Consider the following 114,924-nt stretch of genomic DNA (forward strand, 5'->3'; position numbering starts at 1 on the left):
AGGCCCTTCCTTCGTGGGTCCGCTTGCTGGGGACCAGGGGGTGGGTGTCGGGCCAAAAAGAAAAAGGAAGGGCCCCGCCCCCGCTGAGGTGGCCCCCGGCCCTCGCCGTCGGAGCGGAGCGTCAGCTGGCGGCGCTCATCGTCAGGGAGTTGACCTTGACCTCGGTCTTCGGGGCGCCGTCGCCCGAGGCGCCGGCGGCCGGGTCGGCCGAGGGGTCGGCGACGGTGCCGGCCTCGGCGACCTTCTTGACCAGGTCGAGGCCTTCGGTGACGCGGCCGAGGACCGTGTAGTCGGCCGACAGGGACTCGATGTCCTTGTAGACGATGAAGAACTGGCTGCCGCTGGACGCCGGGTTCTGCGTCTTGGCGATCGCGACCATGCCCTCGGTGTACGCGGGGCGGCGGCCGGTCGGCAGGTTCTCCTCGGCGTAGCGGTACGTCGGGCCGCCGAGGCTGGTGCCGGACGGGTCGCCGCACTGCAGGACGTAGATGCTCTGGGTCACCAGGCGGTGGCACTTCGAGCCGTCGAAGAACTTCTTGCTGGCCAGGTACGTGAAGCTGGCGGCCGCGCACGGAGCGTTGGCGGTGTCCACCTTGATCTTGATGGTGCCGACGCTGGTGTCCATCGTCATGGTCTGGGACCCGGTGCGGGGCTCGCCGGACGTGGGCGGGGTGCCCACGTCCTTCACCTCCTTGGGGATCTCCGGGGCCGGCGACGCGGAGGGGTCGACCAGCGGCAGCCAGGTGCAGCTGGTCGAGGCCGCGGACGCCGACGAGGAGGGGTCGGCCGAGGCGGTGTTCTTCTTGTCGTCGCCCTTGGTCAGGACGATCACCAGCCACGCCACGCCGAGCAGGACCACCAACCCGCCCGCCGTCGCGGCGATCGTCGTGTTCCTGCGCCGGCGGCCGGCGGAACGCTCGGCGCGGTCGGCCATCTCCCGCTCCAGCCGCGCACGCGCTGCGGCGCGCTGGCGGTCCCGGTTGGAGGTCACGGTTGGTACTCCTTGCTCAGCAGGGATTGGGTGGAGTTACGACTTGCTGGAGGCGCTGGCCGACGGGGCCGCCGAGGCGGGGGCGGACGACGCGGGTGCGGAGGCGGGGGCCGACGTGGCGGGCGTCGGGTCCTCCTGCGGTGCGACGTCGGTGACCGTCAGCGAGCTGATCTTGGCCTCGGTCTTGGGCTTGCCGTCGCCGGCCGGCTCGGAGCCGCCGGAGCCGATCTGGGTGAGGACGTCCATGCCGCCGACGATCGTGCCGAAGATGGTGTAGTTCGGCGGCAGCTTGATGTCCTTGAAGACCAGGAAGAACTGGCTGCCGTTGGTGTCGGCGCCGGAGTTGGCCATCGCGACGGTGCCGGCCGGGTAGAGCACGCTGGTGTCCGGCTGCGCCGACGGGTCGGCCGAGGCCGAGGGGTCCGTCGAGGGGGCGGCCGCCGGCGGCGGGTTGTTCTCGTCCGGGAAGCGGTACGCCGGGCCGCCGGTGCCGGTCGCCGACGGGTCGCCGCACTGCAGCAGCGAGTCGTTGAGCATCCGGTGGCAGGTGGTGTTGTCGAAGAACTTCTTGCCCGCCAGGTACGTGAAACTCTCCACGGTGCAGGGCGCCTTGCTCGGGTCGAGCTTGGCGGTCACCGTGCCCTGGCCGAGCGCGACCGTCATCGTCTTCACACCGTTCTTGACGATGTCGTTGGTGCGCGGCTTGCCCACGTCGGTCACGCCGTTGCCGGCGTCGATCGGGGTCCAGGCGCACTCGGAAGCGCGGATCGGCTCTGGGTCGAACCCGCCGGTCTTCCAGATCACGGCCAGGACCAGCAGGGTGAGTGCCACCGCCCCGCCGATGCCGGCCTGCCATTGCCGACGACGCCTCGCTGCTGCCGCCCGACGGGCGATCTGCCGCTCGGTCTTCGCCCGCGCCAAGGCGCGTTGCCGGCTCTTACTGGAAGCCACCTGTGCTCCCCTCCAGGAAAATACGTTTGGGTGCCACGTCACACGCCCGCCAGAGTGTACGGGTAGAAACCGGAATGATGGTCGCCGCCCGGTCACGGTTCGCTGTACCTGACCTCCGGATAGGGTCTGAGGTGTCGATGCGGGGACATCGACGGACCCTGAAACCGTCAAAACCAGAGGGAGGACAGCCGTCTTGCTGGTCGCCGGCTTTCCCGCCGAAGCGTTCGGGACCAACTGCTACGTGGTCGCTCCCGCGCCCGGTGAGCAGTGCGTCGTCATCGATCCCGGGATCGGGGTCGTCGACCGCCTCGAGGCCGTGCTCGCCGAGCACCGCCTCCAGCCCGCCGCTGTCCTGCTCACCCATGGTCATCTGGACCACACGTTCTCCGTCACGCCGGTCTGTGGCGCGCGCGGCATCACGGCATACATCCATCCGGCCGACAACGAGATGCTCGCCGACCCGACGAAGGGGCTCAGCACCGACCTTACCGCGCTGTTCGGCGGCAGGCTGAGCTGGAGCGAGCCGGAGGACGTGGCCCCGCTCGAGGACGGCCTGGTGCTCAAGATCGCCGGCATCGAGCTGGTCGTCGACCACGCGCCGGGGCACACCCGCGGCTCCGTGATGTTCCGCGGCCAGGACGAGGTCTTCACCGGCGACGTGCTGTTCAAGGACTCGATCGGCCGCACCGACCTGCCCGGCGGCAGCATGACGCAGATGGTCGCGAGCCTGCGCGACAAGGTGCTCACGCTCCCCGACGAGCTGGTCGTGCTGCCCGGCCACGGCCCCGGCACCACGATCGGCCGGGAGCGCACCCGCAACCCGTACCTCCGCGAAGCTTCCACACCGAACCCGAACCGAGGCTGGTAGAGACCGATGACCCGACCCACGCCGCTGTCCGGGTTCCCGGAATGGCTCCCCGAGCAGCGCATCGTCGAGCAGCAGGTGCTGGACCGGCTGCGGCGCACCTTCGAGCTGTACGGCTTCTCGTCCCTGGAGACGCGCGCGGTCGAGCCCCTCGACCAGCTGCTGCGCAAGGGGGAGACCTCCAAGGAGGTCTACACGCTGCACCGCCTGCAGGCGGTGGAGGGCGACGACGAGCCGAACCTCGGGCTGCACTTCGACCTGACTGTCCCGTTTGCCCGGTATGTCCTTGAAAATGCCGGCAAGCTGCAGTTCCCGTTCCGCCGGTACCAGATCCAGAAGGTGTGGCGGGGGGAGCGGCCGGCGGCGGGCCGCTATCGCGAGTTCCTGCAGGCGGACATCGACATCGTCGACCGTGACACCCTGCCCTCCCACTACGAGGCCGAGATCCCGCTGGTGATCGGCGACGCGCTGCGGTCGCTGCCGATCCCGCCGGTCAAGATCCTGGTGAACAACCGGAAGCTGTGTGAGGGGTTCTACCGGGGCCTCGGCATCGAGGATCCAGAAGAGATCCTGAGAATAGTTGACAAACTAGACAAAATCGGCCCAAATGCGGTCAAAGCCGAAATCGCCGAAAAGTACGATGAACCGCGGGCCGACGCGTGCCTGGCGCTGGCGCAGATCACCGCGCAGGACGGCTCGTTCGCGGACGAGGTCCGCAAGCTCGGCGTCGAGCACCCGCTGCTCGACGAGGGCATCGCGGAGCTCGCCGCCGTCGTGGAGACCGCCCGCGAGCACAGCCCGGGCCTGGTCCAGGCGACCCTGAAGATCGCCCGTGGCCTCGACTACTACACCGGCACCGTCTACGAGACCGAGCTGGCCGGTTTCGAGCAGTTCGGCTCGATCTGCTCCGGCGGCCGGTACGACAACCTCGCCAGCGCCGGCAAGGACGTCTTCCCCGGCGTCGGCATCTCCATCGGCGTCTCGCGGCTGCTCGGCCTGCTCTTCAAGGAGGACGCGCTCGGCGTCACGCGACCCGTGCCCACCGCCGTCCTCGTCGCGTTGTGGAGCGAGGAGGAGCGTGCCGTCAGCAACCGGATCGCCGCGTCGCTGCGGGCCAGGGGCATCGCGACGGAGGTGGCACCGGCACCGGCGAAACTCGGCAAACAGATCCGCTACGCCGAGCGACGAGGCATTCCATTCGTCTTTTTCCCCGCCAACGGGGACAACGCTGACCAGGTGAAGGACATCCGCTCCGGCGAGCAGGTCGCCGCGGACGGGTGGGCCCCCCCGGCCGAGGACATGGCCCCCGCGCTGCGGTGACAGAATGAACACGATCTGCCTTGTGTGAAAACAGCCCGAAGGAGAGAGACATCCCGTGATCCGATCCCATCAGTCCGGCGCCCTGCGGGCCGGCGACGCCGGCACGACCGTGACGCTCGCCGGCTGGGTGGCCCGCCGGCGCGACCACGGCGGCGTGATCTTCGTGGATCTCCGGGACGCCTCCGGCGTCGTCCAGGTCGTCTTCCGCGAGGACATGGAGGTCGCGCACGCGCTGCGCAACGAGTACTGCGTGCTCGTCACCGGCGAGGTGCGTGCCCGGCCCGAGGGCAACGAGAACCCCGACCTGCCGACCGGCGCGGTCGAGGTCGTCGCCACCGCCCTCGAGGTGCTGTCCGAGGCCGCGCCGCTGCCGCTGCCGGTCGACGACGGCGACGCCGCCAGCGACGACGTCCGCTATCGCTACCGCTACCTCGACCTGCGCCGCTCCGGCCCGCACAAGGCGATGAAGCTGCGCTCCCGGGCCAACCAGATCGCCCGCAACCTCCTCGCGGACCGCGACTTCGTCGAGGTGGAGACCCCGACGCTGACCCGCTCCACGCCCGAGGGCGCCCGCGACTTCCTGGTCCCCGTCCGGCTGCAGCCCGGCACCTGGTATGCGCTGCCGCAGTCGCCGCAGCTGTTCAAGCAGCTGCTCATGGTCGGCGGCCTGGAGCGGTATTACCAGATCGCCCGCTGCTACCGCGACGAGGGCTTCCGCGCCGACCGGCAGCCGGAGTTCACCCAGCTGGACATCGAGATGTCGTTCGTGACCCAGGACGACATCATCGAGCTCGGCGAGTCGATCGTCCGCGCCCTGTGGTCCGACCTCGCCGGGCACGAGATCACCGCCGACATCCCCAAGCTGACCTGGCACGACGCCCTCGCCCGGTACGGCTCCGACAAGCCCGACCTGCGGTACTCCGTCGAGCTGACCGAGCTGACGGACTACCTGCGCGGCACCGAGTTCCGCGTCTTCGCCGGCGCGATCGACGGCGGCGGCTACGTCGGCGCGGTCGTCATGCCCGGCGGCGCCGCGCAGACCCGCAAGGAGCTCGACGGCTGGCAGGACTGGGCCAAGGCGCGCGGCGCCCGCGGCCTCGCCTACGTGACCCTGGACGCCGAGACCGGCGAGCCGAAGGGCCCGGTGGCCAAGAACCTGTCCGCCGAGCACCTGGCTGGCCTCGCCGACGCCGTCGGCGCCAAGCCCGGCGACGCGGTGTTCTTCGCCGCCTCCGCCGAGCGCCGCGAGGCGCAGGAGCTGCTCGGCGCGGCCCGCATCGAGATCGCCAAGCGGGCGAAGCTCGTCGACGAGTCCGCGTGGTCGTTCTGCTGGGTCGTCGACGCGCCCATGTTCGAGCCGACCGACCCCGAGGCCGGCGGCACCGGCGGTGGCGCGAAGGGCTGGACGGCCGTGCACCACCCGTTCACCTCGCCCAACCGGGAGTGGATCGACCGGTTCGAGGAGTCGCCGGGCGAGGCGCTCGCCTACGCGTACGACATCGTCTGCAACGGCAACGAGATCGGCGGCGGCTCGGTCCGTATCCACCGCGGCGACGTGCAGCGGCGGGTCTTCGACATCCTCGGCATCGGCGCCGAGGACGCGGCGGACAAGTTCGGCTTCCTGCTCGAGGCGTTCAAGTACGGCCCGCCGCCGCACGCCGGCATCGCCTTCGGCTGGGACCGCATCTGCATGCTCCTCGCGGGCGCGGACTCGATCCGTGAGGTGATCGCGTTCCCGAAGACCGGCGGCGGCTTCGACCCGCTGACCGGCGCGCCGACCCCGATCACCGCGCAGCAGCGCACCGAGGCGGGCGTGGACGCCAAGCCCAAGACGTCGGCGGACGCGAAGCCCGCGGAGGCGAAGGCTTGACGGTGCTCGTGACCGGCGCCTCCGGGTATCTCGGAGGCGCCGTCGCCGCCCTGTGCGGGGCCGTGCCGGCGCCGAGGACCGACGTCAGGGACCTGGCCGCCCTTTCGGCGCTGTTTGCGTCGGCACGACCTGCGACCGTCGTCCACACGGCGACCGTCCTCGGCAACAACGGCGGGTCCGCCGAGGACCTCTGGGCGGTCGTCGCGGCCGGCACCGCCAACGTCGCGGTCGCCGCGCGGTCGGTCGGCGCCCGGCTCGTGCACGTCTCCTCCGACGCGGTGTTCGCCGGCCGTGACGCGCCGTACACGGAGGCGGACGAGCCGTCGCCGGTCTTCGAGTACGGCGCCGCGAAGGCCGCCGCGGAGGAGGCCGTCGCCGCCGTCGACCCGTCCGCGGCGATCGTGCGGACCTCGCTGATCGTCTCCGGCGGCCGCGGCCCTCTGTCCCGGCACGAGCAGACCTGCCTCGCCCTGTCCTCCGGCGCGGCGCGAGGGGCGCTGTTCACCGACGAGATCCGCTGCCCGATCGCCGTCGACGACCTCGCCGCGGCCATCGCCGCCCTGATCGCGACCGACCACGCCGGAGTGCTCAACGTCGCAGGTCCCGAAGCGCTGTCCCGGCACGACATCGGTCTGCGGGTGGCGGCCCGGCACGGGATCGACCCGGGGAAAGTGCCCGCCTCCACCATTGCGGCGAGCGGGCTGACCCGACCGGCCCGGGTGGTGCTCGACTCGTCGGCGGCGGCGAAGCTGCTCGGTCTCACCCCCCGGGCTGTCTGACCAAGTTCTCTCACGGCGTACACAGGGCCTGAGTGCGGACGCGGAGCGTTCGCATGGGGGGGTGTGGGGAGGCGCAGCCCCCCACAAAACCGCGGCCCGCAAGGGACGTGGAGCTGGAAGCTGTAGGGTCTGGGGCCGTGGACGGCTTGTTCGAAGTGCACTCCCCGGGCGGCGGCGGCGATCCCGCGCTCCCCGGCGGGTTCGACGACGTCGCCGCCGACGCGCCCCTCGCGGTGCGGATGCGGCCGCGGACCCTCGACGAGCTCGTCGGGCAGGAGCGGCTGCTCGTGCCCGGCTCGCCGCTGCGGCAGCTCGTGTCGGGGGACTCGCCGATGTCGGTGATCCTGTCCGGGCCGCCCGGCTGCGGCAAGACCACCGTCGCGCACCTGGCCGCGGCCGCCACCGACCGCAGGTTCGTGGCCCTGTCCGCGCTCAACGCCGGGGTCAAGGACGTGCGGGCGGTCATCGATGTCGCACGCCGCGAGCGGCGCCGGGGCGGGCCGTCGACCGTGCTGTTCATCGACGAGGTGCACCGCTTCAGCAAGACGCAGCAGGACTCGCTGCTCGCCGCCGTCGAGGACCGCACCGTCTCGCTGCTCGCCGCCACCACCGAGAACCCGTTCTTCTCCGTCATCAAGCCGCTCATGTCACGCTGCGTGCACCTGACGTTGCAGCCGTTGACGGACGACGACGTCCGGACCCTCGTGCGCCGCGCCGTCACCGACGCCCGGGGGCTCGACGGCGCGGTCAGCCTGGCACCTGAGGCCGAGGCGCATCTGGTACACCTGGCGGGCGGCGACGTGCGGAAGGCCCTCACGGCCCTGGAGGCGGCCGCGGGAGCCGCACTGGCGCAGGGGTCCTCCGTCGTGGACCTGGAGACCGCCGAGCAGGCGTTCGACGTGGCCGCGCTGCGGTACGACCGGGACGGCGACGAACACTACGACGTGGTGAGCGCGTTCATCAAGAGCATCCGCGGCTCCGACGTCGACGCCGCCCTGCACTACCTCGCCCGCATGATCGTCGCGGGGGAGGACGCCAGGTTCATCGCCCGCCGCCTGATCGTGCACGCCAGCGAGGACATCGGCATGGCCGACCCGACCGCGCTGCAGACCGCGACCGCCGCCGCGCACGCCGTGGAGTTCGTCGGGCTGCCCGAGGTGCAGATCATCCTGGCCCAGGCGGTGATCCATCTCGCACTCGCCCCGAAGTCCAACGCGGTGGTCGCCGCGATCGGCGCCGCGATGTCCGACGTCCGCGCCGGACACGGTGGTGCGGTCCCCGCGCATTTACGCGATTCGCACTACAGCGGCGCATCCAAGCTCGGGCACGGCAAAGGGTACAAATACCCCCACGACGACCCGCGAGGCGTTGTCCAGCAACGGTACGCGCCGAAAGGACTCGACGACCGGGAGTACTACCGCCCTACGGGCCATGGCGCAGAGCGAGCAGTGGCGGAACGATTGCCGAAACTGCGGCGTATCGTGCGGGGGACCATTGAGCCTGCGCCGGGACCCGCGTCCGACGGCGCGACCAGCATGGTGGAGGAGCGGCACCGGTGACATCGGGTCGAGATGAGGCCAAGAAGCGGCGCGGCCGCGGCAAGGCCGAAGAAGGCCCGAGCGACGAGGACCTCGGCTGGCTCGCCGAACTCCGCAGCGCCCGAGGCGACGAAGACGGCCTCCAGCAGCCCCCCGCCCCACCCCACCAGCCCGCCCGCGACGTCCTGGACCAGCCCGCCGACCCCTGGCACGCCCCCCGCGAGTCCCCGTCTGGTGGCGTGCCCGCCGCCGGCCGCCGCCCCGCCGCGGATCCCACGACGGCGTGGCCGGCTGGGCGCGCTGCCGGTCGTGAGGCTGAGCGTGAGTCGCCGTCGGGTGGTGTACCCGCCGCGGGTCGTCGCGCTGCCGGTCGTGAGGCTGAGCGCGAGTCGCCGTCGGGTGGCGTACCTGCGGCGGGTCGTCGTGCCGCTGAGCGTGAGTCGCCGTCGGGTGGTGTGCCCGCGGCGGGTCGTCGCGCCGCTGGTCGTGAGGTCGAGCGTGAGTCGCCGTCCGGTGGGGTTCCCGCCCGGGGGCGCGTCCCGGAGCCCGCGCCGTCGTGGCAGCCGGAGACCTCCCAGCCGGGTCGCCGCGCCGCCCCCGAGACCTCCGAGCCCACCGGCCGCCGCGCCGCTCCCGACGCACCGCCGGCCGGATATCCCGCTCACCCTGGGCATCGAGGAGCTGCGGAGACCCCGCCGGCCGGGCGTCGCGCAGCCCCCGAGGCAGGTCGCCGTGCTGCCCCGGAGACCGCTCCCTGGCAGCCCCAGGCCGAGCCGGTGGGTCGTCGCGAGCCGTCGACCGGTGCCACGCCTTCCGGGCGGGTGCCCGCCGCCGGTGCCGCACCCGTCGCCGGCTGGCGCGCGGCGCCCGAGACGGGGCCGGTCGCCGGCCGCACGTCCGTGCCCGGCGCCGGTCGCTCATCCGTGCCCGAGCCCGGCCCCGCGACGGGCCGCACGCCGGTGCCCGACCCCGCCACCGGCCGCACCCCGATCCCCGGCAGCGGCATCCCGGCCGGCCGGACCCCGGTGCCCGGCGGCGATCCCGCGCCCGGTCGCACCCCGATCCCCGGCGGTGACTCCGCGCCCGGCCGGATCTCGGCCCCTGGCGGCGACTCCGCGCCCGGCCGGACCTCGACCCCTGGCGGCGGTCCCGCGGCTGGTCGGACCTCGACCCCTGGCGGCGGTCCCGCGGCCGGTCGGACCTCGATCCCCGGCGGCGGTCCCGCGGCCGGTCGCACGGCGGTCCCCGGCGCCGGCCCTGCGACCGGCCGGGCGGTCCCCGGTGCGGGACCTGCCACCGGTCGCACCTCCGTCCCTGGTGCTGGACCTGGTGCTGGACCCGGTGTAGGACCAGGTGCTGGACCTGGCGTCGGGTCCGGCGTCGGACCCGATGCCGGTCGCACGGCGGTCCCTGGCACCGGTCCGGTTGCCGGTCGCGCGGCCGGACCTGGCGGCGGCCGGGCGTCGGTGCCCGAGTCCGGCCCGGGTGCGGTGCCGGGCGGTGCGCCGTCCCCGTGGGACTCGCCAGCCCGCGAAGCGGCCCCGGGCGGACACCGCGCCCCCACCGACGACCGCCGCGCCGACGACGAGTCACCGTCCCGCGGCCGCAGAGCCGCGCCCGACCTGGAGCAGAGCGGCGGCCGCCGGTCGTTCGACCGTGTCGTGCCCGAGCCTCGTCGTGGCGAGCCCGACCTGGAGCAGAGCGGTGGTCGCCGGTCGTTCGAGCGTGCCGTTCCCGATCTGGAGCAGAGCGGGGGTCGCAGATCGTTCGAGCGTGCGGTGCCCGAGCCTCGTCGTGGCGAGCCTGACCTCGAGCAGAGCGGTGGCCGCCGGTCGTTCGACCGTGTCGTGCCTGAGCCTCGTAGTGGCGAGCCCGACCTGGAGCAGAGCGGTGGCCGCCGGTCGTTCGAGCGTGCTGTGCCCGAGCTTCGTCGTGGCGAGCCTGACCTGGAGCAGAGCGGCGGCCGCCGGTCGTTCGAGCGTGCCGTGCCCGAGCCGCGCCGTGGCGAGCCCGACCTCGAGCAGAGCGGGAGCCGCCGGTCGTTCGAGGTGGCCGCGGGGGAGCCCTCCGGCAGGTTCGCCGCCGGCGCCACCCCACCGTCCCAGCGCCGCGCCGGCGCCGAGCCCACCGGCCGCTTCGCCGCCGACCCGGGTCCCGCCGCCGCGCAGGGCGGCCGGGGCGGCCACGGCTCCGCAGGCTCCCGGGGCGTCGGATCACAGCCCACCGCGGCACACAACACGAGCTCCAACCCCACCGGCGGCCCCCAGGGCACCGGACCGCAGGCCGGCCGAGGCGGCCCCGTCCCCCAGAGCGGCGACCCGCACGGCCGCGGCCCAGGACCCCAGGGCGGCGACCCGCACGGTCGTGGCTCTGGACCGCAGGGCGGCGACCCGCACGGTCGTGGCTCTGGACCGCAGGGCGGCGACTCTCACGGTCGTGGCTCTGGACCGCAGGGCGGCGACCCGCACGGTCGTGGCCCTGGACCGCAGGGCTTCCAGCGCGGCGGGCCGCAGCAGCGCGGGCCGCAAGGACCCGGCGGGCGGCCGTCGCCCTACGGCGTGGCCCGCCAGCCCGGCGAAGCGCCACCCAAGCCGTTCGTCGACCTCGCGCGGTTCGACCCCAACCCCGCGACCACGTACCGCGGCACCGCCACCACGCCGGGGGCGTTCGACTGGGAGTCCACGACGCAGATCGCGCCGTTCGGGCTGCTCCAGCTCGCGCAGGCCAAGCGGGTCCGGCAGCTGCGGCTCGCGACGATCATCTTCGTGGTCCTCGCGGTGGTCAGCGCGCCGGCCGCGTTCTTCGTGATCCGCGAGTTCACCAGGGACCCGGTGTTCGTGGAGCTCGACAGCCTCAACCTGCCCGAGTGGGCGGCCCGCAACCCGACCGACGGGGCCCTGGGCAGCCGCTGGTGCATCCGCGAGTGCCGGTCCCGGCAGCGCACGTGGGAGTCCGCGCGCGGGCCGGAGGAGACCAACCGCGCGTTCGTCGGCAAGCTCAAGGACGCCGGCTGGGTCGAGTGGGACATCCCCGACTGCCAGGCCGAAGGCGTCGACGGCATCGAGACGTGCTGGCAGCGCGACGAGTATGTGCTGGATCTGTGGGTACGGGCAGCCGTCTGCGACGTCAAGAACGCCAGGCCGACGGTGAACCCGTCCCAGCCCGGCAAACCGACGGCGAAGGCCCCGGCCAGCCAGTCCCCGTCCGCGGACCCGGGTCCGCAGCCGTCGGAGATCGAGAGCCCCGGCCCGGCGCCGACCGCGATCTGCCCGCTCGCGGTGGCCACGATCAAGGTGTTCAACAGGATCAGCTACGGACCGGGCGGTGCGCAGGACGGCGGTTGACGTCGATACCCGGATCGGCCGGTGACCGCCCAGGCGGGGAACGGGGCGGCGGATGACGGCCGGTCGAGAAGCGCACCTACATCACGGAGGGTAGGGTTCCTCCGTTGGATGAGCGCATCCACGCGGGTGAAGGAGGAAGCGGGCGTGTCCGTGTCCCTGGGCGGTATCGCGGCGCTGGTGGCGTCGGGTGGTTTTTTCGTGCTCGTTCTCGTGCTCGCGGTGCCGATCCTGAGGGTCCGGCACACGATCGACGCGGCGACCGGCGCGCTGCGCGACGTCGCTGACCAGACGACCCCGATGCTGGAGCGGGTCAACTCCACGATCGACAACGTCAACGTGGCCCTCAACCAGGTGCACACCACGCTCGACGGGGTCAACATGCAGCTCGCCCGCATCGACACGATCACCGAGAACGTGTCGCACGTGAGCGCCAACGTGGCGAACCTGTCCACTGTGGTCAGCGCAGCCGCCGCGAATCCGCTCGTGAAGGTCGCCGCGTTCGGTTACGGGGTCCGCAAGGCCGCCGCGAACCGCCGTGCCGCCGCCGACGAGGCCGAGGTCCGCGAACAGATCAAGCAGTCGCGGCGCAAGCGGGCCTGACCGGCCGTGCGCTGCCCGTACACCACCTGACAAACGCAAACAGAGAGAGGTTGAGCCATGCGGCGGTTGCTGTGGCTCGGGATCGGACTCGCCATCGGCGCGCTCGTGGTCCGCGCGGTGGCGAAGAAAGCGCAGGCCTTCACCCCGCAGGGCATCGCCGCGCAGGCGCGGGACTCGGCCGCCGGTTTCGCCGGGTCGGTCCGGGGGTTCGTCGACGACGTGCGTGACGGCATGGCGGAGCGTGAGGCCGAGATCCACGCCGCGTTCACCGATGGTTCGACCCTGGACGAAGACCTTTACCCGGAAGGCCGGCAGCACCGATGAAGACCGCGGAGATCAAGCGTCGTTTCCTCGCCCATTTCGAGGGGGCGGGGCACACGGTGGTGCCCAGCGCGCCGCTGCCGGCGATCGCCGACCCGAACCTGCTGTTCATCAACGCGGGCATGGTCCAGTTCGTGCCGTTCTTCCTGGGGCAGCGGACCCCGCCGTACCCGCGGGCCGCGTCGGTGCAGAAGTGCATCCGGACGCCGGACATCGACGAGGTCGGCAAGACCAGCCGGCACGGCACGTTCTTCCAGATGAACGGCAACTTCAGCTTCGGCGACTACTTCAAGGAAGGCGCGATCAAGCTCGCCTGGGACCTGTCGACCAACCCGGTCGACAAGGGCGGCTTCGGCCTCGACCCGGAGCGGATCTGGGCGACGGTCTACCTCGACGACGACGAGGCGATCGAGCTGTGGAAGCAGACCGGGCTGCCCGCCGAGCGGATCGTGCGCCGCGGCAAGAAGGACAACTTCTGGTCCATGGGCATCCCCGGGCCGGCCGGTCCGTGCTCGGAGCTGTACTTCGACCGCGGCCCCTCCTACGGCAAGGAGGGCGGGCCGGAGGTCGACGAGGACCGCTACATGGAGTACTGGAACCTCGTCTTCATGCAGTACGAGATCACCAACGTGCGGTCGAAGGAGGACTTCGACATCGTCGGTGAGCTGCCGGCCAAGAACATCGACACCGGCATGGGCCTGGAGCGCATCGCCTCGATCCTGCAGGGCGTCGACAACCTGTACGAGATCGACGAGGTCAACCCGATCCTGACCAAGGCCGCCGAGATGACCGGCAAGCGCTACGGCCAGGTCACCTCGCACGTCGCGTCCGAGTCGCACCCCGACGACGTGCGGCTGCGTGTCATCGCCGACCACGTCCGCACCGCGCTCATGGTGATCTCCGACGGTGTGACGCCGTCGAACGAGGGCCGCGGCTACGTGCTGCGCCGCATCCTGCGCCGCGCGATCCGCTCGATCCGGCTCCTCGGCTGGCACGAGGGGCCGGCGCTGCCGATCCTGCTGCCGATCGCCCGAGACTGCATGTCGCCGTCGTACCCGGAGGTCGCCGCCGACTTCGACCGGATCTCCAGCTACGCCTACGGCGAGGAGGAGGCCTTCCTGCAGACGCTGCGGGCCGGCACCACGATCCTCGACGTCGCGATGAGCGACACGAAAGCGGCGTCGAAGTCCGTGCTCCCCGGCGACAAGGCGTTCCAGCTGCACGACACGTACGGCTTCCCGATCGACCTGACCCTGGAGATCGCGGCCGAGCAGGGCCTGACGGTCGACGAGGACGGATTCCGCCGTCTCATGGCGGAGCAGCGCACCCGCGCCAAGGCCGACGCCAAGGCGCGCAAGACCGGCCACGCCGACCTGTCGCAGTTCCGCGCGGCCCTGGAGCAGGGCGGGCCGGTCGAGTTCACCGGCTACCGCGAGGTCGCCCGGGAGTCGTCGGTCCGGTCGCTGCTCGGCGCGGCCGCCGCGGCCCAGGGCGAGGAGATCTCCCTGGTCCTGGACGCGACCCCGTTCTACGCCGAGGGCGGCGGCCAGATGCCCGACCTGGGCGTCATCACCACCGGCAGCGGCAAGGCCGAGGTCCTCGACGTGCAGACGCCGCTGCCGGGCCTCATCGTGCACCGGGTCAAGGTCCTGGAAGGCGAGATCCGGGCCGGTGAGTCCGCGTTCGCCGAGATCGACACCGGGCGCCGGCGGGCCGTGTCGCGGGCGCACACCGCGACCCACCTGATCCACCAGACGATGCGCAACTTCCTCGGCGAGTCGGCGACCCAGGCGGGCTCGCTCAACGCGCCCGGCCGGCTCCGCTTCGACTTCAACACCCCCGGCGCCGTGCCACAGAGCGTCCTGCACGACGTCGAGCAGCAGGTCAACGAGGTACTGCTGCGGGACCTGCTGGTGCACGCGTTCATCACGTCGCAGGAGGAGGCGCGCAAGCTCGGCGCCATGGCGCTGTTCGGCGAGAAGTACGGCGACGAGGTCCGCGTCGTCGAGGTCGGCGACTACGCGCGCGAGCTGTGCGGCGGCACCCACGTCGAGCGCTCCAGCCAGCTCGGCCTGGTCAAGATCCTCTCCGAGTCGTCGATCGGTTCGGGTGTACGACGCGTCGAGGCGCTCGTCGGTCTCGACGCGTTCGGTCACCTGGCGCGCGAGCACGTCCTCGTGTCCCGCCTCGCCGAGCTGTTCCGGGTCCCCGGCGACCAGGTCGCCGACCGGGTCGAGCAGACGGTCGCGCAGCTGCGCGACGCCGAGCGGGAGCTGGAGAAGCTGCGCACCCAGCTGGTCCTCGCCAATGCCGGCGGGCTCGCCGACGCGGCCAAGGACATCAACGGCGTCGCGTACGTCGGCACCGAGGCACCCGAGGGCACCTCGGCCAACGAGGTCCGCACCCTGGTGCAGGAGATCCGCGGCCGGATCCCGGCGGACCGGCCGGCGGTCGTCGCCGTCACCGCCCGCGCCGGCGGCAAGGCGTCGCTCGTCGTCGGGCTCAACGCGGCCGCCAAGGGCCGCGGCCTGTCCGCCGGTGACCTGGTCAAGGGCGCCCTGTCCGGCCGTGGCGGCGGCAACGCCGACCTCGCGCAGGGCGGCGGCGTGCCGGCCGATCAGGCGCCTGTGTTGCTCGCAGCGGTCGAGCGCGCCCTGTAGCTGTCCGTTCGCATGCGGGTAGGTGAATTCGTCGATTCACCTACCCGCGAGCGTTCGCGGGGTGCGCCGTGCGCATAGGGTGCTACCCGTGACGACTCAGCCGTGGACACGGGGCCGGCGGATCGGGGTCGACGTCGGCAGCGTCCGCGTCGGCGTCTCGATGTGTGATCCCGACGGGATCCTCGCCACCCCCGTTGCGACGCTGCCGCGCGATCAGGTCACCGAGAGTGACAAGGTCTCTTCGGACATGTCCGAAATCTTGCGACTGGTCGCGGAGCACGAAGCGGTGGAGATCATTGTCGGCCTGCCAATCAACCTGGCCGGCAAGGAAGGGCCAGCAGCGGCCCTCATCAGGCAATATGCCGACCGTTTGGCCGTGCTGGCGGACCCCGTGCCGGTCCTGCTGACGGACGAGAGGATGTCCACGGCGGCGGCAACACGTAGGCTGTCGGAGCGCGGCGTCCGGGGCAGGCGGCAACGCGCGGTCATCGATCAGGTGGCCGCGGTGGAGATCCTGCAACGATGGCTCGACGCGCGCCGGGCCGTTCGCGGCTGAGTGCCAGGAGGCGAAGGACAGATGGGCGAGCTTGATCTGGGCTGGGACGACGAGGAGCGGCCCAGCAGACATCGGCGCCGCGCCGCGTCCAGTCCCCGCGGCAGGCGGAAGGGGCGTGGCGGGAAGACCTTCCTCGCGCTCTTCATCAGCCTGCTGGTCTTCGGGGGCCTCGCATTCGGGGCCTATATCGGCGTGGACCGGGTCAAGGACATGTTCACCGCTGCCGACTACAACGGCGGTGGCACCGGTGAGGTGACGGTCGAGGTCCTCAAGGACCAGTATGCCGCCGACATCGCCAACACGCTGGTGGAAAATGATGTCGTGAAGAGCGCGAAGGCGTTCGTCGAGGCCGCGAAGAAGGACGAGCGCAGCAAGAAGCTGCAGCCGGGCTTCTACAAGCTGCGCAAGCAGATGCGCGCCTCCGACGCCCTGTCGCTGATGCTCGACCCGAAGAGCCGCCTGGTCAACAAGGTCACGCTGCCCGAGGGCATGACGTATCAGGACACCTTCAAGAAGCTCTCCGAGGTCACCAAGATCCCGTATGAGGAGTTCGAGAAGGCGTCGCAGGACACCAAGGCGCTCGGCCTGTCCGACGTGTGGTTCACCCGGCAGGACAAGAAGGAGGTCGCCAAGAGCATCGAGGGCTTCCTCTTCCCGGCGACCTATGAGTTCCCGCCCAACGTCACCGACGCGGCCACCGTCCTGAAGATCATCATCAACCGGTTCAACCAGGAGATCGACTCCCTCGGCTTCATCGACGGCGTGCAGACCTCGCTGCACATCTCGCCCTACGAGGCGCTGATCGCCGCGTCGATCGCCCAGGTCGAGGGCCTCGACAAGGACCAGGAAGGCATCGTCCGGGTCCTCTACAACCGGGTCTACTCCGGCAAGTTCCCGTGCAACTGCCTGCAGGTCGACAGCACCGTCAACTACTACCTGCGGATCACCGGCAAGGGCGCCAAGCCCTCGACCGAGCTGCTCAACTCCGAGCTGCACAACAAGAAGAACCCGTACAACGCCCACGACGTCCCGGGCATGCCGATCGGGCCGATCAGCATGCCCGGCACCAGCGCGCTGAAGGCGGCGATCAACCCGCCGAAGCACGACTACTACTTCTTCCTCGCCATCGACACGGCCGGCAACACCGCCTACGCGAAGACGTATCCGGAGTTCCAGAAGCTGTGGGACCAGGCCCAGAAGAACGGCGTCAAGTAGGTGCGGGCGGCGGTCCTCGGCCAGCCGGTGAGCCACTCGCGCTCACCGGCGATCCACAACGCCGGCTATGCCGCCGCCGGGCTGCGCGACTGGACGTATGAGGCGATCGAGTGCGGCACGGACGACCTCGCCGCGTTCGTCGCCGGGCTCGGGACCGACTGGGCCGGGCTGTCGCTGACCATGCCGCTCAAAGAGGTCGCGCTGGACGTCGCCGCGATGGTCGACCCGTTCGCGGCGGCGATCGGCGCGGCCAACACGCTCGTGCGCCGGTCGTATGGGTGGCACGCCTACAACACCGACGCGCCGGGGATGGTGCGGGCACTGCTGGAGGCCGGGATCGCCCGGACACCGAGACTGGCCGTGCTCGGCGGCGGGGGGACCGCCCGGGCGGCGCTGGCCGCGGCGGCGTCGTTGTCGGCCGACGTGACGCTGTACACCCGCCGACCCTCCGCCTTCGAAGAGCTGCTGCCGGTCGCGTCGGCGCTGGACGTCGAACTGGAGCACGCGCCGTGGGACTCGCTGGCATCGTGCACGGCGTTCCCGGTGGTGATCTCCACGGTCCCAAAGGGGGCGGCGGACCCGCTCGCGCTCGCGGACTGGTCCGGGCGGCCCGTCGTGTTCGACGCCATCTACGAGCCGTGGCCGACGCCCCTCGCCGCCGCGGCCTCGTCCGCGGGCTGCGCGATCGTGTCCGGCCTCGACCTGCTGCTGTGGCAGGCGGTCGACCAGTTCGAGCTCTTCACCGGCGCAGCGGCGCCGGTGGCCGCGATGCGGGCGGCGCTGCGTCCCGTCTGACGGGCGGTCCGTACCTCACTGTGGGACTTGTCGTACCTCCGTGACAGACTTGCCGACGTGTTGCGCTGGTTGACCGCAGGTGAGTCGCATGGCCCGGCACTCGTCGCGATTCTGGAGGGCGTTCCCGCCGGCATCGAAGTGACGAGCGCGTCCGTGGCGGCAGAGTTGTCCCGTCGACGTCTCGGCTATGGCCGCGGCGCGAGGATGGCGTTCGAGCAGGACGTGGTCGAGTTCGTCGGCGGCCTCCGGCACGGGCTCACGCTCGGCAGCCCCGTCGCGATCCGCGTCGGCAACAGCGAGTGGCCGAAGTGGGAGACCGTCATGGCGGCCGACCCGGTCGATCCTGACCTGCTCGCCGCGCAGGCCCGCAACGCGCCGCTGACCCGGCCCCGGCCCGGCCACGCCGACCTCGCCGGCATGCAGAAATACGGGCACACCGACGCCAGGCCGATCCTCGAGCGGGCCAGCGCGCGGGAGACCGCCGCCCGGGTCGCCGTCGGCACCGTCGCCAAGCACCTGCTGCGCCAGGCCCTCGGCATCGAGATCGTCTCCCACGTCATCGAGCTCGGCTCCGTCGCCGCGAAGCCCGGCCTGCTGCCGCGCCCAGAGGACTTCGACCGCATCGACGCCGACCCGCTGCGCTGCCTCGACCCCGACGCGAGCGCCCGCATGGTCGAGGAGGTCGACGCCGCGAAGAAGGACGCCGACACCCTCGGCGGCATCGTCGAGGTCCTCGCCTATGGCGTCCCGCCGGGCCTCGGCAGCCACGTCCAGTGGGACCGCAAGCTCGACGCCCGCCTCGCCACCGCCCTCATGTCCATCCAGGCGATCAAGGGCGTGGAGATCGGCGACGCGTTCACGCAGGCCCGCTCCCGCGGCTCGCAGGCGCACGACGAGATCATCCCCACCGCCGAAGGCGTCCGCCGGGTCACCGACCGGGCCGGCGGCCTCGAAGGCGGCATCACCACCGGCGAGCCCCTGCGCGTCCGCGCCGCGATGAAGCCGATCTCCTCGCTCAACCGGGCGCTGCAGACCATCGACATCACCACCGGCGAGCCCGCGACCGCGATCAACCAGCGCTCCGACGTGTGCGCGGTCCCCGCCGCCGCCGTCGTCGCCGAGGCGATGGTCGCGCTGGTCCTGGCCGAGGCGGCGCTGGAGAAGTTCGGCGGCGACTCGGTGGCGGAGATCCAGCGCAACGTCGCCTCCTACCTCGACCATCTGGTGGTCCGGTGAGCCCTCGCGCTGTCCTGGTGGGTCCCCCGGGAGCGGGGAAGACGACCGTCGGCACGCTGCTCGCCTCGGCCCTGGGCGTGCCGTTCCGCGACGTCGACGCCGACATCGAGGCCACGGCCGGCAAGCCGATCCCGGAGATCTTCATCGACGAGGGTGAGGACCACTTCCGGGCGCTGGAGCGGGCCGCGGTCGCCTCGGCGCTGTCCTCGTTCGACGGCGTCCTCGCCCTCGGCGGCGGCGCGATCCTCGCCGATTCGACGAGGGACCTGCTCGCGGGGCACACCGTGGTCTACCTGACCGTCGAGCTGTCCGACGCCGTGTCCCGGGTCGGGCTCGGCAGCGGCCGGCCGCTGCTCGCGCTCAACCCGCGGGCCACCCTGAAGTATCTGCTCGACCAGCGCCGCCCGCTGTATGAGCAGGTCGCCACGGTCACCGTCACCACCGACGGCCGCACCCCCGAGGACATCACCGGGGAACTGGCGGGCAAGCTGTGACCGCCGTCGTCGACGTCTCCGGCTACCAGGTGCTGATCGGCCGGGGCCTGTCCGACCAGGTGCCCGCCCTCGTCAGCGGCGCCGCCCAGGTCGCGGTCATCTTCGCCGGCCCCGTCCGGGCACACGCCGAGCAGGTCATGGCCGCGCTCCGCGCCGCCGGCCACGGGATCCTGCCCCTGGAGGTCCCCGACGCCGAGGCCGGCAAGGACATCGCCGTCGCCGCCGGCTGCTGGGACGCCCTCGGCGAGGCCGCCTTCACCCGCAGCGACGCCGTCGTCGGCGTGGGCGGCGGCGCCGTCACCGACCTCGCCGGGTTCGTCGCCGCGAGCTGGCTGCGCGGCGTCCGGCTCGTCCAGGTCCCGACCAGCCTCCTCGGCATGGTCGACGCCGCCGTCGGCGGCAAGACCGGCATCAACACCGCCGCCGGCAAGAACCTCGTCGGCGCCTTCTACCCACCGGCCGGCGTCGTCTGCGACCTGTCGACCCTCGACACCCTGCCCGCCGACGACCTGCGCGCCGGCATGGCCGAGGTGGTCAAGTGCGGCTTCATCGCCGACCCCACCATCCTCGACCTCATCGAGGCCGACCCGGCGCTCGCCCTCGACCCGCACGGCCCGGTGCTCTCCTCCCTGGTCGAGCGCGCCGTCGCCGTCAAGGCCCGCGTCGTCTCCGCCGACCTGCGCGAGTCCGGCCTCCGCGAGATCCTCAACTACGGCCACACCCTCGGCCACGCCATCGAGCGCCGCGAGCAGTATCGCTGGAAGCACGGCCACGCCGTCTCCGTCGGCCTCGTCTACGCCGCCGAGCTGGGCAGGCTCACCGGCCGCCTCCCCGCCGACGTCGCCGCCCGGCACCTCAGCGTCCTGACCCTGCTGGGCCTCCCCGTCACCTATGACGCAGCCGCCTGGCCCGACCTGCACGCCGCCATGCGCGTCGACAAGAAGGCCCGCGGCGCGACGCTGCGCTTCGTCGTCCTGGACGGCCTGGCCACCCCGGGCACCTTGGCCGGCCCACCCGACGACCTGCTGTTCACCGCCTATGAGGCGGTCGCCTCCTGACCCCGTCCGCTCACCCTGCCGCTCGGGTCACGCCCGCTGGAGCTTCGCCGCCGGCGGTCGTCGCCTGACGACGTCCGCTCACCCTGCCGCTCGGGTCACGCCCGCTGGCGCTTCGCCGCCGGCGGTCGTCGCCTGACCCGGACCTGCGTGACCTGCCAGCCGTCCGCGCGTCACTGGCTGTCCGCCGTCTGACCCTCGCGCGCATTTGTCCACCGCCCGCGCCACGGCCGCCGGCTTTGCGTCGCTGATGCCGTGGTCGCCGGACTACGTCGCCCACGCTGCGGTGGCCGGTGCCGTGCCCGCCAGCTCTGCGTCTCCGGTATTCGGCGGCGTCTGGCACCTGCCGCCCGCGGGCCCCCGCCGCACCTGCCGTGCCGCCTGCTTCGCGCCGCTGGTGACGCGGACGCCGGTGTTGCGTCGCGCGTGCTGCGGGGTGCGGTTTGCGTCGCCTGCGGTGTGGGTCGCTGGGTTGGGTCATCTGCGGCATGGTCGTTGGTGGTGTTCGCCCAGGCTGCGGGTGTTGGTGTTGTGTCGTCGTGCTGCGGGGTGCGGTTTGCGTCGCCTGCGGTGTGGGTCGCTGGGTTGGGTCATCTGCGGCATAGTCGGCGGTGATGCTCGCCCAGGCCGGGAGGTGCTGGCGTCGCGTCGCCCGAGTCGTGGTGGCTCGTGCCGCTCATCGGGCTGTAGGTGCTGGTGTTGCCCGTGGGTCACAGGCGTTGGTTGCGTCGCGTGTGCCCTGGCGGCTGGGTTTGCGACGGCCGCGATGTGGTGGCTGGTGTTGCTCGTCCCACCCCGCAGGTGCTGAGGTTGCGTCGCCTGTGGTGCGGCGGAATCTCGGATGCAGGTGACTGGTCGTCATCGGTTGAGAGGTCGCCGCCCGGCTGCTGATCTGCGCTCGACTCCGCCGGCCGCTGCGGGCTTCCGGTGCTCGTCGTCGGTGGCGCGGTTGCCACCCGGCTCCCACCTGATCCGCCGTCCGCTCTCGTCCCGTCCGTCGACGCCTGCGATGCGGTCGCCGCCTGGGACCGGCCGCCTGATCCGTCGCACGCTGCCACCCGCACCTTTCACGCCACGAATCGTCCGACTCGTTCGATTCGTCCCAGGACCGGCCTCCCGCGTCAGGCCGGCCGCTCGTTGCGACGGAGCGGGTCGGCGGTGCGGGCGTCAGACCTGGTCAAGGGCCGGACCACCCGGTCCCGGGGGTGCTCAGGCGGTGGCGGCCGGGACCGCGGCGGGCAGGAACGCGGTGGCCGGGGGACGCAGGCGCAGGTAGAGGACGCCCGCCACGGTGCCGAAGGCGGCGGCCACGACGGCTTCGGGGTAGCCGGGGGCGCCGAACGGCAGCAGGAACATCGCGATGCCCACCGACAGGCGTACCGCGGCCTTCGGGGGGTGGCGCAGGCCGGCGGCGAGCGGGACGATCGGCCACAGCAGGTACCACGGATGCACCACCGGCCCGCAGAGGACGATCGCGGCGAGGGCGAGGCCCAGGCCGGCGACGGGGTTCGGGGCGCGCAGCAGTGCCCAGCCGGCCAGGGCGAAGCCGGCGAGGGCCGCGACGACCCGGATGATCGCCATCGCGCCGGGGTGGCCGGCTTCCGCGAGGAGCATGCCGACGTCGGTGCTCAGCGACAGGCCGTTGCGGACGGTGGTGGGGGTGCGCAGGGCGGCGATCCAGCCGAGGCCGAGCCCGGAGGCGGCCTGCAGCACGATGAAGGCGAGGACCGCGCCGGCCGTGGCCCGGATCAGGGCGGCGGGGCGGCCGCGGGACAGCATGACGACGGTGACGAGGGCGAGGATCGCGGGGGCCTTCACGAGCGCGGCGGCGACGACGAGGGCGGCGCCCAGGAGCGGGCGGTCGCGGACGGCGGCGAGCAGGCCCGCGGCGACCAGGCCGACCATGAGGGCGTCGTTGTGGGCGCCGGCGACCAGGTGCAGCAGGAGCAGCGGGTTGAGCGCGCCGAACCACAGGGCGTGCTGCGGCGGGACACCGAAGCGGGCGGCGAGGCCCGGCAGGCACGCGACGACCAGGGCGACGCCGATCAGCGCGACGAGCCGCATCGCCCACACGCCGACGACGGTGTGCTCGCCGGTCACGGCCATGATCGCCGAGGCGCAGCGCAGGAACACCGGGCCGTACGGGGCGGGCGTGTCCTGCCAGATGGGTGGCACGTCCAGGGCGAGCGGGCCGCCGAGGGAGGACGGGCCCCAACGGTACGCGTCGAGGCCGCGCTGCACCATGGCGCCCTGGGCGAGGTAGCTGTACACGTCGCGGCTGAACATCGGGGCGGTCGCGGCCAGTGGCGCGGCCCACCACAACATGGTCCTGATGAGGTCGGCGGGGCGCTGCCCGTCCAGCGTGGAGCGCATGCGCAGCCACGCGCCGCACAGCAGGGCCAGGCCGAAATAGGTGCAGGCGACACCCACCAAGGGGAACGCGCGCAGCTCCCGGACCACGGGCCAGTGCTCGAACGGGTCGTCGCGCGGCAGGGCGCCCGCCGCGACGCCACCCAGCGCGATGGCGACGGAACCCGCGAAACCCAGGGTACGGTTGACTCTCACTCCGGCACACTGGCTGAGTTTCATGTCTCCGTGGCTAAGGCGACATGAACGGGGATCGGCCCGACCGGTACACTGCTTCGGGCCTTTCCGCCGGCATGATGCCGCACGGACCAACTGACGAAAGTGACGTCTATCCACATGGCAACCACGAACGACCTGAAGAACGGCCTGGTGCTCAACCTCGACGGCGATCTGTGGGCCGTTGTTGAGTTCCAGCATGTGAAGCCGGGCAAGGGCGGCGCGTTCGTGCGGACCACCCTCAAGAACGTGCTTTCCGGCAAGGTGGTCGACCGCACGTTCAACGCCGGCACCAAGGTCGAGACCGCCACCGTCGACAAGCGCACGATGCAGTATCTGTACATCGACGGTGAAGACTACGTGTTCATGGATCTCCAGTCGTATGAGCAGATCTCCGTCCCGGCCGGCACGGTCGGCGAGGGCACGAAGTTCCTGCTGCCCGAGGCTGAGGTGACGGTCGCGACGCACGAGGGTGTGCCGCTGTACGTCGAGCTGCCGACGTCGGTGATCCTGGAGGTCACCTACACCGAGCCCGGCCTGCAGGGCGACCGCTCCACCGGCGGCACCAAGCCGGCCACGGTCGAGACGGGCGCCACGGTCAACGTGCCGCTGTTCATCACGACCGGTGAGAAGATCAAGGTCGACACCCGCGACAGCCGTTACCTCGGCCGGTCCTGACCGTGTCCTTCACTGGGGGCTCCTTCCTCGGGGGCGACGTCACCGCGCAGATGACCGCGCGGCGCAAGGCCCGCAAGCGCGCCCTCGACGTGCTCTACCAGGCCGACCTGCGCGGTGAGCCGCGCGGGTCGGTCCTGACGTCCTACGTGGCCAATCTCGAGGAGCCGAAGCCCGGCTACCTGCCCTACACCGTCCAGCTGGTCGAGGGCGTGGAGAGCCACGCCGTCCGCATCGACGAGCTGCTGTCCAGCTACGCCGAGGGCTGGACCCTGGAGCGGATGCCGGTCGTCGACCGGAATCTCGCCCGCATCGCGGTGTATGAGCTGCTGTACAACGACGAGATCGACAACCCCGTGGCGATCACGGAGGCGGTCGAGCTGGCGGAGACGCTGTCGACCGACGACTCGCCCCGCTTCCTCAACGGCATCCTGGGCCGGATCGCCGACTACGCCACGTAAGACGCCGCTGGAAGCCAGTCGAGCCGGGTGTGATCCGCCACCGAGCGGATCAGCCCGGCTTCGCGCTGTCCGCACACAAAAGCCGCGACGAGCTGTCCGCACCCGAACGCCGCGACGAGATCATGATCACGCCCTCCGCGGAGGGTGATGTGCGCCCCACCGTGAGCGCGTAGAACGCAAGGAGGGGGCCGCCGAAGCGACCCCCTCCTTGCTACGGGAAGGTCAGGACTGGAACAGGCTGCGCGGGTCGGTGACGAGCACGCCGTGCTCGTTGAGCCGCTCGACCAGGCCCGACGGCGACGCGTCGTAGACGATCGCCAGGGCACGCAGGTCGTCCGCGCGGATCGACAGCACGCGGCCGTTGTAGTCGCCGCGCTGCTGCTGGATGGCCCGGGCGTAGCGGGCGACGTAGGCGAGGTCCTCCGCGCCGGCGTCGTAGAGCCGCTCCAGGTCCAGGACGATCTTGTTGGTGGGCTCGTGGCGCACGCCGCTGCCCTCGGGCAGCAGCTCGGCGACGGGCACGCGGTAGAACTCGGCCAGCTCGGCCAGGCGGGACACGGTGACGGCCCGGTCGCCCCGCTCGTACGAACCGACGACGACGGCTTTCCAGCGCCCTGCCGACTTCTCCTCGACACCCTGCAGAGACAGCCCCTGCTGCTGTCGAATGGAGCGCAGGCGAGCACCAAGAGACTTGGCGTACTCAGACGGCATACGGACACTCCCAGTCACTGGCCTGAGGGGTTTCCCCAGCGATCGCTACGGAGCGTGACCGTAACTGGCGGAAGACGCGGGGTCAAGTGGTCGAGACCCATCCGTTGCCCAGGTCAGGGCGGTTGTTAGGGTGGTTGCCGTTCGACGTCCTTTAACGACCCGTCCGGTGAGGCGGGGAAGGAGGTCTGGTTTGTCGACCCCGACAACAGGCGCTGAGCTGGGCAAAACCATCCTAACGGCGGCAGATGTCGCCCGTGTGGTGGACCGGATTGCCCATCAGATTCTGGAAAAGACGTCCGGAGCCACCGAAACGGTGCTGCTGGGCATACCTACCCGGGGCGTTCCGCTAGCTCGCCGGTTGGCCGACAGGATCGCCACGTTCGAGGGTGCGGAGATCCCCGTGGGTGTGTTGGACATCACCCTCTATCGGGACGACCTCCGCCTGCAGGCGGTCCGTGCGCTGGGTCACACGGAGGTGCCGCCGGGCGGTGTGGACGGGCGGCGGGTGATCCTCGTCGACGACGTCCTCTTCTCCGGCCGGACGGTCCGCGCGGCGCTGGACGCCCTCAAGGACCTGGGCCGGCCGCGGACGGTCCAGCTGGCGGTCCTCGTCGACCGGGGCCACCGCGAGCTGCCGATCCGCGCCGACTACGTCGGCAAGAACATCCCGACCTCGATCGACGAGAGCGTCCGGGTGTCGATCGCCGAGCACGACGGCACCGACGCCGTGGTGATCAGGAGCAAGGGGGTCCACGCGTGATCAAGCACCTGCTCAGCGCCGCCGACCTGGACGCCGCCACCGCCACGCTGGTGCTGGACACGGCCGCGGAGATGGCGAGCATCGCGGGACGCGAGGTGAAGAAGCTCCCCGCGTTGCGCGGGCGCACGGTGGTGAACCTGTTCTACGAGGACTCGACCAGGACCCGGATCTCGTTCGAGGCGGCCGCGAAGCGGCTGTCGGCCGACGTCATCAACTTCTCCGCCAAGGGCTCGAGCGTCTCGAAGGGCGAAAGTCTCAAGGACACCGCCCTCACGCTGCAGGCGATGGGCGCCGACGCGGTCGTGATCCGGCACCCCGCCAGCGGCGCGCCGCACCGCCTCGCCAACTGGGTCGAGGGCAGCGTCGTGAACGCCGGCGACGGCACCCACGAGCACCCGACGCAGGCCCTGCTCGACGCGTACACGATGCGCAGCCGCCTCAAGAGGCTGGCCGGGCTCAACGTGGCCATCGTCGGCGACGTCCTGCACTCGCGGGTGGCCAGGTCGAACGTCCAGCTGCTGCACACCCTCGGCGCGAAGGTGACGCTCGTCGCGCCGCCTACGCTGCTGCCCGTCGGGGTGGGCGCGTGGCCCGCCGAGACCTCCTACGACCTCGACGCCGTCGTGCCGGATTCCGACGTCGTCATGATGCTGCGCGTCCAGCGGGAAAGAATGAACCAGGCGTACTTCCCCTCGGAGCGGGAGTACGCGCGGCGCTACGGCTTCGACGTGCCGCGCATGCGTCGGCTGCCCGAGCACGCGATCGTCATGCACCCCGGACCGATGAACCGGGGCATGGAGATCGCGCCGGAGGTCGCCGACTCGCCGCGCTCCACGATCGTCGAACAGGTCGCCAACGGGGTCTCCGTGCGGATGGCCGTCTTGTACCTGCTGCTCGGAGGCAAAGCATGAGCGTGGTCATCAGCGGCACCCAACTGGGCGAGATCACCGTCGAGGACGGGGTGATCGTCAGCATCGATCCGGCGAGGACGGGCGACAGGATCGCGCTGCCGGGCCTCGTCGACCTGCACACCCACCTGCGCGAGCCCGGGCGGGAGGACGCCGAGACGGTCGAGTCCGGGTCCAGGGCCGCCGCCCTCGGCGGGTACACGGCGGTCTGCGCCATGGCCAACACCAGCCCGGTCGCCGACACCGCCGGCGTCGTCGAGCAGGTCTGGCGCCTCGGCCGCGAGGCCGGCCTGGTCGACGTGCAGCCGATCGGCGCCGTCACCGTCGGCCTCGGCGGCGAGCAGCTCGCCGAGCTCGGTGCGATGGCCGACTCCGCCGCCCGTGTCCGGGTGTTCTCCGACGACGGCCACTGCGTGCACGACCCGCGCCTGATGCGCCGCGCCCTGGAGTACGTCAAGGCGTTCGACGGGGTGATCGCCCAGCACGCCGAGGAGCCCCGGCTGACCACCGGCGCGCAGATGAACGAGGGCGAGGTCGCCGCCCGGCTCGGCATGACCGGCTGGCCCGCCGTCGCCGAGGAGGCGATCATCGCCCGGGACGTGCTCCTCGCCGGGCACGTCGGCGCGCGGCTGCACATCTGCCACGTGTCGACCGCCGGCAGCGTCGAGCTGATCCGCTGGGCGAAGTCGAAGGGCTGGCGGGTGACCGCCGAGGTGACGCCGCACCACCTGCTGCTCACTGAGGACCTCGCCGTCGACTATGACCCGGTGTACAAGGTGAACCCCCCGCTGCGGACCGAGGCCGACGTGCTCGCGCTGCGCAAGGGCCTGCAGGACGGCACGATCGACTGTGTCGCCACCGACCACGCCCCGCACAGCGTCGAGGACAAGGAGTGCGAGTGGGCGTACGCCAGGCCGGGGATGCTCGGCCTGGAGACCGCCTTGGCGATCGTCGTACAGACGATGGGGCCGCAGTGGGACAGGATCACGGACTGGATGTCCGTCGCGCCCGCGAGAATCGCCGGGCTGTCCGGGCACGGTCACGCGCTCAAGGCCGGCGCCGTCGCCAACATCACGATCTTCGACCCGTCGGTCCGGTGGACGGTCGACCCGACCGCCCTGGCCAGCAGGTCGCGCAACACTCCTTACGCCGGGATGGAGCTGCGCGGTCGCGTCGAGGCGACCTACCTGCGCGGCGAGCCGACGGTGTTGAACGGAAAGGCGACTCGGTGAAGCGCAGAGCAGCATTGTTGGTACTGGAGGACGGCCGCACCTTCCGCGGCGAGGCCTTCGGCAGCATCGGGGAGACCTTCGGCGAGGCGGTGTTCAACACCGGCATGACCGGTTACCAGGAGACCCTGACCGACCCGTCGTACCACCGCCAGGTCGTCGTGCAGACCGCCCCGCAGATCGGCAACACCGGCGTCAACGGCGAGGACGACGAGTCCGACCGCGTCTGGGTCGCCGGCTACGTCGTGCGCGACCCGGCCCGCTCCTACTCCAACTGGCGCGCCTCCGGCAGCCTCCAGGACCGTCTCGCCGTCGAGGGCATCGTCGGCATCAGCGGCGTCGACACCCGGGCGCTGACCCGGCACCTGCGCGAGCGCGGCGCGATGCGGGTCGGCGTGTCCAGCGTCGACGACGACCGCGACGGCCTGCTGCAGCGGGTCCGCCAGCAGCCGGAGATGCTCGGCGCCGACCTGTCCGCCGAGGTGAGCACCCCGCAGCGGTACACGGTCGAGGCCGAAGGGGAGCACCGCTTCACGGTCGCCGCGATCGACCTGGGCATCAAGCGCAACGTCCCGCGCCGCCTGGCCGCCCGCGGGGTCACCACCCACGTGCTGCCGTCGTCCACCACGCTCGACGAGATCCGCGCGCTGAACGCCGACGCGGTGTTCTTCTCGCCCGGCCCCGGCGACCCGGCCACCGCCGACGGCCCGGTGCAGCTGGCCAGGTCGGTCATGGCGGCGAAGATCCCGCTGTTCGGCATCTGCTTCGGCAGCCAGATCCTGGGCCGCGCGCTCGGGTTCGGCACGTACAAGCTGGGCTACGGCCACCGGGGCATCAACCAGCCCGTCATGGACCGGACCACCGGCAAGGTCGAGGTGACCAGCCACAACCACGGCTTCGCCGTCGACGCGCCCCTCGACGGGCGCACCAGCACCGAGTTCGGCGAGGTCGAGGTCAGCCACGTCTGCCTCAACGACAACGTCGTGGAGGGCCTGCGCTGCCTGGACACGCCGGCCTTCACCGTCCAGTACCACCCGGAGGCGGCAGCGGGGCCGCACGACGCGGACTACCTGTTCGACAGATTCGCGGAGTTGATGAACACCAATGCCTAAGCGGACCGATCTCCGGCACGTCCTCGTCATCGGCTCCGGCCCGATCGTCATCGGCCAGGCGTGCGAGTTCGACTACTCCGGCACCCAGGCGTGCCGCGTCCTGCGCGCCGAGGGGTTGCGGGTCAGCCTCGTCAACTCCAACCCGGCCACGATCATGACCGACCCGGAGTTCGCCGACGCCACGTACGTCGAGCCGATCACCCCCGAGTTCGTCGAGCAGGTCATCGCCAAGGAGCGCCCCGACGCGCTGCTCGCCACGCTCGGCGGCCAGACCGCGCTGAACACCGCGGTCGCGCTGCACGAGGCGGGCGTGCTCGACAAGTACGGCGTCGAGCTCATCGGCGCCAACATCGACGCCATCCGGCGCGGCGAGGACCGGCAGCTGTTCAAGGACATCGTCGCCAAGGCCGGCGGCGAGACCCCGCGCAGCCGGGTCTGCCACTCGATGGACGAGGTCCGCGCGACCGTCGCCGACCTCGGTCTGCCGGTCGTCATCCGGCCGTCGTTCACCATGGGCGGGCTCGGCTCCGGCATGGCGCACAACGACGCCGACCTGGAGCGGCTCGCCGGCGGCGGGCTCGTCGCCTCCCCGGTGCACGAGGTCCTCATCGAGGAGAGCGTGCTCGGCTGGAAGGAGTACGAGCTGGAGCTGATGCGCGACAAGCACGACAACGTCGTCGTCGTGTGCTCCATCGAGAACGTCGACGCGATGGGCGTGCACACCGGCGACTCGGTCACCGTCGCGCCCGCCATGACGCTCACCGACGTGGAGTACCAGCGGCTGCGCGACCTCGGCATCGCCGTGCTGCGCGAGGTCGGCGTCGACACCGGCGGCTGCAACATCCAGTTCGCGGTGCACCCGCAGACCGGCCGCCTGGTCGTCATCGAGATGAACCCGCGCGTCTCCCGCTCCAGCGCCCTCGCGAGCAAGGCGACCGGCTTCCCGATCGCGAAGATCGCCGCGAAGCTCGCCATCGGCTACACCCTCGACGAGATCCCCAACGACATCACCCTCAAGACGCCGGCGGCGTTCGAGCCGTCCCTGGACTACGTGGTCGTCAAGATCCCGCGGTTCGCGTTCGAGAAGTTCCCCGGGGCCGACGCCGAGCTCACGACCACCATGAAGTCGGTCGGCGAGGCCATGTCGATGGGCCGCACCTTCTCCGAGGCCCTGGGCAAGGCGATGCGGTCGATGGAGACCAAGGCCGCCGGCTTCTGGACCACGCCGGACCAGCCGGGGACCGACGCGCTGCAGGCCCTGCGCACGCCGCACGACGGCCGCCTGTACACCGCCGAACGCGCCCTCCGCGAGGGCCACAGCGTCCAGGCGGTCTGCGAGGCCAGCGGCTTCGACCCGTGGTTCGTCGACCAGATCGCCGCGCTCGTCGACCTGCGCGCGGAGATCCTCGGCGCCGCCGTCCTCGACGAGCCGCTGCTGCGCACCGCGAAACGGGCCGGCCTGTCCGACCGGCAGATCGCCGCGCTGCGCCCCGAGTTCGCCGGCGAGGACGGGGTACGGAGCCTGCGCCAGCGCCTCGGTCTGCGGCCGGTGTACAAGACCGTCGACACGTGCGCCGCCGAGTTCGCCGCGGGCACCCCGTACCACTACAGCACCTACGAGGAGGAGACCGAGGTCGTCCCGTCGGACCGGCCGAAGGTCCTCATCCTCGGCTCCGGGCCGAACCGCATCGGGCAGGGCATCGAGTTCGACTACTCGTGCGTGCACGCGGTCATGGCGCTGCGGGCCAAGGGCTACGAGACCGTCATGGTCAACTGCAACCCGGAGACGGTCTCCACCGACTACGACACCGCCGACCGCCTGTACTTCGAGCCGCTCACGTTCGAGGACGTCCTGGAGGTCGTGCACGCCGAGGACGAGTCCGGCAAGGCCGCCGGCGGCCCGGGCGTCATCGGCGTCGTCGTCCAACTCGGCGGGCAGACCCCGCTCGGCCTCGCCCAGCAGCTCGCCGACGCGGGCGTGCCGATCGTCGGCACCTCGCCCGAGGCGATCGACCTGGCCGAGGACCGCGGCGCGTTCGGCAAGCTGCTCACCGGGGCCGGGCTGACCGCACCCGCGCACGGCACGGCGACCAGCTTCGCCGAGGCCAAGCTCATCGCCGACGAGATCGGCTACCCGGTGCTCGTGCGCCCGTCGTACGTGCTGGGCGGCCGCGGCATGGAGATCGTCTACGACGAGGAGACCCTGCGCGGCTACATCGGGCGGGCCACCGAGATCTCCCCGGCGCACCCCGTGCTCGTCGACCGCTTCCTCGACGACGCCATCGAGATCGACGTCGACGCGCTGTGCGACAAGGACGGCGAGGTCTACGTCGGCGGCGTGATGGAGCACATCGAGGAGGCCGGCATCCACTCCGGCGACTCGTCCTGCGTCCTGCCGCCGATCACCCTCGCCGGGGTCCACCTCGACGAGGTGCGGCGCTACACCGTGGCGCTCGCCCGCGGCATCGGCGTCCAGGGCCTGCTCAACGTGCAGTACGCGCTGAAGGACGACGTCCTGTACGTCCTGGAGGCCAACCCGCGCGCGTCGCGCACCGTGCCGTTCGTGTCGAAGGCGACCGCGGTGCCCCTGGCGAAGGCCGCGGCCCGCATCGCGCTCGGCGCCACGATCGCCGAGCTGCGCGCCGAAGGGCTGCTGCCGGCGGACGGCGACGGCGGTACCCCCGCCGAGCACGCGCCGATCGCGGTCAAGGAGGCGGTGCTGCCCTTCAAGCGCTTCCGCACGATCGAGGGCAAGGGCGTGGACAACCTGCTCGGCCCCGAGATGAAGTCGACCGGCGAGGTCATGGGCATCGACACGTCCTTCGGCCACGCCTTCGCGAAGTCGCAGGCCGCCGCGTACGGGTCGCTGCCGACCACCGGCACCGTCCTGGTGACGGTCGCCAACCGGGACAAGCGCGGCATCGTGTTCCCGGTCAAGCGCCTCGCCGACCTGGGCTTCTCGATCGTCGCGACCGCCGGCACCGGTGAGGTCCTGCGCCGGTACGGCGTCGCCTGCGAGATCGTGCCGAAGCACTTCGAGGAGGGCGGCGGCCGCAACGCCGTGTCGCTGATCGCGAACGGCGAGGTCGACCTGGTGATGAACACGCCGCAGGGCTCCAGCGGCCGGCAGGACGGCTACGAGATCCGCAGCGCCGCCGTCGTCGCCGACATCCCGTGCATCACCACGCTGCCGGGCGCGGCGGCCGCCGTGATGGGCATCGAGGCGCTGCTGCGCGGCGAGATGACCGTCCGGCCGCTGCAGGAGCTGCACGCGGCCCTGCGCGGTTCGCGGTGAGCGGCCGGCGCGGCGGCCCGGGCCGCTCACCGGAAGGTCGGCTCGCGGCGACGCCGGAGGCGGCGGCGTGACCTACGAGCGTCTGGTCCGCCCGGTCCTGTTCCGTCTCGGCGGCGGTGACGCCGAGGCGGTGCACGAGCGGACCCTGCGCTGGCTCTCCCGGGTGCCCGGCCGCAGGTCCGCCTACAGCCCGCCCGGCGCGCGCCGGACCGTGTTCGGGATCGACTTCCCGAACGCGGTCGGGCTGGCCGCCGGCATGGACAAGGACGGCCGGGCGCTGCCCGCCTGGGCCCGGCTCGGCTTCGGCTTCGTCGAGGTCGGCACCGTCACCTGGCACCCGCAGCCCGGCAACGACCGCCCCCGGCTGTTCCGCTTCCCGGAGCAGGAGGCGATCGTCAACCGGATGGGCTTCAACAACGCCGGCGCCCAGGCGCTCGCGGCGCGGTTGCGGGCCCTCGGGCCGCTGCCGGTGCCGCTCGGGATCAGCCTCGGCAAGTCCAAGGTGACGCCGCTGACCGGTGCCGTCGAGGACTACGTCAGCAGTTTCCGGGTGTTGTACGAGCACGGCGCGTACTTCGCCGTGAACGTCAGCTCGCCGAACACGCCGGGGTTGCGCGAGCTGCAGGACCGGGCCCACCTGTCGGCGCTGCTGGGCGCGCTGCAGGCGGAGAACCGCGACCGGCGGCCGATCCTGGTCAAGGTCGCTCCGGACCTCACCGACACCGCGCTGGGCGAGCTGCTGGACGTGTGCCTCGGCCACGGGGTCGCCGGGCTGATCGCCACCAACACGACCATCGCCAGGCCCGGTGTGCCGACCGCCGAGACCGGCGGCCTGTCCGGCCGCCCCCTGGCCGCGCGCGCCCTGGAGGTCGTGCGCTTCGTCGCCAAGCAGAGCGGTCTGCCGGTCGTCGGTGTGGGCGGGATCACCATGCGCGACGACGTGACCCGGATGCTGGCCGCCGGGGCGTCGCTCGTTCAGCTCTACACCGGACTCATCTACCACGGTCCCCGCCTCGTACGGCAGGCCGTGCAAGCCACGAGGGAGCAGACGTGACCGACCGCTTCGGAGCCCGGCTGAGGGCCGCCACGGACGCGCTGGGGCCGCTGTGCGTGGGGATCGACCCCCACCCCTCCCTGCTGACCGCCTGGGGGCTCTCCGACGATGTCAAGGGCCTGGAAGCGTTCAGTCGGACGGTGGGGGAGGCCCTGGCCGACCGGGTCGCGGTGATCAAGCCGCAGTCTGCCTTTTTTGAGCGTTTCGGCTCCAGGGGCATAGCGGTACTGGAGTCAACTATCCGACAGTTCGACGGCACCCGGACGCTTGTGATTCTCGACGTCAAGCGGGGTGACATCGGTTCCACGGCCGCCGCGTACGCCGACGCCTACCTCGATTCAGCATCCCCGCTGCGGGCCGACGCGATCACCGTCAGCCCCTTCCTCGGGGTCGGATCGCTGCGCCCGATCTTCGACAAGGCGGCCGCGAGCGGGCTCGGCGCGTTTGTCCTCGCCCTCACCTCCAATCCCGAGGGCGCGACGGTCCAGCGGGCCGTCGCCGCCTCCGGCAGGACCGTCGCGCAGACCGTGATCGACGAGATTGCGCAGCTCAACGAGGGTGTGGCCCCACTCGGCGACGTCGGCGTCGTGATCGGCGCGACGCTCGGCGAGCACGGCCACGACCTGACGAACCTCAATGGCCCGATCCTGGCGCCGGGCCTCGGCGCCCAGGGCGGCAGAGCCGACGGACTGCGCGCCGCGTTCGGTGATCAAGCCCCTGACGTGCTGCCGTCGTACTCCCGGGAGATCCTCGGCGCGGGCCCGGACGTCGCCACGCTGCGTGCCGCCGCGGAGCGGGCGCGTGACGAGTGCGCGGCCGCTCTGGCGGTCACCGCCTGATCATCAGTCCGCCACCGGCCGTCGATCTCCGGATTCCCACGTTGCCGAAATGGCTCGTGACCGCTAGTTTTCCCGGCGCTAGACCATCAACATTCTTTTCAAGGGACCTGAGGAGACCTGGTGCCGCTCCCGTCACTGAGCCCGGAACAGCGCGCAGCCGCTTTGGAAAAGGCGGCTGAGATTCGTAAGGCTCGCGCTGAGCTGAAGGAGCAACTGAAGCAGGGGAAGACCACCCTCGCTGCCGTGCTCGATCGTGCGGAGTCCGACGACGTCGTCGGCAAGCTTCGGGTTTCGGCCGTGCTGCAGGCAATGCCCGGCATCGGCAAGATCCGCGCGACGCAGATCATGGAGAAGCTGAAGATCGCCGACAGCCGCCGCCTTCGCGGCCTCGGCGACCAGCAGCGCAAGGCACTGCTCGGGGAGTTCGCCGGCGGCAAGTGACTGCCGCCTGCCTGATCCCCCCGGATCGGTGTGCAGACCTCGACGCGCCCGGACCGTTCCCAACGGTCCGGGCGCGTTGTGTTACCGCAGGCCTGGTAGGGTTTACGGGTTCGCGAGCTGTCAATTGGAAAGTCGTGAGGTTGTTTCGTGGCCGGAACCGTGGCAGACCCCCAGGGCATCACCAACCCGCCGATCGACGAGCTGCTGGAGAAGACCACCTCGAAGTACGCGCTGGTGATCTTCGCGGCGAAGCGGGCCCGTCAGGTCAACGCCTACTACAGCCAGCTGGGTGAGGGTCTTCTCGAATACGTGGGTCCCCTGGTGGAGACCACGCCGCAGGAGAAGCCGCTGTCCATCGCGCTGCGCGAGATCAACAGCGGCCTGCTGACCGCCGAGCGCATCGAAGAGGTCTAGTCCGACATGCACGCCGAGGACGACGGCGCCGGTGACCGGCCGCGGGTCGTTCTCGGCGTCGGCGGCGGGATCGCCGCCTACAAGGCCTGTGAGCTGCTGCGGCTGCTGACCGAGTCCGGTCACCGGGTGCGGGTCGTGCCGACCGCGGCGGCGCTCACGTTCGTCGGCGAGGCCACCTGGGCCGCCCTGTCCGGGCAGCCGGTCAGCACCGACGTCTGGACCGGCGCGCACGAGGTGCCGCACGTCCGGCTCGGCCGCGAGGCCGACCTCGTCGTCGTCGCCCCCGCCACCGCCGACCTCCTGGCGAAGGCCGCGCACGGGCTCGCCGACGATTTGCTCACCAACACCCTGCTCACCGCCCGGTGCCCGGTGCTCTTCGCGCCCGCGATGCACACGGAGATGTGGGAGCACCCCGCCACCCAGGCCAACGTCGCGACGCTCAGATCGCGCGGCGTGCTGGTCCTCGAGCCCGACGTGGGGCGGCTCACCGGCGCCGACACCGGCAAGGGCAGGCTGCCCGCCCCGGCCGCGATCTTCGCCACCGCCCAGCGGCTGCTGCGCCGGGGCTCGCTCGAGGCGGACCTGGTGGGGCGGCACGTGGTGGTCACCGCCGGTGGCACCCGCGAGCCCATCGACCCGGTCAGGTTCATCGGCAACCGGTCCTCCGGCAAGCAGGGCTACGCGATCGCGCGGGCCGCCGTCGCCCGCGGCGCGCGGGTGACGCTCATCTCGGCCAACGTGTCGCTGCCCGACCCGGCCGGCGCCGACCTGGTCAGGGTCTCCACGACCGAGGAGCTGCGGGTCGCGACCCTGGACGCCGCCGCGAAGGCCGACGCCGTGGTGATGGCGGCCGCGCCGGCCGACTTCCGGCCGGCGACCTTCGCCACCGGCAAGATCAAGAAGGTGGACGGCGCGGCGCCGACCCTCGAGCTGGTGACCAACCCCGACATCGCCGCGGAGCTCGGCGCCGCGAAGCCCGCCGGGCAGGTGCTCGTCGCGTTCGCCGCGGAGACCGCCGGGCTGGAGCAGGCCGTCGCCAACGGTCACGAAAAGCTGCTCCGCAAGCGGGCCGATCTCATCGTCGTCAACGAGGTCGGCATCGACAGGACGTTCGGTGCCGAGCGCAACCAAGCGGTGATCCTCGACGCCGACGGGACCCGTGACGCATTGCCCGAACTGTCCAAAGACGACCTAGCCGATAGGATTTTAGACCGGGTCGTCGCTCGTTTGCCCTGATCGTGGCGGTTCCACAGCGTCGTGGCCGTCCAGGTTCGACCAGGCCTTTAGAAGTTCGCGAGCGCCAGGTCGTACACTGCTGCGAAACCACAACCGACGCCGTACCCCTGAGGAGCACCATTGGCCCGCCGCCTGTTCACGTCAGAGTCGGTCACCGAAGGTCACCCGGACAAGATCGCCGATCAGATCAGCGACGGCATCCTCGACGCGCTCCTCACCCAGGACGCCCGCAGTCGGGTCGCCGTCGAGACGCTGATCACCACCGGCCAGGTCCACGTCGCCGGTGAGGTGACCACGAGCGCCTACGCCGACATCGCCAAGATCGTCCGCGAGACGATCCTCGGCATCGGCTACGACTCGTCGAAGAAGGGCTTCGACGGCGCCTCCTGCGGCGTGAGCGTGTCGATCGGCGCCCAGTCGCCCGACATCGCCCAGGGCGTCGACTCGGCCATCGAGGTCCGCGAGGGCTCCTCCGGCGGCGACAACCTCGACCTGCAGGGCGCCGGCGACCAGGGCATGATGTTCGGCTTCGCGTGCAGCGAGACGCCCGAGCTGATGCCGCTGCCGATCGCGCTCGCGCACCGGCTCGCCCGCCGCCTCTCCGCGGTCCGCAAGGACGGCACCATCCCCTACCTGCGGCCCGACGGCAAGACGCAGGTCACCATCGAATACGACGGCCTGCGCCCGGTCCGCCTGCACACGGTCGTCGTGTCCAGCCAGCACGCGCCCGACATCTCGCTCGAGTCGCTGCTGACCCCCGACGTGCGCGAGCACGTCATCGCCCCCGAGCTCGAGGGCCTGGGCCTGGAGACCGAGGGTTACCGCCTGCTGGTCAACCCCACCGGCCGCTTCGAGATCGGCGGCCCGATGGGCGACGCCGGCCTCACCGGCCGCAAGATCATCGTCGACACCTACGGCGGCTACGCCCGCCACGGCGGCGGCGCGTTCTCCGGCAAGGACCCGTCGAAGGTGGACCGCTCCGCGGCCTACGCCACCCGCTGGGTCGCCAAGAACGTCGTGGCCGCGGGCCTGGCCGAGCGCTGCGAGGTCCAGGTCGCCTACGCGATCGGCAAGGCGCACCCGGTCTCGCTGTTCGTGGAGACCTTCGGCACCGAGGTCGTGCCGGTCGACCGCATCGAGAAGGCCATCAACGAGGTCTTCGACCTGCGCCCGGCCGCGATCATCCGCGACCTCGACCTGCTCAAGCCGGTCTACCAGCAGACCGCGGCCTACGGTCACTTCGGCCGCGAGCTCCCCGGCTTCACGTGGGAGCAGGCGAGCCGGACCGCAGAGCTGAAGTCCGCCGCCGGCGCCTGATCAACACTTCGACGTTGGCCGATCGATCTGATACCGAGATTGATCGGCCAACGTCTATTTCCGGACCGGTTGAGGACCTATCACAGGACGGTCTCTTCCCATCTCTGGAGCCGGTGGGGAAGACCGCCGGAAAGCCGGCCGGGAAGGCCGCCGCGGAGCGCGTCGCCGGGACGGCCCGCACCGCCGGGAAGGCCCGCACGGCGAAGTCCGCGCCGCCCCGCGAGGCCGCCGCGGAGCTGCCGGTCGCCCGCATCTGCGTCGATGTCCCGCTGCCGCACCTCGACCGCCCGTTCGACTACCTGGTGCCGGCCGCCCTCGACGCCGCCGCCCGCCCCGGCGTACGGGTGAAGGTCCGCTTCGCCGGCCAGCTCGCCGACGGGTTCCTCCTCGAGCGGGTCGCGGAGTCGGGCCACGACGGCAAGCTCACCTTCCTGGACAAGGTCGTGTCGCCGGAGCCTGTGCTGCGGCCGGAGATCGCCGCCCTGGCCAGGGAGATCGCCGACCGCTACGCGGGCACCATGTCCGACGTCCTCCGCCTGGCGATCCCACCCCGCCACGCGGCCGCCGAGAAGTCCGCCGCCGGGAAGTCCTCCGCCGGGAAGCCCACCGCCGAGCGGGACGCGCCCGCCGGGGAGCCCGCCGCGGGCGAAGAGGACGAGCCGGCCGTCGAGGGAACCGCGTCCGGGGAGTCCACCGCTTCGGGAGACGTGCCTCCCGGGAGGTCCGCTGCCGGGGGTGTGGGGGCCGAGCGGAACACCGCTTCGGGACAGCCGCCTGCCCGCAGGCCCACGGCCGAGGGTCCCACCGCTGCGGGAGACGTGTCCGTCGACAGGTCCGCGGCCGGGGAGTCCGCCGCTGTGCGAGGCGCGCAGGCTGAGAGTTCCGCCGCCGCGGGAGTCGTTGCCGCCGGAGAGCCGGGCGCCGCGGCAGGTCCGGCCTCCGGGACGTCCCCGGCGGTCAAGGACGGGCGCGACGTCCCAGCGGTCACGGCTGGGAGTGACGTCCCGGCGGTCACGGGCGGGCGCGACGTCCCGGCGGTCACGGGCGGGCGTGACGTCCCGGCGGTGAGCGAGGCGGGATGGCGGCGGTACACGGCGGGCGTCGCGCTGCTGCGGGCACTCGGTGACGGGCGCAAGCCGCACGCCGTGTGGACCGCGCTGCCCGGGGAGGACTGGCCCGCCAGGCTCGCCGAAGCCGCGGCGAGCGCCCTCACCGGCGGCAGGGGCTCCCTGATCGTCGTCGCCGACGCCCGCGACCTGGACCGGCTCGACAAGGCCATGACCACCGCCCTCGGCGCCGGGACGCACGTCGCGCTGTCGGCCGCGCTCGGGCCCGCTGAGCGGTACCGGCGCTTCCTCGCCGCCTCCAGCGGCCGGGCGAAGGTGGTCATCGGCACCCGCGCCGCGTGCTTCGCGCCCGTCGACGACCTCGGTCTCGTCGCGATCTGGGACGACGGCGACGACCTGCACGCCGAGCCCAGGGCGCCGTACCCGCACGCCAGGCAGGTCCTGCTCGCGCGCGCCGAGCAGGCGGGGTGCGGCGTCATCGTCGGCGGGTTCGCGCGTACGGCGGAAGCCCAGCAGCTCATCGAGGCCCGCTGGGCGATCGAGGTGGCCGCCGACCGGGGCGTGCTGCGCCGGCACATGCCGCAGGTGGTGACCGTCGGCGAGGACGAGCAGCTGGCCCGTGACCCGGGCGCGGTCTCGGCGCGGCTGCCGACCGCCGCCTGGCGGGCCGCCCGGGAAGCGTTGCTGCGCGACGCGCCGGTGCTCATCCAGGTGCCGCGGCGCGGGTACATCCCGTCGGTCGCCTGCGCCGAGTGCTACACCGCGTCGCGCTGCCCCAACTGCTCCGGTCCGCTCGCGCTGCCGTCGGCGACCGCGCCGCCGTCGTGCCGGTGGTGCGGGAGGGTCGCCGCCGCGTACGCCTGCCCCGAGTGCGGCAGCCGGCGCCTGCGGGCGTCGGTCGTCGGCGCGCGGCGCACCGCGGAGGAGCTGGCCCGGGCGTTCCCCGACACGCCGGTGCGGACCTCGGGACGCGACGGCGTCCTGGACCGGGTCCCCGGCCAGGCGGCGATCGTCGTGTCGACCCCGGGCGCCGAGCCGGTCGCCGACGGTGGGTACGGCGCCGTGCTCCTGCTCGACAGCTGGGCCCTGCTCACCCGCGCCGACCTGCGCGGCACGGAGGAGGCGCTGCGCCGGTGGCTGACCGCGGCGGCGCTGACCCGGCGCACCGGGACGGTCGTCGTCGTGGCGGACGCGTCGCTCGCGGTGGTGCAGGCGCTCGTCCGCTTCGACCCGGGCTGGCTGGCCGCCCGTGAGCTCGCCGACCGGCGCGAGCTCGGCTTCCCGCCGGTGGTGCGGATGGCGTCGCTGACCGGTGCCCCGGCGGCGGTCGCGGACCTCCTCGCCGCCGCGAAGCTCCCGCCCGGCGCCGAGGTGCTCGGCCCGGTCCCCGCCGCCGACGGCCAGGAACGCATGCTGGTGCGCACCGGCCGGTCCGCCGGCCGGGCCCTCGCCCTCGCGCTGCGCTCCGCCGCCGGACTGCGCTCCGCCCGTAAGGCGACCGACCCGGTCCGCGTCCAGGTCGACCCCCTCGACCTGCTGTAACCCGCCGCCGGATGGCGGGAACGAGCGTCGTTACCGCAGGAGCGCGGCGAGGGCGGGTTCCAAAGGCGGGGCGCCGTCGCGGTTGTCGACCTCACGGTGGGGGACGACCGGCGGGCGGTCCGGCGGGATCGCGGCGAGGAAGTCGTCCCAGCGGTCCAGCTTCTGGCCGTCGCGGTGCGAGCCGCGGGCCACGAGCCGGGCCCGCAGCGTCGCCGGGTCGGACCGCACCCACATCAGGTGCACCGGGTCGCCGCCGAGGGCGGACACGAACCCGGCCCAGCGGCCCGCGTCGGAGATCTGCCCGGTGAACGGCGCCGACAGCACGACCGAGCAGCCCCGGGCGCGGATCTCGCGGGCGGTGGCGGCCAGGCCGGCGTACTCGTGCAGCTTGACGTTCGCGTCGTACCAGACGCCTTCGCGTTCGCCGGGGGACCGGCCGGCGGCCGCGAGGGTCGCCGAGACGAACCCGCCGTAGAGCGTGTCCTTGTCCAGCAGCGCCGGCGCCGGGTCGAGCAGCCCGATCAGCAGGTCCGCGACCGTCGACTTGCCCGCCCCGGGCGGCCCCGCGACGACCCAGACCGTCCCCGGTCCCCTCACGCGACCAGCAACTGGTTGGTGGCGAGCTCGCGGTACAGGTCGCTGGAATCGAGCAGGTCGGCGTGCCGGCCGACGGCGACCACCCGGCCCGCCTCCATGACCACGATCTGGTCCGCGTCGACCACGGTCGACAGGCGGTGCGCGACGACGATCATCGTCCGATTGTGCGCCACGGTGTCGATCGCCTGGCGCAATGCCACCTCGTTGCGCGCGTCGAGGTTGGACGTGGGCTCGTCCAGCAGCAGGATCGACGGCGCCGCGAGCAGGGTACGGGCGATCGCCAGGCGCTGCCGCTCGCCGCCGGACAGCAGCACACCGCCCTCGCCGACCTGCGCGTCCAGGCCCAGCGGGGTCCGGTCGACGACCTCGGCGAGGTTGACCGCGCCGAGGACCTCCAGCATCTGCGCGTCGGTGGCGCCGGGCGTGGTCAGCCGCAGGTTCTCCCGCAGCGTCCCGGCGAGCACCGGAGCCTCCTGCTCGACGTAGCCGAGCTGGGCGCGCAGCGCCTGGCGGGGCAGGTCCCGCACGTCGGCGCCGGCGACCCGGACGGTGCCGGACGTGGCGTCGTAGAAGCGCTCGACCAGCTGCAGGATCGTCGACTTGCCGGCCCCGGAGGGGCCCACGAGGGCGGTGCGGGTGCCGTACGCCACCTGGAACGACACCCCGTGGACGACCGGTTCGAGCGAGGCGGCATAGCCGAACGTGACGTCCTCGAACGCGACGGCGACCGGCGAGCTGCCGACCTCGGCCGTGCCCGCGTCCTCCTCGAGAGGCACGTCCAGGATGTCCTGCATGCGTTGCAGGGCACCGAGTCCGGTCTGCAGCTGGGTGTACGCGTGCAGCGCCTGACCCAGCGGCATGACCAGGAAGAACAGGTAGAGCACGAACGCCACCAGGTCGCCGACGGAGATGGTGCCGTTGGCGACGCGGGCGCCGCCGACGCCGAGCAGCAGCAGGAACGCGCCCTGGATCGCGGCGACGCTGGCCGGGCCGACGAGCGCCTGCAGCTTCGCGATCCGCACCCCGGCCTTGTACGCCTCCTCGGCGCCGGTCTCGACGGTGGCGACCTCGCGGTCCTCGGCGTTGCTGGCCCGGATCGTGCGCGCGGCGGACAGCGCCCGCTCCACGGCGCTGGTCATGTCGCCGATGCGGGCCTGCGCCTCCTGCGACGCGGGCCGGACCCGGCGGGAGAAGACCACCGCGATCGACAGCCCGAGCGCGAGCCCGCCGCCGGCGGTGAGGAACAGGACCGGGTCGAGCAGCAGCATCGCGCCGGCGGCGCCGACGACCATGACGGCGCCGGTGACGGTCTCGAACAGCCCGGACGTGACGACGGCCCGCAGCAGCGTCGTGTCGGCGCCGACCCGGGACAGCAGGTCGCCGGTGCGGCGCTGGTCGTACTCGGCGATCGGCAGCCGCAGCAGGTGCCGGGTCAGCCGCCGCCGCGCGGTGAGGACGAGCCCTTCGGCGGTGCGCTGCAGCAGGTAGTCGCGCAGGGCGTTGAGCAGCGCGACCGCGGCGAGCACGACGACGAGCAGCAGGACGGTCCGCCCGACCGCCTCGGACGCCTGCAGCTTGTCCAGCACGTCGCGGGTCAGCAGCGGCTGGGCGAGGGTGGTGACGGAGCCGAGCAGCGACAGCCCGCCGACGACGACCAGCGTCCGGCGGTGGTCACGCAGGTACGGCAGGAGCGAACGCAGCGAGACGGTGGTGGCCACCTGGCCGAGGCTAGCGCCGTTTTGCTGTGCGTCCCCTGAGGAGCACCAGTGACGGGTGTCGCAGCACCTCCGGCGTCACCCGCGGGTCCTCGGCGACGGCGACGAGGTCGGCGGGCGCGCCCTCCTCGATCCCCGGGAACCCCAGATACCGCCGGGCGTCCCAGCACCCGGCGCCGACCGCCGCGGCCGCCGGCAGTCCCGCGGCGACCAGGTGCCCGATCTCGGCGACGACGTCGCCGTGGCCGAGGGAGTCGGTGCCGGCCAGGACGGTCACGCCGGCCTCCCACGCGTCGACGGTCGCGACGCGCAGGCTCTCGACGCCACCGAGGAACCAGTCCTTGCGCGGCCCCTCCGGCTTCGTCCGGACGAGGTCGACGTGCCCGGCGAACCCGGTCCACGTCGGCGTCACCGCGCCGCCCCGCGCGGCGAGGACGCCGAGCAGGTCCGGGGTCAGGAACCAGGCGTGCTCGATCGAGTCGACCCCGGCCAGGACGGCGTTGCGGGTGCCCTCAGCGGTCTGGCAGTGCGCGGCCACCCGCCCGTTCACCGCGTGCACGGCGTCGCACAGCTCCCGCAGCACCGGCTGCGGCGTCTTCGTCCTGTCGAACTCCCAGTCGCCGTAGGTCTTGCACCAGCCGTCGTTGGCGAGCGCCTGCGCCACCCCGGCGGCCGTCAGGTCCGCGGGCACGGTCTGCAGGTCGCCGAGCGCCTCCAGGCCCTGCCACGCCAGCCAGGGCCCGGCGGTGACGAGCCTCGGCAGGTCCTCCCGCTGCCGCAGCGGCGCCGGTACGGGCTCCCGATGGCCGGGCACGCGCAGCAGCAGGGTGCCGTCGCCGGCGTACGCGAGGGCGGCCGCCTCGAACAGCGCCGGATCGAACGCCATCGTCTCGGCGTCGTGCCCGAGGTGCGCGTGCGCGTCGACCAGTCCCGGCAGGATGAACCCGCCCTCGTGCACGGTCGTGGCCCCGCCCGGCGGCCGGCTGAGCGTGAGGCGGTCGCCGACGACCCAGATGTCGCGGAGGTCACCCTCCGGGAGCACGGTGCCACGCAGGTGCAGGCTCGTCATCGCGCCACACTAGACTTGCTTGACTCGAATCAGATTTGGGGTGCCTCGTTTGACCGTCCAGTCCGTCCGCATCTTCGGCGACCCGGTGCTGCGCACACCCGCCGACAGCGTCGTGGACTTCGACCGTGAGCTGCGCAAGCTGGTCAAGGACCTGCTCGACACCATGGGCCAGCAGAACGGGACCGGCCTCGCCGCCCCGCAGATCGGTGTGGGGCTGCGCGTGTTCACCTTCGACGTCGACGACGTCATCGGGCACATGGTCAACCCGGTCCTGGAGTTCCCCGACGAGGAGGAGCAGGACGGCCCCGAGGGCTGCCTGTCCATCCCGGGCGTCTATGTGGACACCAAGCGCCGGCAGAATGTGATCGCCAAGGGCTTCAACGAGCACGGCGACCCGATCCAGATCGTCGGCACCGGGCTGATGGCGCGCTGCGCCCAGCACGAGACCGACCACCTCGACGGGGTCCTGTTCGTCGACCGGCTCGACGCCGACCGGCGCAAGCAGGCGATGAAGGAGATCCGGGCCGCCGAGTGGTACAACCCCGAGGCCCCGCCGGTCGTGAAGACCAGCCCGCACGGTCTGTTCGGCCGGTGAGGCTCGTCTTCGCGGGCACGCCCGCGGTGGCGCTGCCCGCCCTCGACGCGATCGCCGCCTCCTCCCACGAGCTGGTCGCGGTCGTCAGCCGCCCCGACGCGCCGTCCGGCCGTGGCCGGCAGCTGGTGCCGTCCCCGGTCAGCGCCTGGGCGCAGGAGCGTGGCATCCCGGTGCTCACCCCGGCCCGCCCCCGTGAGCCGGAGTTCCTGGAGCAGCTGCGCGCGCTGGAGCCCGACTGCGCGCCGGTCGTCGCCTATGGCGCGCTGGTGCCCCGGGTCGCGCTCGACATCCCCCGCTTCGGGTGGCTCAACCTGCACTTCTCGCTGCTGCCCGCGTGGCGCGGCGCGGCGCCGGTCCAGCACGCGGTGCTGCACGGCGACGACATGACCGGGGCCAGCGTGTTCCTCCTGGAGGAGGGCCTGGACACGGGTCCCGTCTTCGGCACGCTCACCGAGCCGGTCGGCGCCCGCGACACGTCCGGTGACCTGCTGGAGCGGCTCGCCGTCTCCGGTGCGCAGCTGCTGGTGCAGGTCCTGGACGGCATCGAGTCCGGTTCGCTCGGCGCGGTGCCGCAGGCGCACGAGGGCATCTCCACCGCCCCGAAGCTCAGCGTCGACGACGCGCTCGTCCGGTGGGGGGACCCGGCGTTCGCCGTCGACCGGCGGGTCAGGGCGTGCACGCCCGCGCCCGGCGCGTGGACGACGCTGCGCGGCGACCGGCTGAAGCTCGGCCCCGTCACCCCGGTGACCGCGGCCTCGGTGATCGGCGGGGGAGCGACCCTCGGCCCGGGTGTCGTCGCCGTCGAGCGCAACAGGGTCCTCGTCGGCACCGGCACGGTTCCCGTCGCCCTCGGCACCGTCACCGCACCGGGCAAGAAGGCCATGCCGGCCGACGCCTGGGCCCGCGGTGCCCGCATCGAGTCCGGCGTCGTGCTCGGCGCCCCGGCTCCGGGCGAGCCGCCGTCCGGGGCGGCGCCGTCCTCCGGAGCCACGTCTTGAGGTCGCCCCGGCGGGGGCCGGGGCCGCGCCCGGCGGGCGCTCGCGACGACCGGCTCGTCCGGCCGCCGCGCGGTGGCCGGCCCGCGATCGACCCCGCCCGCGAGGCCGCCTATGAGGCCGTCGCCGCCGTGCACCGCGACGACGCGTATGCCAACCTCGTGCTGCCGAGGCTGCTGCGCGAGACCGGGGTCACCGGCCGCGACGCCGCGTTCGCGACCGAGCTGACCTACGGGACGCTGCGCCAGACCGGCACCCTCGACGCGATCGTCGCCGCCGCCGCGGACCGGGCCGTCGAGCGCATCGACCCGCCGGTCCGCGACGCGCTGCGCATCGGCGCGTATCAGCTGCTCAACATGCGCGTCGGCGCGCACGCCGCGGTCGCCACGACCGTCGACCTGGTCCGTTCCCTGGTCCCGGGCGCGGCCGGCTTCGCCAACGCGGTCCTGCGCCGGGTCGCCGAGTCCGACCGCGACGCGTGGCTGACCCGGCTGGCGCCCACCGACCCGTTCGAGGTGGCCGCGCTCAACCACGCGCACCCGCAGTGGATCGTCCGCGCGTTCGCCGACGCGCTCGGCTCGCTCGACGAGGCGGAGCTCGCGCTGGACGCCGACAACCTCGCCCCGCCCGTGCACCTGTGCGCCCGCCCCGGCCTCATCGACCCCGCGCAGCTCGCGGCGTCGCTGCGGGGCGCGGCCGTCGGGCGGTATTCGCCGTATGCCGTGGTCCTGTCCGGCGGCGGCGACCCCGCAGGCATCCCGGCGATCCGCGACGGCCGCGCCCACGTGCAGGACGAGGGCAGCCAGCTCGTCGCCGCCGCGCTCGCCGCCGCGCCGCTGGACGGCCGGGACGAGCGGTGGCTCGACCTGTGCGCCGGCCCCGGCGGCAAGGCCGGGCTGCTCGGCGCGCTCGCCCGCGACCGCGACGCGCACGTCACCGCCGTCGAGGTCGCCCACCACCGCGCCGAGCTGGTCGCCAGGGCCACCGAGGGGCTGCCGGTGTACACGATCCACGCCGACGGCCGCGACGTGGGCAAGGACGCCGACCTGCCGGAGGGCGGCTTCGACCGGGTCCTGGTCGACGCACCCTGCACCGGTCTGGGCGCGCTGCGCCGCCGCCCCGAGGCGCGCTGGCGCCGCCAGCCGTCGGACCTGCCGCCGCTGACCCGCCTGCAGCGGGAGCTGTTGCAGGCGGCGTTCCGGGCGGTCCGGCCGGGCGGGGTCGTCGCCTACGTCACCTGCTCCCCGCACCAGGCGGAGACGGAGGTGTCGGTCACCGAGGCGGCCCGCAGGTCCCCGATCGACCTGGACCTGCTCGACGCCCGCCCGTTGCTGCCCGCGTCGCTGCCCGACCTCGGGACGGGCCCGACGGTGCAGCTCTGGCCGCACCGCCACGGCACCGACGCGATGTTCCTCGCCCTGCTCCGCCGCTCCGCGTGATCCCGGACGGTCGCGGCGGCCGGAGCTGACCCGGCCGCCGGCACCGTCCGGGACCGTGCGGCCCGGATCAGGAGGGCGGGATCAGGCGGGCGGCAGGAGCGCGGCGACCGCCTCGCGGGAGCCGCAGGACAGGCCGATGAGGCGGTCGCGCTCGGCGATCCACGCGTCGCCGAGCGCCTGCCGGGTCGCCGTGTCGAGGCGGCGGGCGTCGTTGATCAACGTCCGCTCCTCCTCGTCGAGGTGGTGGTACAGCGAGTTCGCGAGTTTGCTGACCGCCTTGTCGAAGGCCGTCGACGTCACGTCCGGCACGTCGAGGAGGGTGAGCAGCCGCCGGTGACCGTCGAGGTGCTCGTCCTCCCCGTGCTCGACGTGCCCGTCGCCGCCGGTCAGCTCGCGCAGCTTCGGATAGACCTCGGACTCCTCGGCGGTGGCGTGCGCGACCAGCAGGTCGGCGAGCTCGGTCAGGGTGCGCCGGCGGTGCTCCGCGAGGTCCGGGTGGGCGCGGTCACGCAGGACGCGGAGCAGCGTCTCGAACCGGACGTGATCGGCGACGATCACATCGACGACATCAACCATCCGTCGATTGTCCCCCATACCCGGCCGAACCCATACCGCTGCCGGAATCGGCCCGTCGCCTAGAGTGCTCGTGTGAGCAACACCGTGATCGCACCGTCCATCCTCGCCGCGGACTTCGCCCGGCTCGCCGACTCCGCCGCGACGGTGGAGGGCAGCGCCGACTGGCTGCACGTCGACGTCATGGACTACCACTTCGTGCCCAACCTGACGATCGGGCTGCCGGTGGTGCAGAGCCTGCGCAAGGCGACGACGCTGCCGTTCGACTGCCACCTGATGATCGCGGACCCGGCGCGGTGGGCGACGCAGTACGCGGAGGCGGGCGCCTACAACGTCACGTTCCACGCGGAGGCGGCCACCGACCCGGCGGCGATCGCGAAGGACCTGCGGGCCGCGGGCAGCCGCGCCGGGCTGGCGATCGACCGGGACACGCCGGTCGAGGGCTATCTGGACCTGCTGCCGCACTTCGACCTGCTGCTGATCATGACGATCAAGGCCGGGTTCGGCGGCCAGGCGTTCATCCCGGAGCTGCTGGACAAGGTCCGCACCGCCCGGCGGCACATCGACGCGGGCCATCTGGAGCTCCGCATTGAAGTTGACGGCGGAGTGGCCGACGATACGATCGCGGCCTGCGCCGAAGCGGGTGCCGACACGTTCGTCGCCGGCACCGCCGTCTTCGGCGCCGAGGACCCGGCCGCCGCGGTGCGCAGGCTCCGCGCCCTGGCGAGCGGCTGAGGAAGACCCGAGCGGCTGAGGAAGACCCGAGCGGCTGACGACGCCGGCGGCCGAGGAAGCGCAGAGGACCACGCATGGCCGAGCCCGACACCATCCTCGTCGTCGACGACGACGTCGACATTGCGCGGTTCATCGAGGTCAACCTCAAGCTCGAGGGCTATCGGGTGCTGCTGGCCCACGACGGCGCGACCGCGTTGCGCCTCGTCGAGGAGCACATGCCGGCCCTCGCCGTCGTCGACTGGATGATGCCGCAGCTCGACGGGCTCGAGCTGACCAGGCGGCTGCGCGCCGACCCGATGACGGCGCCGATCCCGGTGATCCTGCTGACCGCGCGCGGGCAGACCGCGGACAAGGTCATCGGGTTGCAGGCGGGCGCCGACGACTACCTGGTGAAGCCGTTCGACACCCTGGAGCTCGTCGCGCGGGTCCGCTCCACGCTGCGCCGCAACCAGGAGAACCGCGAGGTGTCGCCGCTGACCGGGCTGCCCGGCAACAGCCGGATCCTGCGCGAGATCACCGACCGGGCCAGGGCCGGCGCCGACTACGCCGTCTCCCACGTCGACATCGACCGGTTCAAGGCCGTCAACGACGTGTACGGGTTCGCCCGCGGCGACGAGTTCATCACCGCGCTCGCCCGGGCGCTGCACCGCGCCGTCGTCGAGGTCGGCCTGCCGCCGGCGTTCCTCGGCCACATCGGCGGCGACGACTTCCTCATCGTGTGCAGCCCCGACCAGCTCAAGCCGATGCTGTCCAAGGCGATCCTGGAGTTCCAGGCGGCGTCGGACGCCCTCTACGACCCGGCCGACGCCGAGCGCGGCTTCGTCGAGGTCGTGCAGCGCAACGGCGAGGTCCAGCAGGCCAACCTGGTGACCCTGTCCATCGGCGTCGCGATCGGCCAGACCGGCGCCACCGGGCAGCTCACCGACCCCCGCGAGGTCATCGCCGTCGCCACCGACATGAAGTCCGTGGCGAAGAAGCACAACGGCAACTACGTCGCTGTCGACCGCCGTAGTGCTGTGCATCTGTGACAAAGGTCCCTCGGTAAGGACCGGTCCGGTCGCCGCGTTCGTGTGCAAGACTCAGGTTACGTACCCACCACGCGCTGGCGGGGCTCGGTGAAATTCCGAACCGGCGGTAAGCGGCCTGTGACCTCACGGACCGCGAGCCCGCGACCCGGTCGAAGCCGTCGACCGGTGGATCTGGTGTGAGTCCAGAGCCGACGGTCACAGTCCGGATGGGAGTTCAGCGCGCGGGATCCGGCGTCCGTTTCGACGGGCGTCCCGGGGTCGGCCTGCGCATTTGCGCTTCCGCCGTCCCCGCCCGCAGCCGTCCCCATCAGCCCTCACGCGTGTGACCACACCGCGCGGAGAGGGCCATGGACGCAGACGCAGACGCCGGGCACATGCGGCGTGCCGTAGCGCTGTCGCTGCGCAGCCTGGGGGAGACCAGCCCCAACCCCAACGTCGGCTGCGTGCTCGTCGGCCCCGGCGGCGACGTCGTCGGTGAGGGCCGCACCGCACCCGCCGGAGGGCCGCACGCCGAGGTCAACGCCCTCGCGGCGGCCGGTGACCGGGCCCGGGGCGGCACCGCTTACGTCACGCTGGAGCCCTGCGACCACACGGGTCGCACCGGCCCCTGCACCCGGGCGCTCATCGCGGCCGGCGTCGCGCGGGTCGTCGTCGCCGTCAGCGACCCGAACCCGGTGGCCGCGGGCGGCGCGCAGACGCTGCGCGCCGCCGGGATCACCGTCGACGTCGGCGAGGGACACGCCGCCGCGCGGGCGGCGATGATCGGCTGGCTGACCGCCGTCGGGCGGGGCACGCCCTACGTGATCTGGAAGTTCGCCGCGACGCTCGACGGGCGCTCCGCCGCCGCCGACGGCACCAGCAAATGGATCACCTCGCCGCAGGCGCGGGCCGACGTGCACCGCATCCGGGGCGGCGTCGACGCGATCATCGCCGGCGTCGGCACCGTCATCGCGGACGATCCGCAGCTCACGGTCCGCACCGACGGCGGCCCCGCGGCGCGCCAGCCGCTGCGGGTGGTGGTGGAGGGCGGCAGTCGTACACCACCTGGCGCGAAGATCCTGGACGGCTCGGCGCCGACCTGGGTCGCCACCGCGCCCGGCGGCGGCAGGGTCGACCTTCAGGACATGCTGCGGCAGCTCTACGAGCGGGGCATCCGCACGGCGTTGCTGGAAGGGGGCCCGACCCTGGCCGGCGCGTTCCTCGCCGCGGGCCTCGTCGACCGGGTCGTCGCCTACCTCGCCCCGAAGCTGCTCGGCGCCGGACCGGCCGCCCTGGCCGGCGCGGGAATCTCCACGATCTCCGAAGCTTTGACGCTCGACGTCGTCGACGTCGCCACGATCGGGCCCGACGTGCGCCTGACGGCAACAGTGAAAGGTGCGTGACCAGTGTTCACCGGCATCATCGAAGAGCTCGGCACGGTCGTCGCGATCGACCCGCTCGGCGACTCGGCCCGGCTGTCGATCCGCGGCGCGACGGTCACCTCCGACGCCGCGCACGGCGACTCCATCAGCGTCAACGGCGTCTGTCTCACCGTCGTGGACAACGCCGACGGCGTCTTCACCGCCGACGTGATGGGCGAGTCCCTGGACCGCTCCACGCTCGGCTCGCTCACCGCCGGCTCGCCGGTCAACCTGGAGCGCGCCGCCACCATGGCCACCCGCCTCGGCGGCCACATCGTGCAGGGCCACGTCGACGGGGTCGGCACGGTCCTGTCCCGGGAGTCCGGCGACCAGTGGGAGACCGTCACGTTCTCCCTTCCCCCGCAGCTCGCGCGGTACGTCGTCGAGAAGGGGTCCATCACCGTCGACGGGATCTCGCTGACGGTCATGGCCATCACCGACGACACGTTCTCGGTCGGGCTCATCCCGACCACGCTCAAGCTCACGACGCTCGGTGCCAGAGGCGTCGGCGAAAAGGTCAACCTGGAGGTCGACATCATGGCCAAGTACGTCGAGAAGCTGCTGGGAGCCAAGTCATGAGCGCCCCGGAGCGGAGCGGAGAGGACGCTCATCAGCAAGCTCAGGTGCGCCTCGGCCTCGCGGTGCCGCCTGAGCGGAGCGAGGGCGGCGCCGCGAGTGCCCCTGTCACCGGCCTGGACCCGATCGAGCGGGCGGTCAAGGACATGGCCGCCGGCAAGGCCGTGATCGTCGTGGACGACGAGGACCGCGAGAACGAGGGCGACCTCATCTTCGCCGCCGAGTTCGCCACCCCGGAGCTCGTCGCGTTCATGGTCCGCTACACGTCGGGCTACATCTGCGTGCCGATCACCGAGGCCGAGGCCGACCGGCTCGACCTGCCGCCGATGTACCGCACGAACCAGGACCGCCGGGGCACCGCGTACACCGTGACCGTCGACGCCCGCTTCGGCGGCACCACCGGCATCTCCGCCGCCGACCGGGCCCGCACCATCCGCCTGCTCGCCGCCGAGGACACCCAGCCGACCGACCTGTCCCGTCCCGGGCACATCGTGCCGCTGCGGGCCAAGGACGGCGGGGTCCTGCGCCGCGCCGGGCACACCGAGGCCGCCGTCGACCTCGCCACGATGGCCGGGCTGCGCCCCGCCGGCGTGCTGTGCGAGATGGTCAACGACGACGGCACCATGATGCGCCTGCCCGACCTGCGCGCCTTCGCCGAGCAGCACGACCTGGCCCTGATCAGCATCGCCGACCTCATCGCCTACCGCCGGCACACCGAGAAGCAGATCGAGCGGGTCGCCGAGACCCGGCTGCCGACCGAGCACGGCGTGTTCCGGGCCGTGGGCTACACGACCGAGTTCGACGCGGGCGAGCACATCGCGCTCGTCTACGGCGACCTCGGCGACGGCGAGGACGTCCTCGTGCGGGTGCACTCCGAGTGCCTCACCGGCGACGTCTTCGCGAGCGTGCGCTGCGACTGCGGCCCGCAGCTGCAGGCGTCCATGAAGATGGTCGCCGCCGAGGGCCGCGGCGTGGTCCTCTACATGCGCGGGCACGAGGGGCGCGGCATCGGCCTGATGCACAAGCTGCAGGCCTACCAGCTGCAGGACCTCGGCCGGGACACCGTCGACGCCAACCTGGACCTCGGCCTGCCCGCCGACGCCCGCGACTACGGCACCGGCGCGCAGATCCTCGTCGACCTCGGCATCAAGACGATGCGCCTGCTGACGAACAACCCGGCGAAACGGGCGGGCCTGGAAGGGTACGGTCTTTCCGTGCTGAGCCGTGCGTCGCTGCCGACCCGGCCGCACCCGGAGAACGTGCGCTACCTGCGCACCAAGCGGGACCGCATGGGACACCTGCTGGACGAGCTCGACGAGGTCGCGGAAGGACTTGCGTAATGTCTGGTATTGGGGCACCCGTGCTGCAGCGGGTCGACGGCACCGGGCTGACGCTCGGCATCGTGGCCACCCGGTGGCACGCCGAGCTCGTCGACCACATGCTCAACCGGGCGATCGAGGCCGGTGAGGCCTCCAACGTCGACCACATCACCGTCGCCCGCGTCGACGGCGCCGTCGAGCTGCCGGTCCTGGCGCAGGCGCTCGCGCACCGCTTCGACGCGGTGGTCGCGCTCGGCGTCGTGGTCCGCGGCGACACGGCCCACTTCGAATACGTGTGCCAGTCGGTGACGGACGGGCTGACCAGGGTCGCCCTGGACGAGTCGACGCCGGTCGCGCACGGCGTGCTGACGGTCGACAACCTCGACCAGGCGCGGGCACGGGCGGGGCTGCCGGGCTCGCCGGAGGACAAGGGCTACTCGGCCACCCTCGCGGCCCTGGACGCCGCGCACGCGCTCCGCCAGGTCGCCAAGTCCTGACGTGCGGCGGGTCCGGCCGCACCACGGCCGGACCCACGCGGGCACGTCAGCGCGCCGTCACACCTCGAGGACCGCGGCCAGCTCGTCGCGGAAGGCGCGCTCGGCCGGGGTGACCAGCTCGCCGCCGAAGCCGAGCACGTCGCCGGACTTCGTCGCGCTCACCACCTGGTCGGCGAGGGTGATCAGCCAGAAGCGGTAGGACTCGGCGTCCGCGTCGGTGGCCTTCGCCGCCAGGAGCTCGTGGGCGGCCTTCGCCCGCTCGATGACGTCGGCGATGCCCGCCTTGCGGTCGGGGAACTCGATGATCGGCGGCTCCAGCCCACCCACGAGGTCCTCGTCGATGTCACCCTGCCGGGCGACCACGTCGGCGGCGACCGTGCGGACCAGGTCGCTGGCGGAGTCGCGGCCGTCGGCGATGGCGGTCATGCCGGCCGTCCACTCCTCGCGGGTCCGGCGGCTGCCGTCCTGCTCGGCCTGGGACGCGGCGATCAGCACGGACTGCGGCAGGCCCACGAGGAGCCCCCACTCTTCGTCGGTGTACTTCGGCACGGTTTCCACCGGCCCACGATATCCAGGGTGGGCGGAGTTCGCCTTTCGGGTGACAGCGGTCAACCAGACAGCCACTTGGCGCGTCGTAGGTGCGTGACGGCCGACGTGGGGACCACGCCATGGGACGGTAGGGCGGTGCTAGCCGAGCCCGCCCGCGATGCCGGGCCCGCCCGCGACGTCGTGCGCGACTGGAGCGCCGACGACGCGGTGACGGCGCTGTTCTCGGCGCACTACCGGGGGCTCGTGCGGCTGGCGGTGCTGTTGTTGCACGACGAGGCGGCCGCCGAGGACGTGGTCCAGGACGCGTACGTCGGCCTGCACCGGCGTTGGTGGCGGCTGCGCGACGCGGACAAGGCCCTCGGTTACCTGCGCACCAGCGTGGTCAACGGCGCGCGGTCGGCGCTGCGGCGCCGCGGGGTCGCCGACCGTTTCGTCGCGGCGCGGCGGCCGGACGACGAGCCGACGGTGGCGAGCGCGGAGACCGGCGCGCTCGCCCTGCTGCGGCACCGGGAGGTCCTGGAGGCGGTCCGCCGGCTGCCGGCCAGGCAGCGGGAGGCGATCGTGCTGCGGTACTACGGCGAGCTGTCCGAGGCGGAGATCGCCGACGCGATGGGGGTCAGCAAGGGCTCGGTGAAGAGTCACGCCTCCCGGGGCATGGCCGCCCTGCGGGAGAGCCTGGAGCAGGCGCCATGAGGATGTCACCGGAGGACCGGCTGCGGGCCGCGCTGCGCGCGCAGGTCGACACCGTCGAGGTCGCGCCGGACGCGCTGCCCCGGATCAGGGGCCGCGTCGAGGAGCGGCGGCGCGGCGGCTGGGCGGTCCTGGCCGCGGCGGCCGCGGTCGCGGCGGTCATCGCGCTCGCCGTCGCCGTGTTCGTCCCCGACCGGATGCCGCCGTCGGGCACCCTGCAGGACCGCCGGCCGGCCGCGCCGGCGACGACCGGCCTCGCCCAGCCCACGCCGCCGCCGAGCGTGCCCGCCTCGACCGGTGGTCCCGTGACGGTGCAGCTGCCGGTGTACTACGCCCGCAACGACCGCCTGGTCAGGGAGTTCCACGACCTGCCGCTCACGGCCGACGACGACACGCACCGGATCGCGGCCGCGATCGGGGAGGCGCTGCGGCACGGCTCCGCCGCGGACCCCGACTACCTGACGTTGTGGCCGGACTCCGTGACGGTGCGCGGGGTCACCGTCGACGGGAAGATCGTCACCGTCGACCTCGCCGACGTCGGCCCCGGCCCGCGGTCGGGCACCCCGGCGCTCGCGGTGCAGCAGCTGGTGTCGACGGTCGCCGCGGCGGCCACGTACACGTCGGTGAAGCGGATCGACGGCGTGCGGATCACGGTCGACGGCGCGGCCGTGCCGAAGCTGTGGGGCGCGGTCGACACCAGCAGGCCCGTCAGGCAGCTGCCGCCGTCGGAGATCTACGCGCCGGTGTGGGTGATCGACCCGCAGCAGGGGCAGCGGGTCGGCCGGACGTTCACCGTGCACCTGGCCGGGATCGTTTTCGAGGGCACCGTCAACCTGCGGGTCCGCGCGTCCGGCGGCAACGCCGTGGTCGAGCAGGTCGTGCAGCTGTCGGTGGGGGCGCCCGCGGTCGGCGAGGCGCGGGTGCCGCTGACGCTCGCCCCCGGCCGGTACGTCATCGAGGCGTACTACGTGTCGGCGGCCGACGGCAGCGTCCAGGGCGTCGACGACCACGACTTCACCGTCGGCTGAACCGGGGTGAGCGACGACACGCCTGTCGTGATCTCGATTCCCCTTTCGCGGCCGGGCCTGCGAGAATTCGTGCCCGTGAAGACCTTTGACGAGCTGTTCGCCGAGCTGACCGCCAAGGCCGCCGCGGGCACCCCTGGCTCCGGCACCGTTGCCGCGCTGGAGAAGGGCGTCCACTTCATCGGCAAGAAGGTCGTCGAGGAGGCCGCCGAGAGCTGGATGGCCGCCGAGCACGAGGGCGCCGAGCGCACCGCCGAGGAGCTGTCGCAGCTGCTCTACCAGGTGCAGTGCCTGATGCTGGCGACAGGGCTGTCGCTGGAGGACGTCTACCGACATCTGTAGGCCGGTAGCCGCGTCCGTCCCGACCCCCTGTCTTCGAAAGGCCCTTCCATGCTCAGGATCGCCGTGCCCAACAAGGGGACCCTGTCCGGTCCCGCCGCCCAGATGCTCCAGGAGGCCGGCTACCGCCAGCGCTCCGACCCCAAGGACCTGCTCTGCCGCGACGAGGCCAACGACGTCGAGTTCTTCTACCTGCGTCCCCGTGACATCGCCACCTACGTCGGCTCCGGCGACCTCGACCTCGGCATCACCGGCCGGGACCTGCTCATCGACGCCGACAGCGGCGCCGAGGAGCTGCTCGACCTCGGCTTCGGGAAGGCGACGTTCCGCTTCGCCGGGGTGCCCGGCTCGATCACCGGCGACAAGCCGTCGGACCTGGCCGGGCTGCGGGTCGCGACCGCCTACCCGGGGGTGATGGAGCGCTACTTCTCCGGGCACGGCGTCACCGCCGAGGTCATCCGGCTCGACGGCGCCGTGGAGAACGCGATCCGCCTGGGCGTCGCCGACGTCATCGCCGACGTGGTGGAGACCGGAGCGACGCTGCGTCAGGCGGGCCTGGCGACCTTCGGCGAGCCGATCCTCAAGTCGTCGTCGGTGCTGGTGCGCCGCAGCGGGACCGGTGACCTGCCGGCCGCGGCCGCCCAGCTGCTGCGCCGCCTCCAGGGTGTCCTCGTGGCCCGCCGCTACGTGATGCTCGCCTACGACGTGCGGGCCGACGCGCTCGACGCGGCGGTCGCGCTGACCCCGGGCATCGAGTCGCCGACCGTGTCGCCGCTGCACCGGGAGGGCTGGGTCGCCGTGCAGGCCATGGTCCAGCGTGACGAGGTGCACCGGATCATGGACGAGCTGTACGACGTCGGCGCCCGCGCCATCCTGGTGACCGGCATCCACGCGTGCCGCCTGTAGTCTCGTCGGTGTGAGCAGCACCGTTCTCGCCCGTCCGCGGCGCGCCAGGATCATCGCCTTCGTCCTCGCCGCCGTGGTCGTGGTGGTCTTCACGCTCATCGCGATGGGGCTGCACGGCAAGACCGGCGACGGCCCGGGCTATTTCCAGCGCGGTGACCAGGCCGCCATGATCGGGCTGGGGATCTGCGCCGCGCTCGCCATCCTGCTGATGGCCCGCCCCCGGGTGGAGGCCGACGAGACCGGCGTCCGGGTGCAGAACATCATCGGCTCCTACGACCTGCCGTGGGACGTGGTGCGGGCGGTCACGTTCGGCCGCGGCGCCCCGTGGCTCACCTTGGACCTGCACGACGACGAGCGGGTCGCGGTGATGGCGGTGCAGATGGCCGACAAGGAGCACGCCGTCAAGGCCGCCCGGCAGCTGCGGGCCCTGCACACGGCGTCGCTGTCCGGCAGCGTGGTAGAGTAGCCGGAGTCGACCGCACGTCACGTTCCCTCGGGAGCGTTTCGTGTTCGAAGCGGAGGTAAAACTCCCACCCGTGCAGCTCTGGGCAGCCGGGTCCCGGTCTGACCGCAGGACCTCAGCATGAGGTCGGTGCGGTCGAGTGGGCCCTCGCATGCGCGCTGCGCATCCGGGGGCTTTTCCGCTTCGGTCGGCACACCAGACAAGCACCGATCGAGGAGGCCACATCAGCGTCGAGCCACGCGTCAACGAGCAGATCCGGGCACGTGAGGTCCGGCTGGTCGGCCCGGAGGGTGAGCAGGTGGGCATCGTCCCGCTCGAGCGCGCACTCCAGCTGGCCGCCGACGTGGACCTGGACCTGGTCGAAGTTGCGCCCATGGCACGCCCGCCCGTCTGCAAGCTCATGGACTTCGGCAAGTTCAAGTACGAGAGCGCGCTCAAGGCAAGGGAAGCCCGGCGTAACCAGCAGCAGACCGTCATCAAGGAGATGAAGCTCCGCCCGAAGATCGACCCGCACGACTACGAGACCAAAAAGGGTCACGTCATGCGGTTCCTGAAGCAGGGCGACAAGGTCAAGGTAACGATCATGTTCCGAGGCCGCGAGCAGAGCCGCCCGGAGCTGGGGTTCCGGCTGCTGCGCAAGCTCTCGGAGGAAATCTCGGAGCTGGGCTTCGTCGAGGCATCCGCGAAGCAGGACGGTCGAAACATGATCATGGTCCTTGCGCCGCATCGCAATGTGAAGGCCGCGGCGGTCGCGACCCGTGAGGGCCGCACCGAGGACGGTCCCGCGCCGGAGGGCGAAGCAGCCGTCCTGCCCGAGGTCGTCACCGCCGACCAGGGATAGCAGCACCAACCGGGCCGTCAACCGGCCCGGTGGCACCACTGATCCACCGACAACGACCGCGTCGTGCGGGCGGGACCCGCACAGCGGTCGTCCCGGCCTGTGCGCCGGTGCGCCACGGCACCCTCCCGTCCTGGACGGGGAGGGTGCCGGCTCTGGCGCGCCGCACATGGAAGGGCAACATCAGCCATGCCGAAGTTCAAACCGCACTCCGGGATGAAGAAGCGCGTCAAGGTCACCGGTCGCGGCAAGTTCCTCGCCGAGCCGGCCGGCAAGCGGCACCTGCTCGAGGTCAAGTCCAGCAAGCGGACCCGCCGGCTCAGCGGCTCTGTCGAGCTCGCGAAGACCGAGACCACTCGCGTCAAGAAGATGCTCGGCCTGTAACACGCGGCCGCAACGCCCCCCTTTCCTGGACTTTTCCGACCGGCCCGCACGTCCCGGGCCGGTCTCGCATGAGGAGTAACAACCGTGGCACGCGTGAAGCGGGCAGTGAATGCCCAGAAGAAGCGTCGTACCGTCCTGGAGACGGCCAGCGGCTACCGCGGGCAGCGCTCGCGGCTGTACCGCAAGGCCAAGGAGCAGATGCTGCACTCGATGCAGTACGCCTACCGGGACCGGCGCGACCGCAAGGGTGACTTCCGCCAGCTGTGGATCACCCGTATCAACGCCGCCGCCCGCGCGAACGGTCTCACCTACAACCGCCTGATCCAGGGTCTTCGCCTGGCGGGCGTCGAGGTGGACCGCAAGATCCTCGCCGAGCTGGCCGTCAACGACGCGAAGGCGTTCAGCGGCCTGGTCGCGGTGGCGAAGACGGCCGTTGCCGCAGCCTGACGTGATTCGGCAACCCGGGGCGGTCTTCACCACGCGGACCCCCCGGGTTGTTGCTGCCCGGCGCCTGCAGCGCCGCCGCGACCGGGACGAGACCGGCCGCTTCCTCGCCGAGGGGCCTCAGGCGGTCCGCGAGGCCCTGGCCGCCGGCGTCGCCGTCGAGGTGTTCTGCACCACCGACGCGCTCACCCGCCACGCCACGCTCCTGGAGCGGGCGGACCGGGTCAGCGTCGTGGACGACGAGGCCCTGGCCGCGCTCACCGAGACCGTGCAGCCGCAGGGCGTCGTCGCGGTCTGCGCCCAGCGGGACGTGCCCCTCGCCGACGCGCTCGCGAAAGGCCCGCGGCTGGTCGCCGTCTGCGCCGACATCCGCGACCCCGGCAACGCGGGCACCGTCCTGCGCACCGCCGACGCGGCCGGCGCGAGGGTGGTCGTCTTCGCGGGGGACAGCGTCGACCCGTACAACGGCAAGGCGGTCCGGTCGAGCGCGGGCAGCCTCTTCCACGTCGACGTCGTCCGGGCCCGCTCGACCGAAACGGCGATCACCGCGCTGCGTGCGGCCGGCCTGCGGATCCTTGCCGCCGACGGCTACGGCGAGTCGGACCTCTTCGAGCTGTCCGACCTGGGGCGTCCGACCGCGTGGCTGTTCGGATCCGAGGCGCACGGCCTGTCGCAGCAGCTCAAGGACGCGGCGGACGCCCGCGTCAGGGTGCCCATCCTCGGCGGCGCGGAGAGCCTGAACCTGGCTGCGGCCGCGGCCGTGTGCTTGTACAGTTCAGCGAAAGCGTTGAAGGAGTCGATGTGAGCACGCGCCTGTTTATCTGGCCCGCCGGTGACGGTGGGCGGACAGGACGCGTCACCTCCTGACACCTTCCCACGGCCGGCGGGCGCCCCCTCCTACACTGTCCGAGGCCAAATCTCCCGTGGGAAGAGTCCGATGACCTACCGCAACGATCCGTATGACCCGAAGCAGGCGATGCTGCTCGCCCAGGACGCCCTGGACGACGCCGTCACGGGCGCCGACAAGGCGTTCGCGGGCGCGAGCGACCTCGACGCCCTCGCCGCGCTCAAGTCCCAGCACCTCGGCGACCGTGCCCCGATCTCCCTCGCCCGTCGCGAGATCGGCTCGCTGCCCCCGGCCGCGAAGGCCGACGCGGGCAAGCGCGTCAACGAGGCCCGCGTCGCGGTGCAGGCGGCGTTCGACGCCCGGCTCGCCGTCCTGACCGCCGAGCGCGAGGAGCGCGTCCTGGTCGAGGAGACGGTCGACGTGACCCTCCCGACCGGCCGCCGCCCGCGCGGCGCCCAGCACCCGCTGACCAAGATCATGGAGCGGGTCGGCGACCTGTTCGTCGGCATGGGCTACGAGGTCGCCGAGGGCCCCGAGGCCGAGTGGGAGTGGTACAACTTCGACGCCCTCAACATGCACCCGGACCACCCGGCGCGCTCGATGATGGACACGTTCTTCATCGCCGCCGGGGGCAGCGAGAAGGACACCGACTCGCGGATCGTGCTGCGGACGCACACGTCGCCGGTGCAGGCGCGGACGATGACGACCAGGAAGCCGCCGATCTACATCGTCTGCCCCGGCCGGGTCTACCGCACCGACGAGCTCGACGCGACCCACACCCCGGTGTTCCACCAGGTCGAGGGCCTCGTCATCGACAAGGGCATCACGATGGCGCACCTCAAGGGCACCCTCGACCACTTCGTGCAGGGCCTGTTCGGCCCCGGCACGGAGACCCGGCTCCGGCCGTCCTACTTCCCGTTCGTCGAGCCGGGCGCCGAGATCGACATGTGGTTCCCGCACCACCGCGACGGCGCCCGCTGGGTCGAATGGGGCGGCTGCGGCATGGTCAACCCGCGGGTGCTGCGCGCCTGCGGCATCGACCCCGACGAGTATTCCGGGTTCGCGTTCGGCATGGGCATCGAGCGGGCGCTGATGTTCCGCAACGCGGCCGGCGACATGCGGGACATGGTTGAGGGCGACGTGCGCTACGCGCGGGCGTTCGGATGGGAGGCCTGAGATGCGCGTACCTCTGTCGTGGCTGCGTGAGCACGTCGACCTGCCGCAGGACCTGACCGCCGACGGCCTGGAGAAGGCCCTCGTCAAGGTCGGCCTCGAGGTCGAGGAGATGACCGACGCCGGCGCGTCGGTGCAGGGTCCCCTGGTCGTCGGCCGGGTCGAGTCGATCGAGGAGCTGCAGGGGCTGAAGAAGCCCATCCGCTACTGCCTCGTCGACGTCGGCAACGCCGAGCCGCAGGGCATCATCTGCGGCGCCCGCAACTTCGCCGAGGGCGACCTCGTCGTCGTCGCGCTGCCCGGCGCGGTCCTGCCCGGCGGCTTCGCGATCGCCGCCCGCAAGACCTACGGGCACATCTCCAACGGCATGATCTGCTCCGCCCGGGAGCTCGGCGTCTCCGACGAGCACGAGGGCATCATCGTGCTGCCCCCGGACACCGCCGCCCCCGGCGCGGAGGCGCGGCCGATCGTCGGCCTGGACGACATCGTCGTCGAGGTCAACGTCACCCCCGACCGGGGCTACTGCTTCTCGGTGCGGGGGCTGGCCCGGGAGCTGTCGCACTCGCTCGGCGGCGCCTACCGCGACCCGGTCGCGGCGGTCGTGCCGATCGAGGCCGACGGCACCGACGCCTACCCGATCGTCGTGCGCGACAGCGTCGCCTGCGACCGCTTCACCGCCGTCGCCGTCCGCGGCGTCGACCCGGCCGCCGCGACCCCGCAGTGGATGAAGGCCCGGCTCGCCGTCGCCGGCATCCGCTCCATCTCGCTGCCCGTCGACATCACCAACTACCTGATGATCGAGACCGGCCAGCCGATGCACGCGTGGGACCTGGAGCGGCTCACCGGCGCCCTCGTCGTGCGCCGCGCCGCGGCGGGGGAGACGCTGACCACCCTCGACGGCGTCAAGCGGGCGCTCGACCCGCAGGACATCGTCATCGCCGACGACTCCGGCGTCGTGTCGCTCGCCGCCGTCATGGGCGGCAGCACCACCGAGGTGTCGGCGAGCACCGTCGACGTGCTCCTCGAGGCCGCGCACTGGGACCCGCTGTCGGTCGCCCGCACGATCCGCCGGCACAAGCTGCCCAGCGAGGCCGGCAAGCGCTACGAGCGCGGCGTCGACCCGCAGATCACCGCCGCCGCGTGCGCGCGGGCCGCGGCGCTGCTCGCCGAGCACGGCGGCGGCACCGTCGACCCCCGGGTCACCGACGTCTACGCGGTCGCGCCGCCGGCGCCGGTCACCATGGCGATCACCCGCCCGTCGGAGCTCGCCGGCATCGACTACACCCCGGAGCGGGTCGTCGAGGTGCTGACCATGATCGGCGCCGCCGTCGAGGTCGAGGACGGCCGGGCGGTCGTCACCCCGCCGAGCTGGCGGCTGGACCTCGTCGACCCGGCCGACCTCGTCGAGGAGGTCCTGCGCCTCGACGGGTACGACCGGATCCCCAGCGTCCTGCCGATCGCGCCGCCGGGCGCGGGCCTGTCGGTCACCCAGCGCCGCCGCCGGACCGTCGGCCGGGCCCTCGCCGACGCGGGGTTCATCGAGTCGCTGTGCTACCCGTTCGTCGGCGAGGCGACCCTCGACGCGCTGCGGATCCCGGCCGGCGACCCGCGCCGCGACATGGTGCTCCTGCGCAACCCCCTGTCGGACGAGGAGCCGGGGATGCGCACCACGCTGCTGCCGCCGCTGCTCGGCGCGCTGCGCCGCAACCTCGGCCGCGGCCTGCGCGACGTCGCCCTGTTCGAGCTCGGCACCGTCTTCCTGCCCGACGGGCCGGTCAAGGTCGCGCCGGCCGCCGGCGTCGACGGCCCGCCGCCCGCCGAGGACCTGCGGGCCGCCGAGGCGCTCCTGCCGCACCAGCCGTGGCACGTCGCCGCCGTCATCGCCGGCGACGCGGAACCCGCCGGCTGGTGGGGCGCGGGCCGCCCCGCCGACTGGGCCGACGCCGTCGAGGCCGCCCGCGTCGCCGCCGAGGCGGCCGGGGTGACGATCACCGTCCGCGCCGCGACCGGACCCGACGCGGTCGCGCCGTGGCACCCGGGGCGCTGCGCCGCGCTGCTCGTCGGCGACACCGTCGTCGGGCACGCCGGTGAGCTGCACCCCGCCGTCTGCGCCGACCTCGACCTGCCGCGCCGCACCGTGGCGATGGAGTTCGACCTCGACGCGCTGCCGCTGCCGGGCGTCGCCACCGCGCCGCGGCTGTCGGGCTTCCCGACGGCGCTGCTGGACGTGGCGTTGATCGTCGACGCCGCCACCCCCACCGGCGACGTCGAGTCCGCGCTCACCGAAGGGGCGGGCGCCCTGCTCGAATCGGTGCGGCTCTTCGACGTGTACGAGGGCACCCAGCTCGGTGAGGGCCGCAAGTCCCTGGCCTACAAGCTGACGTTCCGCGCCCCGGACCGCACGCTCACCGGCGAGGAGGCGCTCGCGGCCCGCGACGCCGCGGTCGCGGTCGCCGCCGACAGGTTCGGCGCAACCCTGCGCGGCGCGTAGCCCGGACATGACGAAGGGAGGGTGTGCCCGCGGGGCACGCCCTCCCTTCGCTGTTCACTCACCGGGTCAGCTCAACCACCTGCCGATCATCTCGGCGATGTCGAGCACCACCGCTCACCCACCAGCCGGGTGCCGCAGGACGACGAGTGGCTTCAGCGAAGGTTGCGCACCGCGTACCGGATCCATGTGGAGCGGCTCGAAGCGCCGCCTGGGTCGGCGACGGTGGGTCAGCGCGGAGGCTGACTCAACGGCCGACGGGCACCCAACCGAACGGATGGTCACAACGGTTGAGCACCGCGTCAGGGCACCGTCAGATATCGGACCGAGACGGATTTTCGCTGGCCGGAAAGGTGTGGGGAGGGACGCTTCACCCTGATCGGGTCAAGAGCGCGATGTGCGGAAGTGATACCGTCACGGCGCTGAGCCATCCTCCGTCTTGTCACGTGGCGTGAGGTCATCATGAAGGCTCGGCCCGCGCCAAGCGCCGGTTTCGATCTCGGCTCTCCTGGAGGGGCAGCGCGTGTCAGACGATAGTGCATCGGCAGGCTTCACGACCGACGTCGTGATCATCGGGGGTTGCGGCCGGGTCGGACTGCCGCTCGGCATCGCCATGGCCTCCCGCGGCCTGCAGGTCACCCTGTACGACATCAACGCGGCCGCGGTCGCCGTGGTCAACGAAGGCCGTCTGCCGTTCGACGAGGAGGGCGCGGCCGAGCCGCTCGCCACCGCCGTCAAGGACGGCAGGCTCACCGCAAGCACCGACCCGGCGAGCGTCGCGTCGGCGGAGCACCTCGTCGTGATCGTCGGCACGCCCGTCGACGAGCACCTCAACCCGAACATCGGCGCGGTCCCCGCGGCCATCGAGCGCTGCGCGGACTATCTGCGCGACGGGCAGCTCATCGTGCTGCGCAGCACCGTGCACCCGGGCGTCACCGCCCTGACCGAGAAGCTCATCGCGCGGCTCGGGGTCAAGGCCGACGTCGCGTTCTGCCCGGAGCGCATCGCCGAGGGCAAGGCGATGACGGAGCTGTTCGAGCTGCCGCAGATCGTGTCGGCCCGTAACCCCGTGGCGTTGGAGCGGGCCGAGAAGCTGTTCCGCAACCTGGCGACCGACATCGTGCGGCTGGAGCCCGAAGAGGCCGAGCTGGCGAAGCTGTTCACCAACACGTGGCGGTACATCAAGTTCGCCGCCGCCAACCAGTTCTGGATGATGTCCAACGACTTCGGTCTGGACTTCGAGCGGATCCGGCACGCCATCCGCTTCCAGTACCCGCGCGCCAACGACATGCCGGGCGCCGGTTTCGCCGCCGGGCCGTGCCTGCTCAAGGACACGATGCAGCTGGCGGCGTTCACCAACAACACGTTCGTCCTCGGCCACAGCGCCATGCTGATCAACGAGGGCCTGCCGCTCTACGTCGTGTCGAAGCTGCAGGAGCGCTTCGACCTGTCGGAGATGACGGTCGGCATCCTCGGCATGGCGTTCAAGGGCGGCAGCGACGACATCCGCGAGTCCCTGGCCTACAAGCTGCGCAAGGTCGTCATGCTGAAGGCCAAGGAAACGCTGTGCAGCGACCCGTATGTCAAGGACGACCGGTTCGTCTCCCAGGACGAGGTCCTGGCCAAGGCCGACCTGCTGATCATCGCCGCGCCGCACCCTGAGTACCGCGACCTGCAGACCGACATCCCGGTCGCGGACATGTGGGGGATCACCAACAAGGGCGTGCGCGTATGAGCCTTGTGCCGCAGGTTTCTGTGGTGATTCCCGTGTACAACGAGGGCGAGGCCATCGTGCCCTGCCTGGAGCGGATCCTGCGGGCCGTGCTGATGCCGGCCGAGGTCCTCGTCGTGCACGACATGGCGGAGGACACCACCGTGCCCTTCGCGCAGAGCGTCGCCGCCCGCGACCCTCGCGTCCGCACCGTGCTCAACACCTACGGGCGCGGCCCGGCGAACGCGATCCGCTTCGGCATCGACGTCGCCCGTGCCCCGGTCGCCGTCGTCACGATGGCCGACGGCTCCGACGACCCGCGCCAGATCGAGGACCTCGCCCGGCTCGTCGAGCGGGGCGTCGTCGTCGCGGCCGCGTCGCGGTACATGCCGGGCGGGCAGCAGGTCGGCGGTCCCCGGTTCAAGCGGGCGCTGTCCCGCGGCGCCGGTCGCACCCTGTACATGTTCGCCCGCGTCGGCACCCGCGACGCGACCAACAGCTTCAAGGCCTACTCGACGGCGTTCGTCCGGCAGGTCGGCATCGAGAGCAAGACCGGCTTCGAGATCGGCATCGAGCTCACCGCGAAGGCGGCCCGGCTGCGGCTGCCCGTCGCGGAGATCCCGACGATCTGGCTCGACCGGCAGCTCGGCGAGTCCCGGTTCGACGTCGGTCGCTTCCTGCCCAGCTACCTGAAGTGGTGGCGGTTCGCGTTCGGCCGCCGCCTCACCATGGAGCAGGTCGCGAAGCGGCCCGGGTCCTCCGCGGCCCGCGACGACGCGCAGGCGGCCCGCGCGGCGTCCTCGGCGACTTCGACCGAGGCCCGCGACCATGTTCCCAGCAACCACGAAGCAGTTCAGAGTTAAGGAGTGTCTGTGGCAAAGGTCCTGGTCACCGGTTCGGCCGGCTTCATCGGTGGATATGTCGTCGAGGAGCTGCTGTCCCGCGGCTACCAGGTGGTCGGCCTGGACAACTACTCGAAATACGGTCCGGTCACCCGTAGCTACGACTCGCACCCCGACTACCGCTTCGTCGAGGGCGACGCCCGCGACGTCGACCTGGTCACCGAGCTGCTCGACGGCTGCGACCACTTCATCGCCGGCGCCGCGATGATCGGCGGCATCTCCTACTTCCACGCCTACGCCTACGACCTGCTCGCCACCAACGAGCGGATCATGGCCTCCTCCTGCGACGCGGCGATCAAGGCGCACCGCGACGGCACCCTCAAGAAGATGACCTACCTGTCGTCGTCGATGGTGTTCGAGTCGACCACGCACTGGCCGTCGAAGGAGGGCGACGAGCGTCTCGTCCCGCCGCCGCTGTCGTCGTACGGCTTCCAGAAGCTCGCCGTCGAGTACTACGCGAAGGCCGCCTGGGACCAGTACAAGCTGCCCTACACGATCGTGCGCCCGTTCAACTGCGTCGGCGTCGGCGAGGGCCGCGCGCTCGGCGAGGTCGAGGTGCTGTCCGGCAACGTGAAGCTCGCCATGTCGCACGTCGTGCCCGACCTGGTGCAGAAGATCGTCAAGGGCCAGGACCCGCTGCACATCCTCGGCGCCGGCGACCAGGTCCGCCACTACACCTACGGCGGTGACCTGGCCAAGGGCATCATCGCCGCGATGGAGCACGAGGACGCCGTCAACCAGGACTTCAACATCTCCACCGCCGAGTCCACGACGGTGCTGGAGCTCGCCGAGGTCATCTGGCGCAAGATCAAGGGCAACGACGTGCCGTTCAGCGTCGTGTCCGACGACCCGTACGAGTACGACGTGCAGAAGCGCGTCCCGGACGTGTCGAAGGCCAAGGAGATCCTCGGCTACTCGGCCGACACCTCGCTGGACGAGATGCTCGACGAGGTCATCCCGTGGGTGACCCAGGCCGTCGCCGACGGCAAGCTCTGAGCCTGAGAAAAGCCGGGCGCCTCGCACTGCGGTGCGGGGCGCCCGTTCGTTTGACCGGGTGTGACCACGCTGCGCTGGGCCGTGCTGGGGTTCGCCGTCGCCGGCCTGCTCCGGGGCGGCCTCAACAGCGTCTGGGCCGAGGACGGGCAGGAGTTCCTCACCGACGCGCTCAACCTGCCCTGGTACGAAACCTTCGCGACGCCCTTCAACGGCTACTTCCACACCGTGGCCCGCACGTGCTTCGCGGTCATCGCCCTCTTCCCGGTGTCGTGGGCGGCCGCGCTGAACGCCTCCGTCGCCGCCGTGCTCACCGCGCTGCTCGCCGGTGCGGTGACCGCCGCCGCCCGGGACCGCCTCGGCACCCCGGCCGCGCTGGTCATCGGCGCCACCGCCGCGGTGCCCATGGGCTACGTGCCCAACACCCTCGCGCAGCTGCAGTTCCCGCTGGTCTACGCCGGGCTCTGGATGCTGCTGTGGACCCCGCCGCGGCCGCCCGCCCGGGTCGCCGCCGTCGCCGTGCCGGCCCTCGCCGTGCTCAACTCGATCCTCGGCCTGCTGCTCGTGCCGGTCGCGCTGCTGCGGCTCGCCCGGCACCGCGACCGCGACGCGCTGCTGCGGGTCCTGGTGCTCCTGCCCGGTGCGGTGTTGCAGCTGGTACCGCTGCTGCTCGGCGGCTCGCGGCGGGACGTGGGGGAGCGGCCGGTGCTGGACCCGGTCCCCGTCGCCCACATGTACCTGCGCTGGGGGGTGCCGCGCTCGTTCCTCGGCGAGGCGTGGCTCACCCCGCCGGACCGCCTCCTGACGCTGCTGGGCCTGGCCGTCCCCGCCGCGGTCGTCGCCGTCGCGCTGCTGCGCCTCACCCGGCCGCGGTGGCGGCTCGCGGCGCTGCTCGCCGGGTTCGCGGCCGGCGCGGGTGCCTTCCAGCTCGCCGTGCACGGATTCCCGGAGGGCCGGTACCTGGTATTGATCAGCTTGCCCAACATCGCCGCGGCGGTCGCGCTGGCGCTGCCCGGCGACGGCCTCCCCGGGACGGTCCCGTTTGTCGCGTTGGCGACACTTGTGGCCGCGGTGGGTATCGCCAATCTGCGACCGGGCGGTTACACCGACGGTCTCCCGCGCTGGGACACCACCGTCGCCGCCGCGCGCGCCCAATGCCAAGCGGAGCCCCGTTTGCGGCGGGTGACGGTCCACACCGCACAGTGGCCGGTGCTCGGCTGGGAGGCCGTCCTGCCCTGTGACCGGCTCCGCTGACAGTGTTCAACATCGCGACGTCCGGACGACCGCCGCCGTTGGGCAGACATTGCGGCGCGGTGGCGTTCGGGAGAGACTCGGCGTCGTGGTGGAACAGTGGTGGTGAGCACCTGGCCGGCCGCGCCGTTCGGCCGCGCTGATCTCCTGTCTCACGCCCGCGAGCGGCTCACGGGCGGCGGCGGCGTGTTGCTCTACGGCCCCGCCGGCATCGGGAAATCCACCATCCTCGACGCCATCGCCGGCGGCGAGACCGACGCGCTCGTGCTGCGCGCGGCCGCCGCCGAGGCCGAGGCCGACCTGCCGTATCTCGCGCTCGTCGACCTCTTCGACGGCGCCCCCGACGCCGCCGAGCACCTCCCGCCGCACCTGCGCGCGGCGCTGGACGGCGCCCTGCTGCGCAGCGCGCTGCCCGCGACCCCGCACGACCAGCTCGCGGTGCGCCTCGCCGTCCTCGAGCTGCTGCGCGCCCTCGCCGCCGAGCGCACCGTCCTGCTCGTCCTCGACGACGTGCAGTGGATCGACGAGCCCAGCGCCGAGGTCCTCCGGTTCGTCGCCCGCCGGCTCGGCGAGGCGCCGGTGCGCATCCTCGCCGCAGAGCGCGTCCCCGACGGCGACCGCGCCACCCGGCTCGACCTGTGCCCGCCACCCGGCATCACGCTGCAGGTCCCGCCCCTGCCCGAGAGCGACGTCGCCGACCTGCTCCGGGCCAGGTTCGGCGCCGAGGCCGGCCGCGCCCACCTGCACCGCATCTACGAGGCCAGCGCCGGCAACCCGCTGTATGCCGTCGAGCTCGGCCGGGCGCTCGGCGTCGCGCCCGTCCCGACCACCGACCCGCTGCCCGTGCCCGACCGGCTCCGTGAGCTGCTCGCCGCCCGGCTCGCCCTGCTCCCCGCGCCCGACTGGCCGGCGCTGCTGGTCATCGCCGCCGCCGCCCGCCCGAGCCTCGCCCTGCTGCACCGCTGCGGGCTCGCCGAGCACCACCTCGACGCCTCGCTGGCCTCGTCGGTGCTGGACGTCGACGCCGAGGGCGCGATCCGCTTCAGCCATCCGCTGCTGCGGGAGATGGTCTACGCCGACGCGACCGCCGCCGCCCGCCGGGAGGCCCACGAGCGGCTCGCCGACACCGTCTCCGACCCCGTCGACCGGGCCAGGCACCTCGCCGCCGCCCGGCCCGAGCCGGACGAGGCCCTCGCCGAGTGCCTCGCCGACGCGGCGTCCGCGGCCCGGCTGCGCGGCGCGCCGGCCGTCGCCGCCGACCTCGCCGCGCTCGCCGCCGACCGGACCCCGCGCGACACCCCCGGCGTCGGCGCGGTCAGGAGGCTCAGCGCCGCCCAGTATGCGTATGCGGCGGGATCGCCCGCCGACGCCCGGCGGCACGCGACCGCCGCGCTGCGCGACGCCGCCGACCGGCGCACCCGCATCGGCGCCCGGCTGCTGCTCGTCGAGATGTCCGGCGAGGACCACTCCAACTCGGGGCCGCTGCTGGACGCCGCGTTCGTCGAGGCGGTCGACACCCCCGACCTGCTCGCCCACGTCCGGCTGTACAAGGGCGTCAAGGCCTACTACGACGGCGACGGCGAGGGCGCGCTCGCCGAGCTCAAGCGCGCCGAGGAGGCCGCCGAGCTGTGCGGGGACATGGAGCGCCTCGTCGAGGTGCTCAGCTGGAAGGGCAACATCCTGCTCGGCACGCAGGGCGACGAATACCTCGAGCGGGCCGGCAAGCTCGCCCGCGGCCTCTCCCTGACCCCGGCCACCGTCGCCGCCCGGCAGGTCGCCGCGATGAGCCGCCTCTTCAAGGGCGAGACCGGTGAGGCCGTGCGGCGCATCGAGGCCCTGCGGATCGCCGTCGAGCGCGCCGGCACCGTCCGTGACCTCGCCTCCGTCCTGGTCTCCGTCGCCGGCATCTACTGGCGGGCCGGTCGCTGCGCCGACGCTGTCGCCGCCGGCCGCGAGTGCGTGCGCCTCTACGTCGACGTCGAGACCACCCCGGGCCCCGGCTACCTCGTCGCCGCCCTCGCCGAGAGCGGCGGCGGCACCGCCACCGCCGCGGCCGGCTACGCCGAGCGCGGGCTCGCCGCCTGCCTCGCCGCCGGTGACGAGGACTGGATCAAACTCGCGTACGCGTCGTCGGGCCTGGTGCACATGCTGCGCGGCGACCCGGTCGCGGCGGCCGACGCGATGCGCGAGGCGTATGCCCTCGACCAGCGGCTCGGCCGTCTCGACCCGGGCATCCTGCCGTGGCACGCCGACTTCATCGAGGCGCTCGTCGGCGCCGGCGCCCGCGCGGAGGCCGCCGAGGTCCTCGACGAGGTGCACAAGCACGCCAGGCACCTCGACCGCACCATCGTCTTCCTCGGCCTGGCCCGGGCCCGCGCCGTGCTCACCGCCGCGACCGGCGAGGCCCGCGAGGGCGCCGAGGCGCTGCACCGGGCGATCGAGGAGTGGCAGGAGCACCCGTATCCGCTCGAGGTCGCCCGGGCGTATTACACGCTCGGCGGCCTGGAGCGGCGCGCCCACCGCCGCGGCGCGGCCCGGGCGGCCCTGTCGGAGGCCGTGCGCCGCTACGCCGCCGCCGAGGCGCACCCGTGGCGCGAGGTCGCCGCCGCCGACCTGGCCCGCCTCGACGGCGGCCGCGGCGCCGGCCTGTCGGAGACCGAGCGGCGCATCGTCGAGCTGGTCCGGGCCGGCGCGACCAACCGGGAGATCGCCCGCGCGCTGTTCCTGTCGATCAAGGCGGTCGAGGCGAACCTGACCCGCCTGTACCGGCGCCTCAACGTCCGCAACCGGGCCCAGCTGGCGAGGGTCCTGGACCCCGAGTAGCGCCCGGGACGCCGCCGGGTGATCGGCGCCGCAATGCGCTTGAAACACCCGGATGCATAGAGATACAGTTGACCGCATGGGAATACGAGTCGCTGTCGCCGGGGCGTCCGGGTACGCGGGTGGGGAGCTGCTCAGGCTGATCGCCGGGCATCCACACCTCGACCTGGCCGCCGCCACGGGCTTCGCGCAGGCCGGGTCGAAGATCGGCGACGTGCACCCGCACGTGCGGTCGCTGCGTGACGTGGTCCTGGCGCGCACCGAGCCGGAGGTCCTGGCGGACGCCGACCTGGTGTTCCTGGCCCTGCCGCACGGGGAGTCCGCGGCGCTCGCCGCGCGGCTGCCCGAGTCGGTGAAGGTCGTCGACATCGGCGCCGACTTCCGCCTCAAGGCGGCCCAGGACTGGACGCGGTACTACCCCGGCGAGCACGCCGGCACGTGGACCTACGGGCTGCCGGAGCTGCCCGGGCAGCGGGAGCGGATCGCGGCGTCGGACCGGGTCGCCAACACCGGCTGCTATGCGGTGACGGTGATCCTGGCCCTCGCGCCGCTGATCGCCGCCGGCGTCGCGGACCCCGAGGACGTCGTGGTCGTCGCGGCCTCCGGCACGTCCGGCGCGGGTCGCTCCGCCAAGGTGCACCTGCTGGCGTCGGAGGTGATGGGGTCGCTGTCGCCGTACAAGGTGGGCGCGCACCAGCACGTCCCGGAGATCAAGCAGGCGACCGGCGCGGCGACGCTGTCGATGACGCCGGTCCTCGCGCCGATGCCGCGGGGCATCCTCGCCACCGTGACGGCCAGGCCGCTGACGGGCCGCGACCCGCGCGAGGTCCTCGCCGAGGCCTACGACGGGGAGCAGTTCGTGCAGGTCCTGCCGGAAGGGCGGTGGCCGCACACCGCGTCGACGTTCGGCGGCAACGCCGCGCACCTGCAGGCGACCGTCGACGTGGACAGCGGCCGGATCATCGTCGTGTCGGCGATCGACAACCTCGTCAAGGGTGCCGCCGGCCAGGCCGTGCAGAATGCCAACCTGATGCTCGGGCTGCCCGAGGGCGCCGGGCTCACCGCCGACGGGATCGCGCCATGACCGTCACCGCGCCGAAGGGCTTCCGGGCCGCCGGGGTCCCCGCCGGCATCAAGGCCACCGCCGGAGCGCTCGACGTGGCGCTGGTCGTCAACGACGGTCCGGACTGGACCGCCGCGGCCGTCTTCACCGGCAACAGGATCAAGGCGGCACCTGTCCTGTGGAGCCAGCAGGTGCTCCGGGCCGGCATCGTGCGCGCCGTCATCCTCAACTCCGGCGGCGCCAACGCGTGCACCGGACCGGCCGGCTTCCAGGACACCCACGCCACCGCCGAGCACACCGCGGCCGTGCTGTCCGGGCGGGCGTCGCGCTTCCCGGTCGGCGCCGGCGACGTCGCGGTCTGCTCCACCGGCCTCATCGGCGAGCGGCTGCCGCTGAAGAAGCTGCTGTCCGGCGTCGACGCTGCCGCCCGCGGCCTCGCCCGCGACGGCGGCGCGGACGCCGCGCAGGCCATCATGACGACCGACACCGTGCCGAAGACCGCTGTCCACAGTGGACAGGGGTTCACCGTCGGCGGGATGGCGAAGGGCGCCGGCATGCTGGCGCCGGGGCTCGCCACGATGCTGGTGGTGCTGACCACCGACGCCGTCGCCGACGCGGACGTGCTCGACGCCGCGCTCAAGCAGGCGACCCGGGTCACGTTCGACCGGATCGACTCCGACGGCTGCATGTCGACCAACGACACGGTGCTGCTCATGGCCAGCGGCGCCGCCGGGATCCAGCCGACGCCCGAGGAGCTGGCCGAGGCGGTCACCGCCGTCTGCGCGAGCCTCGCCGAGCAGCTCATCGCCGACGCCGAGGGCGCGACGAAGGAGATCGCGATCGAGGTCACCGGCGCGGCGGACGAGGACGACGCGGTCGAGGTCGGCCGGTCGATCGCCCGCAACAACCTGGTGAAGACCGCGTTCTTCGGCAACGACCCCAACTGGGGCCGCATCCTCGCCGCGATCGGCACCACGCGGGCCGCGTTCGAGCCCGACGAGGTCGACGTCGCCATCAACGGCGTGTGGATCTGCAAGAACGGCGCCGCCGGGGAGGACCGCTCCAAGGTCGACCTCAGCGCGCGGGCGGTCACGGTCACCGTCAACCTCCACGCGGGTGCCGCCGCCGCGACGGTACTGACCAACGACCTGTCCATGGGCTACGTGCACGAGAACTCGGCGTACTCGTCGTGAACGGGCGCAACCTCGGGATCGCCCTGGGCAAGGCGAACACGCTCATCGAGGCGCTGCCGTGGCTGGAGCGCTTCTCCGGCGCGACGATCGTCGTCAAGTACGGCGGCAACGCCATGCTCGACAACGAGCTGAAGCGCGCGTTCGCCGCGGACATGGTCTTCCTGCGGCACGTCGGCATCAAGCCGGTCGTCGTGCACGGCGGCGGCCCGCAGATCTCGGCGATGCTCGAGCGGCTCGGCATCGCCAGCGAGTTCAAGGGCGGCCTGCGCGTCACCACCCCGGAGACCGCCGACGTGGTCCGGATGGTGCTCGTCGGGCAGGTCGGCCGGGAGCTCGTCGGGCTCATCAACGAGCACGGCCCGCACGCCGTCGGCATGTCCGGCGAGGACGCGGGCCTGTTCACGGCGGTGCGCCGGCCCGCGATCGTCGACGGCGCACCGGTCGACATCGGCCAGGTCGGCGACGTCGAGCACGTCAACGTCGGCGCCGTCGCGGACCTCATCGCCGCCGGGCGGATCCCGGTCGTGTCGACGGTCGCGCCGGACGCGGACGGGGTGCTGCACAACCTCAACGCCGACACCGCCGCCGGCGCGCTGGCCATCGCGCTCGGGGCCCGCAAGCTCGTCGTCCTCACCGACGTGGAGGGCCTCTACGCCCGCTACCCGGACCCGGAGTCGCTGATCTCGCGGCTGACCGCGGACGAGCTCGCCGAGCTGCTGCCGACCCTGGAGTCGGGGATGGTGCCGAAGATGGAGGCGTGCCTGCGCGCCGTCAAGGGCGGTGTGCCCGCCGCGCACGTCGTCGACGGCCGGGTGCCGCACTCGCTGCTGCTGGAAGTGTTCACGTCGGAAGGGTTCGGGACGATGGTGGTGGGGTCATGACGCTTGTTGAGCGGTTTGAGGCGTCGGTGATGAACACGTACGGGCCGCCGTCGCTGGGGCTCGTCAGCGGCAGCGGCGCGGTCGTCGTCGACGAGGCGGGACGCTCCTATGTGGACCTGCTCGGCGGGATCGCGGTCAACCTGCTCGGTCACGCCCACCCGGCGGTCGTCGCCGCCGTGACCTCGCAGATCTCCACGCTCGGCCACGTGTCCAACCTGTACGCGTCGCCGCCGGTCGTCGCGCTCGCCGAGCGGCTGCTGGACCTCGGCGGCCGGCCGGGTGCGGTGTTCTTCGGCAACTCCGGCGCCGAGGCCAACGAGGCCGCGTTCAAGCTGTCCCGCCGCACCGGCCGCACGAAGATCATCGCCGCGCAGGCCGGGTTCCACGGCCGCACCATGGGCGCGCTCGCGCTCACCGGGCAGCCGGCGAAGCAGGACCCGTTCCGGCCGCTGCCCGGCGAGGTCGTGCACATCCCGTACGGTGACGTCGCCGCACTCGAGGCCGCCGTCGACGACGCGACCGCGATGGTGCTGCTGGAGCCGATCCAGGGCGAGTCCGGCGTCGTCGTCCCGCCCCCCGGCTACCTCACCGCCGCCCGCGAGATCACCGCCCGGCACGGCGCGCTGCTCGCCCTCGACGAGGTGCAGACCGGCGTCGGCCGCACCGGCTACTGGTTCGCCCACCAGGCCGAAGGCGTCCGCCCGGACGTCGTCACCCTCGCCAAGGGCCTCGGCGGCGGGCTGCCGCTCGGTGCGATGATCGCGTTCGACGACGCGGCCACGCTCCTCGGCCCAGGCATGCACGCCTCGACGTTCGGCGGCAACCCGGTCTGCTGCGCCGCCGCCCTCGCGGTGCTCGACACGATCGAGTCCGAGCACCTCCTGGACCACGTGAAGCAGCTCAGCGAGCGCATCCGCCGTGGCGTCGAGGCCCTCGGCCATCCCCTCACCCGGGAGATCCGCGGCGCCGGCCTGCTCCTGGGCATCGTCCTCAACGGCCCGGCGGCCGGCGCGGTCGCCGCCGTGCTGCGCGACGCCGGGTTCCTCGCCCAGGCCGCGCAGCCGGACGTGCTGCGCATCGCGCCGCCGCTGATCCTCACCGACGAGCAGGCCGACGCGTTCGTCGCCGCGCTCGGCCCGGCCCTGGACGCGGTGCGGGCCTGATGCCCGGCCAGACTCCCCGGCACGTCCTCAGGGACGACGACCTGAGCCCGGCCGAGCAGTCCGCGGTCCTCGACCTCGCCGCGGCGATGAAGGCCGACCGCTTCGCGCACAAGCCCCTCGCCGGGCCGAAGGCCGTCGCCGTCATCTTCGAGAAGCCGTCGCTGCGGACCCGGGTGTCGTTCGAGGCCGGCATCGCCGAGCTCGGTGGCACCCCGATCATCATCGACGCGCAGAGCACCCACTTCGGCCGCGGCGAGGACATCGGCGACGCGGCGAAGGTCCTGTCCCGCTACGTGTCGGCGATCGTGATCCGGTCCGATGTGGACGCCCGGGTCGCGGAGCTCGCCGGGCACGCGACGGTGCCGGTCGTCAACGCGCTCACCGACGGCTTCCACCCGTGCCAGCTCCTCGCCGACCTGCTCACCGTCCGGGAGCGGCTCGGCTCGACCGAGGGCCGGGTGCTCACGTACGTCGGCGACACCGCGAACAACATGGCCAACTCCTACGCCCTGGCGGGCGTGACCGCGGGCATGCGGGTGCGCCTGAGCGGCCCGGCCGGCTTCGAACCCGACGCGGCGGTCCTGGCCGCGGCCCGGGAGCGCGGCAGCGTCGAGTGGGTCCCCGACCCGGTCCTCGCCGCCAAGGACGCCGACGTCGTGGTCACCGACACCTGGACGTCGATGGGGCAGGAGGGCGACGGGCTCGACCGGGTCACGCCGTTCCGCCCGTACCAGGTGAACGCCGCCCTGATGGCCAACGCGCGCAGCGAGGCGATCGTGCTGCACTGCCTGCCCGCGCACCGCGGCGACGAGATCACCTCAGAGGTCATGGACGGGCCGCAGAGCGCGATCTGGGACGAGGCCGAGAACCGCCTGCACGCCCAGAAGGCACTCCTCGCCTGGCTGCTGGACCAGGCGTGAGCGGCCAGCGGAGCGGCTCGGGCCGCGAACCGGAGGCACAGCATCGGCTCGCGGCGACGCCGGAGGCGGCGGCGTGAGCACGCCGGTCTCCAAAGCAGCGCGGCACGAGCGGATCGCGGGGCTGATCCGCGGGTCGGCCGTGCGGTCGCAGACGGAGCTCGCCGAGCTCCTCGCGGCGGACGGGATCCAGGTGACGCAGGCGACCCTGTCGCGGGACCTGGAGGAGCTGCGGGCCGTCAAGGTCCGCGGCGAGTACCTCATCCCGGAGGACGGCGAACGGGCGCTGCGCCCCGCCGAGGAGGCGCCGAACCGGCTGATCCGGCTGCTGCGGGAGCTGCTGACCGGGGTGGACTGCTCCGGCAACCTCGTCGTGCTGCGCACCCCGCCCGGCGCCGCGCAGTTCCTGGCCAGCGCGATCGACCGCACCGGCCTGCCGGACATCGTGGGCACCATCGCCGGCGACGACACCATCATGGTCGTCGCCCGGGAGGCGCCCGACCCGCAGGGCCGCCCGTCCGCCGGGGAGACCCTCGCGGCGAAGCTCACCGAATGGGCGCACCTCGACGGCGCGTCAAAATAGCGCGATCTTGCGCGAAAGCAAGGTATGGAAGGATCGTCGCGTGGCAACTTCGTCTTCTGAGTCCCCGACCCGGCTGTGGGGCGGCCGGTTCGCCGGCGGTCCCGCCGAGGCCCTCGCCCGGCTGTCGGTGAGCGTCCAGTTCGACTGGCGCCTCGCGCCGTACGACATCGCCGGGTCCCGGGCCCACGCCCGGGTCCTCGCCCGGGCCGGCCTGCTCGACGCCGACGAGCTCGGCAGGATGCTGGCCGCGCTCGACGACCTCGAGTCCGCCTGCGCCGCCGGCGACTTCCGGCCGACGGTCGACGACGAGGACGTGCACACCGCCTTGGAGCGCGGTCTTCTGGAGCGGCTCGGCGCGCTCGGCGGGAAGCTGCGCGCCGGCCGGTCCCGCAACGACCAGGTGGCCACCGACCTGCGGCTGTATCTGCGCGATCACGCCCGCGGCGTCGCCGGCCGGATCGTCGAGCTCGCCGACGCGCTGCTGGAGCAGGCCGCCCGGCACGTCGACACGCCCGCCCCCGGCTTCACGCACCTGCAGCCGGCGCAGCCGATCGCGTTCGGCCACCAGCTCCTCGCCCACGTGCAGGCGCTGCTGCGCGACCTGGACCGGCTCCGCGACTGGGACGCCCGCACCTCCGTCAGCCCGCTCGGCGCCGGCGCGCTCGCCGGGTCGTCGCTGCCGCTCGACCCGACGCAGGTCGCGAAGGAGCTCGGCTTCGACTCCGCCGCGGCCAACTCCATCGACGCCGTCTCCGACCGTGACTTCGTCGCCGAGTTCCTGTTCATCGCGGCCCTCACCGGCGTGCACCTGTCTCGTCTCGGCGAGGAGGTCGTGCTGTGGACGACCCCCGCGTTCGGCTGGGTGCAGCTCGACGACGCGTTCGCGACCGGGTCGTCGATCATGCCGCAGAAGAAGAACCCGGACATCGCCGAGCTTGCCCGCGGCAAGTCCGGCCGGCTCATCGGCCACCTCGCCGGGGTCCTGGCGATGCTCAAGGGCCTGCCCCTCGCCTACGACCGGGACCTGCAGGAGGACAAGGAGCCGGTCTTCGACGCCGTCGACACCCTCGAGCTGGTCCTGCCCGCCCTCGCGGGCATGATCTCCACGATGACGGTCCGGGTCGACCGGCTCGCCGAGCAGGCCCCCGTCGGCTACACCCTCGCCACCGAGGTCGCCGAGTGGCTGGTCCGGCAGGGCGTGGCGTTCCGCGACGCGCACGAGATCACCGGCAAGCTCGTCGTCATCGCCGCGTCCCGCGACGTCGGCCTGGACGAGGTCTCCGACGACGACCTGCAGGCCGTCAGCCCGCACCTGACCCCGGACGTCCGGACGGTGTTCTCCGTGCCGGGCGCCCTCGCGGCGCGGACCACGCCGGGTTCGACCGGTCCCGGGCCGGTCTCCGACCAGCTCGCCATCGCCGGTGGCAAGCTCGACCGTTGGCGGTCCTGGGCGGCGGAGACGGTGCTACCGTCCGAATGATGCGACGGTCGACGCGGGACGTGTCCCGATGATGCGCCGGGTGACACAGGACGTGCTCGGTGACGCGTCGGTGCTGCGGATCGCCGAGGTCGGCGTCCCCGCGCCCGGCGCGGGCGAGATCCTGGTCGAGATGCAGGCCGCCGGCGTCAATCCCGTCGACTGGAAGGTCCGCGCGAGCGGCGGCTATCTGGGCGAGCCGCCGTTCACCGTCGGCTGGGAGCTGTCCGGGCTGGTCGCCGCCACCGGCAGCGGCGTCACCCGGTTCGCCGTCGGCGACGAGGTGTTCGGCATGGTCCGCTTCCCCGGCGAGGCCGCCGCCTACGCGGAGTACGTCACCGGTCCGGCCCGGCAGTTCGCGCTGAAGCCGCTGAACCTGACCCACGAGCAGGCCGGCGGGCTCGCCCTCGCCGGGCTCACCGCGTGGCAGGTCCTCGTCGAGACCGCCGGGGTCCTCGCCGACCAGCGGGTGCTGATCCCGGCGGCGGCCGGCGGGGTCGGCCACATCGCCGTGCAGATCGCGAGAGCCCGCGGCGCTTACGTGATCGGCACCGCGTCGGCGCCGAAGCACGACTTCGTGCGGTCCCTCGGCGCCGCCGAGGTGCACGATCACACCGACGACGTCTATGCCGGGATGAAGGACATCGACGTGGCCGTCGCCACGGTCGCCGGGCAGGTCCCGCAGCTGGCGGCGACCCTCGGGCCGGAGGGGGCGCTGATCGCCCTCAACGGCGCCGACGAGGCGGCCGCCATCGAGGCAGGCGGGGTGTTCCTGCTCGCCGAGCCCGACCGGGCCGGCCTGGAGCACCTGACCGCGCTGGTCCTCGACGGGCGGCTCACGGTCCACGTCGACCGGGTCTTCCCCCTCGACCAGGTCGCCCTCGCGCACGAGCTCGGTGAGCAGGGGCACACCACGGGGAAGCTCGTGCTGGTCCCGTAGCGCCCCTAGTGCGCGGCGGCGTAGTGCAGCACGACGTTGTGGATGTGCTGTGTCTTCTCCACCCCCCGGACCTCGATCTCGTAGGTGTGCGTGCCCACGTGCAGCGCGATGTTGCCGCTGCTGAAGAAGCTGCCGGCCCACGACTTGTTGCTCACGATGGAGACCGCGGTCACCTTCGAGTAGGGGATCGACGTGAGGGCGAGGCGCTTGCCGACGAACGAGCGGTCCTGCAGGATCACACGGCGGTCGGTCAGTCCGATGAACCCGGTGCCGATGCCGACGGCGTCGTAGACGGCGATGATGGTCTCGCCGGGTAGCAGACCTGACACGATCTGCTCGTACTGTTCACGGCGGTCGTACTTCACCTGTTGGGCCATGTGTCCAACGTAGACCGACCCCTCAACCCGGGCACTGGCACGCATAGGTCATCCTGGACGGCACACCCCCGAGGAGGACCCGTGCCGATCCTGTTCCGCAAGGCGATGCGCTTCGGCCCACTGGTGCTGAACTTCACTCCGAAGGGCCTGTCCTCCTGGAGTATCAAGATCGGGAAGTGGTCGTGGAACTCGAAGACCCGGGCGCACCGCTACGACCTGCCCGGCCCGTTCTCGTGGCGCAGCCGCGGCCGTCGCGGCGGCAGCTGAGCGGCGCCCCGGGCCCGTCCGTGGAGCCGGGCCCGGGCTGCCGGTGAAGCGTCAGAGCCGGTAGTAGTTCGCGTAGTGGTCGGGGGAGTACCAGGTCACGCCCGTGCTGCGGTTGATGATGATGCGCTTCGCGTCGCGGGCCGCGCCCTTGCTGCGGGGCACGACGTCGTACTCGTAGTAGGTCGCGCCCGACGGCAGCTGGCCCTCCCGGTTGTAGAACTGGCCGCCGGCGAAGTTGTACTGCCCGTACGGCCACGCGTACCAGTTGCGCGCGGTGGGGAAGCCCAGTGAGCTCCAGCCGGCCCGGGCGGTGCGCGCGGCGGAGCAGCCCGAGATGGTGCACGAGGAGTAGACCGACGCGTGTGCCGCGTCGGCGGTCGAGGGTGCCACGACGGCGGGCCCGGTGATCAGCGCGGCGACCAGCACCAGGGCGAGGGTGAGCTGCGAGAGCAGACGAGTCATGCGTCGAGCCTGCGGCATAGATATCGACGAATGGAAGATCCCGTCTATGTCCTACTGGTGAACACCCGGACGGGCACGTTCACCGTGCCGGGGTCGACGCTCCACTGTGCCGCCACCGCGTGCACGTCGCCGTCGTCGACCAGCTCGCCGAAGGACCGCTCCAGCTCGGAGGCCTCGCCGAGCTCGTCGATCTCGCCGTCGTCGGCGGCGAACGACCGGAGCAGGTCTCCCGAGCGGGCGCGTTGCCAGCGGTACACCTGCAGGCCCCGATGTGACGAGAAGAACTGCACCTCGGTGTCCAGGGCCGCCGAGAGCCCGGTCACGTCGGGCCGGTCCTTCATGAGCGCCATGCCGAGGACCAGGATCCAGCCGTCGACGGGCTGCGTGACGATCACCCGGTCGTCGGTGAAGTAGGCCAGGTCGACGCCCGCCCGCCAGCCCGTCTCGCCGATCTCGGTGAGCCCGAGCGCCGCCGCGGGGTCCCGGTCGCGCACGGCCAGCCATGCCATCTTCTGCACACCTCGACGCTACCCGTCCCGCGGTCTTGACGTCGGCGCCGTCGAGGTTGCATGGTTAGTTACATGAGTAATGAACCGACGAACCAAGCTGATGGATGACGGCCGGCCGATCTTCCTGCAGATCGCAGAGCAGATCGAGAACTCGATCATCGACGGGTCCCTGCCCGAGGAGGCGCAGGTCCCGTCGACCAACGAGCTCGCGGCCTTCCACCGGATCAACCCCGCGACCGCGGGCAAGGGCGTCAACCAGCTCGTCGACGACGGCGTGCTCTACAAGAAGCGAGGCATCGGCATGTTCGTCACCCCCGGCGCGCAGGCCAAGCTCCGGCAGCGCCGCAAGGACCAGTTCGGCGAGCAGTTCCTGCAGCCGCTGCTGGCCGAGGCGGCGAAGCTCGGCATCCACCCCGCCGAGCTCAAGGCGATGATCGACCGCTACGAGGAGCAGCCATGACCCCCGTCGTGTCCGTGCAGGGCGTGTCCAAGCGGTTCGGGCCGGTCACGGCCCTCGACGACGTCAGCTTCGACCTGCACCGCAACGGCATCTACGGCCTGCTCGGCCGCAACGGTGCCGGCAAGACCACCCTCATGCAGCTGCTGACCGGGCAGCAGTTCGCCACCGGCGGCACCATCCGCGTCTTCGGCGCCGACCCGGTCGAGAACGCGGCCGTCCTCCAGCGGATCAGCTTCGTCAAGGAGAGCCAGCGCTACCCGGACACGTTCAAGGTCCGGCACGTGCTGCTCGCCGGCCGGCTGCTGCACCCCGCGTGGGACGAGGCGTTCGCCCGGTCGCTCGTCGCGGACTTCCAGCTGCCGGTCGGCAGGCCGGTGAAGAAGCTGTCCCGCGGCATGCTGTCCGCGCTCGGCGTCGTCATCGGCCTCGCGTCCCGCGCCCCGCTGACGTTCTTCGACGAGCCGTATCTCGGCCTCGACGCCGTGTCCCGGCAGCTGTTCTACGACCGGCTGCTCGCCGACTACGCCGAGTTCCCGCGCACCGTCGTGCTGTCCACGCACCTCATCGACGAGGTCAGCGACCTCATCGAGCACGTGCTGCTCATCGAGCGCGGCCGGATCCTGCTGTCCGAGGCCGTCGACACCCTGCGCGGCCAGGTCGTCACCGTCACCGGACCGGCGCCGGCGGTCGACGCGCTCACCGCCAACACCGACGAGCTGCACCGCGACCGGCTCGGCGGGCTGACCCGCGCGACCGTGCGGGGCGACGTCTCCGCCGGCCGCGCCCGCGAGGCCGGCGTCCGGGTGGAGCCCGTCTCGCTGCAGCAGCTCGTCGTCCGCATCACCAGCGCCGCGCAGCCCGGCCGGACCTCGCCGGGCGGCTCGACACCCCCCACCGACGCACGGGAGGCCGTCTCATGAACCGCGTCTTCGCCATCGCCCGGCTCCACGCGGCGGGCCGCCGCGACGGGTTGCTGTGGCCGCTCGTCATCCTCTTCCTCTCGTTCGCCGTCAACCTGTTCGTGTTCGGCTCGATGGGCGACGACATCGGCGACAAGGGCGTGACCGGCGGCCTCGCCAGCGTCTACTTCACGGCCCTGGCGTTCGGTGCGGTCGCGGTCGCGCAGCAGTTCCCGTTCGCGCTCGGCATGAGCGTCACCCGGCGCGAGTTCGGCGTCGCGCTCGGCCTGTTCACCCTCGCGCAGACCGCGATCTACGCCGCGCTGCTCGTCGCCCTGCAGGCGATCGAGCGGGCCACCGGCGGCTGGGGGGTGCGGGTGTGGTTCTTCGGCCTCGGGTTCGTCGACCGGTTCAGCGTGCCGGCCCAGCTGCTCATCTACGGCGTGCCGATGCTGCTGATGAGCCTCATCGGGATCACCTTCGGCGCCCTGTACGTGCGGTGGCGCACCAACGGCGTCTTCGGCGCGATCAGCGTCGTCGTGGTCGCCCTCGGCCTCACCGCCGGGCTGATCACGAAGTACGGCAGCTGGTCGGCGGTCGGGCACTGGCTCGTCGACCAGAGCGCGCTGGTCCTGCTCGCGGGCCTGCCAGGGGTCGGGGTGGTGGCGCTGGCCGCGCTGTCCTGGACGGCACTACGCAAGGCGACCGCCTGAGACCTGGCCGTCGAGGGTGGCGAGGATCGACCGGCCGCGGCGGCGGTGCTCGGCCGCGGCCGCCGGCTCCTCGACGTCGTCGTGGGCGTCGGCGAGGTGGACCAGCACGGCCGCCTCGCCGGAGCGGTCGCCGACCTCCAGATACGCCCGCAGCGCGTGCCCGAAGCAGGCGATCGCCTGGCGCGGGTCGCCGAGCCGGTGGTGCGAGTGCCCGACGGCGTCCCACGCGGCCGCCTCGCCGGGCCGGTCGTCGAGCGCGATCGTCTCGGTGAGCGCCTCCCGGCAGCGTTGCAGCGCCTGCCGGTGCTCGCCGAGCCGGCCGAGGACCGTGCCGGTGGCGTTGAGGGCGCGGGCCCGCCACAGCCGGTCGCCGAGCCGTTCGAAGCGGCGCAGCGCCTGCTCGGTGAGGGTCAGCGCCTCCGGCAGGCGGTGCAGGTGCAGCGCCAGCCGGCCCAGGTGGTAGCCGGCGCGGGCCAGCCCGGCGACGTCGCCGACCTGCTCGTGCACCCACATCGCCGCACCCAGGTGATGTTCGGCGTCCTCGTGGCGGCCGATCCGCGCGTACGTGCGGCCCAGCGCGCACGCGGCGTCGCCGAGCCCGGTGTGGTCCCCCGAGCGGCGCTGGGCGCGCACCGCGGCCTCGTGGACGGCGGCCAGGTCGTGCCACTGGCCGCGCCGGTCGAGGAACGTGGTCAGCGCCGCCGCGAGCTGCCAGGTGTGCCGGTCGAAGCCCGCGTCGGCGGCGAGGTGCACGGCGGCGAGCAGCGGCCCGCGCTCGGTGTCGAACCAGGCGAGTGCCTCGTCACGGCCGGCGTGGCGGGGCACGACGGTGCCGGGCCGCGGGTCGCCGAGCGGCTGCGGGGCGCGGGACGGGTCGAGCAGCCGGGCGGCGGCGTCGGCGGTGTGCAGGTAGTGATCGAGCAGCCGGTGCACGGCGAGCCGGTAGCCGGGCGCGGCGTCGTGGACGGCGGCCTGCTCGGCGGCGTACGCGCGCAGCAGGTCGTGCAGGCAGAACCGGCCGGGCGTGTCCTCGAAGACGAGGTTGGCGTGCAGCAGCTCGGACAGCGGCGCGCGGGCCGCGGCGGCGGGCACCCCGGCGAGGCTGGCGATCGCGTCGGCGCCGAGGTCGGTGCCGGGCGCGAGGCTGACCCGGCGCAGCAGCTCCGCGGCGGCGGGCCGCAGCGCCCGGTACGACCACGAGAACACGGCCCTCGGGTCGGCCACCGGGTCGTCGGCCGCGACGGCGTCGAGGGGCCCGGCGGCCCGCAGCGACGCGGCGAGGTCCGCCAGGGGCAGCTCCGGCCGGGTCGCGGCCCGCCCGGCGACGACGGCGAGCGCGAGCGGCAGCCGGGCGCAGCGGGCCACGATCTCGGCGACGGCGGCGGGCTCACCGGCGACCCGGGCCGCGCCGAGCCGGCGGATCAGCAGGTCACCGGCCTCACCGGGGCTGAGCAGGTCGACGGTGACGGGCAGCGCGCCCTCCAGCGCGACCAGGGAGGTGAGCGCGTCGCGGCTGGTGACGACGGTGAGGCAGCCGGGCGTGCCGGGCAGCAGCGGCCGGACCTGTGCGGCGTCGCGGGCGTTGTCGAGCACGATCAGCACCCGCCTGCCCGCCAGGAGGCTGCGCAGCAGCCCCGCCTGCGCGGCGAGGTCGGCGGGGATCCGCTCGGCGGCGACGCCGAACGCGGCGAGGAACCCGCGGACCGCGTCGGCCGGGTCGACCGGCCGGCCGCCGGGGTCGAAGCCGCGCAGGTTCACGTACAGCTGGCCGTCGGGGAACCGCTCGGCGGCGCGGTGCGCCCAGTGCACGACGAGCGTGGACTTGCCGACACCCGCGGTGCCGGTGACGACGGCGACCGCCGCCTCGCCGCCGGCCCGGTCGTGGTCGGCCGGGTCATGGTCGGCCGGGTCATGGTCGGCCCGGCAGCGGTCGGCGAGGAGCTTGTCGAGGCGGGCGAGCTCGTCGGTCCGCCCGGCGAACGCCCGCACCGCCAGGGGCAGCTGCGCCGGGACGGTGTCGCGGTGCACGGTGACCGTCTCCCCGGACGGCGCGGCGAGGCCCGGGTCCTGGCGCAGGATCGCCCCCTCCAGCTCGCGCAGCGCCGCACCCGGCTCGATGCCGAGGTCGTCGTCCAGCGTGTCGCGCAGCCGGCGGAACGTGGCCAGGGCGTCGGCCTGCCGGCCCAGCCGGTACAGCGCGAGGATCAGCAGCCCGTGCAGCTGCTCGTCGAACGGATGCTCCCGGGTCAGCCGCTCCAGGTCCGGCAGCAGCTGCGCGTGCTGGCCGAGGCCGAGCCGCGCCTCGAGCAGGCCCCGGCGCCCGCGCAGCCACAGCTGGCCGAGCCGGTCCGCCTGCTCGTCGAGCCACGGCAGCCCGCCGGTGTCCTCCAGCGGCGTGCCCCGCCACAGCTCGAGCGCCGCCTGCAGGTGCCGGGCGCGGGCCGCGGGCTCCAGCCCCGCCTGCAGGCCCGCCGCGATGAGCCGCTCGGCGACCTCGACGTCGGTGCCGTCGCCGCTGAGCAGGTATCCCGGCGGGCGGGACGTGATCGCCGCCTTGTCGTCGAGGGTGCGCCGCAGGTACGACACGTGACTCTGCAACGCGTTGACGGCATTGGGCGGGGGCGCGTCGCCCCACACCAGGTCGACGAGGCGGCCGGTGCTCACGACCTCGCCCGGGTGCAGCCCCAGGACCGCCAGGACGGCCTTGCGCCGCTGCCCCCGCACGGGGCGCGCGGCACCGCCGACGACCACGTCGATCGGACCGAGAAGCCTCACCCGCACCACCCGAACCTATCGACGGTCGCGGCTGCGCGCCGCCGGGTGTCCGACTCTCGGCGACGCAACCATGCCCGCGTATCGGAGGTCCCCCGGTGAAGATCGGAGTTAGGTTGGATCGATGAGCGCGTTGGAGAAACTCCGGGCATCCGCGCCCGTGCTGCGTGAGGACCTCGCCGGACTCGTCGCCGTGGAGTCACCGTCCGCCGACCTCGACGCCCTGGCCAGGTGCGCCGACGTCGTCGCCGAGCTCGGCCGCCGGTGCACCGGTCAGGCGCCGGAGCGGGTCGTCGTCGCCGACCGCCCGCACCTGCGATGGCGGTTCGGTGCCGGGCCGGTGCGGGTCGTGCTGATCGGGCACTTCGACACGGTGTGGCCGATCGGCACCCTCGCCCGCTGGCCCTTCACCGTCGACGGCGACCGCTGCACCGGCCCCGGCGTCGTGGACATGAAGGGCGGCCTCGTCGTGCTCTTCCATGCCCTGGCGGCGCTGGCCACCGTCGGGAACCTCGACGGGGTCGCGGTCGTGTGCAACTCCGACGAGGAGATCGGCTCGCCGACGTCGCAGGCGCTCATCGAGGACACCGCCGCCGGCGCGGCCGGCGCGCTCGTCCTGGAGGGCAGCTCCGACGGCAGGGTGAAGATCGCCCGGAAGGGCATCGCGCACTATTCGCTGCGGATCGCCGGCCGGGCGTCGCACGCAGGCGTCGCTCCGCACCTCGGCATCAACGCCGGCGTGGAGCTGGCGCACCAGGTGCTGCGGATCGCCGAGCTCGGCGCCCCGCCCGGCACGACCGTCACCCCGACCGACTCGACCGCCGGGACGACGAGCAACACCGTGCCCGCGGCCGCGCGGCTCAGCGTCGACGTCCGGGCGTTCGACCCGGCGGAGCTGGCCCGGGTCGACGCGGCGCTGCGCGACCTGCGGCCGGTCCTGCCGGGCGCGGAGCTGACCGTCGAGCTCGGCCCGTCCCGCCCGGCGATGCCCGAGTCGGCGTCGGCGTCGATGTTCGCGCTCGCCCAGCGGGTCGCCGCGGACCTCGGCCTGCCCCCGCTCATCGGCGAGGCGGTCGGCGGAGGCTCCGACGGCAACCTCACCGCCGGCATCGGCGTGCCGACCCTCGACGGGCTCGGCGTGATCGGCGGCCGGGCGCACGCCGAGGGCGAGTGGTCCGACCTGGCGAGCATGCCGGAGCGGGCCGCACTCGTCGCGGGGCTCGTGGACGCGATCGGCCGGTGACCGGCCTGCCGATCGACGCCTGGGAGTGCGCCGCGGCGGCGGCCGGGCGCGCCGGGGTGCAGGTGCACGAGCGCGTCTCCTTCGAGGAGGTGTCGCTGCTGCTGCAGCGGGTGTGGCGGGCCGGCCACCCGGCGGAGGTCGCCTCGCCGGGGCTGCTGCGCACGTACGCGCACTCCGGCAACTACGTCGCCGGGGCGTACCGCGGCGGCACGCTCGCCGGGGCGGCCGTCGGCTTCTTCGGCCGGGACGCGACCGGCACCCCGCACCTGCACTCCTACGTCGCCGGCGTCGAGCCCGGCGGGCTGGGCCGGGGCGTCGGGTTCGCGCTGAAGCTGCACCAGCGGGCGTGGACCCTCGCCCGGGACGTGCCGGAGGTGCGCTGGACCTACGACCCCCTGGTGCTGCGCAACGCGAACTTCAACCTGCGCAAGCTCGGCGGGCGGGCGGTGCGCTACCTGCCGGAGTTCTACGGCGCGATGGCCGACGGCATCAACAGCGGCGACCTCAGCGACCGGCTGCTGCTCGTGTGGCGGCTCGACGCCCCCGAGGTGGTCGCCGCCGCGCACGGCACGCCGGCCGAGGTCGTCGCCGGGGCCGGGCAGGTGCTGGTCGGGATCCCGGCCGACGTGGAGGAGCTGCGGGTGAGCGACCCGGCGGCGGCGAAGCGGTGGCGGCTCGCGGTGCGCGAGGCGATGGCCGGGCCGCTCGCCGCCGGCTGGCGGGTCGCGGGCCTCACCCGTGACGGGCAGTACCTGCTGGAGGAGGCGTAGATGCGGTTCGAGGGTCTGGAGCTGCGGCGGATCGCGATGCCGCTGGTCGCGCCGTTCCGCACGTCGTTCGGCACCGAGGTGGAGCGCGACGTGCTGCTCGTCCGGGCGGTCGGCGCCGCCGCGGAGGGCTGGGGCGAGTGCGTGACGATGAGCGCGCCGCTGTACTCCTCGGAGTTCGTCTCCGCCGCCGAGGAGGTCATCCGCCGCTTCTTCGCGCCCGCGCTGGCCGGCGCCGACCTGGACGCGTGGGGCGTCGAGACCCGCCTGGCCGGCTTCAAGGGCCACCCGATGGCGAAGGCAGCGGTGCAGACGGCCGTGCTCGACGCGGTGCTGCGCGAGGCGGGCCTGCCGCTCGGCGGGTTCCTCGGCGCGGTCCGTGACCGGGTCCCGGCCGGCGTGTCCGTCGGGATCATGGACTCGGTCCCGGCGCTGCTGGACGCCGTCGCCGGCTACCTCGACGCCGGGTACCTGCGGATCAAGCTGAAGATCGAGCCCGGCTGGGACGTCGAACCCGTCCGGGCCGTCCGGGAGCGCTTCGGCGGCGACGTGCTGCTGCAGGTGGACGCCAACACCGCGTACACCCTCGGCGACGCGCGGCAGCTCGCCCGGCTCGACCCGTTCGACCTGCTGCTCATCGAGCAGCCGCTGGCCGAGGACGACCTGCGCGGGCACGCCGCCCTGGCCCGGCTGGTCCGCACCCCGATCTGCCTGGACGAGTCGATCGTCAGCGCCCGCGCCGCCGCCGACGCGATCGCCCTCGGCGCGTGCTCGATCGTCAACATCAAGCCCGGCCGGGTCGGCGGCCACCTGGAGGCGCGGCGGGTCCACGACGTGTGCGCCGCCAGCGGGGTCGCGGTGTGGGCCGGCGGGATGCTGGAGACCGGCGTGGGCCGGGCCGCGAACGTGACCCTGGCCGCGCTGCCCGGCTTCACCCTGCCCGGCGACACGTCCGCCTCCGACCGGTACTACGCCCGCGACATCACGCCGCCGTTCGTCCTGACCGGCGGGCACGTGGCGGTGCCGGCCGGGCCGGGGATCGGGGTCGCGCCGATCCCGGACGTCCTGGCGGAGGTGACGACGGCCACGTCCTGGATCCCGCTCAACTAACTTTACATGCGTTAGCTGACATGGTTAACCTTACGGGCGTAAACACAAGTGTCCGTAAGGGGTCTCCGATGTCCGAACATCCCCGCCGGTGGGCCGCGCTCGCGGTGCTCAGCCTCACCCTCGTCGCCGTCACCCTCGACAACTCCGTGCTCAACACCGCGCTGCCGTCCCTGGCGCACGGGCTGCACGCCACCACCTCGGACCTGCAGTGGATCACCGACGCGTACACGCTGGTCTTCGCGGCGGCGCTGATCCTCGCCGGCAGCCTCGGCGCCCGGCTCGGCTCGCGGCGGGCGCTCATCGGCGGCCTGGCCGTCTTCGGCGGCGGGTCGGCGGTCGCCGCGCTGTCGGACACGCCGGCGCAGCTGATCGCGTGGCGGGCGGTGATGGGGCTCGGCGCCGCGTTCGTCATGCCGGCCACCCTCGCGATCATCACCAGGATCTTCCCGCCCGCCGAGCGGCCGAAGGCGTTCGCGGCCTGGTCGGCGGCGGCCGGCATCGGGGTGCTCATCGGGCCCGTGACCGGCGGGGCGCTGCTGGAGCACTACTCGTGGAGCAGCGCCTTCTGGATCAACGTGCCGCTGGTGGCCGCGGCGCTCGTCGCGGTGTCCCGCCTGGTTCCGGCGGTTCCGCGGGTACGGACCGGGCGGCTGGACGTCCTCGGCGCGGTGCTCTCCACCGCCGCCGTGGCGTTGCTCGTCGACTTCGTGATCCAGGCACCCACGCGCGGCTGGACCGCCGGCGTCGGGTTCGCCGAGCTGGGCGCCGCCGTGCTGCTGTCCGTGGCGTTCGTGACCTGGCAGCTGCGGGCGTCCTCGCCGCTGGTGCGGCTCGACCTGTTCGCCAACCGGACGTTCCTGCTCGCCGCGCTGTCCCTGGCCGTCGTGTTCTTCGTCCTGTTCGGCACGCTGTTCGAGCTGTCGCAGTACCTGCAGCTCGTGCACGGGTACAGCCCGCTGGTCGCGGGGCTGGGCGCGATGCCGTTCGCCCTGGCGATGGCGACCACGTCCGCGACGTCGGCGCTGCTGTCCAAGCGGCTCGGCGTGCGGTGGACCCTCGTGCTCGGCCTGTCCCTCGCGGTCGCCGGGCTGCTCTCGCTGTCCACGACCGGGGTGCACACCGAGTTCTGGCAGGTCGCCCTCGGCACCGGCGTCATCGGCCTCGGCATGGGCATGATGATGGCCCCCGCCAGCCTGCAGATCAGCGGCTCGGTCCCCGCCGAGCACGGCTCGACGGCCGGCGCCCTGAACAGCGTCATCCGGGAGCTCGGCGGCGTCCTCGGCATCGCGGTCCTCGGCACGGTGGTCTCCTCGGCGTACCAGGCGGACCCCGGCCTGGTCCTGCCCGGCGCCGACCTGCCCGCCACGCACGCCGCGGCCGCCGCGATGCCGCCCGCCCAGGCGCAGCTGGTCCTGGACGCCGCCGACGCCGCCTTCACCGCCGCCATGGACCGCGGCGCGCTGGTCGCGGCGGGGATCGCGTTCCTGATGGCCCTCGCGGTCGCGCTCATCCGCCCGGCCACGGGCGGCGCGCCCACGCCGGCGGCGCCGGCGGCCACCGGTACACCCGCCGCCGCGACCCCGGTGGACGGTGCGCCCACCGGGGCGGCCCTGGTCTCGCAACCGGCATGATGGACCGATGAGCGAGCGAATCATGATGCAGGTTCGGCTCAGGCGGACGCCGCGGGCGGCGGCATGAGCAACCCGGGAGGCCGCACCCGCAACCGCAGGGGCGAGGGCGGCCTCCTGCGGGACGAGATCGTCGCCGCCGCCGAGCGCATCCTCGAGCGCGAGGGCGACGAGGCCGCGATCACCCTGCGGTCCGTCGCCCGCGAGGCCGGCATCTCCGCCCCGTCGATCTACGCCCACTTCGCCGACCGCGACGCCATCATCGAGGCGGTCCTCGACATCGCGTTCGAACGGCTCCGCCTGCTGATCCTGAGCACCGCCGGCACGGCACAGGACGACCCGGTCGCGTCGCTGCTCGCCGGCTGCCACGCCTACGTCGACTTCGCCCAGCGGGAGCCGGCCCGCTACCGGGTCCTGTTCGGGCGGCTCCGCGAAGGCCGCCCCGAGCTCAAGTCCCCGCTGCGGATGCAGGACGTGCCGCCGCGCTGGCGCAGCCGGCTGCAGGCCTTCGAGGTCCTCGTCGACGGGCTCGCCGCCTGCGTCGCCGCCGGCCGCTCCGCCAGCACGGACCCGTTCGCCGACGCGACCACCCTGTGGACGTCGCTGCACGGCGCGGTCATGATGCGCCAGTTCGTGCCCGGCTTCCCGTGGCCGCCGTTCGGCGAGGCGGTCGACGCCCTCGTCCTGCGCATCGGCCGGATCACCGGATGAGCCTCGACCTCACCGGGCCCGTCGACGTCGCCGCGCGGGCGCTGCTGGGCTGCACCCTCACCGCCGGCGGGGTGACCGTCCGGCTCACCGAGGTCGAGGCGTATTCCGGCACCGGCGAGGACCCCGCCTCCCACGCCCACCGCGGCCGCACCACGCGCAACGCGATCATGTTCGGGCCGGCCGGCTACGCGTACGTCTACTTCACCTACGGCATGCACTACTGCGTCAACGTCGTCACCGGTGTCGAGGGCACCGCGTCGGCGGTCCTGCTGCGCGCCGGTGAGGTCGTCGACGGGCTGCCCGCCGCCCGGGCCCGCCGCCGCGCCGCCCGCACCGACGCCGAGCTGGCCCGCGGCCCGGCCCGGCTGTGCTCGGCGCTCGGCGTCGACCGCGACTTCTACGGCACGTACCTTCTCGGCGACCCGCCCCTGCTGAAGCCGCCGCCGGCGCCGCTGGTCGCCGAGGTGTCCACCGGCCCGAGGGTCGGGGTCACCGGCGCGCACGACGTGCCGTGGCGCTTCTGGCTCACCGGTGACCCGACCGTCAGCGTCTACCGCCGCCACGTCCCGAAGCGGTCCGCTCCCGGCGCGCGGTCCGACGCGTAGGTCCGTTGCGGGACCACCGGGCGGGTGTGCGCGCCGCCCGGCGCGCGGGGAAGACCGTCGAGCAGGTCGTCGAGGCGCTTCACCATCGGGTCGTCGACGTCGGCGGTGTAGTCGTCCGGCGTGGTCCGGTCCCGGCCGCCGGGCACCCCGGCGAGCCGGAGCGCCACCGTGCCCGCCACCGCGACGACCAGGTTGGCGAGCAGGGCGATGAGGCCCACGTACACCATGACGCCGCCCCCGAAGGACCAGCTGGAGCCGCCGAAGTGCGCCTTCACCACCACGCCGCCCGGTCCGAGCTGCGGGATCTGGTACAGCATGGCCACGGCCGTGACGAGGCCCGTGACCAGGCCAGCGATGAGCGCGGCGCGATGGAACCACGCGGTCGTCAGGCCGAACATGACCGCCGGGATCGTCTGCAGGATGACGGCGCCGCCGATCAGCTGCAGCTCCGCGGAGTACGCGGGATCCAGCAGCAGGATGACGGCGACCGCGCCGAACTTCACGACCAGCGACGCCCACCGGCTGACCCGCGCCTCCTCGGCGGGGGCGGCGTCCGGGCGGATGTACTGCCGGTAGATCGAACGGGTGAACGCGTTCGCCGCCGCGATCGACATGACCGCGGCCGGGATCAGCGCGGCGACGCCGAGCGTGGCGTAGGCGATCCCCGCCGACCAGCCCGGCAGCAGGTTGTGGAACAGCTGCGGGGTGACCGTGTTGAGGTCACGGCCGACCGGCACGACCCCGTTGGCGACGGCGAACAGGCCGAGCAGCCCCATCAGGCCCAGCGCCAGGCAGTAGATCGGCAGGGCGGCGGTGTTGCGCTGCACCGTCGACCGGTCCCGGGCGGCGATGATCGCGATGACCGCGTGCGGGTAGGCGAAGATCGACAGCGCGGAGCCGACGACCATCGTCAGGTAACCGACCTGCCCGGCGCCGGTCAGCAGCAGCCCGTCGGTCGGCGACGGCGTGCGCGCGAAGTGGTCCGCGGCGAGCCGGAACGTGGTGCCCCATCCGCCGGACATGGCCACGATCAGCACGCCGGACACGACGACCCAGACGAGCAGGATGTCCTTCGCGATCGACAGCAGCGCCGGCGCCCGCAGCCCGGACCGGAACGTGCTCACCGAGACGAGGCCGACGGCGACGAGCAGCGGCCACTCGCCGTCGACGCCGAGCGTCTTGAACACCGCCTGCAGCGACAGCAGCTGCACCGACACGTACGGCATCGTCGCCACGATCCCGGTGACCGCGACCAGCGCCGACAGCCCCGGCGACCCGAACCGTGCCCCGGCCATCTCGCCGGGCGTGACGAACCCGTGCCGGTGCGACACCGACCACGCCCGCGCCGAAAGGATGAACGCGACCGGGGTCGTCGCGATCGCGAACGGCACCGCGAAGAACCCGAGCGCGCCGACGCCGTAGGTCAGCGCGGGCACGGCGACGAACGTGTACGCCGTGTACATGCTGCCGCCGAGCAGGAACCAGGTGACCCAGCTGCCGAACGCGCGGCCGCCGACGCCCCACTCCTCGAGGCTGTGGATGCTCTGCGGCCGGCGCCACCGCGCGGCGGCGAAGCCGACCACCATCATCGCGCCCATGAGCACGACGAACACGGCGATCTCGACGTCCCGGTCGCTCATCGGTCCGTCTTCCGGCGGACCCCGACGTAGACGATCGAGATGACGACGGTCGCGAGGACCGCGCAGGCCAGCTGGTACCAGTAGAAGAACGGCACCCCGAGCAGCCACGGGTCGAGGCGGTTGTAGAGCGGCACGGCCAGGGGTGCGACGGTCGGGATCACCAGCAGCCAGTACAGGGGGCGGCGGCGCTGATCAGGCTCGGGCATCGCTTGATAACAGTGCGCGATCATCGAGAATGCAAAGACGTAAAGTCATCGACCCCATAGGTGGTCAGCATCGTCTCGAGCCGCCGCGCCGCCGGCGACAGGTGCTGGGGCTGGCTGACGACCCCGACCTCCACCCACACCGGCGGGTCGGACCTGCGCAGCACGGCGCCGGCCGCCTCGGCCCGGCGTGCGTAGCCGCCGGCGACGACCGCCGCGGCGCCCGCCTCCAGCAGCGGCACGACCGCCTCGCTGTGCCTGGTCCGCACGTCCCGGCCGGCGACGAGGAACCGCTCCTGCCGGCCGAGCGGCTCGACGCGGACCGCCGGATGATCGACCGGCAGGTAGGTGACGCCGAGCTCGCACCGCCCGTCGACCACGTGCCGGACGAGGTCGTCCTCGTCGCGGGGTCCGTGGACGCGCACCGGCACCCCCGGGTACCGCCGCCGGAACGCCGCGATCGCCGGCGCCACGTCCACGGCGAGGGGGTCGAGGACGGCGACGTCGAGCCACCCCGCGGCGAGCCCCACCACGCAGCCGACGGCGGCCCGGGCGTCGGCGAGGTCGGCGAGGACCTTCCTGGCCGGGTCGAGCAGGGCCTTGCCGGCCGCGGTCAGCGCGAGGGGCCGCTGCCGGCGGTCGAACAGCTCCACCGACATGTCCCGTTCGAGCGCCCGGATCGACTGGGACAGCGACGGCTGCGCCACGTGCAGCGCGGCGGCCGCCGCGGTGACGCTGCCGTGCTCGACGACGGCGACGAAGTACGCGAGCCTGCGCAGGTCCATGCCTCCGCCGTCACCCCTCCCGCAACGCGTGGCCGTCTTCCCGCGCGCGGCCGTTCTCGCGTGCCTGGCCGTTCTCGCGTGCCTGTCTCAGGAACGACCGGGCGGTCGCGGACAGCTCCCCGGGGCGGTGCACGATCCCGTACGGCAGCCGCAGCGCCGGCGCGACCCGCCTGATCACCGCCCCCCGGGCCGCCACCGCACCCGCGGCGGCGTCAGGCATGAACGCGGCCCCGACCCCCGCGACGACCAGGTCGGTGATCAGGTCCCGCTGCCCGCTCTCGACCACGACCCTGGTCCTCACCCCGGCCGCCCGCAGCGCCGACTCGACCAGCAGCCGCGACGCGCTGCCCCGCGGCACCCCGATCAGCTCCAGCCCCGCGAGGTCCGCCGCCCGGACCGCCTCCGCGGTGGCGGCGGGGGACGGGACGCGGGTGGCGGGGCGGGCCGTGTGCGGCGGCGGGAACACGAGCACGAGGTCGTGCGCGCCGAGCTCCACCTCGCACAGCCCCTGCCGGGCCGCCGGCAGGTGGACCAGGCCGAGCTCGCTGACCCCGTCGCGGACCCTGGCCAGCAGCGCCTCGTCGGTGTCCCGGTCCAGGTTGACCGACACGCCCGGATGCGCCCGCAGGAACCCGCCGACGAGCGCGGCACCCGGATGCGCCCCGAGCGGCGCCGACGCCACGATCTCCAGGCTGTCGTGCTCGGGCCGCCCGCCGACGGCCTCGCCGGCCATGGCGACGTCGCGGATCAGCATCCGGGCCGGTCCGAGGAACGCCCGCCCGGCCGCGGACAGCGTCACCCCGTGCGACGCCCGGTGGAACAGGGCCGTGCCGAGGTCGCGCTCCAGGGCCTTCACCGACTGCGACATGGTCGGCTGGGCGACGCTGAGCGCGGTCGCCGCCCTGCCGAACCCGCCGTGCTCCACCACGGCGAGGAAGTACCTGATCTGCCGGGTGTCCACAGCTCACACGTCTTTCAGCACACTTCGTGCAGAAATCATGTCGACAGTGTTACGTGCGTGTGCCGAGCATGTCCAGAGCCCGGACCCCGCGGCCGTGACGACCGTGGGACCGGGCTCGCCGGCCTGACCGGGAAACCGCTACCAGCACGCCTCGCGCTGCGGGACCCGGTCCGCGTCCGGCCGGTGGATCGTCGCGGTGAGCGGTGGCAGCCGGTACTCGGCGTCGGTCACGTGCCCGCCCCATTCCGTGCCGGTGCCGTCCGCGCCGGTCTCGTGCGCCGACACCACCGCCATGAACGTGTTCGGCGCGGCGCCGTGCCAGTGCCACTCGCCGGCCGCGACGACGACGGTGTCCCCGGCGCGCACCTCGTGGATCGGGCCGCCCCGGCGCTGCACCCGGCCCACCCCGTGCAGGACGGTCAGGATCTGCCCGTACGGGCAACGGTGCCAGGCCGTCCGCGTGCCGGGACTGAACTGCGCCTGGAACGTCCGCAGGCGGGACGGCTCCAGACCGGTGACGTCCCGGTCGATCCACACGACGCCGGAATAGCATTCTCGTGGGGCCTGCCGGCCTCGGCTCGGGGCACGGACGACTTCCATGGACCTTCCTCTCTTGATCGAACTCCTGGATCGGTTCGCTGCGTTGATCCGCCGGGTCGGACGCGTCAGGCCTTGTAGTCGGCCCAGGACAGGTCCCATGCGGTCCAGCCGTCGCCGGGGTCCAGCGGCACCCCGGTGTTGCGGGTGGTGACCGGGTCGCCGACGAGGGTCTGCTCGTATATCCACCGCGCGTCTGCGGTGGAGACGTTGGTGCAGCCGTGGGAGACGTTGCGCTTGCCCTGGTCGCCGACCGACCACGGCGCGGCGTGGATGTACTGGCCGCCCCACGTCAGCCGCATGGCGTACTGCACCGCGACGGTGTACTCGGGGGTGCGGAACACCGTCGAGGCCTCCCGCGACATGACCACGGTGGTGCCGCTCGACGTCGGCGTGGACGGCTTGCCGAGGCTCACCGGCATGGTCCGCACGAGCGCGTCGTTCTGGTAGACGCTCATCTGCTTCGTCGCGTTGTCGATGTCGATGGTCAGCTTCCGGCCGATCGTGACCGTCGCCGCGAAGTCGTCGTCGGCGTGGCCGGTGCCGATCCGCACGCCGTTGAGCGCCTTCCGTGCGGTGATCTTCGTGCCCGGCTGCCAGTACTGCTCCGGCCGGTACATCACCTGCCGGCCGCCGAACCAGTGCCACGCACCGGCCTGCGGCGGGTCGCTCTTCACGAAGAGACGCTGCTGCACGGCCGCGCGCGACTCCTGCGGCACGTCGGAGCCGAACTGCACGACGATCGGCATGCCGACGCCGTAGGTCCCGCCGTTGGTCAGCATCAGGTCGGACGCGACGACCGGGCCGGTGGGCTTCGCCGCCGTGGTGAAGGCCGTCTCCCGGGTCACCGGCCTGTTGTCGGTGCCGACGGCGGTGACCTTCGCGGTGTAGGCCGTGCCGTAGCGCAAGGCGGCGGCGGGCACCCAGGACGATCCGTCGTCCCGGAACTCACCGGCGACCCGCTGGCCGGCCGCGTCGGTCAGCACGACCTCGGTGATCTTCCCGTCGTTGACCTTCGTGCCGATCTCGGTGCTGACCGCCACTTCCGACGTGCCCCCCGCGGGGGTCAGGGCAAGCCCGACCACCGGCGGCGGGGGAGCGGTCGACTTCGTCGCCGTGGGCTTCTTCGCCGAACTGTGACACGCCGACAGGCCCAACTGCGCTCCCACCGCGAGCGCGACCAGTGCTGTTGCGGTCCGGCTGGGCCCCCTCATGTGTTCTGCCTGTGCATGGACATGGGGGCATCGTCGTGCGCACCCGGGCGAGGCCGGGGCGGTAAACGAGTGACAACGCGAAGGATCCGGGGCCGCGCGGCGGCATTACCGCATGACGGCGTCCACGATCTGCTGGGCGAGCCCTTCCCACTTCGCGTAGGCGTCCGGGAAGGCCGAGCGCTGCACCAGCTGCGCCGCGATGGTGACGGCCTGCTGCTCCCAGCCCGGGACCTTCGCCAGCGCCGCGTAGAACCTGCGTGCGGACTCGCGCGGGTCCATCAGCTGGTCGACCGAACCCCAGCTCGGCCGCTGCTGGAAGAGGCCGACCGAGTCGTAGTCGTACCCGACGCCCTCGTTGGGGCGCTGCAGCGACTGCGGCACGTTCGGGTTCGCGAGGTTCCGCAGGTGGCTCTCCTGCAGTGCGGTGGCGATCCCCACGACGGCCGCGCGGCGCGGCAGGCTCAGCTCCCGGGCGACTTCGACGATCGCGACGGCGTTGTTCATCTCGGCCTGGGTCAGCCCGCCGACGGGCGCGTGGACGGTCGGCGACGGCGATGCCGGTGGCCCGGTGCTCGTGGTCGGGGCCGGGGCGGATCCGGCCTTCGTCGGGGTCGGGGCGGCCTTCGCCGCCGGTGGCGTGCCGTTGCCCGCGGCGTCGGCGGGTTTCCTGGCGCGGCCGCGTGAGGCGGGAGCGTCGCCCGCCGTGCGTCCGGCGTCGGCGGCGAGCGCCGCACTGTCCGCCGGCGCGGCGACGGGTCCGGCCGACGACGACAGCGTCGTGGACAGGCCGACCGCCACGACCGCGACGGCGACCACGGCGTACCGGCGGATCCCGGCCGCGACGGGTGCGCGCAGCCGGAGGGGGATCCCGGCTACGGCGGGTGCGCGCAGCCGGAGGGGGATCCCGGCCGCGGCGGGTGCGCGCAGCCGGAAGCGGGTCGCGTGCCGTCCTCGGCGGGAGTGGCGCAGGTGGCGGGGACCATGTGCCTGCACGTCGCTGAGCTGCTGTTCTTCGTCGGCGCCCGGGAGCATCCGGCGAGCCTAGGGGGGCCGGATCCGCAGGTGGAGCCGGGTGTGCGCAGCGGCCGACCGGACACCGGGCGGGCCGCACGCAGCCGCCGGGACGGTCGGCGAGGTGCACCTGGGCACGACGCATCCCACCGCCGGGCGGCCCGTGCGCCCGCGGCGTGCAGCAGGGCCGTCCGCCACACCGTCGTCACGCCCGGTAGCCGAGCAGCGTGGCCGGTCCCGTGTCCTCCGGCGGCCCGGATATGGTCCTCGCATCCGCCCGGCAGCCGTCACCCACCTCGGATGACACCGCGGCGGATCCGCTGAGTCGCGTCCACGCGAGCCGGGGAACCAAGCACCACCGGGGTGAATCCGCGGGGCCCGAGCCCCGAGGTAGGGCGATCTTCCCGCCCGAACCCGTCAGCTAACCCGGTAGGCGGCACCGGAAGGAGCACTCCGTGCGGCCATTGACCCGGCATCACCCGTGTCGCGGCACCTCGACCCGCGGCCCGGCCCGGTAACCCCCGACCCCCACCGCACCGGCCCGCGGCCGGCGTGGCAACAGCAGCCGTCATCCAGCATGTCTGTCGAGGTACCCGTGAGCTACCTGTACAAACCCAGGCACCACACTCCCGTCCCGTCGCGCTCCCGCGCGCTGCCGATCGCGGTCGCCGCGGCGGTCCTCGCACTGACGGTGGGCGTCGGCGTGGCCGTGCACGCCTCGGACCCCGCACCGGTGGCCGACGCGCAGTCGCTGACCTCCGCGGATCCGTCCGGGTCCGGCGCCGCCCCGGCCGCGCGTGAACGGCAGCGGACGCAGGCGGCGCCCGACGCCGCGGCCAACCCCACGAAGGCCCCCGCCGGTGCGGCGCCGTCCACGGCCGCCCCGCCCGCCGCGCCCGGCACCACCGCCCCGGCCGCACCCGCCGCCCCGGCGGCGAAGGAGCTCGCGTACCGGTTCGCCTGGCAGGAGAACTACTACTTCTGCGGCCCGGCGGCGACCCGGATCGCGCTGACAGCACGGGAGATGTACCCGTCCCAGTCCGAGGTCGCCCAGAGCCTGCGCACGACCGTCAACGGCACGAACTCCGCCGACGACACCACCCGCTCGCTCAACGAGTACACGAAGAGCTCCTTCTACAAGTCGCACTTCATCACCGGTCAGTCGGCCACCCAGGCGGAGATCGACCAGCTGCAGGCGGACGTCGTCCACGCGATCTCCAGCGGCTACGCCGTGGTCGCCAACATCGCCGGTTCCACCGTGGACGACAAGGGCGGCTCGCACTCATACCCGGGCGGCCACTACCTCACGGTCGTGGGGTACACCAACGGCGGCACGACGGTGAAGATCGCCGACCCCGCGGACGCCCTGGGCGTCGGGTACTACACGCTGACGACGGCCAAGCTCGCGCACTGGACCGCTCTGCGCGGCTACTCCGCCTGACGCTGCCGCCGGCGGCTCGCGGCGTTCTGCGGCCGCCGGCGGTTCGCGGTCACCGGCGTTTGGCGGTCACCGGCCCAGGGCCCGGACGCGGCTGGGTGGCCGGAACGCCTGGGCCGGTTGGCCGCGCAGCGCGCCCGCGATGGTCTGCGCGACGGCGGCGTTGACCGAGCCGGCGACGCCGCTGCCCACGTGGTCGTTCGGGTTGTCCACGTTGACCGCGATGCCGGCCGCCGCGATCTGCGGGGTGAAGCCGACGAACGTCTCGGTCGAGTTGTACTCGGAGCTGCCGGTCTTGCCCGCGACCGGGCGGCCGGCGAGGATGCCGGACACGTTCTCGGCCGTGCCGCCGTCGCACTTGCCGTACGCCGACGCCCGGCTGACCGGGCACCGTGCCGCGTCGGTCGCGGCGGCGGCCACGTCGGCGCTGACCGCCTGCCGGCACTTCGGGGTGGCGGCGTCGACCGCTTTGCCGTTGGTGTCGGTGATCGACAGCACCGGCAGCGGCTGGCAGTACAGGCCCCCGGCGGCGATCGACGCGTAGGCGTTGGCGAGGTCGAGCGGTGTGGTCGACGCGACGCCGAGGGTGAACGCTCCCCACTGGTCCGCCTTGGCCGCCATCGCCGCGTCCTCGGCGGAGCGGAACGTGATCCCGAGCCGCTGCGCCATCTCGACCGCGCGGCGCGCGCCGATCTGCTGTTCGAGCCAGACGAAGTAGGTGTTGACCGAGCGGCCGAAGCCGTTCCACATCGTCCGGTTCCCGTCCATCCAGCTCGGCGACTCGTTCCCCGGGCACCACTTGCCCCCGCAGCTGCCCGGGCCGCTGGCCGGCCACACGGTCGCTATCCGGCTCGGTGAGTTGAACGTGGTGCTCAACGGCATGCCCGCGTCGAGCGCGGCGAGCATGGTGAACATCTTGAACGTCGAACCCGCCTGGTACCCGGCGACGCCGCCACCGCCCGCGACGATCTGGTTGACGGTGTTCGGGTACAGCGGATGCTGGGGCGGGTTGGGACTCAGGCTGTAGTTGCGGTTGACGGCCATCGCGAGGACCCGGCCGCTGCCGGGGGTGACGACGGCCAGCGGCATCGACCGGGCGCTGCCGTAGCCGTAGACGCTCAGCGACTGGCTGAGCGCGATCGCCTGGATTCCCGGGTCGAGCGAGGTGACCACCGTGTAGCCGCCGGTGCGCAGCGCCTCGTCGCGGTCGGCGCGGGTGGCGCCGAACTCCGGCTGGCTGCCCCACCACTGGCGGAAGTAGTCGCAGAAGAAGCCCCAGTCGTTGTGCGCCTGCGGGACGGACACGCAGTTGTTCGGCAGGTCCCGCTCATTGATCTTCAGCTCCTGGGCCTGCGCCGCGGCGGCGTCCGCGGCGCTGATCGACCCCATCTTCGTCATCGCGTCGAGCGTGTACGCACGGCGCCGCAGGGCCGCGTCGCGGTCGCCGCTGATCGGGTTGTCGCCGTCCGGTGACTGCAGCAGCCCGGCGAGCAGCGCCGCCTCGGGCAGCGTCAGTTCCAGCGCCGACTTGCCGAAGTACGTCTGGCTGGCGGCGTAGACGCCGTAGGCGCCGGCCCCGAAGTAGGCGATGTTCAGGTACCCCTGCAGGATGTCCTGCTTGCTCAGGTGCTGCTCCAGCTTCGTCGCGTAGCGCATCTCGCGGATCTTGCGGGCGGGCGTGTCGGCGACCGCGTCGACCCGCTGCCGCGGCGACAGGCTCGGGTCGTTCTTCAGCACGTTGCGGACGTACTGCATCGTCAGCGTCGAGGCGCCCTGCTGGGCGCCGCCCCGGCCGTTGGAGACCAGCGCCCGCAGGACGCTTTTGCCGTCGACGCCGCGGTGCAGGTAGAAGCGGGTGTCCTCGGCCGCGACGACGGCCTGCTGGAGCACCGGCGCGATCTGGTCCAGCGGCACGTCCTTGCGGTTCTCGTCGTAGAACGTGGTGATGAGCGTCTTGCCGTCGTTGGCGTAGACGTAGGTGGCCTGCGGCGGCGGTGGCAGCGCCAGGTCCGCCGGGAGGTTCTCCCAGATGTCGCCGCCGGCGTTGACCGCGGAGCCGCCGATGAACGCGAACGGGAGCACCCCGGCGGCCACGACCAGACCCGAGATGACGCCGCACAGCACGAGGCGGACGAGCCCCCTGAGGAAGCGCGCCGGGCGCCCCGGCACCTCGGCCGCCGCACGTCGGGTGCCGGCGCTGTGCGCGGGCCGGCTTCGGGTGCGGACGAGGCGCATTGGCTTCTCCCCATGAGACAACGGTCGGTTCGCTTGCCGCCGATCCGAAGTGGACCGATGTGACCGGCGCGCCGCTACCCGGGGGGTGCCGGGGCAAACGGCGGGGCCGCCCCGCCGCCCGGATCGTCACCCCCGGGCGGGGTTCACCCGCCCGGAGGCCGGTGATCCCCTGGTGGGGAGGGATCGGATGACGCCCGGGCAATCGGGTGCCCGAGCCCGGCGGGCTCTGTTCGGCTGGATCGCGCGGCGCACTGTGGCCGTTCGAGCGGGGGCTCAGCCGGTACCGGCGCAGAGCCCACCGGCGACGGCTCACCGGCGACCGCCGACAGAGCGGCCCGCGACCCGACACCGCTGCCACGCGAGGCGACCGAAGGGAAACGACGCCATGTGCGGCTTCCTGATGTACGTGGGGGACTTCGCCATCTCCCCAGAGACCCTTGGACAGGTGGAACGGCAACTCGAGTTGCTCGACCACCGCGGCCCCGACGACATGGCCCTGGAACGGGCAGGACAATGCGTGGCGGCCGGTTTCAAACGGCTCGCCATCATCGACGTGAACGGCAGCCGGCAGCCGCTGCGGTACCCGCCGAGCGGGCCGGACGCCGGCCGGTGGACGCTGGTCTTCAACGGCGAGATCTACAACTTCGAGGCGCTGCGCGAGGAGCTGATCCGCGAGCACGGCGCCGAGTTCGCCACCGACGGCGACAGCGAGGTGGTCGCCGCCGCCTACCACTACTGGGGCGACGCTGCCCTCGGCCGGTTCCGCGGCATGTTCGCGTTCGCCCTCTGGGACGAGGCCACCGAGACGGTGCACGCGGCGCGGGACCAGTTCGGGATCAAACCGCTGTACTACCTGCCGACCCCCGAAGGGCTGTGGCTGTCCAGCGAGAAGGCGCCGCTGCTGGGGGTCGCCGGCGGGGACCTCGACCAGACCGCGCTGTCGCTCTACCTGACGATGCAGTACGTGCCCGAGCCGTACACCCTGCACCGGCACATCGCGCGGCTGCCCAGCGGTGGCCTGCTCACCCGCGCGTTCGGCTACCCGCCGGTGATCCGGCGGCACTCCAGGCCCAAGTTCCGCCCGGACCCGGCGGCCGACGAACAGTCCATTGTGGACGAGCTGCGGGCCGCGCTGCGCGAGAGCGTGCGCTGCCACCTGCGTGCGGACGTCCCGGTCGGCGCGTTCCTGTCCAGCGGGATCGACTCGACCGCCATCGTCGCGCTCGCCGCCGAGGTCCATCCCCGCCTGCACGCCTTCACCGCCGGCTTCGACACCGCCACCGCCTACTCCGAGCTCGACGTCGCCGAACGCTCGGCCCGTCACCTCGGCGTCGACCTCGTGCCCACCATCGTCAAACCGGAACAGGTGATGGCGGCGCTGCCACGCATCATCTGGCACCTCGGCGACCCGGTCGCCGACCCGTCGATCGTCCCGCTGTACTTCCTGGCGCAGACGGCCGCCGAACACGTCACCGTGGTCCTGTCGGGCGAGGGCGCCGACGAGCTCGCCGGCGGCTACACCATCTACCGGGAGCCGCGCTCCCTCGCCCCGGTGCGCCGCCTCGGCGAACCGCTCCAGCGCGGCCTGCGCGCCCTGGCCCGGGCGTTCCCCGACGGGGTCAAGGGCAAGAGCTACCTGCAACGGGCCACGACACCGATCGAGACCCGGTACTTCGGCAACGCCCGGGTCCTCGGCAACGAGGAGAAGGCACGGATCCTCCTGGGCGGCGAAACGGGGGTCGACCACCAGCACGTGACCGCGGCCCTCTACGCCGAGGCGGCGTCCCTCGACGACGTCACCACCATGCAGCACATCGACGTCAACACCTGGCTGCCCGGCGACATCCTCACCAAGGCAGACCGGATGTCGATGGCACACTCGCTGGAACTGCGCGTGCCCTTCCTGGACAAGGGCGTGTTCGAGGTCATGTCCCGGCTGCCCGACCGGCTGAAGGTCCCGGCCCGCAGCCGGACCACCAAGTACGCCCTGCGCCGCGCCCTCACGGGCATCGTGCCGGACTTCATCACCGACCGGCCGAAGCTCGGCTTCCCGACACCGGCCCGGCGGTGGCTGCGCACGGAACTCGCGGAATGGGCCCACCACGTGCTGTCCACGTCGGGTACCGGCCACCTGATCGACCTCGACTACGCGCACGAAATGCTGCAGGAGCACGAACGCGGCGAGGCCGACAACGCCCGGAAGCTGTGGATCCTGCTGACGTTCTGCCTGTGGCACGGCATCTTCGTCGACGGCTCGGTCGTGCCCACCCTGCCCGAACGCCGCCCCCGCCCTGTGGGCACCGGCTGACACCCACCACCGGCCCGCGCACGCGTGCTGTGCCGCGCGCACTGGACTGCGTGGGTGCTGGACTGCGCGCGTGCAGGGCCGTGCGGGTGCAGGGCCGTGAGGGCGCTGGATCGTGAGGGTGCCGGACCGTGCGAATGCTGGACCGTGCTCGGGCTGGACCGTGTGCGGGTGCCGGGCCGTGCGGGTGCCGGATCGTGAGGGTGCCGGACCGTGCTCGGGCTGGACCGTGTGCGGGTGCCGGGCCGTGCGGTGCCGGGCGGGGGCAGGCCTCGTGCATGCTGGATCTCGTGCGCGCCGGGCGGGTGCGCGTGCTGGCCTCTCGTGCGCATGGGCGTCGCGGCCGGCGGAAGCGCCTTTCCCGGCGGTCTCCCGCACAGGCCGAGGTTCCGTGTCTGGCCGGGTGGCGTCGCGCGCATCACGCCACCGCCGGGCCGGCACGGTGAACCACCTGGTGGTCCGCGCGCTGTGCCTCATGCGTGCCGTGCCTCGTGCGTGCCGGACCTCGTGCGCCGGCGCTGCGCCGCGGTGGGCCGAAAGCGGGCGGAACGTTCCTCCGGCTCCGGGCGGACGCAGGTCCCATGGCTGGCCGGTGGTGTCACGCGCGTATCGAGCCATCTCCGGTCCGCGCGGTAAGCCGTCCGCTCGTCGGCATGCGCGCTGGTCTGCGTGCGTCGTGCCCGGCGGACCGCAGGCCAGCGGACCCTCCTCCCGGCGGTCTCCCGGGCGGGCGTGGTTCCATGGCTGGCCGGTGGTGTCACGCGCGTATCGAGCCATCTCCAGTCCGCGCGGTGAGCCGTACGCCGGTCCGCCGGTCCCCATGCCGGTCGGTCCGCATGCTCGCCGGTCTGCGTGCGTGCCGGACCTCGTGCGTCGCGCCCGGCGCACCGCAGGTCGGCGGAACAGTCCGCCCCGCGGTCTCCCGGCGGCCGCAGGTCCCACATCCGACCCTGGTGGCATCACACGCGCATAGAGCCCCCACCCGCCCCGCCCGACGAGCCGCCCGCCGGTCCACCGGACGCACGTCCCCCCAGGAGGCCGGCCGTCGCCGGCGGGGAGGTGCGGGCGGCGGCGCCGATCACGACGGGTCCGGATCGTTGAGGGCGTCGAGGACCTGCTGGCCGAACTTGGCGAGCTTGTTCTCCCCGACACCGCTGACCGTCGACAGCTGCGCCAGCGTCGCCGGCGCCTCCGTGGCGATCTGCCGCAGTGTCGCGTCGTGGAAGATGACATACGCCGGGACGCCCTGCTCCTTCGCCGTCGCCGAACGCCACGCCCGCAGCCGCTCGAACAGCGGCGCCGCCTTGGCCGGCAGCTCCGCCGCGGCGGCCGCGCCGCGCTGCTTGGCGACCTTCGCCGCCGACACGGGCCGCTCCGGCTCCCGGCGCAGCATGACCTGCCGGCGCCGGCCGAGCACCTCAGCGCTGTCGTCGGTGAGCACCAGCGTGCCGTAGTCACCCTCGACGGCGAGCAGGCCCTGCGCGAGCAGCTGCCGCACCACCGCCCGCCACTCGGCCTCGCGCAGGTCGGCGCCGACCCCGAACACCGTCAGCTCGTCGTGGTGCCACTGCACGACCTTGTCGGTCTTCTTGCCGAGCAGGATGTCGATGCACTGCCCGGCGCCGAACTTCTGGTTGCGCTCCTTCTGCAGCCGGAACACCGTCGACAGCAGCTTCTGCGCGGGCACCGTGCCGTCCCATGACTCGGGCGGGCTCAGGCACGTGTCGCAGTTGCCGCACGGCCCGCTCTGCTGCCCGAAATAGGCCAGCAGCTGCACCCGCCGGCACTCGACCGTCTCGCACAGCGCGAGCATCGCGTCGAGGTGCCGGCCCAGCCCGCGCCGGTGCGCCGCGTCGCCCTCCGAGCTGTCGATCATCTTGCGCTGCTGGACGACGTCCTGCAGGCCATAGGCCAGCCACGCGTTGGACGGCAGGCCGTCGCGGCCGGCGCGGCCCGTCTCCTGGTAATAGCCTTCCACCGACTTCGGCAGGTCCAGGTGCGCGACGAACCGCACGTCGGGCTTGTCGATGCCCATCCCGAACGCGATCGTCGCGACCATGACCAGGCCGTCCTCCCGCAGGAACCGGGACTGGTTGTCGGCGCGGGTCCGTGCGTCGAGGCCCGCGTGATAGGGCAGCGCCGCGATGCCGTTGTCCTTCAGGAAGTCGGCGATCTTCTCCACGCTGGCGCGGGACAGGCAGTAGACGATGCCGGCGTCGTTGGGGTGCTCGGTGCGCAGCAGGTCCAGCAGCTGCCGCCGCGGCTCCGCCTTCGGCACGATCCGATACTGGATGTTGGGCCGGTCGAAGCTCGACACGAAGTGCCGCGCCTCGGCCAGCCCCAGCCGGGTGGCGATCTCCTTGTGGGTGGCCGTCGTCGCGGTCGCCGTCAGCGCGATCCGCGGCACGTCGGGCCACCGCTCGTGCAGCACCGAGAGGTTGAGATAGTCGGGCCGGAAGTCGTGGCCCCACTGCGACACGCAGTGCGCCTCGTCGATCGCGAACAGCCCGATCCTTCCCCGCTCCAGCAGTCGCATCGTCTGCGGGGACGCGAGTGCCTCGGGCGCGAGATACAGCAGGTCGAGCTCGCCGCCGACGAACGCGGCCTCGACCGCCCGGCGGCTGTCGAAGTCGAGCGTCGAGTTGACGAACCCGGCCCGCACACCCAGTGCCGTCAGCGCGTCGACCTGGTCCTGCATCAGCGCGATCAGCGGCGAGATCACCACCCCGGTGCCCTCGCGGACGAGTGCCGGGATCTGATAGCACAGCGACTTGCCGCCGCCGGTCGGCATCAGCACGAGCGCGTCGCCGCCGCCGATGACGTGCTCGATGATCTCCTGCTGGCTGCCCCGGAACGTGTCATAACCGAACACCCGGCGCAGAACCTCGGTCGCCGGCCCGGCCGTCTCAACCCCCACGGTGCTGTCCACGCGGCGATTCTACGAGCGGCGACCGACAAGAATCAGCGCCGTGACGATCGGTGGACGACGCGGCTACTGGCTGAACACGATCGGGCGGACCTCGATCGCGTTCCACTTCGCGTCGGGGATCATGGCGGCGAGCTCCACCGCCCGCTCCTTCGATTCGCACTCCACCAGGTAGAAACCGGCGAGGAACTCCTTGGCCTCCACGTACGGCCCGTCGGTGACCGTCTCGGCGCCGGCCCGGATCCGGACCACGGCGCTCTCCTTCGGCTGGGCCAGGGCGTGCGTGCTCACCATCTCACCCGATTCGGTGATCGTGGCGATGAACCGGTCGTGCCCGGCCATCACCTCGTCGACGTCCGCCTGCGTCAGGGTCTCCCAGACGTCCGGGTTCATGTGGATCAGCAGCAGGTACTTCACGGGAACGCTCCTTGTCGTCGGGTGCTTCGCACAGACAGGTCGGAGCCGTCGCGCGCCGCTCTACACGTCGCTCAGGAATTTTTGACCGCGGCCGGCAGGGGCAGCGACCGGGTCAGCTTGGTCAGGGCCGTCGCCGCCTTCGCGAACTGGGTGCCGTTCGGATGCACGGTCAGCACCGCGACGATGTACCGGTCGCTGTCACCGACCGTGCCCGTCGTGTGCAGTACCTCACCGCTCATGTCCAATGCGTTCGGCGCGGCGACGTCGACGAACCGGCCCGGCGTGGCGTCCTGGAACGCGGCCGGAGCGGCGCACGGCGTGGCCGGGTCGTCGCCGAAACCGGACCAGCCCTGCTTCGCCGACCACGGCTTGCGGAACGTGCTCGGGATGCCGAAGGACTGGTCGTACCTGTCGGTGCCGCACTTCGTCGACGCGTGCAGGTTGCCCATGATGTAGTCGCGTACCGGCGCCGGTGCCTTGTCGAGGATGTACTGGTAGACGCGCACCAGGTCGCCCGCGCTCACGGCGGTGTACCCCCAGTAGCCCGGCTGGTTGGCCGGCGGCGGGGCGGTGTCCTGCAGCCCGAGCCGCTGCGCCATCCGGGTCACGATCTCCCGCTGCCCGTTGGCCTTCCACAGTCCCGTCGCCGCGCTGTCGTCGCTGCTCTGCAGCATCACGTCGAGTTTCGGCCGGTCGGCCGCCGCGACCGTGTAGGACGGACCCTTGTTCCAGAAGTAGTCCAGCGCGATCAGCAGCTTGACCAGCGACGCCGACCTGAAGCGCCAGCTCGCCTTCTGCTGGACCACGAACGACCCCTGCTGCCGGTCGAAGATCACGATCCCCGCCGTCACTCCGGCCGGCACCGCGACCGTTGCCGCGCCCGACGGTGACGGGCTGGCCGCCGCGGAGGACGCGGAGGGTCCCGCCGAGGGGCTGTCCACGGCGCCGCTGCCCGACCGGGCGGGCTGGGCGGTCTGCGCGGCGCTGGGGTCCCCGGATCCGCACCCGGCCAGGACGAGCAGCGTGACGCCCGTGACCACGGCGCCGAGCGCGAACCTCGCCCGCCGTGCCGCCGGCCGGGTGACCAGGGTCGAAAGCATGGTTCATCCTCACGCGTCCGTCTGCCTGAGCACAAACCCGGGCGGTATTTGGCGTGAGGCGCCCGGGGCGGGAGCGTTCACCGAGGCCGGGCCGGGTCCGGCGTGCGTCACCATGGCGGGGTGGGGGACCGGGGGCGTCCGTGGTGGGCCGTTCTCGTGCTGGCGGTTCCGGTGGCGCTGCTCCTGGCGGGGTTGTGGGAGGCGATCGCGCTGTTCGCGGCGGTGTGCGCCGGTCTGGCCGCGCCGGTGCTGGCCCGGCAGTGGTCGGACCGCCGCAGGGAGCGGGCCGTACACGCGCGGGGGATCGCGGAATGGTCCGGCCATCTGCCGCTGGAGTGCGTCGTCGGGTTCTGGGAGGTGAGCGTCGGCTCCGCGTTCCGGTTCGGGGCGGGCGTGCCGGTCCGGCTCGCCGGCAGGCCCCTCGGGCTGCTGCTGGAGGCCCGGCGCTCGACGGGAGCGCCGGTGCTGATCGACTGGTCGGATGTCGCGTCGGTACGGTGCGTCGCCGGCATCCGCGCGACCGGCTGGGGAAGGGTCGGCCTGCTGCCGTTCGACATCGTGGAGATCGGCCTGGACGGCGGCGGGGTGCTGCCGTTCGCCACGTTCGACGCGTCCGGGTTGGCAGAGCTGATCACGCAGAACGGCGGTGAGCGTTCCGGCACGGTGCGTGGCTGACTTGCGCCGGTTTCTGGCGGTTCCGTACGGTGGTCTTCCATGGCAGAGCTGATCGAGGTCGGTGTCTGGTTCGAGGCCCGGCCGATCACCGTTGAGCAGGGCGTCGACCGCTTCGAGGCGCTGCGGCGCGGCGACACGGCATGGGCCGTGGCGGACCCGGGGATCGAGCGTTTTCACCGTGAGGTGACCGCCGGGGTCGACGCCGGATGGTGGGCCGTCCCGGTCGTCGTGGCGGACACGCACGTGCTGCTCCTCCTCCGCTCGGACACGCCCGAGGAGGTGCTGAGCCTCGTCCACAAGCTGGCCGACGAGTGCGAGCTGCTGTGCTTCCAGCGCCCGGGGCGGCACCAGCCCGCCGCGTTGTGGCAGCCGCGTCGCCTGCTCAAGGTGCCGGTGCCCCGGATGTCGACCGAGGACGGCTCGCTCGCGCACCATCCGACCGGTGACGACATCCGGGAGTTCCTCGGCCGGCTCGACGACGACAACCGCTCCGCCGTGCTGTGGCGGGGCGACGGTTCGTCGATCCGCGTCACGTACGTGCCGGCGCAGCGCAACTGGCAGGTCGAGACCGACGACGGTTCCGCCGTCCTCGAGGACCTCACCGGCGTGGTCGAGCGGTTCGAGGCGTTCGCACACTCCTGAGCCTGTTTGTCGGCGTTGTGGGCGGACACTCGTCGGCGTATGCTCGTGTACGAGTAAACGGCGGCGAGTAGTCCCGGGGGTGAAGCATGGCGAAGCGGCGCAAGGTCGCCAACCTGCTCGGCCTCCAGCTGCTCGCCATGCTGGTCGAGCGGCCCATGCATCCCTATGAGATGGCCACCGAGCTGCGCGGCCGCGGCAAGGAGCACGACCTCAAGATCCAGTGGGGTTCGCTCTACACCGTCGTGCAAAACCTGGAGAAGCACGGATTCATCGAAGCGGCGGAGACGACCCGGGAAGGTCGCCGGCCCGAGCGCACGGTGTATCAGCTGACCCAGGCGGGCCACGACGAGGCCCTCGACTGGCTGCGCGAGATCATCGGCACCCCCGAGCGGGAGTTCCCGAAGGTCAGGACGGCGCTGTCGGTCCTCGGCATCCTCCCGCCCGACGAGGTGATCGACCTCGTCGAGCGGCGTCTCGCCGTCCTCGACCGGCACCTCGCCGAGGAGCGCGCCGACCTGGCCAGGACCCAGGACGTCGTGCCGAGGATCTTCCTCGTCGAGATCGAGTATTCGATCGCCGTCGAGCAGGCGGAGGCCGACTGGCTGCGCGGGTTCCTCGCCGAGCTCAAGGCCGGGACACTGCCCGGCATGGCCGCCTGGCGCAACTACCACGACACCGGGGAGCTGGACATCGAGGCGTTCAGCGACCCGTGAGCCGGGGCCCTGGACATCGACGCGTTCAGCGACCCGCGAGACGGGTCCTGGACGTCCAGGCGTCCAGCGACCCCGGGAGACGCACGAAGCCCCGGTCCGGTGCGGGAACACCGGCCCGGGGCCTGACCTCGACCGATCCCGCGGGAACGAGCCCGGCGAAGGTGTGTGCAACCGCCAGGATAGCGAATTCCCTCGGGACCGGTCCGGACCAACGGAACCGGAGACCACCATGTCCGCTGCCGTCACGGCACACGACCTCGTCAAGACGTATCCCATGGGCGTCACCGCCCTCGACCGGCTGTCCCTCACCGTCCGGCCGGGCGAGGTGCTCGGCCTCCTCGGGCCCAACGGGGCCGGCAAGTCGACCACCGTCAAGATCCTCACCACGCTCACCCGCCCCGACTCGGGCACCGCGACCGTCTGCGGCCACGACGTGCTGCGCCACCCCGGCCGCGTCCGCCGCGTCATCGGCGTCGTCTCGCAGCGCTCCGGCCTCGACCCGGCCGCGTCCGGCCGGGACAACCTGACCCTGCAGGGCCACCTGTTCGGGATGCGCGGCCCGGCGCTGCGCCGCCGTGTCGACGAGCTCCTCGACACCTTCGGTGTCGCCGACGCCCAGCACCGGCCCGTCCGCGACTGGTCCGGCGGCATGCAGCGCCGCCTCGACGTCGCGCTCGGCCTCGTGCACCGCCCGGCCGTGCTCTTCCTCGACGAGCCGACGACCGGGCTCGACCCGGCCGGCCGCGCGTCGCTGTGGACGGAGATCGCCCGCCTCGCCGGCGCCGACCTCGCGATCCTGCTCACCACCCACTATCTCGACGAGGCCGACCGGCTCGCCGGCCGCGTCGCGATCGTCGCCGGCGGCAGGATCGTCACCGAGGGCACCCCCGACGCCCTCAAGGCCGAGCTCCGCGGCGACGCCGTGCACCTGGAGCTGCGGCACTCCGAGTCCGCCTCCGACGCGATGCGCGTGGTGCGGGCGATGCCGGGGCTGCGCGACGTCGCCGTCGAGCGGCGGCGGCTGTCCGCCCGCGCCGACGACGGAGCCGCCGCGGTCCCCGGCGTCCTCGCCGCCCTCGACGCCGCGGGCCTGCCGGTCGCCAGCGTCACCGTCGCCCGCCCGTCCCTCGACGACGTGTATCTCAAGCACGCCGGCCAGCGCATCGAGGTGGCGGCGTGAGCGGCGTCGTCTGGCTGACCGCCCGCCGGTTGAAGGTGTTCGTCCGGCAGCCCGCGTTCCTGGTCATCATGCTCATCCAGCCCGCGATCTGGCTGTTCCTGTTCGGCAACCTGTTCCGCCGGGTCGTGGAGCTGCCGGGCTTCGGCACCGGCAGCTACCTCGACTATCTCGTGCCGGGCGTGGTCGTCATGAGCGCCGTGTCGGCCAACATGTGGTCCGGCATGGGCGTCCTCGAGGAGATCGACCGCGGCACCATGAACCGGTTCCTGATCACCCCGGTCAGCCGCGGCGCGATCCTCAACGCCGCCGTCGTCGAGCAGGCCATCAGCACCACCGTGCAGTCGCTGATCATCGTGCTGCTCGGGATGGCCGCCGGCGCGAGCTTCCCCGGCGTCCCGCTGATCGCCGCGGCGGTCCTGCTCGGCACCGTGTTCAGCGCGTTCTCCAACACGATCGGCATGCTCGCCCGGCAGCGCGAGACCCTCATCGGCCTCAACACGTTGCTGCTGCTGCCGCTGACGTTCCTGTCCTCGGCGTTCATCGCGAAGGACCTGATGCCCGGCTGGATGCAGGCGGTCGCCGCCGCCAACCCGGTCAACTGGGCCCTCGAAGCGGGCCGCGACACACCTGACCTGGCCGCCGGCGGCGGCCTGCTCGTCCTCGCCGCGGCCATGGTGTGGCTGTCGACCCGGACCTTCCGCACCTATCAGAAAGCCGCCTGACCCTTCACCTCTGCACGCTTCTCACGGCGAGCTGGACGCGGTGGTGTGCCGGGGACACCGCCTCGTCCAGCATCGCCGCGGCCAGGTCCTCATACGTCGTCGTCCCGTCCGGGAGCCGGCCGTCGCCGGTCAGCTCGTAGGTCCCCGTGCCGGGCTCGTCGACCAGTTCCATCGTCGGCGTGAACAGCACCCAGTCCACGGCGCTCCGGCGCAGTTCCGCCGCTTCGGCCGCCCGGCCGAGGGAGAACGGCCGGTAGGCGTCGGGGAAGCCGGCCGCCTCGTACAACTTCACCCCGTCCGGCCCGTCGAGGGTCGTCGCGAGGCCCACCACCAGCAGCCGCCCGACCCCGGCCCGGGCGAGCCCGTCGAGCAGGGCGCGGGTGCCGTCCCCGTACAGCGTCGCGGGGTCGACGTCCGGCGTGTACACCGCGCTGACCGCGACGTCGTGCCCCGCGGCGACGGCCGCGACCGACGCCGCGTCCGTCACGTCCCCGGCGACCGCGCCGTCGACGTCCGGGTGCCTGCCGGGGTCCCGCACGACCGGTGTCACCCGCAGCCCCCGCTCCCGCGCCCCGGCCGTGATCCGCCGACCGGCCCGTCCACCCGCTCCGAACACCACCAATGAGGTCATGCCGGCGACCGTAGGACCCGAGACCCCGGTAACTGCAACGTAACTGGCTCATGAGCTACGTTCGGCAGCGTGAGCGAACCACTGCCGCGCGACCTGTTCGACCCCGCGTGCCCGTCGAACGCCACGCCGTTCCAGATCGGCGACAAGTGGGCCGGGATGGTCCTCGTCTGCCTGGAGGCCGGGCCACGCCGCTTCACCGAGCTGCGCGTGCCCATGCACCGCGTCTCCGCGAAGGTCCTCGCCGAGACCCTCCGCGCCCTCGAACGCGACGGCATGGTCACCCGCACCGCCTACGACGAGGTCCCGCCCCGCGTCGAGTACGCGCTGACCCCTCTCGGCCGGACCCTGTTCCCCGCGATGGACGCCTGCCGCGCCTGGGCCGCCGAACACCTCCCCGCGGTCCTCGACGCCCGTGAGCAGTACGCGGGCAGGACCGCCTGATGTCCGCCGCACAACCAGCACGCCCGCAGGAGCGCATGATGTTCCACCGGTACGTCGCGATCGGCGACAGCACCACTGAAGGCATGGACGACCCGGACGGCGCCGGTGGCTACCGCGGCTGGGCCGACCGCTTCGCCACCCACGTCGCCCGCGCGCAGCCGGACCAGCCGCTCGAATACGCGAACCTCGCGATCCGCGGCCGCACCACCGCCCGCATCCGCGCCGAGCAGCTCCAACCGGCCGTGGATCTCGCACCCGACCTCGCGACCGTCGTCGCCGGCATGAACGACATCCTGCGCGGCTCGTTCGACGTCGCCGCCGTCGCCGACGACCTGCGGGCGATGCAGGAGGCCCTCGTCACCCGCGGCGCCACCGTCATCACGTTCACGCTGCCGGACCCGGCACCCGTGATGCCCATCGCCAAACCGCTGCGCGGCAGGGTCGTCGCCCTCAACGCCGCGATCCGCGCGGCGTGCGCCGCCAGCGGCGCGATCCTGCTCGACCTCGGCGCGCATCCGGTGGCGTCCGACCCGCGCCTGTGGAGCGACGACCGGCTGCACGCCAACAGCGCCGGCCACGAACGCATCGCCGCCGCCCTCGCCCACGCAGCCGGCCTCCCCGGCACCGACGACTCGTGGACGCTGCCCCTCCCGTCGGTCCCGCCGCGCCGCCGCCACGAGGTCCTCCGGGCCGAGCTCGCCTGGGGCCGCCGTCACCTGCTCCCGTGGGTCGGCCGCCACCTGCGCGGCAAATCCTCCGGCGACGACCGCTTCCCCAAACGTCCCGACCCGTCCCCGGTCGACCTCCCCGGCACCTGACCGCGCGGCCCCCAGTCGCCTGACCGTGCGGCTCCCCGGCCGCCTGACCGTGCTGCTCCCCGGCGCCTTGCCGGGGTGCTGCTCCCCGGCGCCTGACCGTGTGCCGCTCCCCGGCGCCGCGACCGCCCACGGGCTCGGGCCCGTCGCGCCGCCGCACCCCGTCGTCACCGCGCGGCCGTCCGACCACCATGACCGCGGTCTCCGACGTGCCCGGTTCCGTAGTGCGGTCCCGAGCGATCGGCAGGGGATTCGTCTGCGGATTCGTCAGGGGATCAGGACGACCTTGCCCCGGACGTGGCCGGACTGGCTCAGGTCGTGGGCGGCGGCGGCCTCGGACAGCGGGAAGACCCGGTCGACCGGCATCGAGAACCTGCCCTGCCGGTACAGGTCGGCCGCCTCCTCCAGGGCGTGCCACGCGCGGCCCTCCGAACCGTCGGTCACCCGGGCGCCGAGCTTCGGGGCGTCGAAGTCGGCCAGGCTGACCACGTCCGAGGGCGCCGAGGTGAGCGTGACCAGCTCCGCGACGGCGCCGTGGCCCGCGGCGTCGAGAGCGGCGTCGACGCCCTGCGGCGCGGCGGCGCGGATCCGGTCGGCCATGCCTTCGCCGTACGTGACGGGGACGGCGCCGAGCGTCCGCAGAAACTCATGGTTGCGCTCGCTGGCGGTGCCGACGACCGTCGCGCCGCGGGCGATGGCCAGCTGCGTCGCGGCGATGCCGACCCCGCCGGCGGCGCCGTTGACGACGACCGTCTGACCCTTCTCGACCCCGAGCAGCGCGAGCGCCCGCCCCGCCGCCTCGACGACCCCGGGCAGCCCGGCGGCCTCCTCGAACGACATCCCCTCGGGCTTCGCCACCCAGAACTTCAGCACCGCGAACTCGGCGGCGCCCCCACCGGCCGCGAGCCCGAACACCTCGTCACCGACCCGCGGCAGGT

General features: G+C 72.9%; 107 protein-coding genes, 1 pseudogene and 2 riboswitches (1 of these 110 running past the window's edge). Of the genes and pseudogenes, 81 read left to right on the forward strand and 27 right to left on the reverse strand.

Going from position 1 to position 114,924, the window contains the following annotated elements; all coding sequences use genetic code 11:
- Positions 1–121: 121 nt before the first annotated feature.
- Entirely contained in the window at positions 122–991 is an 870-nt protein-coding gene (locus tag ACZ6TV_RS33140; protein WP_465301356.1) for a peptidylprolyl isomerase, read from the reverse strand.
- Positions 992–1,027: 36 nt separating this feature from the next.
- Positions 1,028–1,942: a peptidylprolyl isomerase gene (locus tag ACZ6TV_RS33145; RefSeq protein ID WP_465301358.1), complete on the reverse strand. Its 915-nt coding sequence runs from the start codon at positions 1,940–1,942 to the stop codon at positions 1,028–1,030.
- Between the two features lie 193 nt (positions 1,943–2,135).
- On the opposite strand from ACZ6TV_RS33145, the gene ACZ6TV_RS33150 reads away from it, so the two are divergent.
- The 5 genes from ACZ6TV_RS33150 (at position 2,136) to ACZ6TV_RS33170 (ending at position 8,335) form a co-directional block, all read left to right on the forward strand.
- Positions 2,136–2,810 (forward strand): MBL fold metallo-hydrolase, encoded by a 675-nt coding sequence (locus tag ACZ6TV_RS33150; protein WP_465301360.1) that lies wholly within the window; start codon positions 2,136–2,138, stop codon positions 2,808–2,810.
- Positions 2,811–2,816: 6 nt separating this feature from the next.
- Positions 2,817–4,127 (forward strand): histidine--tRNA ligase, encoded by a 1,311-nt coding sequence (gene hisS, locus ACZ6TV_RS33155; RefSeq protein ID WP_465301362.1) that lies wholly within the window; start codon positions 2,817–2,819, stop codon positions 4,125–4,127.
- Between the two features lie 55 nt (positions 4,128–4,182).
- On the forward strand, positions 4,183–5,997 hold the full coding sequence (gene aspS / locus ACZ6TV_RS33160; protein ID WP_465301364.1) for an aspartate--tRNA ligase: 1,815 nt from the start codon (positions 4,183–4,185) through the stop codon (positions 5,995–5,997).
- A gap of 2 nt (positions 5,998–5,999) precedes the next feature.
- Positions 6,000–6,776, forward strand: a complete 777-nt coding sequence (locus ACZ6TV_RS33165; RefSeq protein ID WP_465301573.1) for a sugar nucleotide-binding protein — start codon at positions 6,000–6,002, stop codon at positions 6,774–6,776.
- A 137-nt stretch (positions 6,777–6,913) separates the two neighbouring features.
- A complete protein-coding gene (locus ACZ6TV_RS33170; RefSeq protein ID WP_465301366.1) occupies positions 6,914–8,335 on the forward strand; it encodes a replication-associated recombination protein A in 1,422 nt (473 codons plus the stop codon).
- A gap of 1,568 nt (positions 8,336–9,903) precedes the next feature.
- Here ACZ6TV_RS33170 and ACZ6TV_RS33175 read toward each other — a convergent pair.
- On the reverse strand, positions 9,904–10,500 hold the full coding sequence (locus ACZ6TV_RS33175; RefSeq protein WP_465301368.1) for a hypothetical protein: 597 nt from the start codon (positions 10,498–10,500) through the stop codon (positions 9,904–9,906).
- Between the two features lie 372 nt (positions 10,501–10,872).
- Between ACZ6TV_RS33175 and ACZ6TV_RS33180 the strand changes: the two genes are divergently transcribed.
- From ACZ6TV_RS33180 to aroB, 10 genes are all read left to right on the forward strand, one after another.
- Positions 10,873–11,658 carry a hypothetical protein gene (locus ACZ6TV_RS33180; protein WP_465301370.1) on the forward strand — a complete coding sequence of 262 codons (786 nt, stop codon included), beginning with the start codon at positions 10,873–10,875 and terminating at the stop codon, positions 11,656–11,658.
- Positions 11,659–11,808: 150 nt separating this feature from the next.
- Complete coding sequence (locus ACZ6TV_RS33185) at positions 11,809–12,258, forward strand: DUF948 domain-containing protein (RefSeq protein ID WP_354778036.1); 450 nt, start codon at positions 11,809–11,811, stop codon at positions 12,256–12,258.
- A gap of 57 nt (positions 12,259–12,315) precedes the next feature.
- Positions 12,316–12,582, forward strand: a complete 267-nt coding sequence (locus ACZ6TV_RS33190) for a hypothetical protein (RefSeq protein WP_465301372.1) — start codon at positions 12,316–12,318, stop codon at positions 12,580–12,582.
- A complete protein-coding gene (alaS, locus tag ACZ6TV_RS33195) occupies positions 12,579–15,239 on the forward strand; it encodes an alanine--tRNA ligase (RefSeq protein ID WP_465301374.1) in 2,661 nt (886 codons plus the stop codon). Before ACZ6TV_RS33190 ends, alaS begins: the two co-directional genes overlap by 4 nt.
- A gap of 88 nt (positions 15,240–15,327) precedes the next feature.
- Positions 15,328–15,795 (forward strand): Holliday junction resolvase RuvX, encoded by a 468-nt coding sequence (ruvX, locus tag ACZ6TV_RS33200; RefSeq protein ID WP_465301376.1) that lies wholly within the window; start codon positions 15,328–15,330, stop codon positions 15,793–15,795.
- Between the two features lie 21 nt (positions 15,796–15,816).
- Complete coding sequence (mltG, locus tag ACZ6TV_RS33205; protein WP_465301378.1) at positions 15,817–17,010, forward strand: endolytic transglycosylase MltG; 1,194 nt, start codon at positions 15,817–15,819, stop codon at positions 17,008–17,010.
- On the forward strand, positions 17,011–17,805 hold the full coding sequence (locus ACZ6TV_RS33210) for a shikimate dehydrogenase (RefSeq protein ID WP_465301380.1): 795 nt from the start codon (positions 17,011–17,013) through the stop codon (positions 17,803–17,805).
- 57 nt (positions 17,806–17,862) lie between these two features.
- Positions 17,863–19,041 (forward strand): chorismate synthase, encoded by a 1,179-nt coding sequence (gene aroC / locus ACZ6TV_RS33215; RefSeq protein ID WP_465301382.1) that lies wholly within the window; start codon positions 17,863–17,865, stop codon positions 19,039–19,041.
- On the forward strand, positions 19,038–19,535 hold the full coding sequence (locus ACZ6TV_RS33220) for a shikimate kinase (protein ID WP_465301384.1): 498 nt from the start codon (positions 19,038–19,040) through the stop codon (positions 19,533–19,535). Before aroC ends, ACZ6TV_RS33220 begins: the two co-directional genes overlap by 4 nt.
- The gene (aroB, locus tag ACZ6TV_RS33225; RefSeq protein ID WP_465301386.1) at positions 19,532–20,593 is read left to right on the forward strand and encodes a 3-dehydroquinate synthase; all 1,062 of its coding nucleotides are present in this window, start codon (positions 19,532–19,534) and stop codon (positions 20,591–20,593) included. Before ACZ6TV_RS33220 ends, aroB begins: the two co-directional genes overlap by 4 nt.
- 1,206 nt (positions 20,594–21,799) lie before the next feature.
- On the opposite strand, the gene mptB is transcribed toward aroB, so the two are convergent.
- A complete protein-coding gene (gene mptB / locus ACZ6TV_RS33230; RefSeq protein WP_465301388.1) occupies positions 21,800–23,374 on the reverse strand; it encodes a polyprenol phosphomannose-dependent alpha 1,6 mannosyltransferase MptB in 1,575 nt (524 codons plus the stop codon).
- Here mptB and efp point away from each other — a divergent pair.
- Both efp and nusB read left to right on the forward strand, forming a co-directional pair.
- A complete protein-coding gene (gene efp / locus ACZ6TV_RS33235) occupies positions 23,294–23,851 on the forward strand; it encodes an elongation factor P (protein ID WP_465301390.1) in 558 nt (185 codons plus the stop codon). The genes mptB and efp overlap by 81 nt on opposite strands.
- A 50-nt stretch (positions 23,852–23,901) precedes the next feature.
- Entirely contained in the window at positions 23,902–24,309 is a 408-nt protein-coding gene (gene nusB, locus ACZ6TV_RS33240; protein ID WP_344503658.1) for a transcription antitermination factor NusB, read from the forward strand.
- 222 nt (positions 24,310–24,531) lie between these two features.
- On the opposite strand, the gene bldD is transcribed toward nusB, so the two are convergent.
- Entirely contained in the window at positions 24,532–25,020 is a 489-nt protein-coding gene (bldD, locus tag ACZ6TV_RS33245) for a transcriptional regulator BldD (protein ID WP_033356835.1), read from the reverse strand.
- 190 nt (positions 25,021–25,210) lie between these two features.
- On the opposite strand from bldD, the gene pyrR reads away from it, so the two are divergent.
- The 12 genes from pyrR to ACZ6TV_RS33305 all read left to right on the forward strand — a co-directional run bounded on the left by pyrR (position 25,211) and on the right by ACZ6TV_RS33305 (position 40,234).
- Positions 25,211–25,780, forward strand: coding sequence for a bifunctional pyr operon transcriptional regulator/uracil phosphoribosyltransferase PyrR (pyrR, locus tag ACZ6TV_RS33250; RefSeq protein ID WP_465301393.1), 570 nt, complete (start codon positions 25,211–25,213; stop codon positions 25,778–25,780).
- On the forward strand, positions 25,777–26,691 hold the full coding sequence (locus tag ACZ6TV_RS33255; protein WP_465301395.1) for an aspartate carbamoyltransferase catalytic subunit: 915 nt from the start codon (positions 25,777–25,779) through the stop codon (positions 26,689–26,691). The genes pyrR and ACZ6TV_RS33255 overlap by 4 nt, the downstream gene beginning before the upstream one ends.
- Complete coding sequence (locus ACZ6TV_RS33260) at positions 26,688–27,920, forward strand: dihydroorotase (protein ID WP_465301397.1); 1,233 nt, start codon at positions 26,688–26,690, stop codon at positions 27,918–27,920. The genes ACZ6TV_RS33255 and ACZ6TV_RS33260 overlap by 4 nt, the downstream gene beginning before the upstream one ends.
- A complete protein-coding gene (carA, locus tag ACZ6TV_RS33265) occupies positions 27,917–29,029 on the forward strand; it encodes a glutamine-hydrolyzing carbamoyl-phosphate synthase small subunit (protein ID WP_465301399.1) in 1,113 nt (370 codons plus the stop codon). Before ACZ6TV_RS33260 ends, carA begins: the two co-directional genes overlap by 4 nt.
- Positions 29,022–32,324, forward strand: coding sequence for a carbamoyl-phosphate synthase large subunit (gene carB, locus ACZ6TV_RS33270; RefSeq protein WP_465301401.1), 3,303 nt, complete (start codon positions 29,022–29,024; stop codon positions 32,322–32,324). The genes carA and carB overlap by 8 nt, the downstream gene beginning before the upstream one ends.
- 67 nt (positions 32,325–32,391) lie before the next feature.
- The gene (locus ACZ6TV_RS33275; protein ID WP_465301403.1) at positions 32,392–33,378 is read left to right on the forward strand and encodes a quinone-dependent dihydroorotate dehydrogenase; all 987 of its coding nucleotides are present in this window, start codon (positions 32,392–32,394) and stop codon (positions 33,376–33,378) included.
- Positions 33,375–34,217 (forward strand): orotidine-5'-phosphate decarboxylase, encoded by an 843-nt coding sequence (pyrF, locus tag ACZ6TV_RS33280; protein ID WP_465301405.1) that lies wholly within the window; start codon positions 33,375–33,377, stop codon positions 34,215–34,217. Before ACZ6TV_RS33275 ends, pyrF begins: the two co-directional genes overlap by 4 nt.
- Before the next feature lie 120 nt (positions 34,218–34,337).
- Entirely contained in the window at positions 34,338–34,658 is a 321-nt protein-coding gene (mihF, locus tag ACZ6TV_RS33285; protein ID WP_033356842.1) for an integration host factor, actinobacterial type, read from the forward strand.
- Positions 34,659–34,805: 147 nt separating this feature from the next.
- Entirely contained in the window at positions 34,806–35,072 is a 267-nt protein-coding gene (gene rpoZ / locus ACZ6TV_RS33290) for a DNA-directed RNA polymerase subunit omega (protein ID WP_033356843.1), read from the forward strand.
- 6 nt (positions 35,073–35,078) lie between these two features.
- Positions 35,079–36,308, forward strand: coding sequence for a bifunctional phosphopantothenoylcysteine decarboxylase/phosphopantothenate--cysteine ligase CoaBC (gene coaBC / locus ACZ6TV_RS33295; RefSeq protein WP_465301408.1), 1,230 nt, complete (start codon positions 35,079–35,081; stop codon positions 36,306–36,308).
- A gap of 120 nt (positions 36,309–36,428) precedes the next feature.
- Entirely contained in the window at positions 36,429–37,625 is a 1,197-nt protein-coding gene (gene metK / locus ACZ6TV_RS33300; RefSeq protein ID WP_465301410.1) for a methionine adenosyltransferase, read from the forward strand.
- Positions 37,626–37,876: 251 nt separating this feature from the next.
- Positions 37,877–40,234, forward strand: coding sequence for a primosomal protein N' (locus ACZ6TV_RS33305; protein ID WP_465301576.1), 2,358 nt, complete (start codon positions 37,877–37,879; stop codon positions 40,232–40,234).
- Between the two features lie 30 nt (positions 40,235–40,264).
- On the opposite strand, the gene ACZ6TV_RS33310 is transcribed toward ACZ6TV_RS33305, so the two are convergent.
- The 3 genes from ACZ6TV_RS33310 to ACZ6TV_RS33320 are packed head-to-tail and all read right to left on the reverse strand — an operon-like array spanning position 40,265 to position 43,615.
- Positions 40,265–40,831 (reverse strand): P-loop nucleotide/nucleoside kinase family protein, encoded by a 567-nt coding sequence (locus ACZ6TV_RS33310; protein ID WP_465301412.1) that lies wholly within the window; start codon positions 40,829–40,831, stop codon positions 40,265–40,267.
- Positions 40,828–42,549 (reverse strand): ABC transporter ATP-binding protein, encoded by a 1,722-nt coding sequence (locus ACZ6TV_RS33315; protein WP_465301414.1) that lies wholly within the window; start codon positions 42,547–42,549, stop codon positions 40,828–40,830. Before ACZ6TV_RS33315 ends, ACZ6TV_RS33310 begins: the two co-directional genes overlap by 4 nt.
- Positions 42,550–42,559: 10 nt before the next feature.
- Positions 42,560–43,615 carry an amidohydrolase family protein gene (locus ACZ6TV_RS33320; protein WP_465301416.1) on the reverse strand — a complete coding sequence of 352 codons (1,056 nt, stop codon included), beginning with the start codon at positions 43,613–43,615 and terminating at the stop codon, positions 42,560–42,562.
- Between the two features lie 49 nt (positions 43,616–43,664).
- Between ACZ6TV_RS33320 and def the strand changes: the two genes are divergently transcribed.
- The 3 genes and pseudogenes from def to ACZ6TV_RS33335 all read left to right on the forward strand — a co-directional run bounded on the left by def (position 43,665) and on the right by ACZ6TV_RS33335 (position 46,644).
- Complete coding sequence (gene def / locus ACZ6TV_RS33325; protein WP_465301418.1) at positions 43,665–44,210, forward strand: peptide deformylase; 546 nt, start codon at positions 43,665–43,667, stop codon at positions 44,208–44,210.
- Positions 44,207–45,145, forward strand: a pseudogene (gene fmt, locus ACZ6TV_RS33330) (methionyl-tRNA formyltransferase); the annotation flags it as partial. The gene def and the pseudogene fmt, both read left to right, overlap by 4 nt.
- A complete protein-coding gene (locus ACZ6TV_RS33335) occupies positions 45,106–46,644 on the forward strand; it encodes an RsmB/NOP family class I SAM-dependent RNA methyltransferase (protein ID WP_465301578.1) in 1,539 nt (512 codons plus the stop codon). The pseudogene fmt and the gene ACZ6TV_RS33335, both read left to right, overlap by 40 nt.
- 81 nt (positions 46,645–46,725) lie before the next feature.
- Here ACZ6TV_RS33335 and ACZ6TV_RS33340 read toward each other — a convergent pair whose 3' ends face one another.
- Positions 46,726–47,220 (reverse strand): hemerythrin domain-containing protein, encoded by a 495-nt coding sequence (locus ACZ6TV_RS33340; protein WP_465301420.1) that lies wholly within the window; start codon positions 47,218–47,220, stop codon positions 46,726–46,728.
- A gap of 72 nt (positions 47,221–47,292) precedes the next feature.
- On the opposite strand from ACZ6TV_RS33340, the gene rpe reads away from it, so the two are divergent.
- From rpe to ribH, 6 genes are all read left to right on the forward strand, one after another.
- On the forward strand, positions 47,293–47,952 hold the full coding sequence (gene rpe / locus ACZ6TV_RS33345) for a ribulose-phosphate 3-epimerase (protein WP_465301422.1): 660 nt from the start codon (positions 47,293–47,295) through the stop codon (positions 47,950–47,952).
- Positions 47,953–48,026: 74 nt separating this feature from the next.
- Positions 48,027–48,980 carry a response regulator gene (locus ACZ6TV_RS33350; protein ID WP_465301424.1) on the forward strand — a complete coding sequence of 318 codons (954 nt, stop codon included), beginning with the start codon at positions 48,027–48,029 and terminating at the stop codon, positions 48,978–48,980.
- A gap of 69 nt (positions 48,981–49,049) precedes the next feature.
- Positions 49,050–49,203: riboswitch (FMN riboswitch) on the forward strand.
- 124 nt (positions 49,204–49,327) lie between these two features.
- Entirely contained in the window at positions 49,328–50,362 is a 1,035-nt protein-coding gene (gene ribD / locus ACZ6TV_RS33355) for a bifunctional diaminohydroxyphosphoribosylaminopyrimidine deaminase/5-amino-6-(5-phosphoribosylamino)uracil reductase RibD (RefSeq protein WP_465301426.1), read from the forward strand.
- A 3-nt stretch (positions 50,363–50,365) separates the two neighbouring features.
- Positions 50,366–50,959, forward strand: a complete 594-nt coding sequence (locus ACZ6TV_RS33360) for a riboflavin synthase (protein WP_465301428.1) — start codon at positions 50,366–50,368, stop codon at positions 50,957–50,959.
- Positions 50,960–51,072: 113 nt separating this feature from the next.
- Positions 51,073–52,296, forward strand: coding sequence for a bifunctional 3,4-dihydroxy-2-butanone-4-phosphate synthase/GTP cyclohydrolase II (locus ACZ6TV_RS33365; RefSeq protein ID WP_465301580.1), 1,224 nt, complete (start codon positions 51,073–51,075; stop codon positions 52,294–52,296).
- Positions 52,296–52,772 carry a 6,7-dimethyl-8-ribityllumazine synthase gene (ribH, locus tag ACZ6TV_RS33370; RefSeq protein ID WP_465301430.1) on the forward strand — a complete coding sequence of 159 codons (477 nt, stop codon included), beginning with the start codon at positions 52,296–52,298 and terminating at the stop codon, positions 52,770–52,772. Before ACZ6TV_RS33365 ends, ribH begins: the two co-directional genes overlap by 1 nt.
- A gap of 57 nt (positions 52,773–52,829) precedes the next feature.
- On the opposite strand, the gene ACZ6TV_RS33375 is transcribed toward ribH, so the two are convergent.
- A complete protein-coding gene (locus ACZ6TV_RS33375; RefSeq protein WP_465301432.1) occupies positions 52,830–53,330 on the reverse strand; it encodes a hypothetical protein in 501 nt (166 codons plus the stop codon).
- Positions 53,331–53,456: 126 nt separating this feature from the next.
- On the opposite strand from ACZ6TV_RS33375, the gene ACZ6TV_RS33380 reads away from it, so the two are divergent.
- From ACZ6TV_RS33380 to ACZ6TV_RS33495, 24 genes are all read left to right on the forward strand, one after another.
- Positions 53,457–54,014, forward strand: a complete 558-nt coding sequence (locus ACZ6TV_RS33380) for a SigE family RNA polymerase sigma factor (RefSeq protein ID WP_465301434.1) — start codon at positions 53,457–53,459, stop codon at positions 54,012–54,014.
- A complete protein-coding gene (locus ACZ6TV_RS33385) occupies positions 54,011–55,039 on the forward strand; it encodes a Gmad2 immunoglobulin-like domain-containing protein (protein ID WP_465301436.1) in 1,029 nt (342 codons plus the stop codon). The genes ACZ6TV_RS33380 and ACZ6TV_RS33385 overlap by 4 nt, the downstream gene beginning before the upstream one ends.
- 75 nt (positions 55,040–55,114) lie before the next feature.
- On the forward strand, positions 55,115–55,378 hold the full coding sequence (locus tag ACZ6TV_RS33390) for a phosphoribosyl-ATP diphosphatase (protein WP_465301438.1): 264 nt from the start codon (positions 55,115–55,117) through the stop codon (positions 55,376–55,378).
- Between the two features lie 48 nt (positions 55,379–55,426).
- The gene (gene hisG, locus ACZ6TV_RS33395; protein WP_465301440.1) at positions 55,427–56,281 is read left to right on the forward strand and encodes an ATP phosphoribosyltransferase; all 855 of its coding nucleotides are present in this window, start codon (positions 55,427–55,429) and stop codon (positions 56,279–56,281) included.
- 10 nt (positions 56,282–56,291) lie between these two features.
- Positions 56,292–56,747, forward strand: a complete 456-nt coding sequence (locus ACZ6TV_RS33400; protein ID WP_465301442.1) for a PH domain-containing protein — start codon at positions 56,292–56,294, stop codon at positions 56,745–56,747.
- A 148-nt stretch (positions 56,748–56,895) separates the two neighbouring features.
- Positions 56,896–57,585, forward strand: a complete 690-nt coding sequence (infC, locus tag ACZ6TV_RS33405) for a translation initiation factor IF-3 (protein WP_465301444.1) — start codon at positions 56,896–56,898, stop codon at positions 57,583–57,585.
- Between the two features lie 186 nt (positions 57,586–57,771).
- Positions 57,772–57,966 carry a 50S ribosomal protein L35 gene (rpmI, locus tag ACZ6TV_RS33410; RefSeq protein WP_354777537.1) on the forward strand — a complete coding sequence of 65 codons (195 nt, stop codon included), beginning with the start codon at positions 57,772–57,774 and terminating at the stop codon, positions 57,964–57,966.
- Positions 57,967–58,050: 84 nt separating this feature from the next.
- On the forward strand, positions 58,051–58,413 hold the full coding sequence (rplT, locus tag ACZ6TV_RS33415; RefSeq protein ID WP_344503591.1) for a 50S ribosomal protein L20: 363 nt from the start codon (positions 58,051–58,053) through the stop codon (positions 58,411–58,413).
- 1 nt (position 58,414) lies between these two features.
- The gene (locus tag ACZ6TV_RS33420; RefSeq protein ID WP_465301447.1) at positions 58,415–59,215 is read left to right on the forward strand and encodes a TrmH family RNA methyltransferase; all 801 of its coding nucleotides are present in this window, start codon (positions 58,415–58,417) and stop codon (positions 59,213–59,215) included.
- 132 nt (positions 59,216–59,347) lie between these two features.
- Positions 59,348–60,433 (forward strand): phenylalanine--tRNA ligase subunit alpha, encoded by a 1,086-nt coding sequence (pheS, locus tag ACZ6TV_RS33425; RefSeq protein ID WP_465301449.1) that lies wholly within the window; start codon positions 59,348–59,350, stop codon positions 60,431–60,433.
- Position 60,434: 1 nt separating this feature from the next.
- Complete coding sequence (gene pheT, locus ACZ6TV_RS33430; RefSeq protein ID WP_465301451.1) at positions 60,435–62,921, forward strand: phenylalanine--tRNA ligase subunit beta; 2,487 nt, start codon at positions 60,435–60,437, stop codon at positions 62,919–62,921.
- Between the two features lie 562 nt (positions 62,922–63,483).
- A complete protein-coding gene (locus tag ACZ6TV_RS33435) occupies positions 63,484–64,653 on the forward strand; it encodes a nucleotide sugar dehydrogenase (RefSeq protein WP_465301453.1) in 1,170 nt (389 codons plus the stop codon).
- Entirely contained in the window at positions 64,650–65,492 is an 843-nt protein-coding gene (locus tag ACZ6TV_RS33440; RefSeq protein WP_465301455.1) for a glycosyltransferase family 2 protein, read from the forward strand. Before ACZ6TV_RS33435 ends, ACZ6TV_RS33440 begins: the two co-directional genes overlap by 4 nt.
- Positions 65,493–65,501: 9 nt before the next feature.
- The gene (locus ACZ6TV_RS33445) at positions 65,502–66,527 is read left to right on the forward strand and encodes an NAD-dependent epimerase/dehydratase family protein (protein ID WP_465301457.1); all 1,026 of its coding nucleotides are present in this window, start codon (positions 65,502–65,504) and stop codon (positions 66,525–66,527) included.
- Positions 66,528–66,587: 60 nt separating this feature from the next.
- Complete coding sequence (locus tag ACZ6TV_RS33450) at positions 66,588–67,778, forward strand: hypothetical protein (RefSeq protein WP_465301459.1); 1,191 nt, start codon at positions 66,588–66,590, stop codon at positions 67,776–67,778.
- 102 nt (positions 67,779–67,880) lie between these two features.
- Positions 67,881–70,598 carry an AAA family ATPase gene (locus ACZ6TV_RS33455; protein ID WP_465301461.1) on the forward strand — a complete coding sequence of 906 codons (2,718 nt, stop codon included), beginning with the start codon at positions 67,881–67,883 and terminating at the stop codon, positions 70,596–70,598.
- Positions 70,599–70,674: 76 nt separating this feature from the next.
- On the forward strand, positions 70,675–71,679 hold the full coding sequence (gene argC, locus ACZ6TV_RS33460; RefSeq protein ID WP_465301463.1) for an N-acetyl-gamma-glutamyl-phosphate reductase: 1,005 nt from the start codon (positions 70,675–70,677) through the stop codon (positions 71,677–71,679).
- Positions 71,676–72,851, forward strand: coding sequence for a bifunctional glutamate N-acetyltransferase/amino-acid acetyltransferase ArgJ (argJ, locus tag ACZ6TV_RS33465; RefSeq protein WP_465301465.1), 1,176 nt, complete (start codon positions 71,676–71,678; stop codon positions 72,849–72,851). The genes argC and argJ overlap by 4 nt, the downstream gene beginning before the upstream one ends.
- On the forward strand, positions 72,848–73,732 hold the full coding sequence (argB, locus tag ACZ6TV_RS33470) for an acetylglutamate kinase (protein ID WP_465301467.1): 885 nt from the start codon (positions 72,848–72,850) through the stop codon (positions 73,730–73,732). The genes argJ and argB overlap by 4 nt, the downstream gene beginning before the upstream one ends.
- Entirely contained in the window at positions 73,729–74,895 is a 1,167-nt protein-coding gene (locus ACZ6TV_RS33475; protein ID WP_465301469.1) for an acetylornithine transaminase, read from the forward strand. Before argB ends, ACZ6TV_RS33475 begins: the two co-directional genes overlap by 4 nt.
- Positions 74,895–75,815, forward strand: coding sequence for an ornithine carbamoyltransferase (gene argF / locus ACZ6TV_RS33480; RefSeq protein ID WP_465301471.1), 921 nt, complete (start codon positions 74,895–74,897; stop codon positions 75,813–75,815). The genes ACZ6TV_RS33475 and argF overlap by 1 nt, the downstream gene beginning before the upstream one ends.
- A 73-nt stretch (positions 75,816–75,888) precedes the next feature.
- A complete protein-coding gene (locus ACZ6TV_RS33485) occupies positions 75,889–76,395 on the forward strand; it encodes an arginine repressor (protein ID WP_465301473.1) in 507 nt (168 codons plus the stop codon).
- 40 nt (positions 76,396–76,435) lie between these two features.
- On the forward strand, positions 76,436–77,875 hold the full coding sequence (argH, locus tag ACZ6TV_RS33490; protein ID WP_465301475.1) for an argininosuccinate lyase: 1,440 nt from the start codon (positions 76,436–76,438) through the stop codon (positions 77,873–77,875).
- 31 nt (positions 77,876–77,906) lie between these two features.
- Positions 77,907–78,812 (forward strand): NADP-dependent oxidoreductase, encoded by a 906-nt coding sequence (locus ACZ6TV_RS33495; RefSeq protein ID WP_465301582.1) that lies wholly within the window; start codon positions 77,907–77,909, stop codon positions 78,810–78,812.
- 5 nt (positions 78,813–78,817) lie between these two features.
- Here the strand turns inward: ACZ6TV_RS33495 and ACZ6TV_RS33500 are convergent, their stop codons facing one another.
- On the reverse strand, positions 78,818–79,189 hold the full coding sequence (locus tag ACZ6TV_RS33500; RefSeq protein WP_465301477.1) for a PH domain-containing protein: 372 nt from the start codon (positions 79,187–79,189) through the stop codon (positions 78,818–78,820).
- Positions 79,190–79,270: 81 nt separating this feature from the next.
- Here ACZ6TV_RS33500 and ACZ6TV_RS33505 point away from each other — a divergent pair, with 81 nt between their 5' ends.
- Positions 79,271–79,456 carry a DUF4236 domain-containing protein gene (locus ACZ6TV_RS33505; RefSeq protein ID WP_465301479.1) on the forward strand — a complete coding sequence of 62 codons (186 nt, stop codon included), beginning with the start codon at positions 79,271–79,273 and terminating at the stop codon, positions 79,454–79,456.
- 51 nt (positions 79,457–79,507) lie between these two features.
- On the opposite strand, the gene ACZ6TV_RS33510 is transcribed toward ACZ6TV_RS33505, so the two are convergent.
- Together ACZ6TV_RS33510 and ACZ6TV_RS33515 are read right to left on the reverse strand one after the other, a co-directional pair.
- Positions 79,508–79,918, reverse strand: coding sequence for a ribonuclease domain-containing protein (locus tag ACZ6TV_RS33510; protein ID WP_465301481.1), 411 nt, complete (start codon positions 79,916–79,918; stop codon positions 79,508–79,510).
- Between the two features lie 44 nt (positions 79,919–79,962).
- Positions 79,963–80,427: a hypothetical protein gene (locus ACZ6TV_RS33515; protein ID WP_465301584.1), complete on the reverse strand. Its 465-nt coding sequence runs from the start codon at positions 80,425–80,427 to the stop codon at positions 79,963–79,965.
- 100 nt (positions 80,428–80,527) lie between these two features.
- Between ACZ6TV_RS33515 and ACZ6TV_RS33520 the strand changes: the two genes are divergently transcribed.
- The 3 genes from ACZ6TV_RS33520 to ACZ6TV_RS33530 are packed head-to-tail and all read left to right on the forward strand — an operon-like array spanning position 80,528 to position 82,499.
- Positions 80,528–80,887: a GntR family transcriptional regulator gene (locus ACZ6TV_RS33520; protein WP_465301483.1), complete on the forward strand. Its 360-nt coding sequence runs from the start codon at positions 80,528–80,530 to the stop codon at positions 80,885–80,887.
- Entirely contained in the window at positions 80,884–81,807 is a 924-nt protein-coding gene (locus tag ACZ6TV_RS33525; protein WP_465301485.1) for an ABC transporter ATP-binding protein, read from the forward strand. Before ACZ6TV_RS33520 ends, ACZ6TV_RS33525 begins: the two co-directional genes overlap by 4 nt.
- A complete protein-coding gene (locus ACZ6TV_RS33530) occupies positions 81,804–82,499 on the forward strand; it encodes a hypothetical protein (protein WP_465301487.1) in 696 nt (231 codons plus the stop codon). The genes ACZ6TV_RS33525 and ACZ6TV_RS33530 overlap by 4 nt, the downstream gene beginning before the upstream one ends.
- On the opposite strand, the gene ACZ6TV_RS33535 is transcribed toward ACZ6TV_RS33530, so the two are convergent.
- On the reverse strand, positions 82,479–85,274 hold the full coding sequence (locus ACZ6TV_RS33535; protein ID WP_465301489.1) for an AfsR/SARP family transcriptional regulator: 2,796 nt from the start codon (positions 85,272–85,274) through the stop codon (positions 82,479–82,481). The genes ACZ6TV_RS33530 and ACZ6TV_RS33535 overlap by 21 nt on opposite strands.
- Positions 85,275–85,395: 121 nt before the next feature.
- On the opposite strand from ACZ6TV_RS33535, the gene ACZ6TV_RS33540 reads away from it, so the two are divergent.
- The 6 genes from ACZ6TV_RS33540 (at position 85,396) to ACZ6TV_RS33565 (ending at position 91,335) form a co-directional block, all read left to right on the forward strand.
- Complete coding sequence (locus ACZ6TV_RS33540) at positions 85,396–86,514, forward strand: M20 family metallopeptidase (protein WP_465301491.1); 1,119 nt, start codon at positions 85,396–85,398, stop codon at positions 86,512–86,514.
- A complete protein-coding gene (locus ACZ6TV_RS33545) occupies positions 86,511–87,284 on the forward strand; it encodes a GNAT family N-acetyltransferase (protein ID WP_465301493.1) in 774 nt (257 codons plus the stop codon). The genes ACZ6TV_RS33540 and ACZ6TV_RS33545 overlap by 4 nt, the downstream gene beginning before the upstream one ends.
- Entirely contained in the window at positions 87,285–88,391 is a 1,107-nt protein-coding gene (gene menC / locus ACZ6TV_RS33550) for an o-succinylbenzoate synthase (RefSeq protein ID WP_465301495.1), read from the forward strand.
- 68 nt (positions 88,392–88,459) lie between these two features.
- Positions 88,460–90,022: an MFS transporter gene (locus ACZ6TV_RS33555; RefSeq protein ID WP_465301497.1), complete on the forward strand. Its 1,563-nt coding sequence runs from the start codon at positions 88,460–88,462 to the stop codon at positions 90,020–90,022.
- A gap of 63 nt (positions 90,023–90,085) precedes the next feature.
- Positions 90,086–90,730 carry a TetR/AcrR family transcriptional regulator gene (locus ACZ6TV_RS33560; RefSeq protein ID WP_465301499.1) on the forward strand — a complete coding sequence of 215 codons (645 nt, stop codon included), beginning with the start codon at positions 90,086–90,088 and terminating at the stop codon, positions 90,728–90,730.
- Positions 90,727–91,335, forward strand: coding sequence for a DNA-3-methyladenine glycosylase (locus ACZ6TV_RS33565; RefSeq protein WP_465301501.1), 609 nt, complete (start codon positions 90,727–90,729; stop codon positions 91,333–91,335). Before ACZ6TV_RS33560 ends, ACZ6TV_RS33565 begins: the two co-directional genes overlap by 4 nt.
- On the opposite strand, the gene ACZ6TV_RS33570 is transcribed toward ACZ6TV_RS33565, so the two are convergent.
- The 7 genes from ACZ6TV_RS33570 to ACZ6TV_RS33600 all read right to left on the reverse strand — a co-directional run bounded on the left by ACZ6TV_RS33570 (position 91,281) and on the right by ACZ6TV_RS33600 (position 97,767).
- Positions 91,281–92,975, reverse strand: a complete 1,695-nt coding sequence (locus ACZ6TV_RS33570; RefSeq protein WP_465301503.1) for a sodium:solute symporter family protein — start codon at positions 92,973–92,975, stop codon at positions 91,281–91,283. The genes ACZ6TV_RS33565 and ACZ6TV_RS33570 overlap by 55 nt on opposite strands.
- Positions 92,972–93,181, reverse strand: a complete 210-nt coding sequence (locus ACZ6TV_RS33575) for a DUF3311 domain-containing protein (protein ID WP_465301505.1) — start codon at positions 93,179–93,181, stop codon at positions 92,972–92,974. The genes ACZ6TV_RS33570 and ACZ6TV_RS33575 overlap by 4 nt, the downstream gene beginning before the upstream one ends.
- Positions 93,182–93,201: 20 nt before the next feature.
- The gene (locus ACZ6TV_RS33580; RefSeq protein WP_465301507.1) at positions 93,202–93,963 is read right to left on the reverse strand and encodes a LysR family transcriptional regulator; all 762 of its coding nucleotides are present in this window, start codon (positions 93,961–93,963) and stop codon (positions 93,202–93,204) included.
- A 10-nt stretch (positions 93,964–93,973) separates the two neighbouring features.
- On the reverse strand, positions 93,974–94,924 hold the full coding sequence (locus ACZ6TV_RS33585) for a LysR family transcriptional regulator (RefSeq protein ID WP_465301509.1): 951 nt from the start codon (positions 94,922–94,924) through the stop codon (positions 93,974–93,976).
- Positions 94,925–95,062: 138 nt separating this feature from the next.
- A complete protein-coding gene (locus ACZ6TV_RS33590; RefSeq protein WP_465301511.1) occupies positions 95,063–95,461 on the reverse strand; it encodes a cupin domain-containing protein in 399 nt (132 codons plus the stop codon).
- Between the two features lie 128 nt (positions 95,462–95,589).
- The gene (locus ACZ6TV_RS33595; protein WP_465301513.1) at positions 95,590–96,735 is read right to left on the reverse strand and encodes a L,D-transpeptidase; all 1,146 of its coding nucleotides are present in this window, start codon (positions 96,733–96,735) and stop codon (positions 95,590–95,592) included.
- A 105-nt stretch (positions 96,736–96,840) separates the two neighbouring features.
- Positions 96,841–97,767 carry a peptidase M23 gene (locus ACZ6TV_RS33600; protein WP_465301515.1) on the reverse strand — a complete coding sequence of 309 codons (927 nt, stop codon included), beginning with the start codon at positions 97,765–97,767 and terminating at the stop codon, positions 96,841–96,843.
- 287 nt (positions 97,768–98,054) lie between these two features.
- Positions 98,055–98,197, forward strand: a riboswitch (cyclic di-AMP (ydaO/yuaA leader).
- Between the two features lie 144 nt (positions 98,198–98,341).
- Between ACZ6TV_RS33600 and ACZ6TV_RS33605 the strand changes: the two genes are divergently transcribed.
- A complete protein-coding gene (locus tag ACZ6TV_RS33605; RefSeq protein WP_465301517.1) occupies positions 98,342–99,187 on the forward strand; it encodes a C39 family peptidase in 846 nt (281 codons plus the stop codon).
- 66 nt (positions 99,188–99,253) lie between these two features.
- Here ACZ6TV_RS33605 and ACZ6TV_RS33610 read toward each other — a convergent pair whose 3' ends face one another.
- Complete coding sequence (locus ACZ6TV_RS33610) at positions 99,254–101,419, reverse strand: transglycosylase domain-containing protein (RefSeq protein ID WP_465301519.1); 2,166 nt, start codon at positions 101,417–101,419, stop codon at positions 99,254–99,256.
- A 400-nt stretch (positions 101,420–101,819) separates the two neighbouring features.
- On the opposite strand from ACZ6TV_RS33610, the gene asnB reads away from it, so the two are divergent.
- Positions 101,820–103,727 carry an asparagine synthase (glutamine-hydrolyzing) gene (asnB, locus tag ACZ6TV_RS33615; RefSeq protein ID WP_465301586.1) on the forward strand — a complete coding sequence of 636 codons (1,908 nt, stop codon included), beginning with the start codon at positions 101,820–101,822 and terminating at the stop codon, positions 103,725–103,727.
- Positions 103,728–104,802: 1,075 nt separating this feature from the next.
- On the opposite strand, the gene recQ is transcribed toward asnB, so the two are convergent.
- The 3 genes from recQ to ACZ6TV_RS33630 form a co-directional block, all read right to left on the reverse strand.
- Positions 104,803–106,641, reverse strand: coding sequence for a DNA helicase RecQ (gene recQ, locus ACZ6TV_RS33620; RefSeq protein WP_465301588.1), 1,839 nt, complete (start codon positions 106,639–106,641; stop codon positions 104,803–104,805).
- Between the two features lie 75 nt (positions 106,642–106,716).
- The gene (locus ACZ6TV_RS33625; RefSeq protein ID WP_465301521.1) at positions 106,717–107,067 is read right to left on the reverse strand and encodes a YciI family protein; all 351 of its coding nucleotides are present in this window, start codon (positions 107,065–107,067) and stop codon (positions 106,717–106,719) included.
- A gap of 71 nt (positions 107,068–107,138) precedes the next feature.
- The gene (locus tag ACZ6TV_RS33630; RefSeq protein ID WP_465301523.1) at positions 107,139–108,167 is read right to left on the reverse strand and encodes a hypothetical protein; all 1,029 of its coding nucleotides are present in this window, start codon (positions 108,165–108,167) and stop codon (positions 107,139–107,141) included.
- Positions 108,168–108,323: 156 nt separating this feature from the next.
- Here ACZ6TV_RS33630 and ACZ6TV_RS33635 point away from each other — a divergent pair, with 156 nt between their 5' ends.
- From ACZ6TV_RS33635 to ACZ6TV_RS33655, 5 genes are all read left to right on the forward strand, one after another.
- Complete coding sequence (locus tag ACZ6TV_RS33635) at positions 108,324–108,842, forward strand: hypothetical protein (protein ID WP_465301525.1); 519 nt, start codon at positions 108,324–108,326, stop codon at positions 108,840–108,842.
- Positions 108,843–108,881: 39 nt separating this feature from the next.
- On the forward strand, positions 108,882–109,484 hold the full coding sequence (locus ACZ6TV_RS33640; protein ID WP_465301527.1) for a hypothetical protein: 603 nt from the start codon (positions 108,882–108,884) through the stop codon (positions 109,482–109,484).
- 86 nt (positions 109,485–109,570) lie between these two features.
- The gene (locus tag ACZ6TV_RS33645) at positions 109,571–110,197 is read left to right on the forward strand and encodes a PadR family transcriptional regulator (RefSeq protein ID WP_465301529.1); all 627 of its coding nucleotides are present in this window, start codon (positions 109,571–109,573) and stop codon (positions 110,195–110,197) included.
- 229 nt (positions 110,198–110,426) lie between these two features.
- On the forward strand, positions 110,427–111,377 hold the full coding sequence (locus ACZ6TV_RS33650) for an ABC transporter ATP-binding protein (RefSeq protein ID WP_465301531.1): 951 nt from the start codon (positions 110,427–110,429) through the stop codon (positions 111,375–111,377).
- The gene (locus tag ACZ6TV_RS33655) at positions 111,374–112,099 is read left to right on the forward strand and encodes an ABC transporter permease (RefSeq protein ID WP_465301533.1); all 726 of its coding nucleotides are present in this window, start codon (positions 111,374–111,376) and stop codon (positions 112,097–112,099) included. Before ACZ6TV_RS33650 ends, ACZ6TV_RS33655 begins: the two co-directional genes overlap by 4 nt.
- Positions 112,100–112,103: 4 nt before the next feature.
- Here ACZ6TV_RS33655 and ACZ6TV_RS33660 read toward each other — a convergent pair whose 3' ends face one another.
- A complete protein-coding gene (locus ACZ6TV_RS33660; RefSeq protein ID WP_465301535.1) occupies positions 112,104–112,730 on the reverse strand; it encodes an NAD(P)-dependent oxidoreductase in 627 nt (208 codons plus the stop codon).
- Positions 112,731–112,799: 69 nt separating this feature from the next.
- Here ACZ6TV_RS33660 and ACZ6TV_RS33665 point away from each other — a divergent pair, with 69 nt between their 5' ends.
- Positions 112,800–113,171 carry a winged helix-turn-helix transcriptional regulator gene (locus ACZ6TV_RS33665; RefSeq protein WP_465301539.1) on the forward strand — a complete coding sequence of 124 codons (372 nt, stop codon included), beginning with the start codon at positions 112,800–112,802 and terminating at the stop codon, positions 113,169–113,171.
- Positions 113,171–113,989, forward strand: coding sequence for an SGNH/GDSL hydrolase family protein (locus ACZ6TV_RS33670; RefSeq protein ID WP_465301541.1), 819 nt, complete (start codon positions 113,171–113,173; stop codon positions 113,987–113,989). The genes ACZ6TV_RS33665 and ACZ6TV_RS33670 overlap by 1 nt, the downstream gene beginning before the upstream one ends.
- A 264-nt stretch (positions 113,990–114,253) precedes the next feature.
- Here the strand turns inward: ACZ6TV_RS33670 and ACZ6TV_RS33675 are convergent, their stop codons facing one another.
- Positions 114,254–114,924 carry the 3' portion of an NADP-dependent oxidoreductase gene (locus ACZ6TV_RS33675; RefSeq protein WP_465301543.1) on the reverse strand. 247 nt of this gene lie beyond the right edge of the window, so the window shows 671 of its 918 coding nt (coding positions 248–918); its start codon lies beyond the right edge, outside the window — the gene reads right to left on this strand; the stop codon is at positions 114,254–114,256.

The sequence above is a fragment of the Dactylosporangium sp. NPDC051087 genome, from assembly GCF_055586325.1.

Excerpts from the sequence above, each read along its gene's own strand:
- argC (WP_465301463.1), top strand. The coding sequence starts at position 70,675 with ATGGGAATACGAGTCGCTGTCGCCGGGGCGTCCGGGTACGCGGGTGGG.
- ACZ6TV_RS33670 (WP_465301541.1), top strand. The coding sequence starts at position 113,171 with ATGTCCGCCGCACAACCAGCACGCCCGCAGGAGCGCATGATGTTCCAC.
- argF (WP_465301471.1), top strand. The coding sequence starts at position 74,895 with ATGCCCGGCCAGACTCCCCGGCACGTCCTCAGGGACGACGACCTGAGC.
- ACZ6TV_RS33350 (WP_465301424.1), top strand. The coding sequence starts at position 48,027 with ATGGCCGAGCCCGACACCATCCTCGTCGTCGACGACGACGTCGACATT.
- menC (WP_465301495.1), top strand. The coding sequence starts at position 87,285 with ATGCGGTTCGAGGGTCTGGAGCTGCGGCGGATCGCGATGCCGCTGGTC.
- ACZ6TV_RS33600 (WP_465301515.1), bottom strand. The coding sequence starts at position 97,767 with ATGCTCCCGGGCGCCGACGAAGAACAGCAGCTCAGCGACGTGCAGGCA.
- ACZ6TV_RS33645 (WP_465301529.1), top strand. The coding sequence starts at position 109,571 with ATGGCGAAGCGGCGCAAGGTCGCCAACCTGCTCGGCCTCCAGCTGCTC.
- ACZ6TV_RS33440 (WP_465301455.1), top strand. The coding sequence starts at position 64,650 with ATGAGCCTTGTGCCGCAGGTTTCTGTGGTGATTCCCGTGTACAACGAG.
- ACZ6TV_RS33385 (WP_465301436.1), top strand. The coding sequence starts at position 54,011 with ATGAGGATGTCACCGGAGGACCGGCTGCGGGCCGCGCTGCGCGCGCAG.
- nusB (WP_344503658.1), top strand. The coding sequence starts at position 23,902 with ATGACCGCGCGGCGCAAGGCCCGCAAGCGCGCCCTCGACGTGCTCTAC.
- bldD (WP_033356835.1), bottom strand. The coding sequence starts at position 25,020 with ATGCCGTCTGAGTACGCCAAGTCTCTTGGTGCTCGCCTGCGCTCCATT.
- ACZ6TV_RS33530 (WP_465301487.1), top strand. The coding sequence starts at position 81,804 with ATGAACCGCGTCTTCGCCATCGCCCGGCTCCACGCGGCGGGCCGCCGC.
- ACZ6TV_RS33540 (WP_465301491.1), top strand. The coding sequence starts at position 85,396 with ATGAGCGCGTTGGAGAAACTCCGGGCATCCGCGCCCGTGCTGCGTGAG.
- ribD (WP_465301426.1), top strand. The coding sequence starts at position 49,328 with ATGGACGCAGACGCAGACGCCGGGCACATGCGGCGTGCCGTAGCGCTG.
- mltG (WP_465301378.1), top strand. The coding sequence starts at position 15,817 with ATGGGCGAGCTTGATCTGGGCTGGGACGACGAGGAGCGGCCCAGCAGA.
- ACZ6TV_RS33500 (WP_465301477.1), bottom strand. The coding sequence starts at position 79,189 with ATGGCCCAACAGGTGAAGTACGACCGCCGTGAACAGTACGAGCAGATC.
- ACZ6TV_RS33575 (WP_465301505.1), bottom strand. The coding sequence starts at position 93,181 with ATGCCCGAGCCTGATCAGCGCCGCCGCCCCCTGTACTGGCTGCTGGTG.
- ACZ6TV_RS33260 (WP_465301397.1), top strand. The coding sequence starts at position 26,688 with ATGAGCGTGGTCATCAGCGGCACCCAACTGGGCGAGATCACCGTCGAG.
- ACZ6TV_RS33660 (WP_465301535.1), bottom strand. The coding sequence starts at position 112,730 with ATGACCTCATTGGTGGTGTTCGGAGCGGGTGGACGGGCCGGTCGGCGG.
- ACZ6TV_RS33190 (WP_465301372.1), top strand. The coding sequence starts at position 12,316 with ATGCGGCGGTTGCTGTGGCTCGGGATCGGACTCGCCATCGGCGCGCTC.
- ACZ6TV_RS33475 (WP_465301469.1), top strand. The coding sequence starts at position 73,729 with ATGACGCTTGTTGAGCGGTTTGAGGCGTCGGTGATGAACACGTACGGG.
- pheT (WP_465301451.1), top strand. The coding sequence starts at position 60,435 with ATGCGCGTACCTCTGTCGTGGCTGCGTGAGCACGTCGACCTGCCGCAG.
- argJ (WP_465301465.1), top strand. The coding sequence starts at position 71,676 with ATGACCGTCACCGCGCCGAAGGGCTTCCGGGCCGCCGGGGTCCCCGCC.
- ACZ6TV_RS33630 (WP_465301523.1), bottom strand. The coding sequence starts at position 108,167 with ATGCTTTCGACCCTGGTCACCCGGCCGGCGGCACGGCGGGCGAGGTTC.
- ACZ6TV_RS33520 (WP_465301483.1), top strand. The coding sequence starts at position 80,528 with ATGGATGACGGCCGGCCGATCTTCCTGCAGATCGCAGAGCAGATCGAG.
- infC (WP_465301444.1), top strand. The coding sequence starts at position 56,896 with ATGCGCGCTGCGCATCCGGGGGCTTTTCCGCTTCGGTCGGCACACCAG.
- ACZ6TV_RS33570 (WP_465301503.1), bottom strand. The coding sequence starts at position 92,975 with ATGAGCGACCGGGACGTCGAGATCGCCGTGTTCGTCGTGCTCATGGGC.
- ACZ6TV_RS33515 (WP_465301584.1), bottom strand. The coding sequence starts at position 80,427 with ATGGCATGGCTGGCCGTGCGCGACCGGGACCCCGCGGCGGCGCTCGGG.
- coaBC (WP_465301408.1), top strand. The coding sequence starts at position 35,079 with ATGCACGCCGAGGACGACGGCGCCGGTGACCGGCCGCGGGTCGTTCTC.
- ACZ6TV_RS33555 (WP_465301497.1), top strand. The coding sequence starts at position 88,460 with ATGTCCGAACATCCCCGCCGGTGGGCCGCGCTCGCGGTGCTCAGCCTC.
- ACZ6TV_RS33340 (WP_465301420.1), bottom strand. The coding sequence starts at position 47,220 with ATGGTTGATGTCGTCGATGTGATCGTCGCCGATCACGTCCGGTTCGAG.
- ACZ6TV_RS33560 (WP_465301499.1), top strand. The coding sequence starts at position 90,086 with ATGAGCAACCCGGGAGGCCGCACCCGCAACCGCAGGGGCGAGGGCGGC.
- ACZ6TV_RS33650 (WP_465301531.1), top strand. The coding sequence starts at position 110,427 with ATGTCCGCTGCCGTCACGGCACACGACCTCGTCAAGACGTATCCCATG.
- hisS (WP_465301362.1), top strand. The coding sequence starts at position 2,817 with ATGACCCGACCCACGCCGCTGTCCGGGTTCCCGGAATGGCTCCCCGAG.
- ribH (WP_465301430.1), top strand. The coding sequence starts at position 52,296 with ATGTCTGGTATTGGGGCACCCGTGCTGCAGCGGGTCGACGGCACCGGG.
- mptB (WP_465301388.1), bottom strand. The coding sequence starts at position 23,374 with ATGCTGGAACTCAACAACGGCCCACAGATCGCCGTCGAGGTTGAGCAC.
- ACZ6TV_RS33595 (WP_465301513.1), bottom strand. The coding sequence starts at position 96,735 with ATGAGGGGGCCCAGCCGGACCGCAACAGCACTGGTCGCGCTCGCGGTG.
- rpmI (WP_354777537.1), top strand. The coding sequence starts at position 57,772 with ATGCCGAAGTTCAAACCGCACTCCGGGATGAAGAAGCGCGTCAAGGTC.
- ACZ6TV_RS33510 (WP_465301481.1), bottom strand. The coding sequence starts at position 79,918 with ATGACTCGTCTGCTCTCGCAGCTCACCCTCGCCCTGGTGCTGGTCGCC.
- efp (WP_465301390.1), top strand. The coding sequence starts at position 23,294 with ATGGCAACCACGAACGACCTGAAGAACGGCCTGGTGCTCAACCTCGAC.
- asnB (WP_465301586.1), top strand. The coding sequence starts at position 101,820 with ATGTACGTGGGGGACTTCGCCATCTCCCCAGAGACCCTTGGACAGGTG.
- hisG (WP_465301440.1), top strand. The coding sequence starts at position 55,427 with ATGCTCAGGATCGCCGTGCCCAACAAGGGGACCCTGTCCGGTCCCGCC.
- ACZ6TV_RS33525 (WP_465301485.1), top strand. The coding sequence starts at position 80,884 with ATGACCCCCGTCGTGTCCGTGCAGGGCGTGTCCAAGCGGTTCGGGCCG.
- ACZ6TV_RS33580 (WP_465301507.1), bottom strand. The coding sequence starts at position 93,963 with ATGGACCTGCGCAGGCTCGCGTACTTCGTCGCCGTCGTCGAGCACGGC.
- ACZ6TV_RS33640 (WP_465301527.1), top strand. The coding sequence starts at position 108,882 with ATGGCAGAGCTGATCGAGGTCGGTGTCTGGTTCGAGGCCCGGCCGATC.
- carB (WP_465301401.1), top strand. The coding sequence starts at position 29,022 with ATGCCTAAGCGGACCGATCTCCGGCACGTCCTCGTCATCGGCTCCGGC.
- ACZ6TV_RS33495 (WP_465301582.1), top strand. The coding sequence starts at position 77,907 with ATGCGCCGGGTGACACAGGACGTGCTCGGTGACGCGTCGGTGCTGCGG.
- ACZ6TV_RS33565 (WP_465301501.1), top strand. The coding sequence starts at position 90,727 with ATGAGCCTCGACCTCACCGGGCCCGTCGACGTCGCCGCGCGGGCGCTG.
- pheS (WP_465301449.1), top strand. The coding sequence starts at position 59,348 with ATGACCTACCGCAACGATCCGTATGACCCGAAGCAGGCGATGCTGCTC.
- ACZ6TV_RS33320 (WP_465301416.1), bottom strand. The coding sequence starts at position 43,615 with ATGACGAGCCTGCACCTGCGTGGCACCGTGCTCCCGGAGGGTGACCTC.
- alaS (WP_465301374.1), top strand. The coding sequence starts at position 12,579 with ATGAAGACCGCGGAGATCAAGCGTCGTTTCCTCGCCCATTTCGAGGGG.
- ACZ6TV_RS33610 (WP_465301519.1), bottom strand. The coding sequence starts at position 101,419 with ATGCGCCTCGTCCGCACCCGAAGCCGGCCCGCGCACAGCGCCGGCACC.